This window comes from Nocardioides faecalis, from assembly GCF_018388425.1.
Taxonomy (GTDB): Bacteria; Actinomycetota; Actinomycetes; order Propionibacteriales; family Nocardioidaceae; genus Nocardioides; species Nocardioides faecalis.
The window spans coordinates 3,067,317-3,182,202 of sequence record NZ_CP074406.1 but is presented as its reverse complement, the minus strand read 5'-3'; the positions used below and the strand labels follow the sequence as shown (position 1 = coordinate 3,182,202).

General features: G+C 72.7%; 105 protein-coding genes and 1 riboswitch (2 of these 106 only partly in view). Of the genes, 67 read left to right on the top strand and 38 right to left on the bottom strand.

The features are described 5' to 3' along the window. Positions 1–144, bottom strand: partial view of a DUF4032 domain-containing protein gene (locus KG111_RS14970; protein WP_205291078.1) — the 5' portion only. 1,068 nt of this gene lie to the left of the window's left edge; only the first 144 of its 1,212 coding nucleotides appear in the window; its start codon is at positions 142–144; the stop codon falls past the left edge of the window. Positions 145–412: 268 nt separating this feature from the next. On the opposite strand from KG111_RS14970, the gene KG111_RS14965 reads away from it, so the two are divergent. Genes KG111_RS14965 through KG111_RS14950 form a run of 4 tightly spaced genes read left to right on the top strand, consistent with a single transcriptional unit; the run spans position 413 to position 4,669 of the window. Then, positions 413–1,684: an extracellular solute-binding protein gene (locus KG111_RS14965; RefSeq protein WP_205291077.1), complete on the top strand. Its 1,272-nt coding sequence runs from the start codon at positions 413–415 to the stop codon at positions 1,682–1,684. Then, entirely contained in the window at positions 1,681–2,625 is a 945-nt protein-coding gene (locus KG111_RS14960) for a carbohydrate ABC transporter permease (protein ID WP_205291076.1), read from the top strand. The genes KG111_RS14965 and KG111_RS14960 overlap by 4 nt, the downstream gene beginning before the upstream one ends. 4 nt (positions 2,626–2,629) lie before the next feature. After that, positions 2,630–3,463, top strand: coding sequence for a carbohydrate ABC transporter permease (locus KG111_RS14955; RefSeq protein ID WP_205291075.1), 834 nt, complete (start codon positions 2,630–2,632; stop codon positions 3,461–3,463). A gap of 6 nt (positions 3,464–3,469) precedes the next feature. Continuing rightward, on the top strand, positions 3,470–4,669 hold the full coding sequence (locus KG111_RS14950; protein WP_205291074.1) for an ABC transporter ATP-binding protein: 1,200 nt from the start codon (positions 3,470–3,472) through the stop codon (positions 4,667–4,669). On the opposite strand, the gene KG111_RS14945 is transcribed toward KG111_RS14950, so the two are convergent. After that, entirely contained in the window at positions 4,656–5,558 is a 903-nt protein-coding gene (locus KG111_RS14945) for an alpha/beta fold hydrolase (protein ID WP_205291118.1), read from the bottom strand. The genes KG111_RS14950 and KG111_RS14945 overlap by 14 nt on opposite strands. Before the next feature lie 105 nt (positions 5,559–5,663). On the opposite strand from KG111_RS14945, the gene KG111_RS14940 reads away from it, so the two are divergent. Continuing rightward, complete coding sequence (locus tag KG111_RS14940) at positions 5,664–6,506, top strand: esterase/lipase family protein (protein ID WP_205291073.1); 843 nt, start codon at positions 5,664–5,666, stop codon at positions 6,504–6,506. Between the two features lie 86 nt (positions 6,507–6,592). Here the strand turns inward: KG111_RS14940 and glpX are convergent, their stop codons facing one another. The 5 genes from glpX to KG111_RS14915 all read right to left on the bottom strand — a co-directional run bounded on the left by glpX (position 6,593) and on the right by KG111_RS14915 (position 10,840). After that, entirely contained in the window at positions 6,593–7,606 is a 1,014-nt protein-coding gene (gene glpX, locus KG111_RS14935) for a class II fructose-bisphosphatase (protein ID WP_205291072.1), read from the bottom strand. Positions 7,607–7,699: 93 nt separating this feature from the next. Next, entirely contained in the window at positions 7,700–8,788 is a 1,089-nt protein-coding gene (locus KG111_RS14930) for a sulfate/molybdate ABC transporter ATP-binding protein (RefSeq protein WP_249666153.1), read from the bottom strand. After that, on the bottom strand, positions 8,785–9,579 hold the full coding sequence (locus tag KG111_RS14925) for an ABC transporter permease (protein ID WP_205291071.1): 795 nt from the start codon (positions 9,577–9,579) through the stop codon (positions 8,785–8,787). The genes KG111_RS14930 and KG111_RS14925 overlap by 4 nt, the downstream gene beginning before the upstream one ends. Next, entirely contained in the window at positions 9,576–10,424 is an 849-nt protein-coding gene (modA, locus tag KG111_RS14920) for a molybdate ABC transporter substrate-binding protein (RefSeq protein ID WP_249666152.1), read from the bottom strand. Before modA ends, KG111_RS14925 begins: the two co-directional genes overlap by 4 nt. Continuing rightward, positions 10,421–10,840, bottom strand: coding sequence for a TOBE domain-containing protein (locus KG111_RS14915; protein WP_205291070.1), 420 nt, complete (start codon positions 10,838–10,840; stop codon positions 10,421–10,423). The genes modA and KG111_RS14915 overlap by 4 nt, the downstream gene beginning before the upstream one ends. Before the next feature lie 310 nt (positions 10,841–11,150). Between KG111_RS14915 and KG111_RS14910 the strand changes: the two genes are divergently transcribed. Further along, positions 11,151–11,732: a DUF4245 family protein gene (locus tag KG111_RS14910; protein WP_205291069.1), complete on the top strand. Its 582-nt coding sequence runs from the start codon at positions 11,151–11,153 to the stop codon at positions 11,730–11,732. A 35-nt stretch (positions 11,733–11,767) separates the two neighbouring features. Here KG111_RS14910 and KG111_RS14905 read toward each other — a convergent pair whose 3' ends face one another. Both KG111_RS14905 and xseA read right to left on the bottom strand, forming a co-directional pair. Continuing rightward, positions 11,768–12,004: an exodeoxyribonuclease VII small subunit gene (locus tag KG111_RS14905; RefSeq protein WP_205291068.1), complete on the bottom strand. Its 237-nt coding sequence runs from the start codon at positions 12,002–12,004 to the stop codon at positions 11,768–11,770. Beyond that, positions 11,997–13,232, bottom strand: a complete 1,236-nt coding sequence (gene xseA / locus KG111_RS14900; RefSeq protein WP_205291067.1) for an exodeoxyribonuclease VII large subunit — start codon at positions 13,230–13,232, stop codon at positions 11,997–11,999. The genes KG111_RS14905 and xseA overlap by 8 nt, the downstream gene beginning before the upstream one ends. A 48-nt stretch (positions 13,233–13,280) precedes the next feature. Here xseA and KG111_RS14895 point away from each other — a divergent pair, with 48 nt between their 5' ends. From KG111_RS14895 to KG111_RS14870, 6 genes are all read left to right on the top strand, one after another. Beyond that, a complete protein-coding gene (locus KG111_RS14895) occupies positions 13,281–14,252 on the top strand; it encodes a PfkB family carbohydrate kinase (RefSeq protein WP_205291066.1) in 972 nt (323 codons plus the stop codon). Between the two features lie 129 nt (positions 14,253–14,381). Beyond that, a complete protein-coding gene (gene truA / locus KG111_RS14890) occupies positions 14,382–15,308 on the top strand; it encodes a tRNA pseudouridine(38-40) synthase TruA (RefSeq protein ID WP_205291065.1) in 927 nt (308 codons plus the stop codon). Continuing rightward, on the top strand, positions 15,305–15,907 hold the full coding sequence (locus tag KG111_RS14885; protein WP_205291064.1) for a class I SAM-dependent methyltransferase: 603 nt from the start codon (positions 15,305–15,307) through the stop codon (positions 15,905–15,907). The genes truA and KG111_RS14885 overlap by 4 nt, the downstream gene beginning before the upstream one ends. Positions 15,908–15,930: 23 nt before the next feature. Further along, positions 15,931–16,605, top strand: coding sequence for an SIMPL domain-containing protein (locus KG111_RS14880; RefSeq protein ID WP_205291063.1), 675 nt, complete (start codon positions 15,931–15,933; stop codon positions 16,603–16,605). 100 nt (positions 16,606–16,705) lie between these two features. After that, positions 16,706–18,418, top strand: coding sequence for an ABC-F family ATP-binding cassette domain-containing protein (locus KG111_RS14875; protein ID WP_205291062.1), 1,713 nt, complete (start codon positions 16,706–16,708; stop codon positions 18,416–18,418). A gap of 67 nt (positions 18,419–18,485) precedes the next feature. Next, positions 18,486–18,668: a DUF5302 domain-containing protein gene (locus KG111_RS14870; RefSeq protein WP_205291061.1), complete on the top strand. Its 183-nt coding sequence runs from the start codon at positions 18,486–18,488 to the stop codon at positions 18,666–18,668. A 153-nt stretch (positions 18,669–18,821) separates the two neighbouring features. Here KG111_RS14870 and KG111_RS14865 read toward each other — a convergent pair whose 3' ends face one another. The 4 genes from KG111_RS14865 to KG111_RS14850 all read right to left on the bottom strand — a co-directional run bounded on the left by KG111_RS14865 (position 18,822) and on the right by KG111_RS14850 (position 23,939). Next, complete coding sequence (locus tag KG111_RS14865) at positions 18,822–20,072, bottom strand: S1C family serine protease (RefSeq protein ID WP_205291060.1); 1,251 nt, start codon at positions 20,070–20,072, stop codon at positions 18,822–18,824. 118 nt (positions 20,073–20,190) lie between these two features. Then, positions 20,191–21,870 carry a long-chain-fatty-acid--CoA ligase gene (locus tag KG111_RS14860; RefSeq protein ID WP_205291059.1) on the bottom strand — a complete coding sequence of 560 codons (1,680 nt, stop codon included), beginning with the start codon at positions 21,868–21,870 and terminating at the stop codon, positions 20,191–20,193. 108 nt (positions 21,871–21,978) lie between these two features. Then, positions 21,979–22,635, bottom strand: a complete 657-nt coding sequence (locus tag KG111_RS14855; RefSeq protein WP_249666151.1) for an HAD family hydrolase — start codon at positions 22,633–22,635, stop codon at positions 21,979–21,981. A gap of 14 nt (positions 22,636–22,649) precedes the next feature. After that, the gene (locus tag KG111_RS14850; RefSeq protein ID WP_205291058.1) at positions 22,650–23,939 is read right to left on the bottom strand and encodes a citrate synthase; all 1,290 of its coding nucleotides are present in this window, start codon (positions 23,937–23,939) and stop codon (positions 22,650–22,652) included. Positions 23,940–24,291: 352 nt separating this feature from the next. Here KG111_RS14850 and rplM point away from each other — a divergent pair, with 352 nt between their 5' ends. The 3 genes from rplM to glmM all read left to right on the top strand — a co-directional run bounded on the left by rplM (position 24,292) and on the right by glmM (position 26,816). Further along, complete coding sequence (rplM, locus tag KG111_RS14845; RefSeq protein ID WP_205291057.1) at positions 24,292–24,735, top strand: 50S ribosomal protein L13; 444 nt, start codon at positions 24,292–24,294, stop codon at positions 24,733–24,735. A gap of 42 nt (positions 24,736–24,777) precedes the next feature. Continuing rightward, positions 24,778–25,281 (top strand): 30S ribosomal protein S9, encoded by a 504-nt coding sequence (rpsI, locus tag KG111_RS14840; protein WP_205291056.1) that lies wholly within the window; start codon positions 24,778–24,780, stop codon positions 25,279–25,281. A gap of 167 nt (positions 25,282–25,448) precedes the next feature. Next, complete coding sequence (gene glmM, locus KG111_RS14835) at positions 25,449–26,816, top strand: phosphoglucosamine mutase (RefSeq protein WP_205291055.1); 1,368 nt, start codon at positions 25,449–25,451, stop codon at positions 26,814–26,816. Positions 26,817–26,952: 136 nt separating this feature from the next. On the opposite strand, the gene KG111_RS14830 is transcribed toward glmM, so the two are convergent. Both KG111_RS14830 and coaA read right to left on the bottom strand, forming a co-directional pair. Next, positions 26,953–27,642 carry a hypothetical protein gene (locus tag KG111_RS14830; RefSeq protein ID WP_205291054.1) on the bottom strand — a complete coding sequence of 230 codons (690 nt, stop codon included), beginning with the start codon at positions 27,640–27,642 and terminating at the stop codon, positions 26,953–26,955. 71 nt (positions 27,643–27,713) lie between these two features. Next, positions 27,714–28,700, bottom strand: a complete 987-nt coding sequence (gene coaA, locus KG111_RS14825) for a type I pantothenate kinase (RefSeq protein ID WP_205291053.1) — start codon at positions 28,698–28,700, stop codon at positions 27,714–27,716. A gap of 63 nt (positions 28,701–28,763) precedes the next feature. Here coaA and glmS point away from each other — a divergent pair, with 63 nt between their 5' ends. The 9 genes from glmS (at position 28,764) to tsaD (ending at position 37,982) form a co-directional block, all read left to right on the top strand. After that, positions 28,764–30,608, top strand: coding sequence for a glutamine--fructose-6-phosphate transaminase (isomerizing) (glmS, locus tag KG111_RS14820; RefSeq protein ID WP_205291052.1), 1,845 nt, complete (start codon positions 28,764–28,766; stop codon positions 30,606–30,608). Positions 30,609–30,629: 21 nt separating this feature from the next. After that, positions 30,630–30,983 carry a holo-ACP synthase gene (locus tag KG111_RS14815; protein ID WP_205291051.1) on the top strand — a complete coding sequence of 118 codons (354 nt, stop codon included), beginning with the start codon at positions 30,630–30,632 and terminating at the stop codon, positions 30,981–30,983. A 2-nt stretch (positions 30,984–30,985) separates the two neighbouring features. Beyond that, complete coding sequence (locus KG111_RS14810) at positions 30,986–32,413, top strand: NAD(P)H-hydrate epimerase (RefSeq protein ID WP_205291050.1); 1,428 nt, start codon at positions 30,986–30,988, stop codon at positions 32,411–32,413. Between the two features lie 16 nt (positions 32,414–32,429). Further along, entirely contained in the window at positions 32,430–33,599 is a 1,170-nt protein-coding gene (gene alr, locus KG111_RS14805; protein ID WP_205291049.1) for an alanine racemase, read from the top strand. Continuing rightward, positions 33,596–34,732 (top strand): alpha/beta fold hydrolase, encoded by a 1,137-nt coding sequence (locus KG111_RS14800; protein WP_205291048.1) that lies wholly within the window; start codon positions 33,596–33,598, stop codon positions 34,730–34,732. Before alr ends, KG111_RS14800 begins: the two co-directional genes overlap by 4 nt. Beyond that, a complete protein-coding gene (gene tsaE, locus KG111_RS14795; RefSeq protein WP_205291047.1) occupies positions 34,729–35,685 on the top strand; it encodes a tRNA (adenosine(37)-N6)-threonylcarbamoyltransferase complex ATPase subunit type 1 TsaE in 957 nt (318 codons plus the stop codon). Before KG111_RS14800 ends, tsaE begins: the two co-directional genes overlap by 4 nt. Before the next feature lie 67 nt (positions 35,686–35,752). Next, positions 35,753–36,412 carry a tRNA (adenosine(37)-N6)-threonylcarbamoyltransferase complex dimerization subunit type 1 TsaB gene (tsaB, locus tag KG111_RS14790; RefSeq protein ID WP_205291046.1) on the top strand — a complete coding sequence of 220 codons (660 nt, stop codon included), beginning with the start codon at positions 35,753–35,755 and terminating at the stop codon, positions 36,410–36,412. A gap of 26 nt (positions 36,413–36,438) precedes the next feature. Next, a complete protein-coding gene (rimI, locus tag KG111_RS14785; RefSeq protein ID WP_205291045.1) occupies positions 36,439–36,924 on the top strand; it encodes a ribosomal protein S18-alanine N-acetyltransferase in 486 nt (161 codons plus the stop codon). Continuing rightward, on the top strand, positions 36,924–37,982 hold the full coding sequence (gene tsaD, locus KG111_RS14780) for a tRNA (adenosine(37)-N6)-threonylcarbamoyltransferase complex transferase subunit TsaD (protein WP_205291044.1): 1,059 nt from the start codon (positions 36,924–36,926) through the stop codon (positions 37,980–37,982). Before rimI ends, tsaD begins: the two co-directional genes overlap by 1 nt. A 33-nt stretch (positions 37,983–38,015) precedes the next feature. On the opposite strand, the gene KG111_RS14775 is transcribed toward tsaD, so the two are convergent. Further along, a complete protein-coding gene (locus KG111_RS14775) occupies positions 38,016–39,362 on the bottom strand; it encodes a hypothetical protein (protein ID WP_213449999.1) in 1,347 nt (448 codons plus the stop codon). Continuing rightward, positions 39,362–39,925 (bottom strand): hypothetical protein, encoded by a 564-nt coding sequence (locus KG111_RS14770; protein ID WP_205291042.1) that lies wholly within the window; start codon positions 39,923–39,925, stop codon positions 39,362–39,364. Before KG111_RS14770 ends, KG111_RS14775 begins: the two co-directional genes overlap by 1 nt. 155 nt (positions 39,926–40,080) lie before the next feature. Between KG111_RS14770 and KG111_RS14765 the strand changes: the two genes are divergently transcribed. The 3 genes from KG111_RS14765 (at position 40,081) to KG111_RS14755 (ending at position 42,670) form a co-directional block, all read left to right on the top strand. Continuing rightward, positions 40,081–40,785: a hypothetical protein gene (locus KG111_RS14765; RefSeq protein WP_205291041.1), complete on the top strand. Its 705-nt coding sequence runs from the start codon at positions 40,081–40,083 to the stop codon at positions 40,783–40,785. A gap of 149 nt (positions 40,786–40,934) precedes the next feature. Beyond that, entirely contained in the window at positions 40,935–42,047 is a 1,113-nt protein-coding gene (locus KG111_RS14760) for an S-(hydroxymethyl)mycothiol dehydrogenase (RefSeq protein WP_205291040.1), read from the top strand. Beyond that, complete coding sequence (locus KG111_RS14755) at positions 42,044–42,670, top strand: MBL fold metallo-hydrolase (RefSeq protein ID WP_205291039.1); 627 nt, start codon at positions 42,044–42,046, stop codon at positions 42,668–42,670. Before KG111_RS14760 ends, KG111_RS14755 begins: the two co-directional genes overlap by 4 nt. A 94-nt stretch (positions 42,671–42,764) precedes the next feature. Here the strand turns inward: KG111_RS14755 and KG111_RS14750 are convergent, their stop codons facing one another. Beyond that, a complete protein-coding gene (locus tag KG111_RS14750; protein WP_205291038.1) occupies positions 42,765–43,940 on the bottom strand; it encodes a class I SAM-dependent methyltransferase in 1,176 nt (391 codons plus the stop codon). A 24-nt stretch (positions 43,941–43,964) separates the two neighbouring features. Beyond that, the gene (locus tag KG111_RS14745) at positions 43,965–46,181 is read right to left on the bottom strand and encodes an MMPL family transporter (RefSeq protein WP_205291114.1); all 2,217 of its coding nucleotides are present in this window, start codon (positions 46,179–46,181) and stop codon (positions 43,965–43,967) included. Between the two features lie 229 nt (positions 46,182–46,410). On the opposite strand from KG111_RS14745, the gene groES reads away from it, so the two are divergent. The 3 genes from groES to KG111_RS14730 all read left to right on the top strand — a co-directional run bounded on the left by groES (position 46,411) and on the right by KG111_RS14730 (position 49,483). Continuing rightward, a complete protein-coding gene (gene groES, locus KG111_RS14740; RefSeq protein WP_205291113.1) occupies positions 46,411–46,704 on the top strand; it encodes a co-chaperone GroES in 294 nt (97 codons plus the stop codon). Positions 46,705–46,782: 78 nt separating this feature from the next. Beyond that, positions 46,783–48,405 carry a chaperonin GroEL gene (gene groL / locus KG111_RS14735; RefSeq protein ID WP_205291037.1) on the top strand — a complete coding sequence of 541 codons (1,623 nt, stop codon included), beginning with the start codon at positions 46,783–46,785 and terminating at the stop codon, positions 48,403–48,405. A gap of 205 nt (positions 48,406–48,610) precedes the next feature. After that, entirely contained in the window at positions 48,611–49,483 is an 873-nt protein-coding gene (locus KG111_RS14730) for a GNAT family N-acetyltransferase (protein WP_205291036.1), read from the top strand. A 16-nt stretch (positions 49,484–49,499) separates the two neighbouring features. Here KG111_RS14730 and zwf read toward each other — a convergent pair whose 3' ends face one another. Continuing rightward, on the bottom strand, positions 49,500–50,969 hold the full coding sequence (gene zwf / locus KG111_RS14725; RefSeq protein WP_205291035.1) for a glucose-6-phosphate dehydrogenase: 1,470 nt from the start codon (positions 50,967–50,969) through the stop codon (positions 49,500–49,502). Positions 50,970–51,059: 90 nt separating this feature from the next. On the opposite strand from zwf, the gene guaB reads away from it, so the two are divergent. The 3 genes from guaB (at position 51,060) to KG111_RS14710 (ending at position 53,874) form a co-directional block, all read left to right on the top strand. Continuing rightward, the gene (guaB, locus tag KG111_RS14720) at positions 51,060–52,562 is read left to right on the top strand and encodes an IMP dehydrogenase (RefSeq protein ID WP_205291034.1); all 1,503 of its coding nucleotides are present in this window, start codon (positions 51,060–51,062) and stop codon (positions 52,560–52,562) included. A gap of 110 nt (positions 52,563–52,672) precedes the next feature. Next, positions 52,673–53,059 (top strand): hypothetical protein, encoded by a 387-nt coding sequence (locus KG111_RS14715; RefSeq protein ID WP_205291033.1) that lies wholly within the window; start codon positions 52,673–52,675, stop codon positions 53,057–53,059. 203 nt (positions 53,060–53,262) lie between these two features. Further along, positions 53,263–53,874 (top strand): hypothetical protein, encoded by a 612-nt coding sequence (locus KG111_RS14710; RefSeq protein ID WP_205291032.1) that lies wholly within the window; start codon positions 53,263–53,265, stop codon positions 53,872–53,874. 25 nt (positions 53,875–53,899) lie between these two features. On the opposite strand, the gene KG111_RS14705 is transcribed toward KG111_RS14710, so the two are convergent. Together KG111_RS14705 and KG111_RS14700 are read right to left on the bottom strand one after the other, a co-directional pair. After that, the gene (locus tag KG111_RS14705; RefSeq protein ID WP_205291031.1) at positions 53,900–55,468 is read right to left on the bottom strand and encodes a hypothetical protein; all 1,569 of its coding nucleotides are present in this window, start codon (positions 55,466–55,468) and stop codon (positions 53,900–53,902) included. Positions 55,469–55,499: 31 nt separating this feature from the next. Next, a complete protein-coding gene (locus tag KG111_RS14700) occupies positions 55,500–56,081 on the bottom strand; it encodes a hypothetical protein (protein WP_205291030.1) in 582 nt (193 codons plus the stop codon). A 164-nt stretch (positions 56,082–56,245) separates the two neighbouring features. Between KG111_RS14700 and KG111_RS14695 the strand changes: the two genes are divergently transcribed. From KG111_RS14695 to KG111_RS14645, 11 genes are all read left to right on the top strand, one after another. Further along, entirely contained in the window at positions 56,246–56,626 is a 381-nt protein-coding gene (locus tag KG111_RS14695; protein WP_205291029.1) for a hypothetical protein, read from the top strand. Beyond that, complete coding sequence (locus tag KG111_RS14690) at positions 56,623–57,282, top strand: ABC transporter ATP-binding protein (RefSeq protein ID WP_205291028.1); 660 nt, start codon at positions 56,623–56,625, stop codon at positions 57,280–57,282. The genes KG111_RS14695 and KG111_RS14690 overlap by 4 nt, the downstream gene beginning before the upstream one ends. Beyond that, the gene (locus tag KG111_RS14685; RefSeq protein ID WP_205291027.1) at positions 57,279–58,433 is read left to right on the top strand and encodes an ABC transporter permease; all 1,155 of its coding nucleotides are present in this window, start codon (positions 57,279–57,281) and stop codon (positions 58,431–58,433) included. Before KG111_RS14690 ends, KG111_RS14685 begins: the two co-directional genes overlap by 4 nt. A gap of 59 nt (positions 58,434–58,492) precedes the next feature. Then, complete coding sequence (locus KG111_RS14680) at positions 58,493–59,599, top strand: GuaB3 family IMP dehydrogenase-related protein (protein ID WP_205291026.1); 1,107 nt, start codon at positions 58,493–58,495, stop codon at positions 59,597–59,599. Positions 59,600–59,770: 171 nt separating this feature from the next. After that, positions 59,771–60,934, top strand: coding sequence for a phosphotransferase family protein (locus tag KG111_RS14675; protein ID WP_205291025.1), 1,164 nt, complete (start codon positions 59,771–59,773; stop codon positions 60,932–60,934). Then, positions 60,931–62,130: an Rv3169 family protein gene (locus KG111_RS14670; protein WP_205291024.1), complete on the top strand. Its 1,200-nt coding sequence runs from the start codon at positions 60,931–60,933 to the stop codon at positions 62,128–62,130. The genes KG111_RS14675 and KG111_RS14670 overlap by 4 nt, the downstream gene beginning before the upstream one ends. An 89-nt stretch (positions 62,131–62,219) precedes the next feature. Then, the gene (locus KG111_RS14665; RefSeq protein WP_205291023.1) at positions 62,220–63,677 is read left to right on the top strand and encodes an aldehyde dehydrogenase; all 1,458 of its coding nucleotides are present in this window, start codon (positions 62,220–62,222) and stop codon (positions 63,675–63,677) included. 137 nt (positions 63,678–63,814) lie between these two features. Further along, entirely contained in the window at positions 63,815–65,446 is a 1,632-nt protein-coding gene (locus KG111_RS14660; RefSeq protein ID WP_205291022.1) for a succinic semialdehyde dehydrogenase, read from the top strand. 5 nt (positions 65,447–65,451) lie between these two features. After that, positions 65,452–67,167: a GMC oxidoreductase gene (locus KG111_RS14655; protein ID WP_205291112.1), complete on the top strand. Its 1,716-nt coding sequence runs from the start codon at positions 65,452–65,454 to the stop codon at positions 67,165–67,167. A gap of 429 nt (positions 67,168–67,596) precedes the next feature. Beyond that, positions 67,597–69,189: a glutamine-hydrolyzing GMP synthase gene (gene guaA / locus KG111_RS14650; protein WP_205291021.1), complete on the top strand. Its 1,593-nt coding sequence runs from the start codon at positions 67,597–67,599 to the stop codon at positions 69,187–69,189. Between the two features lie 109 nt (positions 69,190–69,298). Further along, the gene (locus KG111_RS14645; RefSeq protein ID WP_205291020.1) at positions 69,299–69,544 is read left to right on the top strand and encodes a pyridoxamine 5'-phosphate oxidase family protein; all 246 of its coding nucleotides are present in this window, start codon (positions 69,299–69,301) and stop codon (positions 69,542–69,544) included. Between the two features lie 37 nt (positions 69,545–69,581). Here the strand turns inward: KG111_RS14645 and KG111_RS14640 are convergent, their stop codons facing one another. Together KG111_RS14640 and KG111_RS14635 are read right to left on the bottom strand one after the other, a co-directional pair. Further along, positions 69,582–70,604, bottom strand: a complete 1,023-nt coding sequence (locus KG111_RS14640) for an NAD(P)-dependent alcohol dehydrogenase (RefSeq protein WP_205291019.1) — start codon at positions 70,602–70,604, stop codon at positions 69,582–69,584. Positions 70,605–70,692: 88 nt separating this feature from the next. Continuing rightward, entirely contained in the window at positions 70,693–71,760 is a 1,068-nt protein-coding gene (locus KG111_RS14635; protein ID WP_205291018.1) for a heme-copper oxidase family protein, read from the bottom strand. Between the two features lie 98 nt (positions 71,761–71,858). On the opposite strand from KG111_RS14635, the gene KG111_RS14630 reads away from it, so the two are divergent. The 3 genes from KG111_RS14630 to KG111_RS14620 all read left to right on the top strand — a co-directional run bounded on the left by KG111_RS14630 (position 71,859) and on the right by KG111_RS14620 (position 76,292). Beyond that, positions 71,859–72,437 (top strand): TetR/AcrR family transcriptional regulator, encoded by a 579-nt coding sequence (locus tag KG111_RS14630; protein WP_205291017.1) that lies wholly within the window; start codon positions 71,859–71,861, stop codon positions 72,435–72,437. An 87-nt stretch (positions 72,438–72,524) separates the two neighbouring features. Beyond that, positions 72,525–74,684 carry a molybdopterin-dependent oxidoreductase gene (locus KG111_RS14625; RefSeq protein WP_205291016.1) on the top strand — a complete coding sequence of 720 codons (2,160 nt, stop codon included), beginning with the start codon at positions 72,525–72,527 and terminating at the stop codon, positions 74,682–74,684. A gap of 69 nt (positions 74,685–74,753) precedes the next feature. After that, complete coding sequence (locus KG111_RS14620; RefSeq protein WP_205291015.1) at positions 74,754–76,292, top strand: acyl-CoA synthetase; 1,539 nt, start codon at positions 74,754–74,756, stop codon at positions 76,290–76,292. 147 nt (positions 76,293–76,439) lie between these two features. Here KG111_RS14620 and KG111_RS14615 read toward each other — a convergent pair whose 3' ends face one another. Together KG111_RS14615 and KG111_RS14610 are read right to left on the bottom strand one after the other, a co-directional pair. Beyond that, entirely contained in the window at positions 76,440–76,583 is a 144-nt protein-coding gene (locus tag KG111_RS14615) for a GPGG-motif small membrane protein (RefSeq protein ID WP_205291014.1), read from the bottom strand. 106 nt (positions 76,584–76,689) lie between these two features. Beyond that, positions 76,690–77,172, bottom strand: coding sequence for a DUF5709 domain-containing protein (locus KG111_RS14610; RefSeq protein ID WP_205291013.1), 483 nt, complete (start codon positions 77,170–77,172; stop codon positions 76,690–76,692). 162 nt (positions 77,173–77,334) lie between these two features. Here KG111_RS14610 and KG111_RS14605 point away from each other — a divergent pair, with 162 nt between their 5' ends. Genes KG111_RS14605 through KG111_RS14595 form a run of 3 tightly spaced genes read left to right on the top strand, consistent with a single transcriptional unit; the run spans position 77,335 to position 81,267 of the window. Continuing rightward, entirely contained in the window at positions 77,335–78,756 is a 1,422-nt protein-coding gene (locus tag KG111_RS14605; protein WP_205291012.1) for an FGGY family carbohydrate kinase, read from the top strand. A 59-nt stretch (positions 78,757–78,815) separates the two neighbouring features. Beyond that, positions 78,816–80,003, top strand: coding sequence for a xylose isomerase (gene xylA, locus KG111_RS14600; RefSeq protein WP_205291011.1), 1,188 nt, complete (start codon positions 78,816–78,818; stop codon positions 80,001–80,003). After that, entirely contained in the window at positions 79,996–81,267 is a 1,272-nt protein-coding gene (locus KG111_RS14595) for an ROK family transcriptional regulator (protein ID WP_205291010.1), read from the top strand. The genes xylA and KG111_RS14595 overlap by 8 nt, the downstream gene beginning before the upstream one ends. Positions 81,268–81,273: 6 nt before the next feature. Here KG111_RS14595 and KG111_RS14590 read toward each other — a convergent pair whose 3' ends face one another. From KG111_RS14590 to KG111_RS14565, 6 genes are all read right to left on the bottom strand, one after another. Continuing rightward, a complete protein-coding gene (locus KG111_RS14590; RefSeq protein ID WP_205291009.1) occupies positions 81,274–82,494 on the bottom strand; it encodes an ROK family transcriptional regulator in 1,221 nt (406 codons plus the stop codon). Between the two features lies 1 nt (position 82,495). Beyond that, on the bottom strand, positions 82,496–83,830 hold the full coding sequence (locus tag KG111_RS14585; protein WP_205291008.1) for a sugar ABC transporter permease: 1,335 nt from the start codon (positions 83,828–83,830) through the stop codon (positions 82,496–82,498). Positions 83,831–83,841: 11 nt separating this feature from the next. Further along, positions 83,842–84,654: an ATP-binding cassette domain-containing protein gene (locus tag KG111_RS14580; protein ID WP_205291007.1), complete on the bottom strand. Its 813-nt coding sequence runs from the start codon at positions 84,652–84,654 to the stop codon at positions 83,842–83,844. Positions 84,655–84,765: 111 nt separating this feature from the next. Continuing rightward, positions 84,766–85,854 (bottom strand): sugar ABC transporter substrate-binding protein, encoded by a 1,089-nt coding sequence (locus tag KG111_RS14575; protein ID WP_213449997.1) that lies wholly within the window; start codon positions 85,852–85,854, stop codon positions 84,766–84,768. A gap of 228 nt (positions 85,855–86,082) precedes the next feature. Then, positions 86,083–87,231: an acyl-CoA dehydrogenase family protein gene (locus KG111_RS14570; protein ID WP_275890102.1), complete on the bottom strand. Its 1,149-nt coding sequence runs from the start codon at positions 87,229–87,231 to the stop codon at positions 86,083–86,085. After that, positions 87,231–88,268 carry an LLM class F420-dependent oxidoreductase gene (locus tag KG111_RS14565; protein WP_205291004.1) on the bottom strand — a complete coding sequence of 346 codons (1,038 nt, stop codon included), beginning with the start codon at positions 88,266–88,268 and terminating at the stop codon, positions 87,231–87,233. Before KG111_RS14565 ends, KG111_RS14570 begins: the two co-directional genes overlap by 1 nt. 216 nt (positions 88,269–88,484) lie before the next feature. Here KG111_RS14565 and npdG point away from each other — a divergent pair, with 216 nt between their 5' ends. After that, positions 88,485–89,186: an NADPH-dependent F420 reductase gene (gene npdG / locus KG111_RS14560; protein ID WP_205291003.1), complete on the top strand. Its 702-nt coding sequence runs from the start codon at positions 88,485–88,487 to the stop codon at positions 89,184–89,186. A gap of 87 nt (positions 89,187–89,273) precedes the next feature. On the opposite strand, the gene KG111_RS14555 is transcribed toward npdG, so the two are convergent. Both KG111_RS14555 and KG111_RS14550 read right to left on the bottom strand, forming a co-directional pair. Next, the gene (locus tag KG111_RS14555) at positions 89,274–89,567 is read right to left on the bottom strand and encodes a hypothetical protein (RefSeq protein WP_205291002.1); all 294 of its coding nucleotides are present in this window, start codon (positions 89,565–89,567) and stop codon (positions 89,274–89,276) included. Further along, positions 89,564–90,739 carry a PspC domain-containing protein gene (locus KG111_RS14550; RefSeq protein WP_205291001.1) on the bottom strand — a complete coding sequence of 392 codons (1,176 nt, stop codon included), beginning with the start codon at positions 90,737–90,739 and terminating at the stop codon, positions 89,564–89,566. Before KG111_RS14550 ends, KG111_RS14555 begins: the two co-directional genes overlap by 4 nt. Before the next feature lie 362 nt (positions 90,740–91,101). Between KG111_RS14550 and KG111_RS14545 the strand changes: the two genes are divergently transcribed. Genes KG111_RS14545 through pcrA form a run of 5 tightly spaced genes read left to right on the top strand, consistent with a single transcriptional unit; the run spans position 91,102 to position 97,117 of the window. After that, complete coding sequence (locus KG111_RS14545; protein ID WP_205291000.1) at positions 91,102–92,595, top strand: ATP-binding protein; 1,494 nt, start codon at positions 91,102–91,104, stop codon at positions 92,593–92,595. A gap of 4 nt (positions 92,596–92,599) precedes the next feature. Beyond that, positions 92,600–93,304 (top strand): LuxR C-terminal-related transcriptional regulator, encoded by a 705-nt coding sequence (locus tag KG111_RS14540; RefSeq protein WP_205290999.1) that lies wholly within the window; start codon positions 92,600–92,602, stop codon positions 93,302–93,304. Then, on the top strand, positions 93,277–94,212 hold the full coding sequence (locus KG111_RS14535) for a M15 family metallopeptidase (protein ID WP_205290998.1): 936 nt from the start codon (positions 93,277–93,279) through the stop codon (positions 94,210–94,212). Before KG111_RS14540 ends, KG111_RS14535 begins: the two co-directional genes overlap by 28 nt. 55 nt (positions 94,213–94,267) lie before the next feature. Next, on the top strand, positions 94,268–94,624 hold the full coding sequence (locus KG111_RS14530; RefSeq protein WP_205290997.1) for a hypothetical protein: 357 nt from the start codon (positions 94,268–94,270) through the stop codon (positions 94,622–94,624). A 60-nt stretch (positions 94,625–94,684) separates the two neighbouring features. After that, positions 94,685–97,117, top strand: coding sequence for a DNA helicase PcrA (gene pcrA / locus KG111_RS14525; protein ID WP_205290996.1), 2,433 nt, complete (start codon positions 94,685–94,687; stop codon positions 97,115–97,117). A 63-nt stretch (positions 97,118–97,180) separates the two neighbouring features. On the opposite strand, the gene KG111_RS14520 is transcribed toward pcrA, so the two are convergent. After that, positions 97,181–98,314 carry a M23 family metallopeptidase gene (locus KG111_RS14520; protein WP_205290995.1) on the bottom strand — a complete coding sequence of 378 codons (1,134 nt, stop codon included), beginning with the start codon at positions 98,312–98,314 and terminating at the stop codon, positions 97,181–97,183. Positions 98,315–98,648: 334 nt separating this feature from the next. Here KG111_RS14520 and sucC point away from each other — a divergent pair, with 334 nt between their 5' ends. Both sucC and sucD read left to right on the top strand, forming a co-directional pair. Beyond that, the gene (gene sucC / locus KG111_RS14515; protein ID WP_205290994.1) at positions 98,649–99,815 is read left to right on the top strand and encodes an ADP-forming succinate--CoA ligase subunit beta; all 1,167 of its coding nucleotides are present in this window, start codon (positions 98,649–98,651) and stop codon (positions 99,813–99,815) included. 31 nt (positions 99,816–99,846) lie between these two features. Beyond that, the gene (sucD, locus tag KG111_RS14510; protein WP_205290993.1) at positions 99,847–100,743 is read left to right on the top strand and encodes a succinate--CoA ligase subunit alpha; all 897 of its coding nucleotides are present in this window, start codon (positions 99,847–99,849) and stop codon (positions 100,741–100,743) included. A gap of 147 nt (positions 100,744–100,890) precedes the next feature. Here the strand turns inward: sucD and KG111_RS14505 are convergent, their stop codons facing one another. Next, positions 100,891–103,290, bottom strand: coding sequence for a SigE family RNA polymerase sigma factor (locus KG111_RS14505; protein WP_205290992.1), 2,400 nt, complete (start codon positions 103,288–103,290; stop codon positions 100,891–100,893). Between the two features lie 121 nt (positions 103,291–103,411). On the opposite strand from KG111_RS14505, the gene KG111_RS14500 reads away from it, so the two are divergent. The 7 genes from KG111_RS14500 (at position 103,412) to KG111_RS14470 (ending at position 111,064) form a co-directional block, all read left to right on the top strand. After that, a complete protein-coding gene (locus KG111_RS14500) occupies positions 103,412–104,734 on the top strand; it encodes a cell division protein PerM (RefSeq protein WP_205290991.1) in 1,323 nt (440 codons plus the stop codon). Positions 104,735–104,825: 91 nt separating this feature from the next. Further along, a complete protein-coding gene (purN, locus tag KG111_RS14495; RefSeq protein WP_205290990.1) occupies positions 104,826–105,440 on the top strand; it encodes a phosphoribosylglycinamide formyltransferase in 615 nt (204 codons plus the stop codon). A 128-nt stretch (positions 105,441–105,568) separates the two neighbouring features. Continuing rightward, a complete protein-coding gene (locus tag KG111_RS14490) occupies positions 105,569–106,525 on the top strand; it encodes a CAP domain-containing protein (RefSeq protein ID WP_205290989.1) in 957 nt (318 codons plus the stop codon). 60 nt (positions 106,526–106,585) lie between these two features. After that, a riboswitch (ZMP/ZTP riboswitch) is annotated at positions 106,586–106,686 on the top strand. Positions 106,687–106,730: 44 nt separating this feature from the next. Beyond that, on the top strand, positions 106,731–108,347 hold the full coding sequence (gene purH / locus KG111_RS14485; RefSeq protein WP_205290988.1) for a bifunctional phosphoribosylaminoimidazolecarboxamide formyltransferase/IMP cyclohydrolase: 1,617 nt from the start codon (positions 106,731–106,733) through the stop codon (positions 108,345–108,347). A 111-nt stretch (positions 108,348–108,458) separates the two neighbouring features. After that, entirely contained in the window at positions 108,459–109,325 is an 867-nt protein-coding gene (locus tag KG111_RS14480) for a bifunctional methylenetetrahydrofolate dehydrogenase/methenyltetrahydrofolate cyclohydrolase (RefSeq protein WP_205290987.1), read from the top strand. Then, positions 109,217–109,669: a DUF3017 domain-containing protein gene (locus KG111_RS18355; protein ID WP_249666385.1), complete on the top strand. Its 453-nt coding sequence runs from the start codon at positions 109,217–109,219 to the stop codon at positions 109,667–109,669. The genes KG111_RS14480 and KG111_RS18355 overlap by 109 nt, the downstream gene beginning before the upstream one ends. A gap of 156 nt (positions 109,670–109,825) precedes the next feature. Continuing rightward, entirely contained in the window at positions 109,826–111,064 is a 1,239-nt protein-coding gene (locus KG111_RS14470; protein WP_205290986.1) for an outer membrane protein assembly factor BamB family protein, read from the top strand. 109 nt (positions 111,065–111,173) lie between these two features. On the opposite strand, the gene KG111_RS14465 is transcribed toward KG111_RS14470, so the two are convergent. Next, on the bottom strand, positions 111,174–112,160 hold the full coding sequence (locus KG111_RS14465; protein ID WP_205290985.1) for a malate dehydrogenase: 987 nt from the start codon (positions 112,158–112,160) through the stop codon (positions 111,174–111,176). 96 nt (positions 112,161–112,256) lie between these two features. Here KG111_RS14465 and KG111_RS14460 point away from each other — a divergent pair, with 96 nt between their 5' ends. Continuing rightward, entirely contained in the window at positions 112,257–113,018 is a 762-nt protein-coding gene (locus KG111_RS14460) for a hypothetical protein (RefSeq protein ID WP_205290984.1), read from the top strand. 34 nt (positions 113,019–113,052) lie between these two features. Here the strand turns inward: KG111_RS14460 and KG111_RS14455 are convergent, their stop codons facing one another. Beyond that, positions 113,053–114,375: an MIP/aquaporin family protein gene (locus KG111_RS14455; protein ID WP_205290983.1), complete on the bottom strand. Its 1,323-nt coding sequence runs from the start codon at positions 114,373–114,375 to the stop codon at positions 113,053–113,055. 307 nt (positions 114,376–114,682) lie between these two features. Between KG111_RS14455 and KG111_RS14450 the strand changes: the two genes are divergently transcribed. Beyond that, a protein-coding gene (locus tag KG111_RS14450; protein ID WP_205290982.1) for an NADP-dependent isocitrate dehydrogenase crosses the window boundary here: on the top strand, positions 114,683–114,886 show its start. The gene runs 1,986 nt beyond the window's last position; the window shows 204 of its 2,190 coding nt (coding positions 1–204); it begins with the start codon at positions 114,683–114,685; its stop codon lies beyond the right edge, outside the window.

Genomic DNA, 114,886 nt, shown 5'->3' with positions numbered 1-114,886 from the left:
GACCCGGACGACGCGGACGACGTGGCGCGACAGTCCGCGCGGCAGCGGGACCAGGTGCCACTCGGGCCACTCGGCGAGCGGGGTGCGCCAGGGAAGCCGGAAGAGCGCCGGGTCGGTGCGCGAGGCGACGAGCTGGAGCGCCATGACCTCACTGTAGGCACGCCGGGACCGCAGCGCTCCCGGCACAGTGGCGGGGCTCGGCGGCGTCTACAAAACAGGGTACGGGGCAATGCCGCGGTGTCAGGGACGTGGACATCCTTGGTCCGGTGCTGTAGCACTGAGTGACACGTATCACACGGAGGTGATCTGGTCGATGACGCTGACACGGCTCGCGTCCCGATGGAAGTCCGGACCCGATCACGCCCCGCGCCGGCGCCGGACGCGCCGCCGACGCCCGATCGCCGCGTTCGCGGTGACGTCCCTTGCGCTGGGGACCCTGGTCGCCTGCGGCAGCGAGGGCAAGCCCACCCTGAACTGGTACGTGAACCCCGACGGCGTCCCCGTGTTCGAGCGGTACGCCAAGGAGTGCAGCACCGACGACTACGACCTCTCGGTCCAGCTGCTGCCCAGCTCCGCGACCGACCAGCGCACCCAGTTGGCCCGGCGGCTCGCGGCGGAGGACTCCAGCACGGACCTGATGAACCTCGACCCGGTCTTCGTCGCCGAGTTCGCCAACGCGGGCTGGTTGAAGGAGGTCACCGGGGAGCCGGCCGACAAGGTCAACGCCAGCATCGAGGGTGACGGCGAGTACCTGGCCGGCGCCGCGGACACGGTCACCTGGGAGGACAAGGTCTACGCGATCCCGCTGTGGGCCAACACCCAGGTGCTCTGGTACCGCAAGTCGCTCGCCGAGGCCGCCGGGCTCGACATGACCCAGCCGGTCACCTGGGACCAGGTGATCGACGCCGCTGCCGACAACGGGGGCACCGTCGGCGTCCAGGGCAACAAGTACGAGGCGTACGTGGTGTGGATCAACGCCCTCATCCAGGGCGCCGGCGGCGACATCGTCTCCAACACCGAGGCCGGGCGGGACGCCGACATCGGCCTCGACTCCGAGGCCGGGCGCGCGGCCGCCGCGGTGATCAAGAAGCTCGCCGACTCCCGCGCCGCCCAGCCCGATCTCTCCGTCTCCAACGAGGGCACCAGCCTGGGCCAGATGTACGACGGCCCGGGGGAGTTCATGGTCAACTGGACCTTCGTCTACCAGAACTACGCCGGCCTGGTCGGCGCTCCGGACGGGATCACCGAGGAGCAGTTCAAGGACCTGGGCTGGGCGCGCTACCCCCGCACCGTCAAGGACGACCCGTCGCGGCCCCCGGTCGGTGGCATCAACATCGGGGTGGGCGCCTACGGGGATCACCCGGACTGGGCGAAGGAGGCGGCGGAGTGCATCACCTCGGTGAAGGTGCAGGTCGACCTGGCGCTCGAGGCGGGGCTGATGCCGTCCACCAACGCGGCGTACGACCAGGTGAAGGAGAGCGGTGACTACCCCGCGGACCTGATCGAGCTGTTCCGCACCAGCGTCGACGAGGGCGGGACCCGGCCGAAGAGCGCGTTCTACGCGATGATCTCGAGCGCTCTGCAGGCGAAGTGGCACTCGCCGCGGTCGGTGGACCCGAAGAGCACGCCCAAGGATTCGGCCGAGTACCTCAAGGCCGTGCTGGAAGGGAAGTCGCTGCTATGACCGCCACCACCACCGCGCCTGCGCCGGGCAAGCGCAAGCGCGCCGCCAAAGCGACGGTCAGCGACCGGACGAAGGCGGAGACCAGGCTGGGCCAGAAGCTGGTCGCTCCGGCGATCATCCTGATGCTGCTGGTCACCGCGTTCCCGATGCTGCGGGCGCTCTACCTGTCCACCTTCGACTACGCGCTGACCGCACCCGACGACCGCAGCTTCGTCGGCCTGAGCAACTACGTCACCGCCCTGACCGACCCGCTGTTCTGGCAGACCACCGGGATCACGGTGGTCTACATGCTGGTGACCGTCGCCGTCGAGCTCGTCATCGGCTTCGTGTTCGCGATGGTGATGCACCGGGTGATCTTCGCCCGCGGCGTGATCCGGACCTCGATCCTGATCCCGTACGGGATCATCACCGTCGTCTCCGGCTTCGCCTGGCAGTTCGCCTTCTCCTACCAGAACGGCTTCGTCAACGGCTGGCTGCCGTTCATCGGCGAGGACTTCAACTGGTTCGGCGACACCACGCCCGCGGTGATCGCGATCATGGTCTCGGAGATCTGGAAGACCACCCCGTTCATGTCGCTGCTGCTCCTGGCCGGGCTGGCCCAGGTCAACGAGGACATGATCGAGGCCGCCAAGGTCGACGGGGCCACCTGGTGGCAGCGGCTCACCAAGGTGATCCTGCCGAACATGCGGGCCGCGATCATGGTCGCGGTCCTCTTCCGGGCGCTCGACGCCTACCGCATCTTCGACAACATCTTCGTGATGACTGCCGGTGCGGTGAAGACGGAGTCGATCAGCTTCCTGACCTACAGACAGACCATCGAGCAGTTCCAGCTCGGTCTCGGCTCGGCGCTTTCGGTGCTGCTGTTCCTCTCGGTGCTGATCGTCGCCTTCTTGATCGTGAAGCTCTTCCGCGTCGACCTGGCGCAGGCCCGGCAGGAGTGATGAGATGAAGAACCGAATCGGCATCATCGTCGGCTGCGCGCTGATCATGCTCTGGTGCCTGCTCCCGGTGGCCTGGATCATCTCCTTGTCCTTCAAGTCCGAGACCGCGATCACCAACGGCTCACCGGGCTTCTTCCCCGCCGACGGCGCCGGGGCCGGCTGGGACAACTACAAGGCCGTGTGGGACAACGAGCAGTTCCGCCGAGCGATCTTCAACTCCATCGGGATCAGCCTGATCGCGACGCTGCTCTCGATCATCGTGGCCACCCTGGCGGCGTACGCCATCGCCCGCCTGGAGTTCCGCGGCAAGAAGGCGGTGCTCACGATCGCCCTGGCGATCGCGATGTTCCCGGTCGTCTCGCTGGTCGGGCCGCTGTTCGACATGTGGCGCGCCTTCGGGCTCTACGACACCTGGCCCGGCCTGATCATCCCGTACATGTCCTTCACGCTGCCGCTGGCGATCTGGACGCTGTCGGCCTTCTTCCGGGAGATCCCGTGGGAGATGGAGCAGGCCGCGCAGGTGGACGGCGCCACGTCGTGGCAGGCGTTCCGCAAGGTGATCGTGCCCCTGGCTGCCCCCGGGGTGTTCACCGCCGCGATCCTGACGTTCTTCTTCGCCTGGAACGACTTCGTCTTCGGCATCTCGCTGACCTCGACAGAGGCCGCACGACCCATCCCTGCGTCGCTGTCCTTCTTCGTCGGCTCCGACCCGTTCAACCGGCCGGCGTCCCTGCTGGCCGCGGGAGCCGTCATCGCGACGATCCCGATCATCATCATCGTCCTGATTTTCCAACGCAAGATCGTCGCCGGCCTGACGTCCGGTGCGGTGAAGGGGTGAGGTCAGATGGCCGCCATCACGATGAAGAACATCGTCAAGAAGTACGGCGACGGGTTCCCTGCCGTGAACGACGTCTCGATCGACGTCGCGGACGGGGAGTTCATGATCCTCGTCGGCCCCTCCGGCTGCGGGAAGTCGACGCTGCTGCGGATGATCGTCGGCCTGGAGGACATCACCTCCGGCGACATGATGATCGGGGACCGGCGGGTCAACGACCTCGCCCCGCGCGAGCGGAACCTGGCGATGGTGTTCCAGAACTACGCGCTCTACCCGCACCTGACGGTCTTCGAGAACATCGCGTTCCCGCTGCGGCTGGCCAAGATGCCCGACGAGGAGGTCGACCGGCTGGTGCGTGACGCGGCGGAGACCCTGGAGCTCACCGAGCACCTCGACCGCAAGCCCGGCAACCTCTCCGGCGGCCAGCGGCAGCGCGTCGCGATGGGCCGCGCGATCGTCCGCAAGGCCGACGCCTTCCTCTTCGACGAGCCGCTGTCCAACCTCGACGCCAAGCTGCGCGGCCAGATGCGCACTGAGATCGCCCGGTTGCAGCGACAGCTCGGCATCACCACCGTCTACGTCACCCACGACCAGACCGAGGCGATGACCCTCGGCGACCGGGTCGCGGTGCTCAAGCGGGGCCTGCTGCAGCAGCTCGCGACGCCGCGCGAGCTCTACGAGAACCCTGGCAACCTCTTCGTCGCCGGCTTCATCGGCTCCCCGCCGATGAACTTCCTGCCCGCCACCGTCGAGGGCACCTCGGTGCAGCTGCCGTTCGGCAGCGTGGAGATCCCGGCCGACAAGGCCGAGCGGGCCGCCGGTCGAGGGCTGCTCATCGCCGGCATCCGGCCCGAGCACTTCGAGGACGCCTCACTGGCCGATGAGAAGAAGGCCGGGTCCACGTTCACCGCCGAGGTCGACACGGTGGAGTGGCTGGGCAACGAGACCTACGCCTACATCCCGTTCGAGGCGCCGCCGGAGGTCACCCGCGAGCTGGCGCAGCTGGAGAAGGACCTCGACAGCGAGGCGCTGCGCACCCAGCTGATCGTCTCCCTCGACGGTGCCAGCCGGATCCAGGAGGGCCAGGAAGCCGAGATCTGGGTCGACGGACGGCGCATCCACCTGTTCGACCCCGAGACCGGCGAGAACCTCACCGTCGACCGTGAGCGCGCCGGACGGATCGCGGCCTCGGAGGTCAGCGCGCACTGAGCGCGCGCTCCGCGGTCCGGGAGATCCAGCGCACGAAGGTGGGGTAGAGGGCTTCGGGCAGGTCGTGACCCCAGCCCGGGATGACCACCAGCTCCGCGCCGCGGATCGCCCGCGCGGTCGCCCGCCCTCCGGAGACGTGCACCATCCGGTCGTCCAGGCCGTGCATCACCAGCGTCGGCATCTGCAGCGAGCCGAGCCGAGGGGTGCGGTCAGGCTGGGTGAGCACGGCCAGCGCTTGGCGCCTCACCCCGGCGTCGTCGATGCCGCGCTCCCATGTGGCGCCGGCCCGGTCCCGCAGCTCCTCCTCGGGCTGGCGGAACCCCGGCGAGCCGATGAGGCCCCACACCACGACGCTGCGCTCGACGTAGGCCTGCTTGCCCGGGCCGCGGGAGGCGCGCAGCGTCGTCAGCAGGGCAGGGCTCTGCCAGCCGACGCGCCGGTGCCCGGTGGTGGACATGATGCTGGTCAGGGAGCGCACCCGCTGCGGGGCGGTGAGGGCCATCGTCTGCGCGACCATCCCGCCCATCGACACCCCGACCACGTGGGCCGAGTCCAGGCCGAGGTGGTCCATCAGGCCCAGGGCGTCCTGGGCCAGGTCGTCGATGGAGTACGGCGCGCTGGTCGCCCGTCCCAGGAGGGCCCGGGCCAGCGTCCCCACCCCCACCTGGCCGGACATCCGCGAGGAGCGACCGATGTCGCGATTGTCGTAGCGGACGACGTAGAACCCCGCCTCGGCCAGCATCCGGCACAGTGCGTCGGGCCACCAGGTCATCGGTCCGCCCAGCCCCATCACCAGCAGCAGCGGCTCTCCGGAGGCCTCCCCGAAGGTCTGGTAGCACAGCTCGACTCCCGAGGGCAGCGGGGCGAAGGCCTCGTCCGACGTAGTCAATTCGGGTGAGGGCTGGGGCGACGAGGGTTCTGACATGACCCCAGTGTGCCCAATTGGGGGGTTGCACCCCGTTTGAGAATGTTGCGGCGGCGTAACATCAATGATGTGACTCAGATCATGGCGCCCTGGTTGTTGCCCGAGGGCTACGGACGCCCGGCGCTCGCCGCCCTCCTCCGGGAGAGCAGCGTGCTGACCGAGGCTGGCAGGTTCGCGGCCCGACGCAGCACGACCCGCGTCGTGCGCCGTCGTACGCCGTTCAGCGAGCGGAGCGCGGCACGGGCTGCGGAGCCGGTCCTGCTGATCCCCGGCTTCCTCGCCGGGGACTGGACGCTGGCGGCGATGAGCGCCGAGCTGCGCGAGCGCGGCTTCCGCACGTACCGCTCCCGGATCACCGCCAACGTGAACTGCACGATGCAGTCCACGCTGACCCTGGAGCAGCGCCTCGAGGAGCTCGCCGAGCGCCGCGGCACCCGGGTGCAGATCGTGGGTCACAGCCTCGGCGGCATGATCGCCCGCGGGCTGGCCGCCCGGCGACCCGACCTGGTGGCCGGCATCGTGACCATGGGCAGCCCGATGCGGGCCCCGGCCGCGCACCACGGCGTGCTCACCCGCGGGGTGCGGATGCTCAACCGGCTCGCCGACGTCGGCCTGCCCGGTGTGATGGGCTCCGACTGCGTCAGCGGGGAGTGCGCCCACCTGAGCTTCGTGGAGTCCCAGGAGCCGCTGCGCCACGACGTCGCGATGACCAACGTGTACTCGCGCCGCGACGGCATCGTCGACTGGCGGGCCTGCATCGACCCCGACGGGCGTCCCGTCGAGGTGCGCGCCTCGCACGTCGGTCTCGTGTGCGACCCCCGCGTCATCGACATCGTCTCCACCTCGCTGCTGGAGCACAGCGACATCGTCGCCAGCGCCGGCGGCGTGCTGCGGGTGGTCGAGACGGCCTGAGGCCGGTCTCCGCGGCACGGCGACCCATCGCCGTGCCGCGGGCATTTTTCCGGTGTGGAGCCTCTCGGGTGCTGCTGGGCCTCGGCTCAGTCGAAGTCGATCGAGGAGAACCCGCGCAGCTTCGAGAGCTGGTGCTCGGAGGTGATGGTGCGGATGGTGCCGCTGCGCGAGCGCATCACCAGCGACTGGGTGGTGGCGCCGCCGGCGCGGTAGCGCACGCCGCGGAGCAGCTCGCCGTCGGTGATGCCCGTGGCGACGAAGAAGCAGTCGTCGCCGGTGACCAGGGTGTCGGTGGTCAGGATGTGGTCCGGGTCGAGGTCGTGGCCGGCGTCGATCGCGCGTTGGCGCTCCTCGTCGTCGGTGGGCCACAGCCGGCCCTGGATCGTGCCGCCCATGGCCTTCATCGCGCAGGCGGCGATGATGCCCTCGGGGGTGCCCCCGATGCCGAGCAGCAGGTCGATGCCGGTGTCCGCGCGGGCGGCCATGATCGCGCCGGCGACGTCACCGTCGCTGATGAACTTGATCCGGGCGCCGGTGCCGCGGATCTCCTCGGCCATCTGCTCGTGGCGCGGCCGGTCGAGCAGCATGACCGTCACGTCGGAGGGGTTGGAGCCCTTGGCCTTGGCGACCCGGCGGATGTTCTCCGCGACGGGGATGCGGATGTCGACGACGTCGGCGGCCTCCGGGCCGGTGACGAGCTTCTCCATGTAGAAGACCGCGGAGGGGTCGTACATGGTGCCGCGCGGGGCGGCGGCGAGCACGGCGACGGCGTTGGGCATGCCCTTCGCGGTCAGCGTGGTGCCGTCGATGGGGTCGACGGCGATGTCACACTCCGGCCCGGTGCCGTCGCCGACCTGCTCGCCGTTGTAGAGCATCGGGGCGTTGTCCTTCTCGCCCTCGCCGATGACCACGGTGCCGTTCATCGAGACGCTGGAGATCATCACCCGCATCGCCTGCACGGCCACGCCGTCGGCGCCGTTCTTGTCGCCCCGACCGACCCAGCGGCCTGCTGCCATCGCTGCTGCCTCGGTGACCCGGACCAGCTCCAGGGCCAGGTTGCGGTCGGGGGCGGCGGGCTCAACGGCTACGGCGTCATTCATGGCCGGATTCTAGCGGGGGACCGGTACGCCCGGACGGCTGCCCGCCGGGCGGGCACCCGCCGGTCGGCGGCCGATCGGCCCCGAGTCGGCTCCTCACCGGGCGTGCACGGCGACCTCGTTGGCCTTGACCACGAAGGTGACCTCCGCGCCCACGGCCAGCCCCAGCTCGGCCACCGCGGCCAGCGTGACGTCGGCGGCGAGCCCGCCGGCACGCACCCGCACGTGGTCGCCCTGCGGCTCCAGGGCCTCCACCCGCACCGTCAGCGCGTTGCGGGGGCTGCCACCCGGTGGCCGGGCGTGCACAGCGACGGCGGCCGGGCGGAACACCGCGACCGCGGGGGCCCCGGCCGCGGGCGGGTCCCCGGCGGCGGTGCCGTGCAGCGCGAGCCCGTCGGGACGTCGTACGCCGTCGGGGGTGGCGGTGCCGGCGACGAGGTTGAGCCCGGCCAGCTGGGCGGCGAACCGGCTCCGGGGACGGGCCAGCACGTCCGCGGTGGGGCCCTGCTCGACGACCCGGCCGGCCTCCAGCACCACGACCCGGTCCGCCAGCAGCAGGGCGTCCAGCACGTGGTGGGTGACCAGCACGGTCGTGCGCTCGGCGAGCACCCGGCCCAACAGCCGGCGCAGCGCGGGCGCCGCGTCCACGTCCAGGGCGGCCATCGGCTCGTCGAGCAGCAGCAGCCGCGGGTCGGCGGCGAGCGCCCGGGCCACCGCCACCCGCTGCGCCTGCCCGCCGGAGAGCTGGGCGGGGCGCCGGTCGGCGAGCGCCAATGCGTCCACCTCGCTCAGCCAGCGCTCGGCGACCGCGCGTGCCTCCGCCCGCGAGGCGCCGGTGCTGCGCGGCCCGAACGCCACGTTGTCCCGCGCCCGGAGGTGCGGGAAGAGCAGCGGCTCCTGCGCCAGCAGCGCCGTACGGCGTGCGTGCGGGGCCACCCAGGTCCGGTCGCCGGTGAGCAGCCGGCCCTCGAGCCGGACCTCGCCGGCATCGGGGCGCAGCAGCCCGGCCAGCACCGCCAGGGTGGTGGACTTGCCGGCGCCGTTGGGCCCGATCAGCGCCACGGTCTGTCCGGTGTCGACCTCGAAGGCGACCTCGACGTCGCGGTCGGCGACGCGGACGTCGACGTGCAGGCCCACGTCGCGGGGCACGTCACGGGGCACGTCCGGGGTCATGTCCGGGGTCACGTCGCCCCTCGCGGGCGGACCAGTGCGATCACCGCGACGGCGACCACGACGAGCAGCAGCGACATCGCCACGGCGGCGTCGGCGTCGGTGGCCCGCAGGTTGTAGATGAGCAGCGGCAGGGTGCGGGTGGTGCCCTCCAGGCTGCCGGCGAAGGTGATGGTGGCGCCGAACTCCCCGAGCGCGCGGGCGAACGCGAGCACCGAGCCGGAGGCCAGGCCGGGCAGCACCAGCGGCAGCGTGACCCGGGCGAGCACGGTGCTGGGCCGGGCGCCGAGCGAGGCCGCCACGACGTCGTACCGCTCGCCGGCGGTGCGCAGCGCCCCCTCCAGGCTGACCACCAGGAAGGGCAGCGACACGAACGTCTGGGCGAGCACGACGGCGAGGGTGGAGAAGGCGATCCGCACGCCCGCGGCCTCCAGGTGCTCACCGAGCAGGCCCTGGCGGCCGAACGCGGCGAGCAGGGCGATGCCGCCGACCACGGGCGGCAGCACCAGCGGCAGCAGCACCAGGGAGCGCAACGGACCCAGCCAACGGGCGTCGCTGCGGGCCAGGACGACGGCGAGCGGCACGCCCAGCAGCAGGCACAGGGCGGTCGCGGCGGCCGAGGTGCGCAGGCTCAGCAACAGCGCCGAGCGCGCCGCCGGCGTGGTCACCAGTGAGGGCAGCTCGGCCCAGTCCACCCGGGCGGCCAGGGCGAGGACCGGCACCACCACCAGGAGCGCGGCGAGCCCGGCCGGCAGCAGCAGCCAGCGGGGCACGCCGACGTGGCGGGTGCGGGCCGCGGTCCTCATTCGTCCGGTGCCCCGAAGCCGGCGTCGGTCAGGGTCCGGCGGCCCGCGCCGAGGACCAGGTCGGCCCAGTCGGCGGCCAGGTCGGCCTGCTCGCTGCCCGCGACGATGGCGATCTCGTAGTGGTTGACGGCGGCGTCGGACTCGTCGAAGGCGATGCCCCGGACCGAGTCCCCGGCCGCCGCCACGTCGGTGACGTAGACCAGCCCGGCGTCCGCCTCGCCGGTGCGCACCTTGGCGAGCACGTCGCTCACCGACTGCTCCTCGCTGAGCGGGGAGAGGTCGACGTCCGCGGCCGCCGCGACCCGGGCGGCGGCGCGCCCGCACGGCACCTCCGGCGCGCAGAGCACCAGGGCCAGGTCGTCGGCGTCGAGGTCGGTCAGGTCCTCGATGCCGGCGGGGTTGCCCGGCGGCACGGCGATCACGAGCGTGTTCGTGGCGATCTCGCGTGGGTCGCCGGCGGTGAGCCCGGCCGCCACCAGGTCGTCCATGCTCTCGGCGTCGGCGGAGGCGAACACGTCCGCGCGGGCGCCCTCGCGCAGCTGGGCCACGAGGTCGGCGGAGCCGCCGAAGGACAGCCGAACGTCGACGCCGGGATGCTCGGCCTCGAACTGCTCCTCCAGGTCCTCGAACACACCGGTGAGCGAGGACGCGGCGAACACCGTCAGGGTCTGCCCGTCGGCCTCCTCGGAGGTGCCGCAGCCGGTGAGCACGCCGGCCAGCAGTCCGAGGGTGAGCAGGGTGGCGAGCAGGGTGGCGAGCGGGGTGGTGCGCGGGGTGGTGCGCGGGGTGGTGCGCGGGGTGGTGCGCGGGGTGGTGCGCGGGGTGGTGCGTGGTCGGGGGGTCACGCTCGTCTCCCGAGGGGTCGCTCCACGACGACGTTGGTGGACTTCACCGAGGCGATGGCGCGCACCCCGGGCTCCAGGCCCAGCTCGGTGGCGGCCTCCGTGCTCATCAACGACACCACCCGGTAGGGGCCGCAGGCCATCTCCACCTGCGCCATCACCGTGTCGGCGATCACCCGCGTCACGATCCCGGTCATCCGGTTGCGGGCACTGACCTGCCCGGCGCGGGTCCGGTCGTGCTCGGCCTCGTCGAGCAGGGAGGTCGCCAGCGCGGCCAGGTCGGTACCCGCGATGATCGTGCGTCCCGCCGTCGTACGCCCCGGGAGGCGGCCCGCCTCGACCCAGCGCCGCACCGTGTCGCTGCTGACCCCGAGCAGCTCCGCCGCCTCGCTCACCCGGTACTCCACCGCACCACCCATCCCACCAGCCTGCCGCATCTGCGCCCGAATCACCAGCAATCCACCGCAGATGCGACTCCCCGGTCCCTTCCTTCGCCGAATCGTGAGTTTCCGTCCCCCGAGTGGGGACCTTCCGTCCCCCGAGTCGTGAGTTTCCGTCTGCCGAGTCGGGACCTTTCGTCGTACGACGGGAACGCGCGACTGGGCGGACGAGAACGCACGACTCGGCGGGCGGAAACTCACGACTGGGCGGGCGGAAACTCACGAGTCGGGGAGTGGGGAGCGGCCGATGTCGGGTCGGCGGAGGTCGGCTGGGAGACTGGGGCGCGTCATGAGCACCCAGAAACCGGAACCCAGCGGCCGGCCGGGCCGCTACCAGCGCTCTGCGTGGGGCCTCGTCGTCTCGCTGCTGGTCACCGTCGTCGCCCTCGCCGGGCTGTACGCGTTCACCGGCGCCTTCCGCAACGACTTCGAGATCAAGCCGGAGAAGGTGGACTACCTCGCGTCGGTCGCGGCCGCCCAGCAGGCCGGTCTGAGCCCCGCCTACCCGGCCTCGCTGCCCAAGGGCTGGATCGCCACGGGGGCCGAGGTGACGCCGGGGGACCGGCCGGTCTTCACGCTGCGCATGCTCACCGACGAGAACCGGTTCGTCGGCGTGCGGCAGGAGGACGCCTCGATCGGCTCGCTGGTCTCGCGGTGGGTCGACGAGGATGCCGAGGACGCCGAGGGCTACACCGTGCCGGCGTCGGTGACCGCGCCGGTGGCCCGGGAGTGGGAGGGCTTCGTCGACGCCAGCGGCGACACCGCCTATGCAGCCGAGGTCGGCGAGGAGACCGTGCTGGTGTTCGGCTCCGCCTCGGCCAAGGAGCTGCAGCAGGTCGTCGACTCGCTGACCACCGCCCCCGTGCGCTGAGCCCAGCCCAGCCCAGCCCAGCAGACCGGTCCGGGTCAGTCCTCGTCGTCGCGGGCGAGCACGGCGTCCAGGCGTGCCCGGGCGCCGTCGATCCACTCCTGGCAGATCGTCGCCAGTCGCTCGCCGCGCTCCCACAGGGCCAGCGACTCCTCCAAGGTGGTGCCGCCGGCCTCGAGCTGGCGCACGACCTCGACGAGTTCGGCCCGCGCGTCCTCGTACGAGGGCCGGTCCTCCTCGGGGGTGGGGCCGTCGGGGGTGGTCGGCTCAGCCATGGTGCTCCTCGATCGGTTCGGTGCGGGTGGCGGTCACGTGCACGCGGCCGTCGGCGACCCGCACCGACAGGCCGGCACCGGCGGCGACGTCGGCCACCGAGGTGACGACGTGGCCGTCGGCATCCTGCAGCACCGCGTACCCGCGTTGCAGGGTTGCCAGGGGGGAGAGCGCCTGGACCCGGGCGCGGCGGTGGTCGATGTCGTCGGCGGCCCGGTCGAGCCGGGTCTCCAGGCTGCGGCGGATCCGGTGGCGTAGGTCGTCGAGCTCGTCGTGGCGTGCGTCGAGCACCGTGGCCGGCTCGGCCAGCACCGGCCGGGAGCGGATCGCGTCCAGCGTGTGCTGCTCGCGCTCCAGCCGCGCCGACACCGCCTGCCGGATCCGGGTGCGGGCCTCGCGGACCCGGCTCGCCTCCTGCGCCATGTCCGGCACCACCCGCTTGGCGGCGTCGGTGGGCGTGGAGGCACGCAGGTCGGCGACGAGGTCGAGCAGCGGGGAGTCGGGCTCGTGGCCGATCGCGGAGACCACCGGGGTGCGGGCGGCCGCCACCACCCGGATCAGGCCCTCGTCGGAGAAGGGCAGCAGGTCCTCCACCGACCCGCCGCCGCGGGCGATGACGATGACGTCGACCTCGGGGTGCGCGTCGAGGCGGCGCACCGCCTCGATCACCTCGCTCGCGCAGCGGTGGCCCTGCATGGCGGCGTGCACCACCTCGAAGGCCACCGCCGGCCAGCGCCGGGTGGCGTTCTCGATGACGTCACGCTCGGCCGCCGAATTGGCCGCGGTGACCAGGCCGATGCGTTGCGGCACCGTCGGCAGCCGGCGCTTGCGCTCGGCGGCGAACAGTCCCTCCGCGGCGAGGAGCTGGCGCCGCTGCTCCAGCCGGGCGAGCAGCTCGCCGAGGCCGACCATCCGGATCTCGCGTGCCTGCAGGGAGAGCGTGCCCCGGTTGGCGTAGTACGACGGCCGCGCGTGGATGACCACGCTCGCGCCCTCGGTGACGGGGGTGGCCAGGCCGTCGAACATCACCCGCGAGCAGGTCACCGGCACCGAGATGTCGGCCACGGAGTCGCGCAGCGTCATGAACACCGTCGCCAGCCCCGGACGGCGGCTGACCTGGGTGACCTGACCCTCGACCCACACCGCGCCGAGACGGTCGATCCAGCCCGAGATCGCGTTCGCGATCGCCCGGACCGGTGCCGGCTTCTCGAGGGATGTCTCCAGGGCCACGGCGGCGAGCCTATTTGATCGGCCCGACACCAGCGGCACAGTGGGCGGATGACGAGGGCGCTGGTGGTGGGCGAGGCCGTGCTGGACGTGGTCCACGCGGCGGGGGGCGAGAAGGGGGTCGAGGCGGGATCCGGGCCGGGCAGCGAGCCCAGCGCCCGGCCCGGCGGCTCCGCGGTGAACACCGCCGTCGCGCTGGCTCGGCTCGGTCGCGGTGTCGACCTCGCCACCGCGTACGCCGCCGACGCGGCGGGGACGGTGCTCGACGAGCACCTCGCCGCCGCCCGGGTGCACCTCGCCGGCGAGCCGCACGTGCTGGCGAGCACCCCGCGCGCGGTGGCGCACATCGACGCGAGCGGCGCGGCGTCGTACGACTTCGAGGTGGCGTGGGCGCTGCCGGCCGGGGTGCTCGCCGAGCCGGCGCCGCACGTGCTGCACGTGACGTCGTTGGCGCCGTTGCTCGCCCCGGGCGCAGACGACGTCGCCGAGCTGGTGGCGCAGCTGCGTGGGCGCACCACCGTCAGCTACGACGTCAACCTGCGCCCGGCGATCACCGGCACCGGCGTCGCCGTCGTCGAGGCCGTACGACGCACGGCCGGCCTCGCCGACCTGGTGAAGGCCTCCGACGAGGACCTGGCCGCGCTGTGGCCGGGCGACGACGTCGGTGCCAGCGCGGCACGGCTGCTCGAGCTCGGGCCGGCCGCGGTGGTGGTGACCCACGGCGACGCCGGCGCGTCGTGGCACAGCCGCTGCGGCGAGGACTGGTGCACCGGCGGGGTACCCGGCGTGCCGGTGCGGGTCGTCGACACCATCGGCGCCGGCGACACCTTCTCCGCCGCCCTGCTCGACCACCTCTGGCCGCTGCTCGGGGCGGGCGGTGCGGATCGGGTGGCCCGCCTGGACGCCGACGGCTGGGCCGAGGCGCTGCGCTACGCCGTACGGGTGGCCGCGGTGACGGTGAGCCGGCTCGGCGCCGACCCGCCCACCCGCGCGGAGGTCGACGCCGCCTACCCACCCGACTGACCGCCGCTTCCCAAGCGAATTCGTCGAGAATCGGCCAGATCACGACAAATCCGCTTGGGAAGCGGTGCGTCGGGAGCCGGGGGCTGCACCGACTGCGCGTGTGGGGCGGTGCGGTCCTAGGCTGCTCGGGTGCGGCTGCGGATCGACCTCGCCTACGACGGCACCGACTTCCACGGCTGGGCCGCGCAACCCGGCCTGCGCACGGTGCAGGCCGAGGTGACCGAGGCGCTCACCACGATCCTGCGGCTGCCCGAGGGTGCGCTGTGGGTGACGGTCGCCGGCCGCACCGACTCCGGGGTGCACGCCCGTGGCCAGGTCACCCATGTCGACGTGCCCACCGGTGAGGACGGCTCGGAGACCGCCGAGCGGCTGCTGCAGCGCCTCGACATCCTCGCCCGCCGGATGAACGGCGTGCTGGCCCGCGACGTGCGGGTGCACCGGATCAGCGAGGCCCCGCCCGGCTTCGACGCCCGGTTCGCGGCGCTGTGGCGCCGCTACGCCTACCGGATCATCGACGACCCCGCCCGGGTCGACCCGTTGACCCGCAACCACGTGCTCTCCTGGAGCCGACCGCTCGACGTCGAGGCGATGGACGCCGCAGCCCGCTCGCTCGTCGGGCTCCACGACTTCGCCTCGTTCTGCAAGCGGCGCGAGGGCGCCACCACCATCCGCACGCTGCAGGAGTTCTCCTGGCGCCGCGAGGACTCCGGGCTCCTGGTCGGCCACGTCCGGGCCGACGCCTTCTGCCACTCGATGGTGCGCGCGCTGGTGGGCTGCATGATCGCCGTCGGCGAGGGCCGCAAGCCCGTGGCCTGGGCCGCCGAGGTGCTCTCCGCCCAGCGCCGCGACCCGAACGTGGTCGTCGTGCCCGCCAACGGGCTGACGCTGGAGGAGGTCGCCTACCCCGACGAGGCCGGGCTGGCCGCCCGGGTCGCGCAGACCGCGGCGCGTCGTACCGCCCGAGCCGCCGAGGCCGGCACCGAAGTCGGCACCGAAGTCGGCACCGAGGCCAGCACCGAGGCCAGCACCGAGGCCAGCATCGAGGAGCAGGCGTGAGCGACGAGGACCACTACTTCAGCGCCGATCCCACCGTCGCGTTCCAGCGCGCGCCGGTGCGCACGTCGGTGTGGGGCCACGACCTGGACCTGGTCAGTGGCTCCGGTGTCTTCGCCCGCGGCCGCCTCGACATCGGCACCGCGGTGCTGTTCCGCGAGACCGAGCCGCCCGCCGGCGGCCGGGTCCTCGACCTCGGCTGCGGGTACGGCGTCATCGGCCTGGCCTGCGCCGTCGCAGCCCCTGCCGCGGTGGTCCGCGGCGTCGACGTGAACCAGCGGGCGGTGCTGCTCGCCAACGAGAACGCCGCCGCCCTCGGCATCGCCGACCGGTACACCGCGAGCACGCCCGAGCAGGTCCCCGCCGACGAGCAGTACGACGAGATCTGGTCCAACCCGCCCATCCGGATCGGCAAGGCCGCGCTGCACCAGCTGCTGCTCGACTGGCTGCCGCGACTGGCGCCGCAGGGCCGAGCGGTGATGGTGGTCGGCAAGAACCTCGGCGCCGACTCGCTGCAGCGCTGGCTCGGCGAGCAGGGCTACCCGACCGAGCGGCTGGCCAGCGCCAAGGGGTTCCGGGTGCTCGAGACCCGACGGGCCTGAGCCGCGCCTCCTAGGGTGGGCCCATGCCCACCGAGGTCGTCGTCCGCGGTTCCTATGCCGCCTTCCAGCGCCCCGAGCGGGGCACCGTCCGTGCCACGCTGGCACTGGAGGGCCCGACCCTGCAGCCGGTCTACGACCAGGTGGTGGCCTCCCTGGAGGCCGTCCGCGGCTCCGTGAAGCAGCTGCACGACCCCGAGGCCGGACCGGTCACCTGGTGGTCGACCCAGCAGGTGCGCACCTGGGCCCGGCGGCCCTGGAACAACGAGGGCAAGCAGCTGCCGCTGGTGCACCACGCCAGCGTGGGGCTGGAGGTGAAGTTCCGCGACTTCACCGAGCTCACCCGGTGGGTCGGCCGGCACGTCGTTGCCACACCCGGGTTCGCCCTCGACGGCGTCGCCTGGGCGCTGACCGAGAAGCGCCGCGCCGAGCTCGAGCGCACCGTCCGCACCCGTGCCGTCCAGGACGCCGCCCGCCGCGCGCAGGAGTACGCCGACGCGCTCGGCCTCGGCCCCGTGCGCCCGGTCGCGATCGCCGACGCCGGCATGCTCGGCGAGGGCATCGCGCCGACCTCCCTGGCCGCCGTCGCCTTCTCCCGCGCCTCGGCCGGGAAGGAGTCCGGCGGTGTCGAGCTGCAGCTCACGCCCGAGGACATCAAGGTCGCCGCCGACGTCGACGCCCGGTTCGTCGCCGGCGGCTGACCCCCGGCACCCGACGGCGCGGGCCGGGTCGCGCCTCGAGCACGGGCGTCGAAGGCAGCCGGTTCGCCGTGGCGCCCGCGGTGCCGGACAATCCTCGTTCGTGGGACATGTTGAGGTCGCCGGCGTCCGCTACGAGCTGCCCGACGGGCGGGTGCTGCTCGAGGACGTGTCGTTCCGCGTCGGCGAGGGCGCGAAGGTGGCGCTGGTCGGCGCCAACGGTGCCGGCAAGACCACCCTGTTCAAGATCATCGCCGGCGACCTGGCCCCGCACGCCGGCGTGGTGACCCGCTCCGGCGGGCTCGCCGTGATGCGGCAGATGGTGGACCGGGTGCCGACGAGCGCGGCCGAGGGCGGCCCGACCGTCGCCGACCTGCTGCTCAGCCTCGCCCCGGAGCGGGTGCGCACCGCCGCGGCGGCGGTCGAGGCCTGCGAGCTGGCGCTGATGGACAGCGACGACGAGGCCACCCAGATGGCCTACGCCGACGCGCTGGGCGAGTACGCCGACGCCGGAGGGTACGACGTCGAGGTGGTCTGGGACGTGTGCACCACCCGGGCGCTGGCGGTGCCGTTCGACCGCTGCAAGTACCGCGAGCTGAGCACCCTCTCCGGCGGGGAGCAGAAGCGGCTGGTGCTCGAGCACCTGCTCGCCGGACCGGAGGAGGTGCTGCTGCTCGACGAGCCGGACAACTTCCTCGACGTGCCGGGCAAGATCTGGCTGGAGCAGCAGATCGCGGCCTCGTCGAAGACGATCGTGCTGATCAGCCACGACCGCGAGCTGCTCGCCAACACCGCCACCCAGGTGGTCACCGTCGAGCTCGGCGTCGGCGGCACGGGCAACAGCACCTGGACGCACCCGGGCGGCTTCGCGTCGTACCACGAGGCCCGCACGGACCGGTTCGCCCGCTTCGCCGAGCTGCGCCGGCGCTGGGACGAGGAGCACGCGAAGCTGAAGGCGCTGGTGCTGCGGCTGAAGGTGAAGTCGGAGTTCAACGACGGCATGTCCTCGCAGTACCGCGCGGCCCAGACCCGGCTGCGCAAGTTCGAGGAGGCCGGCCCGCCGACCGAGCAGCCCCGTGAGCAGCAGGTCACCATGCGGCTCTCCGGGGCGCGCACCGGCAAGCGGGCGGTGGTCTGCGAGGACCTGGAGCTGACCGGGTTGATGAAGCCGTTCGACCTCGAGCTCTGGTACGGCGACCGGCTGGCCGTGCTGGGCTCCAACGGCTCCGGCAAGTCGCACTTCCTGCGGCTGCTGGCTGCCGGCGGCACCGATCCCGACGTCGAGCACCAGCCGGTCGGGGAGGTGACGATCGCCCCGGTCGCGCACACCGGCCGCGCCCGGCTCGGCGCCCGGGTGCGCCCCGGCTGGTTCGTGCAGACCCACGAGCACCCCGAGCTCGTCGGCCGCACGCTGCTGGAGATCCTGCACCGCGGCGACGGCTCGCCGCACGGCCGGCGGGGGATGGGGCGCGAGCAGGCGGCCCGGGTGCTGGACCGCTACGAGCTGGCGGACGCCTCCGAGCAGCGCTTCGAGTCGCTCTCGGGCGGTCAGCAGGCCCGGTTCCAGATCCTGCTGCTGGAGCTGTCCGGGGCCACCCTGCTGCTGCTCGACGAGCCGACCGACAACCTCGACGTGCAGTCCGCCGAGGCGCTGGAGGAGGGTTTGGCCGCGTTCGAGGGCACCGTCGTCGCGGTCACCCACGACCGCTGGTTCGCCCGCGGCTTCGACCGGTACTGCGTCTTCGGCTCCGACGGCACGGTCTACGAGGCACCGGAGCCGGTGTGGGACGAGGGGCGCGTGCAGCGCACGCGCTGAGCGGAAACGGTTGGCCCGCGCGGGCCGGACGTGGGACGGTGGAAGCCCACTACCCGAGGAGGACCCCATGGCTGACCACGGTGCCAACGAGGACCTGAAGGCGAAGATGCGCGAGGCGCTGGATCGCAAGAACGGCCGCGCGAACAGCATCCACGAGGACGTGCCGGGCAAGGAGAAGGCGCACGGGTCCGAGGTCACCGGCGCCGGCCCGCGGATCCACCGCCGCAAGGCAGGCGGAGGCGGCTCCTGAGGCTGCTCGGCTTCAAGCCCCTCGACCCCGTACGACGCGACGCGGGGCGCCCGGTCCGGGCGCCCCGCGTCGTTCGTCTCCCGCGCTGCCAGCCGTCGAGCCCAGCCGTCGAGCCCAGCCGTCGAGCCCAGCCGTCGAGACCAGCCCTCAGCCTCAGCCGTCGGAGCCGAGCTTCAGCTCGGTGGTGCCCTCCTTGCCGCCGCGCAGGTAGGTCACCTTGACGGTGTCGCCGGGCCGGAAGGAGCGGACGGTGGCGATGAGCGACTCCGCGTCCTCGATCCGGATGCCGTCGACGGCGGTGATCACGTCACCGGCGCGCAGGCCGGCGTCGGTGGCCGCCGAGCCCTGCTCGGCGCTCTCGATCCGGGCGCCGTCGGCCGTCGGGTCGGAGGAGTTCTGACCGCTGCGCGGGTCGCTGGCGGCGTTGGAGACCTGGATGCCGAGCCGGGCGTGGGTCGGGGCCTCGCCGGCCCGCATCTGCTCGATGATCGGCAGCACGGAGTCGATCGGGATCGCGAAGCCGAGGCCGATCGATCCGGCCGAGCCCTGGCCGTTGGAGGCGGAGCGGATCGAGGCGTTGATGCCGACCAGCTGGCCCTCCATGTTGACCAGCGGGCCACCGCTGTTGCCGGGGTTGATCGCCGCGTCAGTCTGGATCGCCGGGTAGGCGGTGGTGTTCCCGTTCGCGTCGCGGGCCACCTGCACGGGCCGGTTCAGGGCGGAGACGATCCCGCTGGTGACGGTGGACTCCAGGCCGAACGGGGAGCCGATCGCGACCACCTCCTGACCGACGGTGAGGTTGCTGGACTTGCCGATGGTGATCGGCTTGAGGTCCTCTGCGCCGTCGACCTTCACCAGGGCGGTGTCGGTGAGCGGGTCGGTGCCCACCACCTCGGCGCGCTTCTTGGTGCCGTCGTTGAACGACACGACCACCTGGGCGTCCTTGGCATCGATCTCGCCACCCAGGGTGAGCACGTGGTCGTTGGTCAGGATGAGGCCGTCGGAGTCCAGCACCGCGCCGGAGCCGCTGCCGGAGCCGCCGTTGCCGGTGACGCTGAGCGCGACCACCGAGGGCAGCACGGTCTCGGCCACCGACTCCACGCTGCCGTCGGCCGCGGCCTGCTTGCCGGAGTCGACGACGGGCAGGGAGGTGCCGGCCGACGACGTGGTGTCGTCGTTGGCCGCGTCGTAGATCGCGGCACCGCCGATGCCGGCGCCACCGCCGACGAGCAGGGCACCGGTGAGCACCAGCGCCGCGAAGGTGCCGCGGCGAGGGCGCGTGGAGGGGGAGGGGGCGGGGGAGAAGCCGGTCGGGCCGGCGCCGCCGGGCGCGTACGGCGGCGGCGGGGGGAGCGTCGACCGACCGGGCTGGCTGGGAGGCACGGGAGGCATCGACTGGGTCATGTCCACACTGTGCGCCGCCAACCTGTGACTCCGCTGAGTGCCCGGTGAGGACTGGCTCTGAGTGCTCTCTGCGCGGCCTAGGAGGGCGGCCCAGGGGGTGGTCGAGGGCGGCCGCCGCTCAGGGCCAGTACGGCCGGCGCAGCTCGCGCTTGAGGACCTTCCCGGTGGGGTTGCGCGGCAGGGCGTCGACGATCTCCACGGTGCGCGGCGCCTTGAAGTGCGCCAGCCGCTCCCGGGCCCAGTCGATCAGCTCGGCCTCGATCGCCCCGGCCGCCCCGGCCGCCCCGGCTGCCCCGGCCGCCTCGGTCGTCTCGGTCGTCTCGGTCGTCTCGGCGTCCTCCCGCAGCGCCACGACCGCCTTGACCGACTCGCCCCACTGCTCGTCCGGCACGCCGATGACGGCGACCTCGAGCACGCTCGGGTGCTCGGAGAGCACCCGCTCCACCTCGGGGGAGTACACGTTCTCCCCGCCGGTGATGATCATGTCCTTGAGCCGGTCGGAGACGTAGACGTAGCCGTCGGCGTCGAGGTGGCCCATGTCCCCGGTGCGGAACCAGCCGTCGTCGACGACCACCTCGGCGGTGGCCTCGGGCTTGTTGAGGAACCCCTTCATCAGCTGCGGGGTGCGCAGCCAGATCTCGCCGTGCCCGCCGGTCGCCACGTCCGTGCCGGAGACCGGGTCGACGATGCGGACCTCGCACTGCGGGATCGGCTTGCCCGCCGACAGCAGCCGCTCCGGGTGGCCCTCGGCCTCCGCGGTGCGGTGGTCCTCGGGCATCAGGTGGGTGGCGACGCCGCACACCTCGGTCAGGCCGTAGACCTGGATGAAGTCGGTGTCGGGCCAGGCCTGCATCGCGGCGCGCAGCAGCGGCGGCGGCATCGGCGCCGCGCCGTACGTGTAGGTCTTCAGCGCACCGAACAGCTTCACCGCCTCCCCGCCGGCGGCCAGCACCTGGGCCAGCACGGCAGGCACCAGGAACGTCCGGTTGGCGCCCGCCAGGATCGCCCCGGCCAGCGAGGCCGCGTCGGGCTCGCGCGTCATGACGGTGGGGATGCCGTCGTGGATGCCGAACATGACGTACGACGACCCGCCGACGTGGAACAGCGGCATCGACACCATCGACTTGTCGCCGGGATCGAAGCCCCACCCGTCGTGGGCGTTGACGGTGTGCCGCACCAGGTTGCGGTGGGTGAGCATGACGCCCTTGGGGCGGCCGGTGGTGCCCGAGGAGTACATGACCAGGCAGACGTCGTCCTGCACCACGTCCGGGCCGTAGGGTGCGGGGATGGCGGTGGCGAGCCGCCGCTCGTAGTCGTCGTCCTCGCCGTCGGGGGTCACCTCGATGATGTGCTCCACCCGGGGCAGGCGGTCGCGGATCGCCTCGATGGTCGGCATCAGCTCGGCGCCCACGATGAGGACCCGGGCGCCGGAGTCGTTGACCGCGTAGTCGATCTCATCCCCGGCCGAACGCCAGTTGATGATCGCGTTCGCCGCACCGATGGAGCCGACGGCCAGGGTGACCTCGACGCAGGCGGGGTGGTTCTTGTCCAGGAACGCGACCACGTCACCCCGGGCGACGCCGAGGTCGCGCAGCACGCCGGCAGCGCGCTGGACGCGGTCGTACCACTGCGCCCAGGTCCAGGTGCGACCCAGGTAGGTCATCGCCTCCGCGTCGGGGGTGGCCTCGGCCCAGTGGCCGATGCGGTCACCGATGTACGTCGGGGCCGGCGGCCGTGCCGGCGGCCAGGGGCCGCGCGGTCCGGACGAGGTGGGGTCGGCACTCGGGACGGCGCTCATGCGCCGAGTGTGTCCCAGATCACAAGGGTGCACAACGTCTCGGGCCGGCTCCCGTCGCCCTGCCTTGCCGCCTCGCCCGAGGCTGCCCGGGCCGGCGGGGGAGGGCGGCTAGTGCAGCGGCAGGCCCAGCCGGGCGAGGTCGGCGCGCAGGGTGGCGGCGTCGTGGAAGACCAGGCCGTGCATGCCGCACGCCTGCGCGGCGGCCACGTTCTCCGCCTTGTCGTCGACGAAGACGAGCTCGGCGGACGGGATGCCGCAGCGCCGGGCGGCGAGCGCGTAGATCCGCGGGTCCGGCTTGGCGATGCCCTCGGTGCCCGAGACCACGACGACCTCGAGCAGGGCGAGGAAGGCGAAGCGCTGCGGCGCGTTCGCGTGGTAGAGCTCGTCGGACCAGTTGGTCAGCCCGCACTGCGGGACGCCGGCGGCGTGCAGCTCGCGGACGATGTCGACGGTGCCGGGGACCTCGCCGGTCAGGGACGCGGCGAAGTGCTCGTGGTAGGCCCGCCCGTGCGCGGAGAACTCCGGGTGGGTGGCGTCCAGCTCGGCCAGTGCCTCGGGCCAGGTACGGCCGGCGTCGCAGGAGTGGTTCCAGGCGGCGAAGTCGAACTCGGCGAGGAAGCGGCGTGCCTGCTCCTCGCCGACGCCGGCGGCGATCGCACGCACCGGCTCCCACTCGATCAGCACGTTGCCCAGGTCCCACACGACCCCGGTCACCGAGGTGGCCGGGGTCGTGCGGTGTGACGTCGGGTGGGCGTCGGAGCCCACTGCCTGACCCAGGGTCAGGCCCAGCGCTCTTCTGCCGGCACGAAGTCCAGGGTGCGCGGACCGGTGTAGATCTGCTTGGGGCGCGCGATCTTCTGCTCCTTGTCCTGCACCAGCTCCAGCCACTGGGCCAGCCAGCCCGGGGCGCGGCCGATGGCGAACAGGACCGTGAACATCTCCGGCGGGAACTCCAGGGCCTCGTAGATGAGGCCCGAGTAGAAGTCCACGTTGGGGTAGAGGCGCCGCTTGACGAAGTACTCGTCCTCGAGCGCGATCTTCTCCAGCTCCTGGGCGACCTCGAGCAGCGGGTTGACCCCGGTGACCTCGAAGACGTCGTCGCAGGCCTTCTTGATGATCTTGGCGCGCGGGTCGTAGTTCTTGTAGACCCGGTGGCCGAAGCCCATGAGCTTCTCGTTGCCGGCCTTCACGCCCTCGATGAAGGCGGGGATGTTCTCCTTGGAGCCGATGCGTCGCAGCATCTTGAGCACGGCCTCGTTGGCGCCGCCGTGCAGCGGGCCGTAGAGCGCGCCGATGCCCGCCGCGACCGCCGAGTACGGGTCGACCTGCGAGGAGCCCACCGAGCGGACCGCGTTGGTCGAGCAGTTCTGCTCGTGGTCGGCGTGCAGGATGAACAGCACGTCGAGCGCCTTGGCGATGCGCGGGTCGGCCTGGTACTTCGTCTCGCTCATCTTGAAGAGCATGGAGAGGAAGTTCTCCGCGTACGACAGGTCGTTGTCCGGGTAGACGTACGGCTTGCCCTGCGCGTGGCGGAACGACCAGGCGCCCAGCGTCGGCATCTTGGCGATCATCCGGACGATCTGGATGTGGCGGTTGTCCGGGTCGTCGATGTGGCGCGACTCGGGGTAGAACGTCGAAAGGGCCCCCACCGACGCCATCAGCATCCCCATCGGGTGCGCGTCGTACCGGAAGCCCTGCATGAAGCTCTTGACGTTCTCGTGCACGAAGGTGTGGAAGGTGATCTCGTGCACCCACTCCTCGTACTGCTCCTTGGTCGGCAGCTCCCCGTGGATGATGAGGTAGGCCACTTCGAGGAAGTTGGACTTCTCGGCGAGCTGCTCGATCGGGTACCCGCGGTACTCGAGGATGCCCTTGTCGCCGTCGATGAAGGTGATGGCGCTGCGGCACGAAGCGGTGTTGACGAAGCCGGGGTCGTAGGTCGCCAGACCCGGCGAGTCGTCGTTGAGCTTGATCTGCCCGAGGTCCGCGGCCTTGATGGTGCCGTCGACGATCGGGATCTCGTACTCCGCTCCCGTGCGGTTGTCGCGTACGGTCAGGGATTCAGTCACGCCGCCAACCTAGTCGCCCACCCCGCACCCTCGGAAGCCGGTGTCCCGATCCGTGGCTCATCGCCGGGCGCCCGCGCACGCAGGACTAGGGTGCGAGAGCCCCGCCGTTTTGACCGGCGAGGAGCGTGCTCCGTAGTCTGGTCAGTCGCGTGTGCTGCCGCTCCGCAACCCCACGTCGTACGACGTGTGCGGGGCAGTCCCGGATCGCTGCTCGATCGTCGTGAGGCGAGCGAGGGTGGGCCGGGCTGAGTTCGTCAGACCACGTCGCCGCCGCCGGCCCCGGCCGGTGTGGCAAGCCCGGTCGACGTCCGTCGGACGGGTCCACGAACTGACCACAGAGAGTTGACGCATCATGCGTACCTACGCTCCCAAGCCCGGTGACGTCGAGCGCGCCTGGCTCGTGATCGACGCCACCGACGTCGTCCTGGGTCGGCTGGCCGTCACGGCCGCCAACCTGCTGCGCGGCAAGCACAAGGCGATCTTCGCGCCGAACGCCGACACCGGCGACTTCGTCGTGATCATCAACGCCGACAAGGTCGCGCTGTCCGGCAAGAAGCGGACCGACAAGATGGTCTACCGCCACTCCGGCTTCCCGGGTGGTCTGACCGCCACGCCGATCGGTGAGGTCATCGACAAGGACGCCCGCAAGGCCGTCGAGCAGGCCGTGTGGGGCATGCTGCCGAAGAACCGCCTGGGTCGGCAGATCATCAAGAAGCTGAAGGTCTACAACGGCCCGACGCACCCGCACCAGGCCCAGAAGGCCGTTGCCTACGAGATCTCCCAGATCTCCCAGTGACCTCTTCGACCGAGCTGACCCAAGGACCCAAGGACTTTCACCGTGGCTGACACCGACAACACCGAGGTCGACGAGACCTTCGAGACCAACGAGCAGGGCCTCGCCTACACCAGCGAGAGCGCGGGGTCCGGCGAGACCTCCTCCGCCCCGGCGACCATCGCCCCCGGCGCGGCCACCGGCCGCCGCAAGGAGGCCGTCGCCCGCGTCCGCCTCGTGCCCGGCACCGGCAACTGGACGATCAACGGCCGGACGATCGAGGACTACTTCCCGAACAAGCTGCACCAGCAGGTCGTCAACGAGCCGTTCGCGGCTCTCGGCCTCGAGGGCCGCTTCGACGTGATCGCCCGCATCCACGGCGGCGGCATCACCGGCCAGGCCGGTGCGCTGCGCCTCGGCGTGGCGCGGTCGCTGAACGCGATCGACCTCGACGCCAACCGGCCGACCCTGAAGAAGGCCGGCCTGCTGACCCGCGACGCCCGTGCGATCGAGCGCAAGAAGGCCGGTCTCAAGAAGGCCCGCAAGGCTCCGCAGTACAGCAAGCGCTGATGCCTGCGCGGCTCCGGACGCCCTCGGCCCCGGAGCACGGCGCAGTCGTCTGAGGCGACGCGAAGAGGGCCACGCACCGCTGCCGCGGTCCGTGGCCCTCTCGTGGTTTTCTTGCTCGACACAACCAGGCCCGACGCAACCAGGCCCGACAGAACTAGGGGTGGTCCTTGACTCGCATCTTCGGCACCGACGGCGTGCGCGGCCTGGCCAACGGCCAGCTGACCGCCGAGCTGGCGCTCGACCTCGGCGTGGCCGCCGCCCGTGTGCTCGTGGAGCACGGCGGCATCGACCGGGAGCGGCCCCTGGCCGTCGTCGGTCGTGACACCCGGATCTCCGGACAGTTCCTCGAGCACGCGGTGGTGGCCGGGCTCGCCTCGGCCGGTGTCGACGTGCTCCGGCTGCGGGTGCTGCCCACCCCGGGCGTCGCCTACCTCACCGATGCCCTCGGCGCCGACCTCGGCGTGGTGATCAGCGCCTCGCACAACCCGATGCCCGACAACGGCATCAAGTTCCTCGCCCGCGGCGGCGTCAAGCTCGACGACGCCCTGGAGCGCGAGATCGAGGAGCACCTCGACCAGGACTGGGACCGACCCACCGGTGCCGCCGTCGGCCGGGTCCAGCCCTACGGCCCGTGCGTGGAGGAGTACGCCGCCCACCTCGTGGCCACCCTCGACGCCCCCGCGGGCGGGTCTCGTCCGCTGGCGGGCCTGACCGTGGTGCTCGACTGCGCCCACGGCGCCGCGAGCGTCGTCGGCCCCCGCGCGCTGGAGGAGGCCGGGGCACGGGTGATCGCCATCGGCGCCGAGCCCGACGGGCTCAACATCAACGACGGCTACGGCTCCACGCACCTCGGTCCGCTGCAGCGGGCGGTCGTCGAGCACGGCGCGGACGCCGGCTTCGCGGTGGACGGCGACGCCGACCGCTGCCTGGCCGTGGACCACACCGGCGAGCTCGTCGACGGTGACCAGATCATGGCCATCCTCGCCCTGGGCATGAAGGAGGGCGGCCGGCTCGTCGACGACACCCTGGTCGCCACCGTGATGAGCAACCTCGGCCTGGGCCTGGCGTTGAGCGCCGCCGGGATCGAGATGCGCCGCACCGCGGTGGGCGACCGCTACGTGCTCGAGGAGATGCGCCGCGGCGGCTACTCGCTCGGCGGTGAGCAGTCCGGGCACGTGATCATGCGCGAGCACGCCACCACCGGCGACGGCGTGCTCACCGCGCTGCACCTGATGCAGCGCATGGCCCGCACCGGGCGCAGCCTGCGTGACCTCGCCGCCGTGATGACCCGGCTCCCGCAGGTGCTCATCAACGTGGGTGGGGTGGACCGCACCCGCACCGACGACCCCGCGGTGCTCGCGGCCGTGGCCGAGGCGGAGGCCGAGCTGGGCGCCACGGGCCGGGTGCTGCTGCGCCCCTCGGGCACCGAGCCGCTGGTGCGGGTCATGGTCGAGGCGCCGACGGCCGAGCAGGCCGAGGCCGTCGCCGGCCGGCTCGCCGAGGTGGTCCGCACCCGGCTCGCCGTCTCCGGCTGAGGCGCGGCGCCGCGCGACCGGCAAGAACCGGCACAGACGAAGAACCGGCACAGACGAAGAACGGCACCGACCCGGGAGGGTCGGTGCCGTTCGCGTCGTACGACGTCGCGGGCGTCAGGCCGCGAGTGTCAGCGGGTCACTTCCACACGACCGGCTTGCCGTCGTAGGAGCTGTACTCGCCGTCGCGCTGGGCGTAGCGCGCCGAGCTGACCTCGGTCGACTCCTGGGCCAGGTACGGCACGCAGGTGGTGTAGGAGGTGCCGTCGGCGAACTCGCCCGGGAAGCTGACGTTGTCGCACGGCTCGAACGTGCCGATGATCGACAGGGTCTGCGCGCGGCTGCCGTCGGGCAGCGCGCCCTCGATCGACTCGTTGATCGAGGTGTGGGCCAGGGTCTCGGAGCCGGAGACGCCCTTCACGTTGACCTGGATGTAGTAGGGCACCAGCCCGGCGGCGCGGTCGCCGAGGTTCAGCGGCTTGAGGTCGTCGGCGCTGCCCTTCTTGATCTCGGTGATGGTGACCTCGACCGTGCCGGAGCTGTCGGTGCCGGAGGTGAACGGCACCACGGCCGGCTCACCGATCGCGAGCTCGGTGCCCGGCGCCGTGACGTCGCCGGCGGGCGCGGCGGGAGCGACAGGCGAGGTCTCGGTCTCGGCGCTCTCGGTGGGCGTCTCGGTCGCCTCGGTGGTCTCCTCGGTGCTCTGCGAGGTCTTGTCCTTGGCGTCGGTGTCCTCGTCCTCGCCTCCGCAGGCGGTGAGGGCGAGGCTCGAGGTGGCGAGCAGGACGGCGAAGACGGACAGGTTCTTGCGGGTGGTCATCGGGGTCATGACCCCGGAGTTCCCTTTTTGGTGGGGTCTCAAACATCGCCCGTCCCGCCCGGCGGAGTGCCTGGTGCGGCTCAGATCTTGCGCAGCCGCACGTAGCGCACCGAGTGGTCCTTGGACTTGCGCAGCACGAGGGTGGCCCGCGAGCGGGTCGGGAGCACGTTCTGCTCCAGGTTCGGGCCGTTGATGGTGTCCCAGATCCGGCGCGCCTCGTCGATCGCCACGTCGTGGCTCAGCGCCGCGTACCTGGCGAAGTACGACGAGGGGTCGCGGAACGCCGTCTCCCGCAGCCTGAGGAACCGGTCGACGTACCAGTCCCGGATGTGGTTGGTGTTGGCGTCGACGAAGATCGAGAAGTCGAAGAAGTCGCTCAGGCCCAGGGTGATCCGGCCGTCCTCGCGCACCCGGGCCGGCTGCAGCACGTTGAGCCCCTCGACGATGACGATGTCGGGACGCTTCACCACGACCTTCTCGTCGGGCTGCACGTCGTAGACCAGGTGGGAGTAGACCGGGGCCTCCACCTCGTCGCGGCCCGACTTGATGTCGATGACGAACTTCAGCAGCGCCCGGCGGTCGTAGGACTCCGGGAAGCCCTTGCGGGCCAGGAGCCCGCGGCGCTCCAGCTCGGCGTTGGGGTAGAGGAACCCGTCGGTGGTCACCAGCGCCACGTTCGGGTGCTCCGGCCAACGCGCCAGCATCTGCTGCAGCACCCGGGCCGCGGTCGACTTGCCGACCGCCACCGAGCCGGCCAGGCCGATCACGAACGGCGTGCGCGGCGGCGTACGACGGTGCAGGAAGGCCTCCTGCTCACGGTGCAGCGCGCTGGCGCTGCTCACCCGCAGGCTCAGCAGCCGCGACAGGGGCAGGTAGACGTCACGGATCTCGTCGACGTCCAGGGAGTCGCCGAGACCGCGCAGCCGCGCGACCTCGTCGGTGGTCAGCGGGCTCTCGGTCTCGGAGGCCAGCTTCGCCCAGGTGGCCCGGTCGAGCTCGACGTAGGGCGAGGACTCCCGCGACGACTCGTCGCCGGGGGAGCTGTCCACCGTGGGGCCGTGAGGCATGTCGGCGATTGTTGCAGTGCGCCGAGGCGGCCTGACGGCGGTGTCCATCTAGACTGGTCGACCATGTGCGGGATCGTCGGTTACATCGGACCCAGGGCGGCCCAGCAGGTCGTCCTCGACGGCCTGCGTCGACTCGAGTACCGCGGCTATGACTCCGCCGGTATCGCGGTGGTCGCCGACGGCGCGCTCACGGTGCGCAAACGGGCCGGCAAGCTGGCGAACCTGGAGAAGGTGCTCGACGAGTCTCCGCTGCCCGACGCCCACATCGGCATCGGACACACCCGCTGGGCCACCCACGGCCAGCCCAACGACGTCAACGCGCACCCGCACACCGGCGCCACCCGCCGCATCGCGCTCGTGCACAACGGCATCATCGAGAACTTCGCCGACCTTCGGCTGCGGATCGAGGCCGACAACCACGAGCTGACCTCGGAGACCGACACCGAGATCGTCGCGCACCTGCTCGAGCTGCAGGTGCGCTCCGGCATCGACCTGACGACCGCGATGCAGCGGGTCTGCCAGCAGCTCGAGGGCGCCTTCACGCTGGTCGCCATCGACAACGCGGACCCCGAGACCGTCGTCGCCGCTCGCCGCAACTCGCCCCTGGTGGTCGGCCTCGGCGACGGCGAGAACTTCCTCGGCTCCGACGTCGCGGCGTTCATCGAGTTCACCCGCGAGGCGCTCGAGCTGGGTCAGGACCAGATCGTGGTGATGACCCGGGAGGCGGTCCAGGTCACCGACTTCGCCGGCAGCCCCGTCGAGGCGCGCCGCTTCCACGTCGACTGGGACCTCTCCGCGGCGGAGAAGGACGGCTACGACTGGTTCATGCGCAAGGAGATCTTCGAGCAGCCGCACGCGGTCGCCGACTCCCTGCTCGGCCGGCGTGACGCCGAGGGCCGCCTGCAGCTGGACGAGATGCGGCTCGCGGACGAGGAGCTGCGCGACATCGACAAGATCATCATCATCGCCTGCGGCACCTCGTTCTACGCCGGGATGGTGGCCAAGTACGCCATCGAGCACTGGACCCGGACGCCGGTGGAGGTCGAGCTGGCCTCGGAGTTCCGCTACCGCGACCCGATCATCGACTCCACCACCCTGGTCGTCGCGATCAGTCAGTCGGGGGAGACCGCTGACACGCTGCAGGCGATCATGCACGCCCGCGCGCAGCGCGCGAAGGTGCTCGCGATCTGCAACACCAACGGCGCCTCGATCCCGCGTGAGTCCGACGCGGTGATCTACACCCACGCGGGCCCGGAGATCGGCGTCGCCTCCACCAAGGGGCTGCTCACCCAGCTGGTGGCCTGCTACCTGCTCGCGCTCTACATCGCGCAGGTCAAGGGCACCCGCTACGGCGACGAGATCGAGGACATCATGGCGCAGCTGGAGGCCATGCCGGACCACATCCGCACGGTCCTCGACGGCGCCGAGCAGGTCTACGAGCTGGCCCGCGCCCACGTCGGCACCCGGTCGGTGCTGTTCCTGGGCCGCCACGCCGGCTACCCGGTCGCGCTGGAAGGGGCGCTCAAGCTCAAGGAGCTCGCCTACATCCACGCCGAGGGTTTCGCCGCCGGCGAGCTCAAGCACGGCCCGATCGCCCTCATCGAGGACGGGCTGCCCGTGCTCTGTGTCGTGCCGCCGCGCGGCCGCGACCACCTGCACGAGAAGATGCTCTCGGGCATCCAGGAGGTCCGCGCCCGCGGCGCCCGGACGATCTGCCTGGCCGAGGCCGGCGACACCTCCATCGAGCCGTACGCCGACCACCTGATCCGGCTGCCGAAGGTGCCCGTGCTGCTGCAGCCGCTGGTCGCCTGCGTGCCGCTGCAGCTGTTCGCCTGCGAGCTGGCCACCGCGATGGGCCACGACGTGGACCAGCCGCGGAACCTGGCCAAGTCCGTCACGGTCGAGTAGCCGCGAGCGGACGGGGGCGTCGTGGCCGTGGTCGGCGTCGGGATCGACGTGTGCGAGATCGACCGGTTCGCGGAGTCGTGCCGTCGTACGCCGGCGCTGGTGACGAAGCTGTTCACGCCCGCCGAGCGCGCCCTGCCGCCGCGCTCGCTGGCCGCCCGGTTCGCCGCGAAGGAGGCGCTGGCCAAGGCGCTCGGTGCCCCGGCCGGCATGTCCTGGCACGACGCCGAGGTGGTCTGTGAGGACTCCGGCCGGCCGCGGTTCGAGCTGCGCGGCTCGGTGCTGGCGGTCGCCGAGCAGCTGGGGGTGGCCTCCGTGCACGTATCGCTGACCCATGACGGCGGCATCGCCTCCGCGGTCGTGGTGCTGGAGTCCTGAGCATGATCCGGGCCCACACCGTCGCGCAGGTCCGCGCCGCCGAGGCCGCGCTGATGGCGACGCTGCCCGAGGGCACGCTGATGCAGCGTGCCGCCCACGGCCTGGCCCACGTCGTGCTCGAGACCCTGGGCGGCGGCTACGGCCGTCGGGTGGTGGCGCTGGTGGGGTCCGGCGACAACGGTGGTGACGCGTTGCACGCCGGTGCCGTGCTGGCGCGGCGCGGCGTGCAGGTGGAGGCGTGGCTGCTGTCGACGCAGGCGCACGCCGGGGGTGTCGCCGCGCTGCGGGCCGCGGGCGGACGGGTGCTGCCGGCGGCGGAGGCTGTCGCAGCGGCCCGCGGCCGGCACGGTCATGGCGGCACCGGGGGAGGCCATTGGGACCTGGTCCTCGACGGCATCGTCGGCATCGGCGGCAAGCCGGGGCTGCGGCCCGAGGCGGTGGCCGCGCTCGAGGCGCTGGCCGGGGTGCCGGTGGTCGCCGTCGACGTGCCGTCCGGGGTGGACGTCGACACCGGCGAGGTCGACGGGCCGCACGTGCGGGCCGCGCTCACCGTCACCTTCGGCACCCACAAGCCGTGCCACCTCCTCGACCCCGCCGCCGAGGCGTGCGGCGCGCTGACGCTGGTCGACATCGGCCTGGACCTGCCCGAGCCGGACGTCGAGGCGCTGCAGCCCGAGGACGTCGCGGCGCTGCTGCCCCGCCCGGGTCCGCAGGCGCACAAGTACACCCGCGGCGTGGTGGGCGTGCGGGCCGGCTCCGCGACCTACCCCGGCGCCGGGGTGCTCAGCGTCGCCGGCGCCGCCTGCGGGCTGGCCGGCATGGTGCGCTACGACGGCGACGCCGCCGTGCTGGAGCTGGTGCACCGCGGCCACCCCGAGGTGATCGGCCCCGGCCGGGTGCAGGCCTGGGTGGTCGGCTCGGGCAGCGACACCGGCGCCGAGGTGGCACTGCGCGCCAGCCTGGCCGACGACGTGCCCCTCGTCGTCGACGCCGACGCGCTGGCCCACGCGGACCTGGTCCGCGGGCGCCCCGCGGTGCTCACCCCGCACGCCGGCGAGCTCGCTCGGATGCTGGGCGTGCCGCGGGCCGAGGTCGAGCAGCGCTGGCTGCACCACGCCCGCAGGGCTGCGGTCGAGCACGATGCCGTGGTGCTGCTCAAGGCGCGCCACACGGTCGTGGCCGCCCCCGACGGCCGGGTGCGGGTCACCACGACCGGCACCCCCTGGCTGGCCACGGCGGGCGCCGGCGACGTGCTCGGCGGACTCATCGGTGCGCTGCTCGCGGCCGGCCTGGCGCCGTACGACGCCGCGTCGGTCGGCTCCTGGCTGCACGGTGCGGCGGCGACGCTGGCCTCCGGGGGTGGCCCGCTCGTGGCCGGCGACGTCGCCGAGGCGCTGGGGGACCTCGTCGCGCTGCTCGTCGCGGCGTGATGGGAGGATCGAGGACATGTCCCGCACGACGGCGCCTCTCGGACCGGCCGAGATCGTGGTGGACCTGGACGCGATCCGGGCCAACGCCGAGGTGTTGCGGGAGATCTCCGGGGTGCCGCTGATCGCGGTGGTCAAGGCCGACGGCTACGGCCACGGCATGGTGGAGAGCGCCCGGGCGGCCCGCGCCGGCGGTGCGCAGTGGCTCGCCACCGCCACCGTCGAGGAGGCACTGGTGCTGCGCGAGGCCGGCCTGGACGGCCCGCTGCTGTGCTGGATCTCGTCCCCGGAGGTGACCCCGGGCGCGACGTACGCCGCCGCCGTCGCCGCCGGCATCGACCTCAGTGCCTACTCGGTGGCCGAGCTGGACGCGATCGCCGCCGCCGCGGACCGCGCCGGACGACCGGCTCGGGTGCAGCTCAAGGTCGACACCGGCCTGACCCGTGGCGGCATCCCGCGCGCCGCCTGGCCCGACGTCTTCGCCCGCGCCCGCGCCGGCGAGGAGGCGGGGCAGTGGCAGGTCACCGGCATCTGGTCCCACCTCGCCTGCGCCGACGAGCCGGAGCACCCGGCCAACGCCGAGCAGGAGGCGGTGTTCGACGAGGCCGTCGCGCTCGCGGAGGCGCACGGGCTGACGTCGCTGATGCGCCACCTCGCCAACTCCGCCGCAGCGATCCTGCGGCCCTCAGCCCGCTACGACGCGGTCCGCTGCGGCATCGCGCTCTACGGCCTCGACCCGGCCCCGGGCCACACGCCCGACATCGGGCTGGTGCCGGCGATGACCGTGCGGGCCCCGCTGATGATGGTCAAGGACGCGCACGAGGGCGACGCGGTCTCCTACGGCCAGCACTGGGTCGCCGAGCGGCCCACCACGCTGGGCCTGGTCCCCGTCGGGTACGGCGAGGGCATCCCGCGCAGCGCCTCGCGGCCCGGGGAGCCGGAGGCCGCCGCCCGGGTGGGCATCGGCGGGCGCCTGCGGCCCATCCGTGGCACCGTGTGCATGGACCAGGTCGTGGTCGACCTCGACGGCGACCGGCCCGAGATCGGGACCGAGGTGGTGGTCTTCGGGCCGCGGTCCGCGGGCGGACCGACCGCGCAGGACTGGGCCCAGGCCTGCGGCACCATCAACTACGAGATCGTGACCAGGATCGGTGGGCGGATGAGCCGGACGCACGTGGGGTTGCGATGAGCAGGCAGGGGAGCAGGCACGGGAGCGGGCACGGACGGGGAAGGCTGGCCGGTTCGCTGGCCGGTTCGCTGGCCGGCGTGCTCGGGGTCGCCGCGGCCGGGACCGCGATCGGCGTGCTGCGCCAGCAGCGGCAGATCAGCCGGCGCGCCGGGGACGACGTGTCGTTCGGCAGCCTCCGTTCGCCGGCGGTGACGGTCGTGGCCAGCGACGGGGTGAACCTGCACGTCGAGGTCGACGAGGTCGACCCCGGCACCCCGGGCACGGCCGACCGGCTGCTGCGCCGGGTCGGTCGCCGCGACCCGGACGTCACCGTCGTGTTCGTGCACGGCTTCTGCCTCAACCTGGACTGCTGGCACTTCCAGCGCGCCGCCTACCGTGGCCTGGTCCGCAGCGTCTACTACGACCAGCGCTCCCACGGGCGCTCCGACGACTCCACCCGCGAGCACTCCAACATCGACCAGCTCGGCCGCGACCTCAAGGAGGTCATCGACTCCGTCGCCCCCGACGGCCCGGTCGTGCTGGTGGGCCACTCGATGGGCGGGATGACGATCATCGCGTTCGCCGAGCAATTCCCCGAGCTGATCGGGGAGCGCGTGGTGGGCGCGGCGCTGATCTCCACCACCGCCGGCGGCCTGGACCCCGGCCGGATCCTGCTGCCGATGCTGCCGGCACGGCTGACCGGTCCGCTCACCAGTCGCGTGGTGCGCACGCTGCGGCTGCGCCACGGCGTCGTCGACGCCGCGCGCCGCTCCGCCCGGGCGGCCGCGACCGTGGCCACCGACCGGCTCGCGTTCGGCGAGGACGTGCCCGCCAGCTACGTCGAGTTCGTCGACAAGATGCTCGGCGCCACCCCGTTCGAGACGGTCGCCGACTTCTTCCCGCACTTCGCCAGCCTGGACAAGTTCGACTTCGTGGAGCGGCTCGCCGCCGTCCCGGTGTCGATCATCTGCGGCACCGCGGACCGGCTCACCTCGGTGGGGCACTCCCGCAAGCTGCACTCCCGCCTTCCCGGCTCCCAGCTGCTCGAGTGCGAGGGCGCCGGGCACATGGTGATCATGGAGCGCCACGACCTGGTCAACTCCGAGCTCGACCAGCTCATCACCGCGGCGACGGCGAGGGCAGCCGAGCGGTGACCGTGGAGATCTCGCTGGTCGGTCCCGAGGCGGCCGACGACGCGCTGGAGGTCGTCCGGACGGCGTTCGCCGCCCGGGCGCCGCTCGACCCACCCGCCGACGCGCTGTCGGAGACGGCCGAGTCGATCGCCGCCATGCTCGCACCGGGCGGCGGCCTGCTCGCCCGTCTCGACGGCTGTCCCGTCGGGGTCGTGGTGCTCGACCCCGACGAGAGCGCCGTGTTCCTGCGCCGCTTCGGCGTCGTCCCGCAGGCCCAGGGCCGGGGCATCGCCCGTGCGCTGGTGCGCGCGGCGCTGTCAGAGGTCGCCGCCCGGGCCGCCACCTCGCTCGACCCGGCCCGGGCCCCGGACCGGCTGGTGGTGCTGGCCCGCGAGGAGCTGCCCCGCACGGTCGGCTTCTGGCGCGACATGGGCTTTGCCGTGACCGGCAGGACGTCGCCGTACGTCGAGATGGCCCGGCCGGTGCCGCTCACCGTCGAGGTGCCCGAGGCCGAGGACATGCGCGCGCTGGGGCGTCGCCTGGCCGTCCGGCTCGGTGCCGGCGACCTGCTCGTGCTCAGCGGCGAGCTCGGCGCCGGCAAGACCACCTTCACCCAGGGCCTGGGGGAGGGGCTCGGCGTGCGTGGCGGGGTCACCTCGCCGACGTTCGTCATCTCCCGGGTGCACCCCTCGCTGGTCGGCGGGCCGGCGCTCGTGCACGTCGACGCCTACCGCCTCGGGGGCCGTGCCGAGCTCGACGACCTCGACCTCGACACCGACCTCGCCGACGCGGTCACGGTCGTGGAGTGGGGCAGCGGGCTGGCGGAGAGCCTGGCCGACTCCTGGCTGGAGGTGCGCATCGGCCGCGCCACCGCCGCCGCCCCCGGACCCGACCTCGACCCCCGCACCGTCGAGCTCGACCCCGTGGGGCTGCGCTGGCTCGGCGCCGACCTGCGCTCGGTGGTGCGCCCCTAGCCCTTGCCGTAGCCGGTGCTGCGGCGCCCGGCCCGGCGGGCCGGCGGCGGGCAGGTAGCCTCGGGGGGTGCTGCTCGCGTTCGACACCGCCTCCCCGACGGTCACCGTGGCCCTGCACGACGGCTCCGACGTGGTGGCCTCCGCCACCTCCGAGGTCGCCATGAAGCACGGCGAGCAGCTGGCCCCGCTGATCCAGCAGGTGCTGGAGACCGCCGGCGTGGCGCCCTCAGCCGTGCGCCGGATCGCGGTCGGCACCGGCCCCGGGCCGTTCACCGGCCTGCGCGTCGGCCTGGTCACCGCCCGCACCCTGGGCCACGTGCTCGACGCCGAGGTGCTCGGCGTGTGCTCGCTCGACGTGCTCGCCGCCGAGGCGGTCGCCACCGGCACCGTGGAGGGCGCGTTCGTCGTCGCCTCCGACGCCCGCCGCAAGGAGGTCTACCTCGCCTCCTACGACGCCGCGGGGCGTCGTACGACGTTCCCGGTGGTGGACCGGCCGGCGACGCTCACCACCGACCTGCCGGTCGTCGGTGAGGGCGCGGTGCTCTACCCCGAGGCGTTCGCCGACGCCCGCGGCCCGCGCCGACCCGACGCCGCCTGGCTCGCCCGCGCCGTCGTGGCCGGCACGGTCGAGCTGATGGCGCCCGAGCCGCTCTACCTGCGCCGCCCCGACGCCGAGATCCCGCGGGCGCCCAAGGCCGTCCTGCCCGAGGGCGAGCCGGCCCGGTGAGCCCGGTGGGGCGGCAGCGAGCCCTCGTGCGCCCCGCGACGCCGGCCGACGTGCCGGCGATCGTCGCGCTCGAGGCCGAGGCGTTCCCGCTCGACCCGTGGTCGCACAACCTCGTCTCCGAGGGCGTCCGGGACGCGCTGCCGACAGTGAGCTACCTGGTCGCCGAGGAGCCCGGCTCGGGCGAGGGGCTGGTGGGCTACGCCGTGCTCAGCCTCGTCGTGCCCGACGCCGAGCTGCAACGCATCGCGGTGGTGCCGCACTGCCGCCGCAGCGGGACCGGGGCGGCGCTGCTGGCCGCCGTCCGCGAGCACGCCGCGGACGCCGGAGCCACCCGGCTGCTGCTGGAGGTCCGAGAGGACAACGCCGCGGCGATCGCCCTCTACGCCGCGCACGGCTTCGCCGAGCTCGGCCGCCGCCCGCGCTACTACCGCGACGGCACCGACGCGATCGTGCTGAGCCTGACCCTGCCCGAGGCGTCCTCACCGGACGCACCCGTCACAATGGAGGCGTGATGCGCGACGAGCCCCTGGTGCTTGGGATCGAGACCTCGTGCGACGAGACCGGCGTCGGGATCGTGCGCGGGCACACCCTGCTCGCCGACGCCGTCGCCAGCAGCGTCGAGGAGCACGCCCGGTTCGGCGGCGTGGTGCCGGAGGTCGCCAGCCGCGCCCATCTCGAGGCGATGGTGCCCACCGTGCAGCGCGCGTGCGACACCGCCGGCATCCGGCTCTCCGACGTGGACGCGATCGCGGTGACCCACGGCCCCGGCCTGGCCGGCGCGCTGCTGGTCGGGGTGGCCTCGGCCAAGGCGCTCGCGCTGGGCCTGGGCAAGCCGCTGTACGGCGTGAACCACCTCGCCGCGCACGTCGCGGTCGACCAGCTCGAGCATGGTCCGCTGCCCGAGCCGTGCCTGGCGCTGCTGGTCTCCGGCGGTCACTCCAGCCTGCTCAAGGTCACCGACGTCACCGGCCACGACTCTGGCGTGGATCCGCTGGGTGCGACCATCGACGACGCCGCCGGCGAGGCGTTCGACAAGGTCGCCCGCCTGCTGGGGCTGCCGTTCCCCGGCGGCCCGCACGTCGACCGTGCCGCCCGCGAGGGGGACAAGGTGGCGATCGACTTCCCGCGCGGCCTGACCAGCCGGCGCGACCTGGAGCGGCACCGGTTCGACTTCTCGTTCTCCGGCCTCAAGACCGCCGTCGCCCGCTGGGTCGAGGCCCGCGAGCGCGCCGGTGAGCCGGTGCCGGTGGCTGACGTCGCCGCTTCCTTCCAGGAGGCGGTCTGCGACGTGCTGGTCCGCAAGGCCCTGGACGCGGCCCGCAGCGAGGGCATCGAGCACCTGATGATCGGCGGCGGCGTCGCCGCCAACTCACGCCTCCGCACCCTGGCCACCGAGCGGGCCGAGCGGCTCGGCATCCAGGTGCGGGTGCCCCGGCCCGGTCTGTGCACCGACAACGGCGCCATGGTCGCCGCCCTCGGCTCCACGATGGTGGCGCGGGGACGGACGCCGTCCTCCCTCGACCTGCCGGCGGACTCCAGCCTGCCCGTGACCGACGTGCTCGCCGGCTGACGCCGGCGAGCACGCAGGGGGACCCGGGAGGCTTCAGCCCAGCACGCCCGGCCCGGCGCCCTCGTCGTCGAGCCAGTCGTTGCCGTCGTCGAAGAGGTCGCGAGGCTCCGTGGACTCCTCGTCGCGGCCCCGGCGGCGCGCCGCTCCGCCGCCGGCTGCTGCTGCGCGACCACCCGGCACGCCACGCCCGCCACGACCGCCACGACCGGCGGTGCCGCCCGCGGCTGCACCGCCGCGACCGCCGCGACCGCCCGGAGCCCCTGCACCACCCGCGCCGCGGCCGCCGGCCCGCGGACTGCCTGCGGCGCCACCGGGAGCCCTGCTCACCGGGCTGCCGGGTGCTCCGGCGCGACCGCCGAGCGAGGCAGGCCCACCGGTCCGGGCGCTGGAGCCGATCGCACCGACGCCCGCGGAGGGACCTCCCCGGCCGAGCAGGTTGCGAATGCCGTTGATCGCTCCGGGTGCACCGAACGCGCCCGCCGCGGCTCCGCCGATCAGGCCGCCCACCGGCATGCCGCCGGGGCCGCCTCCGGGGCCCCCGCCGGGGACGCCGGTCGGAGGCACCGGGTTCACCGGGGGCGGCGGGTCGACGGGGGGTAGCGGGTCGACCGGCGGTTGCGGGTCGACGGGGTCGATCGGGTCGATCGGGTCGATCGGGTCGATCGGGTCGATCGGGTCGATCGGGTCGATCGGGTCGACGGGGTCGACCGGGTACGGCGGGTCGATCGGGTCGACCGGGTTCAGGGTCGGCGGGGGCACGGGCGGCGTACCCACCGGCACCGGCGGGACGCCGCGGGGACCTCCGGGGGGCCCGCCGGCCGGTGAGTCGTCGGGGTCGACCGGCAGGTACGGGTCACCGTGGATGCCGGCCAGGACCTCGATCGCCTCCTGGTAGGCGATGTCCAGCTTCTGCATCGCCTTCTCCGCCTCGTCGTCGCGGGCCCGCAACGCACCGAGCTCGGCCTGGTGAGTGGCGACGGCACTGGCATGCGCCAGCATCGCGAGGGGGTTGAGCTGGTAGCCCGGGTAGTCCTCGGGCTTCGGCGCCGGGCCGGGATCCGGGGTCTTCTGCTTGGCCAGCGCCTCCGCTTCGGCCATCCGGTTCTGGGCCGTCATCAGCCGCTTGCCCGCGGCCTCGAGGCGCTCCGTCTGCTCCACCAGCCGCTCGGCGGCGCTGGTGAAGGCCGCCTCTGCCTGGATGCCCACGTCCGAGCCCTGCCCGAACCCCTCGCGCACCTTGGGCGCTGCCGACAACAGCGCGGTCTGCACCTCGTTCAGGGCAGTCGCCGCGTGGCTCCACGTGATCGCGGAGACCAACACGTCGCCGGTCTCCATCCCCGCGACCCACTGCTTGAGGCGGGCGATCTTCTCTCCGGCCATCAGGGCTGCTCCGTCCGGTTGGCGGGGGTCTGCGACCCTGCGGCAGCCCCACGATCAGCCCCCGGATCAGCCACAGGATCAACCCCAGGACCAGCCCCGGGATCAGCCCCGGGATCAGCCACCGGCTCGTCGGTGGCCGGCGTGTGCACGTGGTCGCGCTGAGCCCGGTCGTAGGCGTAGCGGCCGAGGTCGAGGTCCTCGGTGCCGGCCAGGATGAGCTTGAGGTCCTGCTCGGCGGCGGCGTCGGTGCTGCCGATCAGCCCGCGCGCCTCGCGGACCGCGGTCTGGAACTTCTGCAGGTCGAGGAGGAGCGCGCTCAGGGTGTCGGTGACGACGCCGTGGGCGCGGGCGTGGTGCCGGGCGAGCGCGGGGGAGAGGTCGGCCTGGCCGAGGGAGCTCTTGGCGATGTGCGCGTCCACCTCGAACCGGTTCTCCTCCAGCGCCTTGATCTGCTCCTGCAGCTCTTTGATCACCTTGGTGATCTCGTCCTCGGCCAGTTCGAGTCCTTTAGGGGACTCCTTGGCCATGGTCTTAGGTGAGAGACCGGCGAGTTCTGGCAGCATGCTGATCCGTCCTTGTCCCGAGGTGTGGCTGGGCGTCGGGAGGGATACCCGGCGCGTGACGCGGTGAAACCAGCCCGGCCAGCGGCTACTCTCGGGTCCCGGTCGGGCAGCACCGCCGCTGCCGCTGCCGCTCGCCTTCGGACCAAGGAGCCGCCATGTCCCCTCGGCCGCCCGCCCTGCGCCCGCCCGTGGGGAACGCCCCGTCGACCTCGGTCTCGACCACGACTCCCTCGCTCTCCCGGCGCCCCAGACGCACCGGGACGTTCGGGCGGTTCCTGGCCGCGGCGGCGGTGGTGGCGCTGACGCTCGCCGGGTGCGGAGACGCCGACGTGGAGCCCGGGGAGCCGCAGACCAGCACGACGTCCGCAGGCGCCGCCGCGTCGCCGGAGGAGTCCCCGACCGCCGCCACCCCCGAGGTGGTCCCGGCGAGCGGGATGGAGCTGCAGACCAAGGACGCCGTACGGGTGCACGCACCCGAGACCGGTGGGAAGTGGTACGCGGTGGGTGACGGCACCCGCACGGTGACGGCGGCCACGAACATCGATGCCGGACCGGTGGAGCTCACCCTCGCCGAGTTCCCCACTAGCAGCACCGACTTCGAGGACATCGCCGTCGTCGACGTCGAGACGTACGGCGAGTTCAAGGATGGTGCCGGCATCGCGCGAGGCGACGACCGCGAGGTCCGTGGCCTGTCCGGCTGGGTGCTCACCGGCGCCGATGACGAGTACACCTACTACCGGTTCGGCACCATCCACGCCGGCGTCTTCGTCACCGTCAGCCTCGTCCTTCCCAAGGACCTGCCCGACGCCGAAGCCGATGCCCTGGTGGAGTCCGTGCTGGCCTCCGTGGAGTGGAAGTGAGGCGCGGGGCGACCGCGCGCGAGCGCTCCTGAGCCGCGGCACGTGAGCGCGCCCACGGGTCGACGGGTGCGCCCGGGCGAGCCCGGTGTGGCCGGCGACCCCGCACTAGGCTGGAGGCGCCCCTCATCGCCGAGCATCAGGAGTCACACATGCAGCAGGTCCGGGCCGTCGTCGCCCGCAGCAAGGGAGCCCCGGTCGAGATCGCCACGATCAACGTCCCCGACCCCGGTCCGGGCGAGGCGGTGGTGAAGATCCTGACCTGCGGCGTGTGCCACACCGACCTGCACTACCGCGAGGGAGGCATCAACGACGACTTCCCCTTCCTGCTCGGCCACGAGGCCTCCGGGATCGTGGAGGCCGTCGGTCCGGACGTCACCGGCGTCGCCCCCGGCGACTTCGTCGTGCTCAACTGGCGTGCGGTGTGCGGTGAGTGTCGTGCCTGCAAGCGCGGCGAGCCGCACTACTGCTTCAACACCCACAACGCGACCCAGAAGATGACGCTCGCCGACGGCCCCGACGCGGGCAAGGAGCTCTCCCCGGCGCTGGGCATCGGCGCCTTCGCGGAGAAGACCCTGGTCGCCGCGGGCCAGTGCACCAAGGTCGACGACCAGGCCCGGCCCGCCGCCGTCGGGCTGCTGGGCTGCGGCGTGATGGCCGGCATCGGCGCCGCGATCAACACCGGAGCGGTCACCCGTGGTCGCAGCGTCGCGGTGCTCGGCTGCGGCGGTGTCGGCGTCGCCGCGATCGCCGGCGCCGCGCTGGCCGGTGCCAGCCCGGTCATCGCCGTCGACATCGACGCCAAGAAGCTCGACAAGGCGCGCGAGCTCGGCGCCACCCACGTCGTCGACTCCTCCAAGACCGACCCGGTCGAGGAGATCAAGCGGATCTGCGCCGAGACCTACGAGGGCGCCGAGGGTGCCGACGTGGTCATCGAGGCCGTCGGTCGCCCGGAGACCTGGAAGCAGGCGTTCTACGCCCGCGACCTCGCCGGCACCGTCGTCCTGGTCGGCGTGCCCACCCCGGACATGAAGGTGCCCGACCTCCCGCTGATCGACGTGTTCGGCCGCGGCGGCGCCCTGAAGTCCAGCTGGTACGGCGACTGCCTGCCCAGCCGCGACTTCCCGATGCTCGTGGACCTCTACCGCCAGGGCCGCCTCGACCTCGACGCGTTCGTCACCGAGGAGATCGGCCTGGGCGACGTGGAGGCCGCCTTCGAGCGGATGCACCACGGCGACGTGCTGCGCTCGGTGGTCGTGCTGTGACCGCGCGCGTGGACCACGCCGTCTCCTCCGGCACCTTCTCCCTCGACGGGGAGACCTTCGAGGTCGACAACAACATCTGGGTGGTCGGCGACGACACCGAGTGCATCGTCATCGACGCACCGCACTCGGTCGACGACATCATGGCGGTCGTCGGCGATCGCAAGGTCAAGGCGATCGTGTGCACCCACGCCCACGACGACCACGTCCGGGTCGCGCCCGCGCTGCGCGAGCGCACCGTCGCGCCGATCATGCTGCACCCCGACGACCGTCCGGTCTGGGAGCTGACCCACGGCGGTGCGGACGACCCCGACGGCCAACTGTGGGACGTCGACCTCGCCGACGGCATGAGCATCGAGGTCGCCGGCACCACCCTGCAGGTGCTGCACACCCCAGGCCACGCCCCGGGCGCGGTCTGCCTCTACGCCCCCGAGCTGGGCTGCGTCTTCACCGGGGACACCCTGTTCTCCGGCGGGCCGGGCGCGACCGGCCGCTCGTTCAGCGACCGGCCCACGATCGAGGCCTCGATCCGCGCCAAGCTGTTCGCGCTGCCGCCGGAGACCGTCGTGCACACCGGTCACGGCGACGACACCACCATCGCCGCCGAGCAGGCCCTGCTCGGCTGAGCCCGCCCTCTCACCGCCCGCGCGCGGTAGTCCCTGACGAAAAGCACCGGAATCCTCACGGATCCGGTGCTTTTCGTCAGGGACTACCGCGCGCTCACAGCGGCTCGACGAGCAGCGCCGTGCCCTCGCCGGCGACCCGGGTGAGCACGATCGTCGCCTCCGCGTCGCCGGACAGGGCCAGCCGCTTGCGCAGGGTCTCCGGGACGACCTCCACGCCTCGCTTCTTGATCGTCAACCGGCCCACGCCTCGCTCGCGCAGTGCCGCCTTCAGCTGCTTCTCCCGGTAGGGCAGCTCCTCGAGCACCCGATAGCCGCGCGCGAACGGCGTGCGGAACGCGTTGTCGCCGGTGACGTAGGCGATCCGCTCGTCAAGCAGGCCCGCGCCCAAGGTGGCGGCGACGGCGGTGACCAGGCCGGCCCGGACCACCGCGCCGTCGGGCTCGTAGAGGTACGCCCCGACCGCGCGCACCCCGACCGCCGCGGGCCCGGGGTCCTCCTCGTCGGTGACGGTGGCCAGGCCGCCGTCACCGATCACCGTGGCGCGGCGCCGCGCGGTCGCGGTCCGTCCCGCCCACAGCGCGGCCTCCTTCACCTCGCCGTCGTCGCTGACCCACTCCGCCTCGACGCCGTCGGGCACCAGCGAGTGCGGGATGCCGGGGGCGACCTTGACGCAGGCGTCGCGTGCCAACAGGCCCTGCACCCACTCCCACGGCGGCGTCCAGTCCTCGACCCGGAAGCTGCGCCCGGCCCCCGAGCGCCGTGCCGGGTCGGCGAAGGCGAGGTCGAACGTCTCGTGCAGCACGGTGGTCGCGTCCGCCACCTGCACCGCTCCGGTGAGGCCGAGGGCGGCGAGGTTGGCCTCGGCGATCGCGACCCGGACCGGGTCGAGGTCCACGCCCGCGCAGATCATCCCGGTGCGCGCCGCTGCCATCAGGTCCCCGCCGATGCCGCAGCCGAGGTCGATCAGCGTGCGCGCGCCGAACGCCGCCGCCCGGCCCGCCCGGTGCTCGGCGACCCGGAACCGGGTGGCCTGCTCCAGGGCGTCGGGGGTGAAGTACAGCCGCGGCGCGAGGTCGCCGAACTTCGCCGCCGCCCGCTCGCGCAGCATCACCTGCGTGAGCGCCGCCGCGGCCCGCTCCGCGGTCGTCGTACGACGCAGGGCGGAGCCCGCGGCCAGGGCGTCGGCGCCACCGGCGACCAGGTCGCTCGCCTCGGCCAGCAGCGCCTGACCGTCGTCGCCCAGCAGCCACCGGAAGGTCTCGAGGTCCACCCGGTGATCCTGTCAGGTCGCCCGTCAGCGGCTGGACCCCGCCGTCACCGCCTCGGGTGCGGGACCGTCGTCGGGTCCGTGCCCGTCGTGCCCGTCGCGCCCGTCGCGCCCGTCGCGCCCGTCGGGGCGGGCCCGGTCGCCGTGCCCGGGCCACCAGGCCGCGTGCCCGAGCAGCGAGGTCAACGCGGGGGTGAAGAACATCGACATCACGAACGCCACGATCAAGATGCCGACGGCGAGCGCGAAGCCCATCGACACCAGCAGCGTGTTGCCGGCCAGCATCAGGGAGGCGAAGGTGCCGGCCAGGATCAGGCCGGCGGCACCGATCGTGGGCCCGGCGTGGGTGACCGCCTGCGCCGCGGCGGCGTGCGGGTCATGGCCCTCACGGCCTTCCTCGCGCAGCCGGGCGATCATCAAGATGTTGTAGTCGGTGCCCAGGGCGGTCACGAACAGGTAGATGTAGATCGGGAGGATGAAGATCAGGCCGGTCTCGTCCCCGATGAGCTGGAAGGCGATGACGGTCAGGCCCAGGGTGGCGGCGAAGCCGAGGCCGACCGCGGCCATCAGGAACCAGGGCGCGACCAGGCTGCGCAGCAGCAGCGCCAGGATCAGCAGGATCACGCCGGCCGCGACGGGGAAGACGACCCGGTAGTCGCGGGCCATCGCCGAGGACATGTCGGCGAAGATGCCGGGGGTGCCGCCGACGAAGGCCTCGGTGCCCTCGGGGGCGGCGTCGTGGGCGACGTCGCGGATCGGTCCGCCGACGTTGTCCTGCGCCGCGTCGGAGGTCGGGTCATCGGCGAGGGTGAGGTAGTACTGGAACGCGGTGCCGTCCTTGGCGGGCACCGGCTCGCTGACCGCGTCGACCCCCTGCGCCTCACCGAGCGCGGCGCCGAACGCGGCGAGCTCGTCGCCGCCGACCTCGGTGCCGTCGGTGTCGAGGAGCACCGGGACCGGCTCGGCGGCGCCCGCGGAGAAGTTCTCCTGGAAGGTCTCCAGCGCCTCGGTGGACTCCACCCCCTCGGGCAGGCTGGAGTTGAAGTCGAAGGACGGGTTGAAGCCGAGCGCGAAGATCGCCAGCACCGCCATCACGCCACCGGAGACCAGCGCGGTGCGCCCGGGGCGGCGGCCCACGGTCCGCCCGATCCGGATGAAGGCGCCGTGCTTCGGCTCCTTCTGCCAGGCCTTCGACGGCCAGAACAGCGCCTTGCCGAGCAGCGAGACCAGGGCGGGCACGAGGGTGAGCGCGGCGAGCAGCGTGACGAACACGGCGATCGCCAGCGCCGGGCCGATCGCGCGGAAGATGCTCAGCGAGCTGAGGACCAGCGCCATGAAGGCCACGATCACCGCGCCACCGGCCGAGGCGATCGCCTCGCCGGCCCGGTCGAGGCTGTGCACCACCGAGCTCTGCACCGACGCGCCCTGGCGCAGCCGCTCGCGGTGGCGGAAGAGGAAGAACAGGATGTAGTCGGTGCCGACGCCGTACAGCACCACGACCAGGATCTGCTCGACGGAGGAGTCGGCCTTGAGGTCGAAGGCCGCGTTGGCCCACCCGATCACACCGGTCGCGATCACCGAGACGATGCCGACGGTGACGAGCGGGAGCAGGCAGATCAGCACGCTGCGGAAGATCAGCGCCAGCAGCCCGACGATGAGCACGATGGTGGCGATGCCGACGACGAGCAGCGCCCGCTCACCGGACTCCTGCGAGTCCAGGCCTTGCGGCACGGTGCCGGTCGCCCGCACCTCGAGGCCGGTGTCCTCGGTGAGCTCGTCGATCGCGTCGCGCAGCGCCTGGCCGTCCTCGAACGCCTGGGCGTCGTACCCGCTGGCGTCCTCGGCCAGCGGGATGACCGCGAACATGACCTTCGCGTCCGGCGAGAGGTTGGGCTTGCCCTGCTCGTCCTGGGCGATCACCAGCGGCTGGAAGGTCTTCGTGCCCAGCTCGGGGGCGAGCTGGGTGGCAAGGGTGCCGACGGCGGCCTGGTCCGCGGCGGTGAGCTCGCCACCGTCCTCGCGCTCGACGACGAGGATCGCGCCGGGGGAGAAGGCGTCGGAGAACTTCTCCTCCTGCAACGCCAGCGCCTGGACCGACTCGTAGTGCTCGGGCAGGAACTCGGAGTTGTCCTGGGTGGACTCCAGTGCCGGGGCGCTGGCGCTCACGACGACGGCCAGCAGCAGCCAGGCGGCGATGACGAACCAGCGGAATCGGGTCACGAAGCGGCCCAGCGCAGCGAACATGGGGCTCACGCTTCCGCGTCCACGCGACCCGGGTCAACCACTTTGCGCCTTGGCAGCGGGCGCATGCCCCGGCCGCCTCTGGCACTCACTGACACAGAGTGCTAGTTTCACCTTTGGCACTCTCGTACCGAGTGTGCCAACGCCGGTCGAGGGCGCCCAGGTGCCCGCGACCGCACCACGAACCAAGCAGCAACCATCGCATCAGCCCTAGAAAGTGGAGGTCGACATCGTGTCGGTCAACATCAAGCCGCTCGAGGACCGCATCGTCGTCAAGCCCCTCGAGGCCGAGCAGACCACCGCCTCCGGTCTGGTCATCCCTGACACGGCCAAGGAGAAGCCGCAGGAGGGCGAGGTCCTCGCTGTCGGCCCCGGCCGCATCGACGACAACGGCAACCGTGTCCCGGTCGACGTGAGCGTCGGCGACAAGGTCATCTACAGCAAGTACGGCGGCACCGAGGTCAAGTACGGCGGCGAGGAGTTCCTGATCCTCTCGGCCCGCGACGTCCTCGCCGTCCTGGCCTGATCCAAGCACTCGATGCTGCTCGGAGGCGTCACGCAGCTGGACCGCGTGACGCCTTCGGCACTTCCCAAGGAGTAGTCAATGCCCAAGATCCTGGAGTTCAACGAGGACGCACGGCGCGCGCTCGAGCGCGGCGTCGATGCCCTCGCGAACACCGTCAAGGTGACGCTCGGCCCGAAGGGCCGCTACGTCGTGCTGGACAAGAAGTGGGGAGCGCCGACGATCACCAACGACGGCGTGACCGTCGCTCGTGAGGTCGAGCTCGACGACCCGTTCGAGAACCTCGGTGCGCAGCTCACCAAGGAGGTCGCCACCAAGACCAACGACGTCGCCGGTGACGGTACGACGACCGCCACGGTCCTGGCCCAGGCGCTCGTCCACGAGGGCCTGCGCGCGGTTGCCGCCGGCGTGAACCCGATGGGTCTCAAGCGCGGCATGGACGCGGCCGCGGCTGCTGTCGGCGACGCGCTCAAGGCCGCCGCCCGCGACGTCGACGACGAGAAGGACATCGCCTCCGTGGCGACGGTCTCCTCCCGCGACGCCCACATCGGCGAGCTGCTGGCCGAGGCCTTCGGCAAGGTCGGCAAGGACGGCGTGATCACGGTCGAGGAGTCCAACACCCCCTCCACCGAGCTCGAGTTCACCGAGGGCATGCAGTTCGACAAGGGCTTCATCTCGGCGTACTTCGTCACCGACGCGGAGCGCCAGGAGGCGGTCCTCGACGACCCGTACATCCTCATCCACCAGGGCAAGATCTCCGCGATCGCTGAGCTGCTGCCCCTGCTGGAGAAGGTCATCCAGGCCGGCAAGCCGCTGTTCATCCTCGCCGAGGACGTCGACGGCGAGGCGCTGTCGACCCTGGTGGTCAACAAGATCCGCGGCACCTTCAACGCCGTCGCGGTGAAGGCCCCGGCCTTCGGCGACCGCCGCAAGGCGATGCTGCAGGACATCGCGGTGCTCACCGGTGGGCAGGTCATCGCCCCCGAGGTCGGGCTCAAGCTCGACCAGGTGGGTCTCGACGTCCTTGGCCAGGCCCGTCGCGTCGTGGTCACCAAGGACAACACCACGATCATCGACGGCGCCGGCGAGGCGACCGAGGTCGCCGGCCGGGTCGAGCAGATCAAGAAGGAGATCGAGGTCTCCGACTCCGACTGGGACACCGAGAAGCTGCAGGAGCGGCTGGCCAAGCTGGCCGGCGGCGTCGTGGTGATCAAGGTCGGTGCCCACACCGAGGTCGAGCTCAAGGAGAAGAAGCACCGCATCGAGGACGCCGTCTCCGCGACGCGCGCCGCGATCGAGGAGGGCATCGTGCCCGGTGGCGGCTCCGCCCTCGTGCACGCGGTCTCCGTGCTGGACGACGACCTGGGCCTGACGGGCGACGAGGCTTTCGGCGTGCGCATCGTGCGCAAGGCCGCCGATGAGCCGCTGCGCTGGATCGCCGAGAACGGCGGCGAGAACGGCTACGTGGTGACCAACAAGGTCCGCGAGCTCGGTGTCGGCAACGGCTACAACGCCGCCACCGGCGAGTACGGCGACCTGGTCGCCCAGGGCGTCATCGACCCGGTCAAGGTGACCCGGTCGGCGCTGGCGAACGCGGTCTCGGTGGCGGCCATGCTGCTCACCACGGAGGTCCTGATCGTCGACAAGCCCGAGGAGGAGGAGCCGGCGGCCGCCGCCGGTCACGGTCACGGCCACGGCCACTGATCGCTCCTGATCCGCACGCGAGCCCGTCCCGGTACGTCCGGGGCGGGCTCGTCTGCTTCCCACCCTGACCTGCCCCGACCCATCCCGGCCTACCTGACCCGCCGACGGGCCGGTGCACGCTCGCCACGTCCCCGATCCTCGGTATGTCGTCGCCGTGAAACCTGCAGGTCGGCTGCGCGACACCGACGCGGGGCATAGTGGACGCATGCTGTGGCGCGTCCGGGTCGGCCTGATGGACCGACCGGGTGCGCTCGCCCAGCTCGCCGCTGCGTGCGGAGGCGCCGGCGTCGACATCCGCGCCGTGCAGGTCCTTCCCGACGGCGGCGAGATCACCGACGAGCTCGTCGTCGAGGCGCCGGCGGAGCTCTCGCGCGAGCAGGTCGTCGAGATGGCGAGGGCGGCGGGCGGCCAGGCGGTCTGCGCGACCCAGGTCGGCGGCGCCGCGCTGGAGGACCAGCCCACCCGCTACGTGCGGGCGGTGCGCGCGATCATCGCCGAGCCGTCCCGCTTCCCCGAGATCGTCGCCCACCTCTTCGACGCCGACATCGAGCCGGGGGAGGCCCACCAGGACGTGCTCGAGATGAGCGTGGGCGACCACACCACGATCCAGATCCGTCGCGACCCGCCCTTCACCGCCACCGAGCGGGCCCGCGCCGAGGCGCTGGCCGACCTGCTCGGCGACGCCCTCACCGCGCGGGTGCCGGTCGCGCCGGCGGTGCCCTCGGGCACCGGCGGCTTCGAGCCGGACTACGTCACCACCGGCCGCGTGGTCGCCGCGGTCGTCGCCGGCCACGTCGCCGGTCGCGCCGAGGTCACCCCGCCCGCGGCGGACGGCGAGGCCTGGCCGGTGGACCTGTGGGTCGACCCCGCCTGGCAGCGCCGCGGCCTCGGCACCCGTCTGCTCGCCGACGTCGCCCGTGCCGCCCGGGCCGCGGGCGCCGACGAGATCGTGCTCACCGCGCCCTCGGAGAGCCCCGCGGTGCTGCCCATGGTGCTGGCCGCGGGCATGCGGGGGCGGATCCGGGTCACCGGGGACACCCTGACCGTGCGGATCGCCCTGGGCGACCTGCGGCGCTGAGGCCCCCCGGGTTTCCTCAGTCCTTCTCGCTGCCCGAGAGCGCCGGGTCCGGGCCGTGGCTGCTCAGCCGCCAGCCGTCGATGGGCAGGTCGAGCGCGGCGGCAGGACCCCACGTCCCCTGCGCGTACGGGTGCACCGTCGGGCGGCAGTCGAGCACCGGCTGGCAGACCTGCCACAACCGGTCGACCTCGTCCGAGCTGATGAACAGCGTCCGGTCGCCACGCATCACGTCCAGCAGCAGCCGCTCGTAGGCCTCCAGCGGGTCCGTCGTGCCGGGCGACTCGCCCAGGTCCAGCCGGAACACGCCCTCCAGCAGCGCCATGTCCGGTCCCGGCCGCTTGGCCCGCACGTCGATCACGATCCGGGGCTGGTCGGCCAGCTCGAAGACCAGCTCGTTCGGCTCCAGCGCCGTGCCCTCGGCCGGCTGCAGCCAACGGTGCCGTGGGTCGCGGAAGCGCACCGTGATCGTGCGCCGCCCCTGCGGCATCGCCTTGCCGGTGCGCAGGTGGAACGGGACGCCACGCCAGCGGTCGTTGTCGATCCAGGCCTCGATCGCGACGAAGGTCTCCACGTCGGAGTCCTCAGCCACGTCCGGCTCGTCGCGATAGCCGTCGTACTGGCCGAGGACGACGCGTTCGGGGTCCAGGGGGCGCAGTGCGGCCAGCACGGCCGCCTTCGCCGCGCGGATCGCGGACTCCCGGAACGCGTGCGGGTCCTCCAGCGCCACGAACGCCAGCAGCTGGCACAGGTGGGTGGTGACCATGTCGCGCAGGCAGCCGGTGGCGTCGTAGAAGGCGCCGCGGCCGGCCACCGTCAGCTTCTCCGGCACGTCGATCTGCACGGACTCGATGGTGTGCCGGTCCCAGGCCGGCTCGAAGAGGCCGTTGGCGAAGCGCAGCGCCAGGATGTTCTGCACCGCCTCCTTGCCCAGGAAGTGGTCGATGCGGAAGATCTGCTCCTCCTCGAACACCTCCCCGAGGATCGCGTGCAGCTCCCGCGCGGAGGCCAGGTCGGTGCCGAACGGCTTCTCCGCGACGAGGCGGGAGCGGTCGGCCAGCTCCTCCCGGTCGAGCATGCCCACCATGGCCTTGACGGCGCCCGGGGGCACCGAGAGATACAGCAGGCGTCGTACGTCGCCCAGCAGGACGCCGGCGTCGCGCAGCAGCTCGTCCTCGGCGTCCCGCACGGCTTGGCCGAGCGCGGCGCCGTCGTCGGCGCTGGAGGCCACGAACCGGATGCGCTCCAGCAGAGCAGCGGCCACGGCCTCGTCGAGCTCGCCGACGCGCTCGGCCAGCCCCTCGCGGACCTGGTCGCGAAACTCCTCGTCGCTGCCCGGGGAGTGCCGTCCGCCGCCGATCACCCGGAGGTGCTCGGGCAGCCGGCCGGCCGCGGCGAGGTGGTACAGGCCGGGGAACAGCTTGCGGGCGGCCAGGTCGCCCGTGGCACCGAAGAGGACCAGCACGTGCGGCGGGAGGTCGGAGGTCACCTGACCAGCGTGCCGCACGGGCAAGGGGCGGGAGGTACTTCACGCCCGCACCGGTTCGGGGCGCCGGAGGCGTGGCCGTAGGATTCGGTCATGGAGGTTCCCGACAAGTTCGCAGCCCTCGGTCTCACCTACGACGACGTCCTGCTGCTGCCGGGCCACTCCGACCTCGCTCCCGACGAGATCGACACCACCTCGCGGCTGACCCGCGAGATCTCGCTCAAGTCGCCCCTGATCAGCGCGGCGATGGACACCGTCACCGAGTCGCGGATGGCGATCGCGATGGCCCGTGAGGGCGGCATCGGCATCCTGCACCGCAACCTCTCCGCCGAGGAGCAGGCCTACCAGGTCGACCTGGTGAAGCGGACCCAGACCGGGATCATCTCCAACCCCGTCACGATCGGCCCCGACGCGACGCTGGAGGAGCTCGACCGCATCTGCGGCGAGTACCGCGTCTCCGGCCTGCCCGTCGTCGACACCGACAACCGCCTGCTCGGCATCTGCACCAACCGCGACCTGCGGTTCACCCCCGTCGCGGAGTGGGCCAGCACCAAGGTCTCCGAGGTGATGACCCCGATGCCGCTGGTCACCGGCCCGGTCGGGATCCACCGTGACGAGGCGACGATGCTGCTGCGCAAGCACAAGCGCGAGCGGCTCCCGCTCATCGACGACCAAGGCCGCCTCGGCGGTCTCATCACCGTCAAGGACTTCGTGAAGTCCGAGCAGTTCCCGCTCGCCTCCAAGGACGCCAGCGGCCGGCTGATGGTCGGCGCCGCGATCGGGTACTTCGGCGACGCCTGGGAGCGCGCCACCGGCCTGATCGAGGCCGGCGTCGACGTGCTCGTCGCCGACACCGCCCACGGCCACGTCACCCTGCTGCTCGACATGGTCAAGCGGCTCAAGTCCGACCCCGCCACCAAGCACGTGCAGGTCATCGGCGGCAACGTCGCCACCCGCGAGGGTGCGCAGGCCTTCGTCGACGCCGGCGCCGACGCGGTCAAGGTGGGCTTCGGCCCCGGCTCGATCTGCACCACCCGGGTCGTCACCGGCTGCGGCGTGCCGCAGGTGACCGCCGTGTACGAGGCCTGGCTGGCCGCCAGCAAGGCCGGCGTTCCGGTCATCGCCGACGGCGGGCTCCAGCAGTCCGGTGACATCGCCAAGGCCATCGTCGCCGGCGCCGAGACCGTGATGATCGGCTCCATGCTCGCCGGCTGCGAGGAGTCGCCCGGCGAGGTCGTCTTCCACCAGGGCAAGCAGTTCAAGGCCTACCGCGGCATGGGGTCGCTGGGCGCCATGTCCTCGCGCGGCAAGAAGTCCTACTCCAAGGACCGCTACTTCCAGGCCGAGGTCGCCAGCGACGACAAGATCGTGCCCGAGGGCATCGAGGGCCGCGTGGCCTACAAGGGTCCGCTGTCCGGCGTCGCCCACCAGCTCCTCGGCGGGCTGCAGCAGTCGATGTTCTACGTCGGCGCCCGCACCGTCCCCGAGCTGCAGGCCAAGGGCCGGTTCATCCGGATCACCTCCGCCTCGCTCAAGGAGAGCCACCCGCACGACGTCGAGATGACCGTCGAGGCACCGAACTACAGCCACTCCTGACCTAGCGGTCAACCCAAGGTTTCGCGGGCATCAGGCGCGGGGAGACGCTCCCCAAGCGGCGCGGGGGCGTCGCATCGCCCCCGAGAGGGGTTCTCGTTGAGGAGTCATCCATGAAGCAATCTGTCGCCCGCGCCGCCGCCGGCGCCGCCGTCGTCGTCGCGTCGGGCCTCGCTGTCGTGGCGCCGCCGCCCGCCCACGCCGATACCGTTACCTGCGTTGCGGCGCCCAAGTTCAGCCACGTCAACCTGTCCGGGGCCCAGTTGTTCAGGGCGAGCGGCGAGTGCAACGGCGTCTATGCCTTCGGCGTCCAGACGAGGACCGACAAGATCCGGGGCCGCTTCTACAAGGGCGGTTCGTGGAAGATCAGCAGCTACGGCTGGGTCAAGATCTACAAGGACAACAACGGTGCGGACAAGGTCGTAGGCAACACGATCGACGGCCGGGAGATCAAGGGTCAGGCCCAGACGACGCCCCAGCAGGTGAGCTACCTCTATTGAGCACCGTGACGAGGTGGCGCAGTCGATCAGCGGCTGCTCTCACCCTGCTCGTCAGCGTCGGGGCGGCCGCTTGCGGCGGCCCCGACGCCGACCCAGGTCCCCAGCCCGCAGGGGGTTCCACGCCGACCCTGACGCCGTCGGCTCCGCCCGGCGCAGGCGCCGAGCCGCAGGTTCTCCAAGACGTCATCAGCGCCGCACTTGCGGTGCCTGGCCCGGAGATGCGGCGCGCCATCCGGCTGCAGCAATTCCTGCGGGACAAGGCGATCCAGGAGTGCGGTGGCCAGCCCGGCTCCATCGACGCGACCTACAACCGTGAGGACCAGAGCCGGTTCCCCGACCTCGACCTGATCCGGGAGCGCGGGCTGATGGAGCAGAGGGCCGTGGAGCAAGAGGACCAGCGACTCGAGGTCCTCGACGCCGACTGCCCGGACCTAGTCCCGGACATCGCTCTGTACGACCCCTGGGTGCAGGTCCAGGACTCGTGGTACGACGTCGTCGTGTCGGCCGAGCAGTCGGATCCAGTCCAGGCCGAGAAGCCGCAGCTGGCTGACTGCCTCGCGTCGAAGGCGAAGGTGCGGATCGCAGTGGCCGACCCGATCAACGAGTACCTCCAGGCTGTCAACGAGGAGGTCGCCCGTGGCGTGAGCCAGGCTCGGGAACGCAAGCTGTCGACGGCATACGCGGCGTGCGCACGGTCCTACTTCGCCGCCCTGCGGGCCGAGCTCTTGAAGAGCCGGCCCGACGCGATCGACCGCAACAGGGAAGCGCTGAGCGGTTTCGCTGCCGAGGTCGTCGCGGCCGGCTACGTGCCCTGACCAGCAGGGCCGGATCCGGCGGACCTCACCAGTACGCGCCTCTCTGGCAGACCTTGCTCTGGTCGGCAAGCATCGCCGTCGCCATGTGGGTCTCGGCGACCTCCAGTTGGCCTGCATCGTCGATGACACCGCCCCTGGGGTCGACCAGGCTGCGCAGGAGCTTCCAGTTGTCTCGTGAGCTGGGCAGGCCGCCATCCCCCAAGGCACAGGCCACACTCCGCTTCCGGAAGATCGAGCGGACGTCGACCTCCTCGGTGTCGCGCTCCATGGCCCTCAGCTTCCCGCCTAGGGCGGTGTCCTCGTGCCCGCACTCCACCAGGTAGCGGTAGGCCAGGGCGCGCTCGATCAGGGTGCTTTGCTCGTCGTCGAGCTGGCGCTGCGCAGTCTCTGCCCACGTCGAGCACAGTGGAGCTCGGTGGCGCAGCAGGAGCTGGAACACCGCGGTGAACCGGACCCGTTCATCGAGGTTCGGGGTCGCACCGCTGAGGAGGCTGCGCGCCGCTGCAGCCGACGCCCCACGGGACAGGAGGATGCGCGCGCGGGTCTCGAGTGGCTCGCCCCCCGCCTCCTCGACCAAATGAGGGGGAGAGCGGTGGCCGCTGAGCGCGAAGGTCCGCGCGAGCGCCGCAGCGGTGTTGGGGGTGAGGCGGAGCTGCTCCGGTGCGCCGCCCCACTCGAGGACGGTGTGCAGGAATGCCACAAGGGAGGGAGCTATTGTCGAGGTGCCGGTGACCTGGCTCAGGGCGAACGCCGCGATGAGGCCGTCGGTCGTCCTGCGGTCGTTGACAAGCGCAGTCTGCAGCGCCTTGAGGCGTTCCACCTCTGCGCGCTGCGAGGCGGTGGCGGTCAACGTGCTCGCCGCCCGCAGGCGCAGAGCGGTGTCGCTGTCGAGGACCGCGGCCGTTGCCAACGTCTTGGCCTGTAGTCGAAGTTCCTTCGCGACTAGGTCCTCACGCTGCGGTGCTGTGCAACCGGTCGAGTCGACGCCCGCCCTCGCAAGTGCGGCCTGCAGGAAGAGCGCCTCGACGCCCCTGCAGCCGATCGAGGAGACAGACTTCCGCACGTCCCGGCTCAGGGCGTCCTCGACGGCCGCGCCGTCGCGTGCAGCCGCCCACCGCCGCACAGTGGTCGCGGCAGCGGCGTCGTACGGATCGCCCTGGGGGTCGGTGTCGGCGACGCCGAGGATCAGGTCCGTCACCTCCGGGTCGAGGTTCCTGCCTGCGGCTTCCGCTGCTGTGACCACCTGGGCAGAGAGAGCCAGCGGGCCGGTGTAGCCCTCCTGGAACTCGCGGGGCAGGTTAGAGGCCAACTTCGTCTCGAACGCGGACCAGTCCGCATCGGTGAGCTCACCGAAGCCGGCCAGCGCTATGACGGCCTGGGCCGCCTGGTAGGAGTCCGCGTGCGCCGGCGGAACGATCAGGTGGGGGGGATCCGCGGCCACCAGGGCATCGGCGAGCAGCGTCGCGGTTCGGTCCGACCACGCGCGGGCATCTGGGTCGACCGGTCCGCGATGGCCGGCGAACCAGATGCCCGCGTAGGCGAGAGCGGCGATGCACGCGGCCACTGCGACGACCCGCAGCGCTCGTGCGCTCATGCTACGCCTGTCGTGGTGCTGTGAGTTGCAGTCAGCAACCGAGGTCCTCGCTGTCGGAGGCGTTCTTCGCATACCAGTTGTCCCCGATACGGATCGCGCCCGTGGCCGTGAGCTTGACACTGCACAGCCAGGCGTAGGTGCTCGCCTTGCAGAACGTTCCGTCGGTGTTGATGCTCACCTGGCGCTTGCCCGGCCGACTCTCGTACCACTCCGAGGTGCCGCAGGACTTGTCGTAGGCAGTGACGCCGACCGAGCCCGACGGGCCGCTGAGGGATCCGCCGGCCGAGACGCTAGCACCGGCCCCGGTGAAGGAGGTGCCCACCTTAATCCGGGCCTTGTTGCCCTTCGCCTCGCCGCCGGTCCGACCGACATACGCATAGACGTTGCTGACCTTGTCGCAGTCCTTTACGCCGCATGCGTAGTTGTACTGGTAACCACTGCCCGTGACGATCATCTTCACGCCGAGGACGGTCCAGTTCTTGCTGGGGGCCAGGTAGCTGCCCCAAGCCGCCTGCGCGGGGGCCTGCGCGCCGGGCAGGGCGACGAAGAGCGTGGCGAACAACAGGAAGAACAACAGCAGGGACGTCGTACGACGGCCGTGGGTCCGGTGCATAGGGAGCCTCCGAGGTGAATCGTCGGGTCCGCCCCGTTGGCGTGACCCAGGCATCCGCATGCTTGGCCTGCGGCACACCATCGAAACCTCCCTGACGCCAGCGGCTACCGCGCTGTATCGTTCGCCGCACAAATCGTCCGGCTCGACCTTCTCAGAGGTTCTCCATGCAGCGATCACGCCGGCGATGGCGGTTCCCGTCGCTGCTGCTGGGCGCCTTCGTCCTGAGCGTGGTGGTGGTGGTCGTCGCCTGCGCACTCGCCACCTCGCCGCGGGAGGCCGCTGACCAGCGGCGTGCGCCCGAGCTCCCGCCGCCGACTGCCACCCTCCGCGCAGGGACCGGCGACCCGCAACAGCTGCTGGCACCTGCCCTCGCTCTCTTCCTCAACGAGGGGCAGATGACCGTGCAGCCCGCTGCAGGCGGCCCGGCCGTCCCCGTGACCGCCGGGCCTTCGGCCGACGGCTGGGTTCCGGTCTCCGGCGAGGGCCTGACCGAGGGGCTTCGCGTCCGGCTTCGGTCGTACGACGACCGGGGCGCCGCGTGGTGAGCCTCATCGAGCTCGTGGAGGTCACCTTCCGCGCCACGACCGGCGACCGGGCGATGGTGCTGCAACCGACCACCCTCGAGGTGCAGGCGGGGGAACAGGTCGCGATCATGGGGCCCTCGGGCGCGGGGAAGACGACGCTCGCCTCCATCATCGGCGCCCTGCAGCCCGCCTCCGGCGGCGAGTACCGCTTCGACGGCGAGCCGATCACGGGACACGCTCCCCGCCGGTCGGCACGATTCCGGGCGACGAACGTGGGATTTGTGTTCCAGTCGGCACACATGATCGACGAGCGCTCGGTGATGGAGAACGTCGCACTCGGACTTCCGCCAGACCGGCCCCGCAGCCGAGTGCGTGAGCAGGTGGGTGAGCTCCTCGAGCGGGTGGGCCTCGCAGGCAAGGAGGACCAACCGGCCGCGACCCTGTCCGGAGGGGAGCGACAGCGCGCCGCCGTCGCGCGCGCGTTGATCAAGTCCCCCCGGCTGCTCATCGCCGACGAGCCGACCGGCTCGCTCGACCAGGCCAACGGTGCGGCCGTGCTCGACCTGCTCTTCGGGCTGCCCCGCGACGTGACCCTGCTCGTCGTCTCCCACGACCCGCGGATCGGTGAGCACGCGAGCCGCGTGGTCAGCGTGGTCGACGGAAGGGTGTCGGGATGAGCCTGCGGAGCGAGTCGCTCCTCCTGCTCGCCGACGCCCACGCATCGCTGACGGCCAAGCCGATGCGGTCGGTGGCGCTGATGGCCGGGATCCTGCTCGGGGTCGCGACCGTGGTCAGTGCCGTGCTGTTGGCCGACACCCAGCAGACGAAGGTCGACCGGGCCTTCGACCAGCAGCGGGCCGATGTCGTCGTCATCACCGGCGAGGCGGTGCCCGCCCGCGGCTTCTCAGCGGCAGCGATACGCCAGGTGACCGCACTCCCGGTCGCCGGGCCCGCCGGCGAGCTCTCGATCTGGCAGGACCACCAGCAGTTCCGCCGCGCCGGCGGCCCCCGCGAGGAGGTCGTCGCGCCGCTCGTCGTGGCTGACCCGGCCGGCCTGCGGCTCGCGGGGGCGGCCCTTAGTGAGGGAGACCCCTTCCGGGCCGACGCGACCGGCGAGGTCTGGCTCGGCAGCTCCGCAGCGCAGCGTGCCGGTGTGACGGTCGGCGACGTCGTCGTCGTACAACGTCACCGTTTCGAGGTGGCCGGGCTGTTGTCCGCCCACGGTCGCTACGCCTATGTCGACAGCAGCGTGCTGATGTCACGGCCGGACGCGACCGGTGTCCTCGGAGAGGGGGAGAACGTGCGTCTCCTCATCGACGTCCGCCCCGGATCGGCAGCGGCCGTGGCCGACTTCGCGCGGGCGGTGCTGGACCCGGGGCAGACGATGTTCCTCGCTAATGCGACGCCGCCGGACTCCGCTGAGCTCCCCAAGCAGGTCGGCGAACAGCTGCGGACACTCGGACTCGGCTTGGGGCTGGTCGTCGGGATCGTCGGGCTGATCGGCGTGGCCAACACGCTGGCGATGACGGTGGCCCATCGGGTCCGGGAGCTCGGGCTGCGCTCCGCGCTGGGGTGGTCGCGACGGAGGCTGGCCACCCTGATCCTCACTGAATCCGCGGTCGCCGGCGTCCAGGCCTCGGTCGTGGGTGCTGCCGTAGCCGTCGCGGGCGTGGGCGGGTGGTGCCTGGTGCAGGACCTCACGCTCATCATCGATCCGCGGTGGCTGTTGGCTGCGATCGGCGGCGGCGTCGCGGCGTCGGTGATCGGCGGCATCCTGCCTGCACTGCAGGCCGGCTCGATCTCGCCGATGGCCGCGATGCGGTCATGAGCGGCCCTGCGGCGGTGGTCCGGGCCGTTCGCACCCGCCCACCTCGGTAGGCTGCCCTGGTGAGCGACATCGAGATCGGCCGTGCCAAGCGGGCGCGCCGCGCCTACTCCTTCGACGACATCGCGATCGTGCCCTCCCGGCGCACCCGCGACCCCGAGGAGGTCAGCATCGACTGGCAGATCGACGCCTACCGGTTCGAGCTGCCGATCCTCGCTGCACCGATGGACTCGGTGATGTCGCCGCGCACCGCGATCGAGTTCGGTCGCCACGGCGGCCTGGGTGTGCTCAACCTCGAGGGCCTGTGGACCCGGTACGCCGACCCCGAGCCGCTGCTCGAGGAGGTCGCCGGGCTGCAGGGGCTCGAGGCGACCCGCCGGCTGCAGGAGATCTACACCGAGCCGATCAAGGCCGAGCTGATCACCGAGCGGCTGCACGAGGTGCGCGCGGCCGGGGTGACCGTGGCTGGCGCGCTGTCCCCGCAGCGCACCAAGGAGTTCGCCAAGACCGTCACCGACGCCGGCGTCGACCTGTTCGTCATCCGCGGCACCACGGTCTCCGCCGAGCACGTCTCCAGCCAGTCCGAGCCGCTGAACCTCAAGGAGTTCATCTACGAGCTCGACGTCCCCGTCATCGTCGGCGGTTGCGCCACCCACCAGGCGGCCCTGCACCTGATGCGCACCGGCGCCGCCGGCGTGCTGGTCGGCTTCGGCGGCGGCGCGGCGCACACCACCCGCACCGTGCTCGGCATCTCGGTGCCGATGGCCAGCGCCCTCGCGGACGTCGCGGGAGCGCGCCGCGACTACCTCGACGAGTCCGGCGGCCGCTACGTGCACGTCATCGCCGACGGCTCGATCGGCACCTCCGGCGACCTGTCCAAGGCGATCGCCTGCGGCGCCGACGCGGTCATGGTCGGCTCGCCCTTCGCCCGCGCCACGGACGCGCCGGGCCGCGGCTTCCACTGGGGCGGCGAGGCGCACCACGCCGAGCTGCCGCGCGGCAAGCGGGTGCAGTTCGAGCAGGTCGGCACCTTCGAGGAGATCCTCTTCGGCCCCTCGCGGGTCGCAGACGGCACGATGAACCTGATCGGCGCGCTCAAGCGCTCGATGGCCACCACCGGCTACACCGATCTCAAGGAGTTCCAGCGGGTCGAGGTCATCTCCAGCTGACCCGCGGTCCCCGCCGGCGCAGTCGCCAGCGCAGTCGCCGGCGTCCCCGCTTGTCGTGGCCGGGGCAGGGGCGGGTCGGGCGGACGATTCCGCTCGACCGGTTGACACCTAGAACCTGTTCTATCACTGTTCCGAGTGATGCAGCACACACCGTGCTGCCCAGGAGGAACCGTGACCCAGTCGCCCCCGCCCCCGGACATGACCCTCCAGCGCTCCAGCCGGGACGCCGCCGAGATGGGGGAGCGGCTCACCGCCTGGCTCGTCGACGCACTGCCGCCCGGGGCCGAGCCGCAGGTCGTCGTGCACGACGGCATCCAGACCAACGGGATGTCGAGCGAGACCGTGCTGCTCGGCGTCAGCATCCTCGAGGACGGCGAGCGGATCACCCGCGAGTACGTCGCCCGGGTGGCCCCGGCGGCCGGTGACCTTCCGGTGTTCCCGGAGTATCGCCTCACCGACCAGTACGACGCCATGCGCCTCGCCGGCGAGCTCGCCGGCGTCCCGGTGCCGCCGCTGTGGCTCAACGAGCCGACCGGGACGGTGCTCGGCACGCCCTTCTTCCTGATGCAGCGCGTCGACGGCGCCGTACCGCCGGACGTGCTGCCCTACACCTTCGGCGACAACTGGCTCTTCGACGCCGAGCCCACCCAGCAGCGGGCCCTGCAGCGAAGGAGCGTGGAGGTGCTCGCCCGGCTGCACGGCATCGGTGCCGCCGCCACCACCTTCGCCTTCCTCGACCCCGCCGTCACCGGCCACACGGGGGCGACGACGCTGGCGCGCAACCTGGCCAAGACTCGCGCCTGGTACGACTACGCCGTCAACGCCACCGACGCGCCCGGCACGCCCGCCGACCGGCGCTCCCCGCTCATCGAGCGCGGCCTGGCCTGGCTGGAGGCGCACCTGCCCGCCGAGGCCGGCGAGCCGGTCCTGGTCTGGGGCGACGCCCGGATCGGCAACATGATGTACCGCGAGTTCACACCCGTCGCCGTGCTCGACTGGGAGATGGCCACCCTCGGCCCCCGCGAGCTCGACGTGGCCTGGATGGTCTTCGCCCACCGCGTCTTCCAGGAGATCGCCGGCATGCTCGGCCTGCCCGGGATGCCGGACTTCCTGCGCGCCGAGGACGTCGCGGCGACGTACGCCGAGCTCACCGGCATCGAGCTCGGCGACCTCACCTGGTATCAGGTGCACGCGGGCGTGCTGTGGGGCTGCGTGTTCCTGCGCACCAGCGCCCGGCAGATCCACTTCGGGGAGATCGAGAAGCCGGAGGACCCCGAGGCCGTCTTCCATCACCGGCCGCTGTTCGAGCGGCTGCTGGACGAGGTCGGCGCATGAGCGGGCCGGGTCGACCGGCCGGCGTCGACGCGCTGCACGGCGAGTACGTCGGCCTCGGCCCGCTCGACGAGTTCCCGATCCACCAGCTGCCGCGGCCGGTGGCCTGGGCGGGCAGCAGCGACCGGAACTTCTATGACCGCTGCTACCTCAACGCCCACGACCGCACCGGCGACCTCTTCCTGATCACCGGGCTCGGCTTCTACCCCAACCTCGGCACCAAGGACGCCTTCGTCCTGCTGTCCCGCGACGTCGAGGGCCGCCGGGAGCAGACCGCGCTGCACCTCGGCGACGCCGCCGACCCCCGCGGGGCGGACCGGATGGCCCAGCAGGTCGGGGCCTACCGGATCGAGGTCGTCGAGCCGCTGCGCACGCTGCGGCTGGTGCTGGAGGAGACCGAGGGCATCGCGCTCGACCTCACCTGGCGCGGCTCCTTCGACGTCGTCCAGGAGCTGCCGCACGTGATGCGCCAGGGCGCCAACACCATCCTGGACGCCCAGCGCTTCGCCCAGGTCGGCACGTGGGAGGGCACGATCAGCGTGGACGGCACCGACCGCGCCGTCACCCCCGACACCTGGGTCGGCACCCGCGACCGCTCCTGGGGGATCCGGCCGGTCGGGGAGACGGTGGCGCCCGGCAAGCCGGCCGACCCCGTGTTCGAGGGCATGTGGTGGCTCTACGTGCCGATGCGGTTCGAGGACTTCTGCGTCGTGCTGATCATCCAGGAGACCCCGGACGGCTACCGCACCCTCAACGACTGCACCCGCACTTTCGCCGACGGCCGCGTCGAGCAGCTCGGCTGGCCGCGGGTGCGCATCCGCTACGCGCCGGGCACCCGGGTGCCCACCGGCGCCACCATCGTGTGCACCACCCCGGCGGGCGAGGAGCTCGTCCTCGAGGTGACCTCCAAGCGCGCCGTACCGATCCACGTCGGCGGCGGGTACGGCGGCGACCCGGACTGGACGCACGGGGTGTGGAGGGGAGCCGGGTTCGTCGAGCGCCGCACCTACGACCTGGCCGAGCCCGCGGTGGCGGGGCGGATCCCGTTCGGCGTCATCGACCACGTCGGCCACGCCGTCGCCCACGGCCCGGGCGCCGACGGCGTCGGTGACGTCGAGGGCTGGGGGCTCTTCGAGCACGGCGCCCTGGGCCGCCACGACCCCTCCGGCTTCGCCGACTGGTTCGACACCGCCCCCTGACCTGCCCCCTGACCCGCCCCCTGACCCGCTCCGCCCCCGAACCACGCCAACGGGCCCGACCAGCCCGAACCCTCCGAAAGGCAGCCTCCATGACCGACCTGGACCGCGACGCACTCTTCATCGGCGGCACCTGGACCAAGCCCGCCACCGGCGCCGTGCTGGAGGTGGTCTCGCCGCACTCCGAGGAGGTCGTGGCGCGGGTGCCCGAGGGCTCCACCGCCGACATCGACGCCGCGGTCGCCGCCGCCCGCAAGGCGTTCGACGAGGGCCCCTGGCCGCAGATGGCGCCGGCCGAGCGGATCGAGGTGGTGCAGAACCTCTCCGCCCTCTACGCGGCGCGGCTGGAGGAGATGGCGACCGTGATCAGCACCGAGATGGGCTCGCCCATCTCGTTCAGCAGCCTCGCGCAGGCGCCGGCGCCGTGGATGCAGATCGAGGCGTTCCTCGCCGTGGCCAGGGAGTTCCCGTGGGAGTCCACCCGGCCCGGTGCGCTCGGCGCGGACGTGATGGTGCGCCACGAGCCGGTGGGCGTCGTCGCGGCGATCCCGCCGTGGAACGTGCCGCAGTTCACCGTGCTGTCCAAGCTGGTGCCGGCGCTGCTCGCCGGGTGCACCGTGGTGGTCAAGCCTGCCCCGGAGACGCCGCTGGACTGCTACCTGCTCGCCGAGATGCTGGCCGAGGCCGGCGTGCCCGAGGGCGTGGTCAGCATCGTGGCCGGAGGCCGCGAGGTCGGCGAGCACCTGGTCCGCCACCCCGGCGTCGACAAGGTCGCCTTCACCGGCTCCACCGCCGCGGGCCGGCTGATCGGCTCGATCTGCGGCGAGCAGCTCAAGCGGGTCTCGCTGGAGCTGGGCGGCAAGTCGGCGGCGATCGTCCTCGACGACGCCGACGAGGCCGCCGCCATCGAGGGCATGAAGTTCCTCGGCGTGATGAACTCCGGGCAGGCCTGCGTCGCGCAGACCCGGGTGCTGGTGAGCCGGGAGCGCCACGACGCCTTCGCCGAGGCACTGGCAGAGGCGATCGGCGCGATGAAGGTCGGCGACCCGATGGACCCGGCCACCGAGATCGGCCCGATGGTCGCGGCCCGCCAGGCCGACCGCGTCGAGAAGTACATCGCGCTCGGGCAGGAGGAGGGCGCCCGCCTGCTGACCGGCGGCACCGGTCGCCCCGACGGCCTGGCCACCGGCTGGTACGTGCGCCCCACGGTCTTCGCCGGCGTGGACAACCAGATGCGGATCGCGCAGGAGGAGATCTTCGGCCCCGTCCTGTCGGTGATCGCCTACGACGACGTCGACGACGCCGTGCGCATCGCCAACGACTCCGACTACGGGCTGGCCGGCACCGTGTGGACCCGCGACGAGCAGGCGGGCATCGCCGTGGCCCGCCGGGTGCGCACCGGCACCTACGGCGTGAACACCTACACCATGGACTTCGCCGCGCCGTTCGGCGGCTTCAAGGCCTCCGGCGTGGGCCGGGAGTTCGGTCCGGAGGGGCTCGCGCAGTACACCGAGCTCAAGTCGGTCTACCTGTCCGCCCCCGCCGGCTGAGCTGGCCCTGGGGAGCGGCCGGGGGAGCCGCCGGGGGAGCGGCGAGGTGCCGCTTGACATCAAGGTCAGATGTGTAAAACCACACATTCGTTACCCAGCAGTAGAGGGAAGTGACGGCGCTCACTAGGCTCGGGGACATGAGCGAAGCCCTTGGCGCCGGCGCAGGCAGCCCCTCCGACCCGACCTACGGCGGTCCCCACGACCCCGAGCACGACCCGCGGGCCTCCTACGCGCTGGAGCCGCAGTACGTCGCCCGGCTCACCGACCGGGTGCTCGCCACCACCGGCACCACCAACCCCGTGTTCTCCCCGCTCGACGGTGCACCGCTGGCCAACATCCCGCAGTCGAGCGCCGCCGACGTCGAGGAGGCGTTCCGCCGCGCCCGCGCCGCGCAGCGCGCCTGGGCCCGGGTCTCGCTGGAGGAGCGCGCGCGGATCCTGCACCGCGTGCACGACCTCGTGCTGGACCGGCAGGCCGAGATCATGGACCTGATCCAGCTCGAGTCCGGCAAGGCCCGCAAGCACGCCTTCGACGAGCCGATGCACGTCGCGCTCACCGCGCGCTACTACGCCCGCACCGCGCACCAGCACCTCGCGCCCGCCCGGGTGCCGGGCGTCGTACCGGGGCTGACCCAGGTCGAGATCAACCGCGTCCCCAAGGGCGTGGTCGGCATCATCGCCCCCTGGAACTACCCGTTCACCATGGCGCTGTGCGACGGCCTGCCCGCGCTGCTCGCTGGCAACGCGGTGGTCTCCAAGCCCGACGCGCAGACCATGCTGTCCGCGCTGCTCGCCGCCCAGCTTCTCGAGGAGGCCGGCGTCCCGCGCGACCTGTGGCAGGTCGTCGCCGGCCCGGGCCGGGTGCTCGGCTCGGAGATCATCGGACGCGCCGACTACATCTGCTTCACCGGTTCCACCGCCACCGGCAAGGTCATCGCCCGCCAGGCGGCCGAGCGGCTGATCGGCTGCTCGCTCGAGCTCGGCGGCAAGAACCCGATCCTCGTGCTCCGCGACGCCGACATCGAGCGCGCCGCCGAGGGCGCGGTCCGGGCCAGCTTCTCCAACGCCGGCCAGCTGTGCGTGTCCACCGAGCGGATGTTCGTCGCCGACCAGGTCTACGACCGGTTCGTCGAGCGGTTCGTGGCCCGCACCAAGGCGATGAGCCTGGGCGCCACCCTGGGCTGGGACGCCGACATGGGCACCCTGATCTCCGCCGACCAGCTCGAGACCGTCTCCGCCCATGTGGAGGACGCCGTCGCCAAGGGTGCGCGGGTGCTGGCCGGCGGCAACGCTCGGCCCGACCTGGCGCCGTACTTCTTCGAGCCGACCATCCTCGAGGGCGTCACCCCGGAGATGACCTGCTTCGGTCACGAGACCTTCGGTCCGGTCGTCTCCCTCTACCGCTTCCACGACGAGGCCGATGCGATCGCTCGGGCCAACGACGGCGAGTACGGGCTGAACGCGGCGATCTACACCCGCGACACCCGCCGCGGCCGGGCGCTGGCGCGCCAGGTCAAGTGCGGCACCGTCAACATCAACGAGGCGTTCGGCGCGACCTTCGCCAGCCTGGCCGCCCCGATGGGCGGCATGCGCGAGTCCGGGATGGGCCGCCGGCAGGGCGCCGAGGGCATCCACCGCTACACCGAGCCCCAGTCGGTCGGCGTGCAGCGGCTGCTCCGGTTCGGACCGGTGCTGGGGATGTCGGACCAGGCGTACGCGAAGGTCATGAACGCCTCGCTGCGGCTCATGGACAAGCTGGGAAGGGCGTGAGCGCGGTGAGCGACTTCGACTACGACGTCATCGTCGTCGGCTCCGGGTTCGGCGGCTCGGTGAGCGCGCTGCGGCTCACCGAGAAGGGCTACAAGGTCGCCGTCCTCGAGGCCGGCGCACGGTTCCGCGACGAGGACTTCGCCGAGTCCAACTGGAACCTGCCCAAGTACCTGTTCGCCCCCGACCTCGGCATGTACGGCATCCAGCGCATCGACGCGGTCCGCGACTGCATGATCGTGGCCGGCGCCGGGGTCGGCGGAGGCTCGCTGGTCTACGCCAACACCCTCTACGAGCCGCTCGACGCCTTCTACCGCGACCCCAGCTGGTCGCACATCACGGACTGGAAGTCCGAGCTGGCGCCGTACTACGACCAGGCGAAGCGGATGCTGGGCGTCACCGAGTACGCCAAGGTCAGCCCGGCCGACACGATCATGAAGGAGGTCGCCGAGGAGATGGGCGTGGGGGACACCTTCCACCCCACCCCGGTCGGCGTCTTCTTCGGCGGCCCCGAGCAGGCACCGGGCACCGACGTCGAGGACCCGTACTTCGGCGGCGCCGGGCCCAAGCGCACCACCTGCATCGACTGCGGGGAGTGCATGACCGGGTGCCGGCACAACGCCAAGAACACCCTGGTGAAGAACTACCTCTACCTCGCCGAGCAGAACGGCGCGGTGGTGCACCCGCTCACCACCGTCACCGACGTCCGGCCGCTGCCCGGCGGCGGCTACGAGGTCAAGGCGCGCTGGACCAAGGCCAAGCTGTCGCGGCGTAGCGCGGTGAAGACCTTCACCGCCGAGCAGGTCGTCTTCTCCGCGGCCGCGCTCGGCACCCAGAAGCTGCTGCACCGGCTCAAGGCGACCGGCTCCCTGCCGAAGCTCTCGGACCGCCTCGGCTTCCTGACCCGCACCAACTCCGAGTCCATCCTCGGCGCCCTCTCGCCCAAGGACGACACCACCGACTACACCCAGGGCGTGGCGATCACGTCGTCGTTCCACCCCGACGAGGTCACCCACATCGAGCCGGTGCGCTACGGCAGGGGCCACAACTTCATGTCCCTGATGCAGACCGTGCTCACCGACGGCGACGGCCCCGAGGCGCGCTGGAAGACCTGGGCCAAGGAGCTGTGGCGCAAGCGGAAGGAGGCGCTCGACCTCTACGACTTCAAGCACTGGTCCGAGCGCACCGTGATCGTGCTGGTGATGCAGGCGGTGGACAACTCCATCACGGTCTTCCCGAAGAAGGTCGCCGGCACGTGGATCCTGTCCTCGCGCCAGGGCCACGGCCAGCCCAACCCCACCTGGATCCCCGCCGGCAACGAGGCGGTGCGCCGGATCGCGGCCAAGATGCGCGGCGGCACCCCGGGCGGCAACATCGGCGAGCCGTTCAACCGGCCGCTGACCGCCCACTTCATCGGCGGCTGCACCATCGGCGACAGCCCCGAGACCGGGGTGATCGACGGCTACCAGCGGGTCTACAACTACCCGGGCCTGCACGTCGTGGACGGCTCCGCGATCTCGGCGAACCTCGGGGTGAACCCGTCGCTGACCATCACCGCGCAGGCCGAGCGCGCCATGGCGTACTGGCCGAACAAGGGCGAGGACGACGCCCGTCCCGCCCTGGGCGAGACCTACCGGCGCATCGAGCCGGTGACCCCGAAGTCCCCGGTCGTGCCCGCCGACGCCCCGGCCGCGCTGCGGCTGCCCATCGTCGGGGTCAGCTGAGACCCGCCGCCCGCACGTGCTCGGGACCGTCCCACCCGGGGCGGTCCCGAGCTGCTTCTCTGGGGGTGTTCTCGGGCCGATCCCAGGACGTTTCCGCAGGTGGTGCGGGGGTGTCGCGGTGGGTTCCAGGCGTGGCCGGGCGAAACATACGAAGTTGTTCGGAGACGGCGTAACTCAGGCCACAGGGCCTCGTTGATCTCCTCGAGCCCGGGTGTTCACGCTCCCTCCCGAAATCCGGGCTCGGTCCAGGCACTGTCCAGCAGCTGCGTGGACGACCAGGGCCCGGCCACCCTCCCTCCCCGGCCGGGCTCTGGTGCTTTTTCGGGTGCTCCGCGACCAGGAACTCGTGGGACGACACGCGCCAGGGCAGTTCGACCGCAGCGCCGATGCGGTGCGATCACGCCCGAGCCCGCTCGATACGATCGACCCATGACGGCGGCCGCGGAGCACACGCACGAGTCCGAGCACGACCTGGTCCTGGTCGTGGACTTCGGTGCCCAGTACGCCCAGCTGATCGCGCGGCGGGTGCGCGAGGCGCGGGTCTACTCCGAGATCGTGCCGCACACGATGCCGATCGAGGAGATGATGGCCCGCAACCCGAAGGCGGTCATCCTCTCCGGCGGACCGTCGTCGGTGTACGAGCCGGGTGCCCCGCGCCTGGACAACACGCTGTTCGAGGCGGACACCGCCGTGTTCGGCATGTGCTACGGCTTCCAGCTGATGGCCCAGGGCCTGGGCGGCACCGTGTCGGCGACCGGTGCGCGCGAGTACGGCCGCACCCGGGTCAAGGTCGGCCATCCCGGACGGCTGCTCAACGGCATCCCGCTGGAGCACAACGTGTGGATGTCGCACGGCGACTCCGTCACCGCCGCACCCGCGGGCTTCGAGGTGCTCGCCGCCACCGAGTCCACCCCGGTCGCCGCTTTCGAGGACGTCGAGCGCGGCTACGCCGGCGTGCAGTGGCACCCCGAGGTGCTGCACACCGAGCACGGCCAGAAGGTCCTGGAGCACTTCCTGTGGGACATCGCCGGCTGCCGGCAGACCTGGACGATCGGCAACATCGCCGAGGAGCAGATCGAGCGCATCCGCGAGCAGATCGGCGAGGACGGCCGCGCCATCTGCGGCCTGTCCGGCGGGGTCGACTCCGCGGTGGCCGCCGCCATCGTGCAGAAGGCGATCGGCGACCGGCTCACCTGCGTGTACGTCGACCACGGCCTCATGCGCAAGGGCGAGACCGAGCAGATCGAGCGCGACTTCGTGGCCTCGACGGGCGCCAACCTGGTCGTGGTGGACGCCGAGAAGCAGTTCCTCGACGCGCTGGCCGGTGTCTCCGACCCCGAGACCAAGCGCAAGATCATCGGCCGTGAGTTCATCCGCACCTTCGAGGCCGCCGAGCTCGACATCATCAAGGACGCACCCGAGGGCACCAAGGTCGGCTTCCTGGTGCAGGGCACGCTCTACCCGGACGTGGTGGAGTCCGGCGGCGGCGCGGGCACGCACAACATCAAGTCGCACCACAACGTCGGCGGTCTGCCCGAGGACCTCGAGTTCGAGCTCGTCGAGCCGCTGCGGACCCTGTTCAAGGACGAGGTCCGCCTCGTCGGCGAGCAGCTCGGCCTGCCGCCGGAGATCGTGTGGCGCCACCCGTTCCCCGGCCCCGGCCTGGGCATCCGGATCATCGGCGAGGTCACCCGCGAGCGGCTCGACATCCTGCGCGACGCCGACGCGATCGCCCGCGAGGAGCTGACCGCGGCCGGCCTGGACCGCGACATCTGGCAGTTCCCGGTGGTGCTGCTCGCCGACGTCCGCTCGGTGGGCGTGCAGGGTGACGGCCGCACCTACGGCCACCCGGTCGTGCTGCGCCCGGTCACCTCCGAGGACGCGATGACCGCGGACTGGGCCCGGATTCCCTACGACGTGCTGGAGAAGATCTCCACCCGCATCACCAACGAGGTCCGCGAGGTCAACCGGGTCACGGTCGACATCACCTCGAAGCCCCCCGGCACGATCGAGTGGGAATGACGCGCCGCCGCGTGGGCTGGTTCCTCGCCCCGTCGTACGCCGCATCCGTCGAGGCGACGGGGGTACCTCTCTCTTCCGGTGGTTCCGCCGGACGAGACGAGGAGGACCCGTGTCCCACGACGACGCCCACAGAGCCGAGCAGCGCAAGCTCGTCGAGCTGATGGAGGGCATGCCGATCGGCATGCTGACCACCTACGCTCCCGAGGACCCGAACGCCGTGCTGCTGCGCCTGGACGTGGAGCAGGCCGAGTACGGGGACACCCCGGGCGGCAAGGTCGCCTCGCTGCTCAGCTTCGCCAAGGCCAAGCTCACCGGCGACACCCTCGACGCCGACCACGGCACCGTCGAGCCCTGAGGGCCAGCGCCTCAGGGGCCAGCGCTCGGGGGAAGGCTCAGGGCACCACCACGGCCCGGCCCACGATCCGCCCGGCGTGCACGTCCTCGTAGGCCTGCTCGCCCTCGGTGATCGGGTAGGTGGTGGTGTGGATCTGGACCTGGCCGCGCCGCGCCATCTCGACGAGCTCGATCAGCTCCTTGCGCCGTCCCCACAGCGAGGTGGACACGGTCATGTTGTACGGCGCGGAGGTCAGCCCGATCTTGGCGCCGCCGAGCCCGGCGCCCACGACGACCACCGCGGAGGCGACGCCACCACAGGCCACGGCGAGCTCGCCGGTGACGTCCATGCCGACGAAGTCGAGGACGACGTCCGCGCCCCGGCCGCCGGTGAGCTGCTTGACCTTGTCGGCGGCGGCGGGCTCGGAGGTGAACGCCTCGTGCGCGCCGTTCTCGCGGGCGAAGGCCAGCTTGTCCTCGCCGATGTCGAGGGCGACCACACGAGTGGGCGTGAGCGCGCGCAGCAGCTGGATCGCGACGTGGCCGAGCCCGCCGGCGCCGATGACCACGGTGGTCGTGCCACCGACGATGCGCGGCAGCACGCTCTTGATCGCCTGGTAGGGCGTCAGCGCGGCGTCGGTGAGCGAGGCCGCACGCACCGGGTCGAGGTCGCCGATCGGCACGAGGTGGCGTGGGGTGTCGACGACCATGAACTCGGCCATCGCACCGTTCACGCCCAGGCCGGGGGAGAGCATCCCGGTGAGGCAGAGGTTCTCGCTGCCGTCCGCGCACATCGCGCACACGCCGCAGCCCCAGCAGCCGTAGACGATCACCGCGTCGCCCACGGTGACGCCGCTGGCGCCCTCGCCGAGCTCCTCGACGACCCCGGCCGGCTCGTGCCCGAGCGTCATCGGCATCGGGTAGGGGTAGCCGTCCTGGGGCATCGCCATCACGAACTCGTCGGAGTGGCACAGCCCGGAGGCGGTGATCCTCAGCAGCACCTCGCCGGGGCCGGGCCGGGGGCGTTCGACGTCGACGAGCTGGGGTCGCGTTCCGAACGCGGTGTACTGGATGGCTCTCACGACACACTCCGAACGGCGATGGTCGGTTGGTCCTCCAGTGCAGCACTCGCCACCGAGTGGGGCAATGCCCACCCGGGGGGACGGCGGGTCAGACCGCGGCAGGCGCGGGTTCGGCAGGCGACCCGGTCCCGGGCTGCTCGGTGCGGGCCGTGCGCCGGCCGGCCAGCACGTGCAGCGCCAGGCCGGCGAGCACCCACGCGCTCAGCGTGAGGGCGGCACCGAGCCCGCCGGCGCCGTCGAAGTACGCCGCCGCGCGGACCAGGGTCCCGGCCGCTCCCGGCGGCAGCAGCTGACCGAAGGCTCCCAGGCCGGTCGGCAGCCAGGCGCCGGTCGTGGCGATGCCCGAGAGCGGGTTGCCGAGGAACATCATCGACGCCGCGGCGATGGAGAAGCCCTTGCTCCCGAAGAGCGCTTGGAGCCCCGAGAGCGGAACGGCGAGCGCGGCGATGCCGAGCGCCATCGCGCCGGCCACCGGCCAGAACGCCGACTCGATGCTGCCGAACCAGAACTGCAGCACGGCCGCGACCACACCGCCGCCGACCAGCGAGAACCCGATCAGGGCGCCGAGGCGCCACCCGGCGCGGTTCGCGAACACCGCACCGAACGCCACGACCGGGACGATGCCACCGAACACCAGCGGGAACGCCAGGCCGCCGATGCCGACCCCGGTCGGGTCGTCGGCGGGCAGCGGCACGAGGTCGGTGACGCTCACCGGGGTCCCGCTCGCCTGGCCGAGCGCCTGAGCGGTCGAGATCAGGGAGCCGGAGATGGCAGGCGAACCTGCGGTGGCCACGACGGTCTCGATGCCCTCCTCGGTGACGACCAGGCCGCCGACGAGCTCGCGGTCGCGGATCGCCTCCTTCAGCTCGGCGGCGGTCGCGACGTCGCGGACCTCGTAGGCCTCGTCGTCGAGCTCGGCCAGCCCCTGCTCCACGGGCCCAGTGGTCGCCGAGGTGCCGACGATGCCCACCGGGAGGTCGTGGGCACCGCTCTTGAGCGAGGGCAGGATGAACAGGGCGAGCAGGGCGACGAGGACGGCGGCGAGCGCGGCGCTCAGCCCCGCCGCCTTCAGCAGCGGGCCGGCCAGAGGACCGGAGCGAGGGCTTGCGCCGCGACGCGCGTCGGGGGTCTGCTCGGGGGGCGGCGGGGTGAGCATGGGGGGTCTTCCTCGGATCATAGTGGAGGAAGGTCCTCCGGTTATGCGGACGATGTTCCTCCGTTTAGGATCAGCGGTCAATTCGGTGAGGGGACGACATGCGGGCTGATGCAGCCAGGCGCAGGGCGGCGATCGTGCACGCCGCCCGCGCCCTGATCGCCGAGCGCGGCGCCGAGATCGCCCTCGATGCGGTCGCCGAGGCCGCCGGGGTCGGCATCGCCACGCTGTACCGCAACTTCGAGTCCCGAGCCGCGCTGCTGGACGAGGTCGCCGCGGCGATCCTGGCCGACGTCCGGTTCGCCGCCGAGCAGGCCCGTCCGGAGCTCGCCGGTGTCCGGGGCGCCGCGGCGGCCGCGGCGTGGGAGGCATTCCTGCGCGGGCTCGTCGACCTCCACCTCGGGGCGCTGTCGGCCGGTCTCGCCGAGCACGCGGCCGGCACCCTCAGCGACCCGGTGCGTGAGGCACAGGACGAGGCGCTGAGGGCGGTGGACGAGCTGCTCCGCACGGCCGTGGCGGCCGGGGCGGTGCGCGCCGACCTCTCGGCGCTCGAGCTGGTGGTCGCCGTCGGCACCCTCACCAGGCCGCAGCCGGCCGAGGTGCTCCGTGCCGCGCCGCGGCTGCCGGAGCAGCTGCTGACGATCCTGGTCACCGGCACCGCGCCGAGTGGGCGGGCCTGAGGGTCGAACCCGCCGGTCAGGCCGCGCCGCACGGGAGAGTCGGCGTGATCCGTTCCTCGTGGCCGCCGACTGCGGCATAGTGCGGGCATGAGTGGTGTGCCGGTGACCTGTCCGTTGTGCGAGGCCACCTGCGGGCTGCTCGTCTCCACCCGGGAGGACGGCACGATCGGGGTGCGCGGCGACCGCGACGACGTGTTCAGTCGCGGCTACCTGTGCCCCAAGGGCGCCTCGATCGGCGAGCTGCACGCCGACCCGGACCGGCTGCGCCGTCCGCTCCTCAAGCGCGGCGGACGCCACGTCGAGGTCGACTGGGAGGAGGCGTTCGCCGAGATCGAGCGCCGGCTCCCGCCCCTGCTGGACACCCACGGCCGGGACGCGGTCGCGGTGTACTTCGGCAACCCCACCGCGCACAACCTGTCCGGTGCGCTCTACCTGCGCCCGCTGCTCAAGGCGCTGGGCACCCGCAACGTCTTCAGCGCCGGCACGGTGGACCAGGCGCCCAAGACGTTCGTCTGCGGCTACCTGTACGGCGACGCCGCCACCATCGCGGTGCCCGACCTGGACCGCACGAACTACCTGTTGGTGCTGGGTGGCAACCCGCTGGTGTCCAACGGCAGCCTGATGACCGCCCCCGACATGCGCGGTCGGCTGCGGGCCATCACCGCCCGCGGCAAGGTGGTCGTGGTCGACCCCCGCCGGACCCGCACCGCCGAGGCGGCCAGCGAGCACGTGCCGATCCGGCCCGGCAGCGACGCGCTGTTGCTGCTCGCCATGGTGCACACCCTGTTCGCCGAGGACCTCGTGGACCTGGGCCTCGCGGCGCCGTACGTCGACGGGCTGGAGCAGGTGCGCGCCATCGCCGCCGAGGTGGGACCCGAGGACGCCGCGCCGCACACCGGTATCGACGCGGGCACCATCCGCCGGCTGGCGCGCGAGCTCGCCGCGGCGGACCGGGCGGTCGTCTACGGCCGGATGGGCACCACCGCCCAGCCCTTCGGCACCCTGGCCAGCTGGCTGATCGACGTGCTCAACATCCTCACCGGCAACCTGGACACCCCCGGCGGCGCCATGTTCCCGCTGGCCGCGGCGGGCCAGGCCAACACCCGCCCCGGCCCCCGGCGGCCGTTCCGGCACGGCCGGTGGCACGGCCGCGCCTCGGGCCGCCCAGAGGTGATGGGCGAGCTGCCCGCCGCGACGCTGGCCGAGGAGATCGCCGCGCCCGGCGAGGACCGCGTGCGCGCGCTGGTCACGCTCAGCGGCAACCCCGTCCTCAGCGTGCCGGGCGCGACGCGCCTGGAGGCCGCGCTGGAGGAGCTCGAGCTGATGGTGAGCATCGACGTCTACCTCAACGAGACCACCCGGCACGCTGACGTCGTCCTGCCCGGGCCCTCGCCGCTGGAGCGTAGCCACTACGACCTGCTGCTCTACCAGTACTCGGTGCGCAACATCGCCCGCTACTCCCCGGCGGTGCACGACACCGACGTGCCGCCGGAGTGGCACACCATGCTGCGGCTCGCGGCGATCGCCGGCGGGCTGGGCGCCGGCGCGGCGGTGACCGACCTCGACGACGCGCTGGCCCAGAGCATGGCCGAGCTCAACGCGGCCACGCCGGAGCCCGGGCTGTGCGGCCCCGAGCGCCTGCTGGACATCTTGTTGAAGGCGGGTCCCTACGACCTGACGTTCGCCGACGTCGCCGCCGCGCCGCACGGCCTCGACCTCGGGCCGCTGCAGCCGCGGCTGCCCGGGGTGCTCGCCACCGGCCGGATCGACCTCGTGCCGGAGCCGGTGCTCGCCGACCTGGACCGGCTCCGGACGTTCGCCGCCCGGCAACCGGGCGCCGAGCTGCTGCTGATCGGACGACGCCACCTGCGCTCGAACAACTCCTGGATGCACAACGTCGCGACGCTGAACCGCGCCGGCAACGACTGCACGCTGCACCTGCACCCCGACGACGCCGCCCGGCTCGGCCTGGCCGACGGGTCCGACGCGCTGGTGTGCAGCGCGGACGGCGAGGTGGTCGCCCCCGTCGAGGTCACCGACACCATCGCCGCCGGCGTGGTGTGCCTGCCGCACGGCTGGGGGCACCAGGTCGGCGCCCCGGGCCGCGTCGCCGCAGCCCGGCCGGGAGTCAACGCCAACATGCTGGGCGACCTCGCGCTGCTCGACGGGCCGACCGGCACCGCGGCGGTCAACGCCCTGCCGGTCACGGTCCGGCCCGCCACGGTCCAGCCCGCCACGGGGACCTAGGCGCCGGCCCGCTCGAGCGCGCCATGAAGGCATGTGGCCTGCGTCACAGGCGGCGTCTACTCTCGGTCCATGTATCCCGGAACCTGGGCCGCTCAGGACCCCGACAAGCCCGCACTGATCATGTCCGGCTCCGGTGAGGTGCTCACCTACGGCGAGCTCGACGAGCGCAGCCTGCGCCTGGCGAACCACCTCCGCGCCCGCGGCCTGGGCGCCGGTGACGTCGTCGCCCTCCTCAGCGACAACCGGCCCGAGAGCTACGAGGTCTATTGGGCCGCGTTGCGCTCCGGGCTCTACGTCACCGCGGTCAACTCCCACCTCTCGGCCCCCGAGGTCTCCTACATCGTCAGCGACTGCGGCGCCAAGGCGCTGGTCGTGTCCGCCGCGCTCGCCGGGACCGTCGCAGACCTCGAGGTCGACGTGGCCGAACGCCTCGCCTTCGGCGGCGCCGTGCCCGGGTACGACGCCTACGACGCCGCGCTCGCCCAGGCCGGCGCCGAGCCGCTGCCCGAGCAGCCGCACGGTGACGACCTGCTCTACTCCAGCGGCACCACCGGCCGGCCCAAGGGGATCAAGCCGCCGCTGCCGCAGATCGCCGTCGACGAGCCCGGCTACCTCTACCCGACGATGTTCGCGCCGTCGTACGGCTTCGACCAGAGCACGGTCTACCTCTCCCCGGCGCCGGTCTACCACGCCGCTCCGCTGCGCTTCGGTGGCGTGATCCACACCGTCGGCGGCACGCTGGTGATGATGGAGCACTTCGACGCCGAGGCCGCGCTGGCCGCGATCGAGGAGCACCGGGTCACCCACACCCAGATGGTGCCGACGATGTTCGTGCGGCTGCTGAAGCTGCCCGCCGAGGTCCGGGAGAAGTACGACGTGTCCAGCCTCGGGTGCGTGGTGCACGCCGCCGCGCCGTGCCCGGTCGACGTGAAGCGGAAGATGATCAACTGGCTCGGCCCGGTGCTGCACGAGTACTACGCCTCGACGGAGGCCAACGGGGCCACCGCGATCGACGCCGAGACCTGGCTGGCCCACCCGGGCTCCGTCGGCCGGCCGCTGCTCGGCGTGCTGCACATCGTCGACGAGGAGGGCGCCGAGCTCGGTCCCGGCGAGGTCGGCACCATCTACTTCGAGCGCGAGGCCCGCACCTTCAGCTATCACAACGACCCCGACAAGACGCGGGCCACCGAGCACCCGGAGCACCCGGGCTGGACGACGGTGGGCGACCTCGGCTACCTCGACGAGGAGGGCTTCCTCTACCTGACCGACCGCAAGGCGTTCATGATCATCTCCGGCGGGGTGAACATCTATCCCCAGGAGGTCGAGGACCTCTTCACGCTGCACCCCGCGGTCGCCGACATCGGCGTGGTCGGGGTGCCGGACGAGGACATGGGGGAGCGGGTCGTGGCGTTCGTCCAGCCCGCCGACGGCGTGACCGGCGACGACGCCCTGGCTGCCGAGCTCACCGAGTACGCCCGGGCTCGGATCGCGCACTACAAGGTGCCCCGTGAGATCCACTTCCGTGCCGACCTGCCGCGCACCCCCACAGGCAAGATGGTCAAGGGCAAGCTGCGGGAGGCCTACCGAGATGTGGCGGTCGGCCAGTAGTCGGACCTGAACAGCCGGCGGACATGAGCAGCGGCAGAAATGGCACGAGCGCGGCCCCGGCAGTGCCGGGAGCCGCGCTCGTGCCTCAGGGCGGGCCTCCGGGCTTCCTGCGCCCCATGCCTCGGCGCGGAGACCCACCCTGATCGACTATCCGAACATGCTGACTCCACCCGGACCGACGAGCAGTCCGACGACGATCAGCACGATGCCCCACAGCATCTGTCCGCGGATGAGGCTGAAGATGCCCGAGATCACGAGGATCACGGCAAGGAGCCACAGAATGAAGATCACTTTTTTCCTCCTGTCGTAGCGGGCCACATCGCCCGGTTGACGATCAGTTACCCAGGGGTCTTCAAGTTCAGACCCCGGGATGTCCGGAGCGGCCCGGCGAGTGAGGTCACTCCTCGGTGAGGCCTGCGTCGTCGCCCTCGTCGATGACGTGCATCGCTGCCTCCTCTGCGCTGGCAGCGGCACCGTCGATGCCCACGTCCCCGGCCACGAGGTCCTTCTCCGTGTCCGCGCCCAGTCCTTCGTCGGGGTCGACGAGCCGGCCGGCGCGCTGGTCGCCGACCTCGGTGCCGGGCAGGTCCGCCTCGTGGGTCAGGCCGTCGTCGTCGACCGCCTCCGCCTCCGCCAGGGGGTCCGGCTCCGGCTCCTCCTCCTTCAGGCGGTCCTCCAGCGGGCGGGGGTGGGCCTCCTCCCAGGGAGTGTTGCCATATCCCTGCGCCGCCGAGTAGCGCTCGGGCGGGGAGTAGCCACGGTCCAGCTCGTCCTCGACGTCGCTGTCGCCGAGCCCCTCGCCCGCTCCCGGCTGGTCCTCGTCGTCGATGCTGTAGCCGTTGTAGGTCTCGGCGTCGGTGGTCGGGTCGTTGCTGGTCATCGGACCTCCTGTGTCTGCGTTCTGCGGGTCGCCTCCCGGGAGCCGGATCGCTCCGCCCCGCGCTGCGGTCGTGCGGTACCCGAAGTCGGGCGTCCTACCTGATCCGTCGGGCTGCGTTCGTAGGAGCCTTGACTTCGTTCAACACTCGTACAAAATGGCAGAGTGCTGGTCCTCGGCGTCGACTCCTCGACGCAGTCCACGAAGGCCGTGCTCGTCGACGCCGACGACGGGACCGTCCTGGCCTCCCGCTGCGCCCCGCACCCGCCGGGCACCGAGGTCGACCCGCGCGCCTGGCTCAACGCCGTGGACACCGCCACCGACGGGCTGCTCGAGCGCGCCGCGGCCGTCGCCGTGGCCGGGCAGCAGCACGGGCTGGTGGCGCTCGACTCTGCCGCCGAGCCGGTCCGTCCCGCGCTGCTGTGGAACGACACCCGCTCCGCACCCCAGGCCCGCGCCCTGGTCGCCGAGCTCGGCGGACCCGCCGCCTGCGCCGCAGCCCTCGGCAGCGTCCTGGTCGCCTCGTTCACCGCCACCAAGCTGCGTTGGCTCGCCGAGAACGAGCCGGACAACGCCGCCCGGGTCGCGCGTGTGCTGCTGCCCCACGACTACGTCTCGGCCCACCTCGCCGCGCCTGGCACGCCCGTGTTCACCGACCGGGGCGACGCCTCGGGCACCGGCTACTTCGACGCCGTGGCCGGGGCCTGGCGCGAGGACCTGCTGGTCGCGGCGCTCGGCCACGGAGCCGAGCTGCCCGTCGTCGTACCGTCGCACACCGCGGCGGGGGCGACCGGCGCCGGCGCGGTGCTCGCCGCCGGCACCGGCGACAACATGGCGGCCGCGCTGGGGCTGGGCCTGAGCGGTGACGACGTGCTCGTCTCGATCGGCACCTCCGGCGTCGCCTCCACCGTGGCCGCCGACCCGGTCGCCGACCCCACCGGCGCCGTCACCGGCTTCGCCGACGCCGCGGGCGGCTACCTGCCCCTGGTCGCCACCATCAACGCCGTCGAGATCCTCGGGCTGCCCGAGCGCCTGCTCGGCGTCGACCACGAGCAGCTCGCCGACCTCGCGCTGTCGGCCGCTCCCGGCGCCGGCGGGCTGGGGGTCTCGCCGTACTACGGCGGCGAGCGCACGCCGGACCTGCCCCATGCCACCGGCACCTGGGCCGGGCTGTCCCCGGCGACCAGCCGTGCCGACGTCGCCCGCGCCGCGGTGGAGGCGTTGCTGTGCTCCCTGGCCGAGGCCACCGACGCGCTGACCGCGCAGACGGGCCAGGACCCGCAACGGGTGATCCTCGTCGGCGGCGGCTCGGCCAACCGAGCGGTCCAGGTGCTCGCGCCGGCGATCCTGGACCGGCAGGTCCTGGTGGCCGAGCCCGGCGAGCACGTCGCCCGCGGCGCCGCCCGCCAGGCCGCGTGGGCGCTCTCCGGACGCAGCAGCCCGCCTGACTGGCCCCTGCCCGTGCACCTGCCGCCCGGACGCCAGCCGACCCCGGACGCCGAGCAGCGCGCCGACGGCGCCGAGGTGCGCCGGCGCTACGCCGCCCTGCGCGAGCGCCTCGGCCCCGCCGGCCTCGCCGGCCCCTGACCCACCGCTCGACCCGCACCGCTGACCACCCCGAGCACGACCGACGACGGGAGCCCCCGATGACCGCCACCAGCGCCAGCAACATGCAGCGCCCCGAGCCCCGGCGTGAGGACCGGTTCTCCTTCGGGCTGTGGACCGTGGGCTGGCAGGCCCGCGACCCGTTCGGCGACCCCACCCGGGCGCCGATGGACCCCGTGCACGCCCTCGAGCGGCTCGCCGCGCTCGGCGCCTACGGCGTCAACTTCCACGACGACGACCTCGTCCCGTTCGGCACCGACGACGCCGAGCGCACCCGGATCCTCGACCGCTTCCGCAAAGGCCTGGCCGACACCGGCCTGGTGGTCACCACGGCCACCACCAACCTGTTCACCCACCCGGTGTTCAAGGACGGCGCGTTCACCTCCAACCACCGCGACGTACGACGCTTCGCGCTACGCAAGGTGATGCGCAACCTCGACCTCGCCGCCGAGCTCGGCGCCCAGGTCTACGTCTGCTGGGGCGGTCGCGAGGGCGCGGAGTTCGGCGCGGCCAAGGACGTGCCCGCCGCGTTGGACCGCTACCGCGAGGCCTTCGACCTGCTCGGCGAGTACGTGACCGACCGCGGCTACGACCTGCGGTTCGCGATCGAGCCCAAGCCCAACGAGCCCCGCGGCGACATCCTGCTGCCCACCGTCGGCCACGCGCTGGCGTTCATCTCCACCCTCGACCGCCCCGAGCTGGTCGGGGTGAACCCGGAGGTCGGGCACGAGGAGATGGCCGGCCTCAACGCCGCCGCGGGGTACGCGCAGGCGCTGTGGCAAGGCAAGCTCTTCCACATCGACCTCAACGGCCAGAACGGTCCCCGCTACGACCAGGACCTGCGCTTCGGGGCCGGCAACGTGCGTGGCGCCTTCTGGGTGGTCGACACCCTCCTCGCCGGCGGGTACGACGGTCCCGTGCACTTCGACTTCAAGCCGGTCCGCCCCGAGACCGAGGAGGGGGTGTGGGTCTCGGCCCGCGCCTGCATGGACAACTACCTCATCCTGCGCGAGAAGGTCACCGCCTTCCGGGCCGATCCCGAGGTGCAGGCCGCGCTCGAGGTGGCCGGCCTGCCGGAGCTGGCCCGCCCCACCCTCGCCGAGGGCGAGGGCTGGCGCGAGCTCGCCGAGTGGCCGCTGCCCGACGTCGAGGTGCTGGCCGCCCGGGAGGTCGCGATGGAGCACCTCGACCAGCTCGCCCTCGAGCACCTCTACGGCGTCCGTGGCTGAGCCGGACGCGCCGGGGCCCCGGGGCGCGGACTCGCTGCGCCGCAGCAACGCCGCCGCGGTGCTGCGCGCCCTGCGCGACGAGGGCCCGGGCAGCCGGGCCGAGCTCGCGGCCCGCACCGGCCTGGCCAAGGCCACCGTGGGCACGATCGTCGCCGCACTGACCGATGCCGGCGTGCTGCAGCCGGACGCCGAGGCCGCCCCCAGCACCGGTCGCGGCCGCCCCGGCCGGCGGCTCACGCTGGCCGGCGGCCGTCCCGTCGGGGTCGGGGTGGAGGTCAACGTCGAGTACGTCGCCGCGGTGGTCCTCGACCTCGCCGGGGTCCCGCAGCTGGAGCTCACCCGCGACGTGCCGCCCGGCGGCGACGTCACCGCCCACCTCGCGGCGCTGGCCCGCGCCGTGGCGACCCGCCTGCGGGAGCAGGATCGGCACGTGCTCGGCGCCACCGTCGCCGTGCCCGGGCTGGTGGGCGGCGACGACCGCACCGCGGTCTGGGCGCCGAACCTGCAGGTGGCCGGGACCGGGCTCGCCGCGACGCTCGACACGGCCTTCGGGTGGCGCGGGCGCACCCGGGTCAGCAACGACGCGGACTGCTCGGCGCTCGCCGAGCTGCACCACGGGGCCGGCCGCGGTGCCGGGGACCTGCTCTATCTGACCGGCACCGTCGGCATCGGTGCCGGGCTGGTCGAGGGCGGTCGGCTGCTGCGGGGCGCCCGCGGTTTCGCCGGCGAGGTCGGGCACCTGCCGCTCGGCGCGGCACACGCCCGGTGCGGCTGCGGTCGCAGCGGCTGCTGGGAGGCGTCCGTGGGCCTGCACGCACTGCTCGCGGCCGTGGACATGCCCGAGGCTGGGACGCCGGTGACCACGGCGCGGGCGGTCGCCGCCGCGGCGGCCGACGACCCGGAGCTCGCCGAGGCCGTGGCCGGCCTCGCCCGCTGGCTGGGCCGCGGCCTCGGCGTGCTGGCCGGTGTGCTCGACCCGGGCCGGATCGTGCTGGGCGGGTACTTCGCGCCGCTGGGCGACCTCGTCGTCGTACCGGCGCGGCGCGAGCTCGCCGCTACCCTGGCCACCAGCGACCTCGGGGTGCCCGACCTGGTGCTGGGCGAGCTCGGCACCGAGGCCGCCGCGACCGGGGCTGCGCAGCGGTCGCTGGCCGACGTCTTCGCCGGCCGCGCCGACCCGTTCGCCGGGACGAGCGCAGCCGAGCCCGGGGATGCCGAGGAGGCCGGCGAGTCCGGGGAGGCTGGGGAGTCGCGGACGGGCTGATCCGGCTCAGCCGGCGAGGTGGTCCGGGGCGCCGGTGACGGCGGTGGCCAGGCTGGCCACCGGGTCGTCGAAGACCGGCCCCATCGCCGCCTCTGCCGCCCCCAGCAGCACCGAGTCCGTGCCCAGGCCCGGCGCGGCCAGGCGCACCGCGTCGCGCGCCGGCCGCAGGGAGCGCTCGGCCAGCCCGGCGGTGACCTCCGGGCCGAGCAGCCGGAACAGCGGCCGGAAGTAGCCGCCCAGCACCACGATGCTGGGGTTGAACACGTTCACCACCGAGGCCAGGCCGCGACCGAGCTCGACCCCGATCGGCCGCAGCTCACGCGGTGCGGTGCTCAGCTCGTCGAGCATCACGCCGAGGCGGGGGACCTGCTCGGCGGGGCAGCACAACGCCTCGGCGATCGCCGGCGCACCGACCACGGTCTCCCAGCAGCCGCGGCTGCCGCAGTGGCACGTCGTGCCCGCGGGGTCGTGACACAGGTGGCCGACCTCGCCGGCGTAGCCGGCGACACCCTCGAGCCGGCGCCCGCCGAGGATCACGCCGGCGCCGACGCCGACGTTGCCGGACAGGTAGACCACGTCTGCGACGTCGACCGCCGCCCCGAGCCGGTGCTCGGCCCAGGCCCCCAGGTCCGCGTCGTTGCCGACCGCGATCGGCACGTCGAGGTCGAGCGCGGCGAGCACGATGGAGCCGAAGGAGACGTCGCGCCAGCCCAGGTTCGGCGCGTGCCGGACCAGGCCGTCGCTGCGGCGCACCAGGCCCGGCACGGCGACCCCGATGCCGAGCAGGGGAGCGGCTGCCGGGGAGGTGGCCACCACGCGCCGGACCAGGCCGGCGACGCTCGCGCCGACGTGCCAGGCCTCCGAGGGCTGGGTGAGCGCCGTGGCCGCGCGCACGCCGATCCGCCCGCCCAGGCCCACGGCGGCGACCACCACCTGGTCCACGCCGAGGTCGACCGCGACGACGTACGGCCCGTCGTCTCGGATCCGGACCCCGGCGGAGGGTCGCCCGGCGCCGCGTGGCGCGGCGGGGGAGGCATGCTCGAGCAACCCGAGGCTCTCCAGCTCGCTCACCAGGCCGGCGATCGTGGAGCGGTTCAGGCCCATCCGGTAGGTCAGGTCGGCGCGCGACATCTCGCCGGCGTCGTGCACGTGACGCAGCAGCGTGCCGAGGTTGTGCCGCCGGACGGCGCCCTGGTTGGTGCCCGTCCCGCCGCGCGGCCGCGCCACCTCAGACCCCGGCCGCCGACCGGCGCCTGCGGGAGATGGCGTCCACGCTCGCCGCCAGGAGCAGGACGGTGCCGGTGACGATGAAGTTGATGTAGCTGGCCTGGTCCAGCAGGCCCAGCCCGTTGGGGATGGTGGCGATCACCAGGCCGCCGATGACCGCGTCGACGGCCCGGCCCCGCCCGCCGAAGAGGCTGGTGCCCCCGATCACGGCGGCACCGACGGCGTAGAGCAGCTCGTTGCCGCCGCCCGAGCCCGGCGACACCTTCCCGGTGTACGACGCCGCGAGGATGCCGGAGACCGCGGCCATGCCCGAGCAGATCACGAAGGCGGCGACCTTGATCCGGGTGACGTTGATGCCGGCGCGGCGGGCGGCCTCGGCGTTGCCGCCGACGGCGTACAGGTGCCGGCCGAACCGGGTGCGTTGCAGCACGAAGGTCCAGAACAGCAGCAGGGCGATGACCACGGGGGCCACCCACGGGATGCCGCTGATGTTGAAGACGTCGGGGTTCACGGCGCGGTTCTGGCTGAGCAGCGTGGTCAGCCCCAGCACGATCGCGGTGAAGGCGACGATCTGCAGGCCGACCAGCGAGAGCGGGCGGTGGCCCAGCCCCTTGGCGACCCGGGACCGGTACCGCAGCAACAGCAGGGCCGCGTAGCCCACGACGAGCACGCCGGCGGCCACCCAGCCGGCGGTCACCGGGACGTTCTTCACCGACAGCCCGCGCAGCACCTCCTGGTTGAACCGCAGCGACCCGCCCGAACCGATCAGGCGCAGCGGCACCGCCTGCAATGCGAGGAAGAACGCCAGGGTGACCACGAACGAGGGGATGCCGAGGATGGCCACGAGCATGCCGATGGACAGCCCGATCACGGCGCCGACCGCGATGCCGGCCAGCACCGCGGCCCACCAGGCCCAGCCGTGGTCGATGATGACCAGGGCGGTGATGGTCGCGGAGGCACCTCCGGCGACACCGGCCGACAGGTCGATCTCACCGAGCAGCAGGACGAACACCAGGCCCATCGCCAGCACGCAGATCGACCCGGCCTGGATCACCAGGTTCGTCAGGTTGTACGTGGTCAGGAACCGGTCGTGGGCGAGCCCGAAGACGACGAACAGCACCGCGAGGCCCAGCAGCGCCGGCAGGGAGCCCATGTCACCGCCGCGCAGGCGGTTCACGTAGTCGACGAAGACCTCGCGGGCGGTGTTCTGGGAGCGGTTGTCTCCGGAGAAGTCGCCGCTCCCCGACCCGGTGGCGGTTTGTCGTGCCGGTGTCTGGGGGTCGGCGACGTGGGAACCGCCGCCTCCCGGCGTGGTGGGTGAGGAGTGCATGCTCATCTCGTCTTTCCTCAGATCGTCGCGGTCGAGACGTCGCCGATCCCGAGGTCCCCGGAGCGGCCGGCGGTGATCAGCTCCACCACCTGCTTGTGGCTGACGTCCTCGTTGGCGACGTCGGCGGCGACCCGGCCGAGGTAGAGCGCGGTGATCCGGTCGGCGACCTCGAAGACGTCGTTCATGTTGTGCGAGATCAGCACGACGCCCAGGCCGCGGTCCGCGAGCCGGCGCACCAGGTCGAGGACCTGGCGGGTCTGGGCCACCCCGAGCGCGGCGGTCGGCTCGTCGAGCATCACGATCCGGGAGTTCCAGAGCACGGCCTTGGCGATCGCCACGGTCTGCCGCTGCCCGCCGGAGAGGCTGGCGACGCTCTGGCGCACCGACTTCACGGTGCGCACCGACAACGACGCCAGTGTCTCGCGGGCGCGCTCCTCCATCGCCATGTCGTCGAGCCCGGTGGGGCGCAGGAGCTCGCGTCCCAGGAACATGTTCTCGACGATGTTGAGGTTGTCGCACAGCGCGAGGTCCTGGTAGACGACCTCGATGCCCAGCGCGGCCACGTCGCGGGGACCGTTGACGCTGACGGGCTCGCCGTCGAACAGGTAGGTCCCGCTGTCGGTGCCGTGGATGCCGGCGACGACCTTGACCAGGGTCGACTTGCCGGCGCCGTTGTCACCGACCAGTGCGGTGACCTGGCCGGGGCGGACCTGGAAGTCCACGTCGTGCAGGACGTGCACCACGCCGAAGCTCTTGTTGACCCCGCGGAGCTCCAGCAGCGGAACCTCGCCCTCCGCTCCGGTGCCCGGCCAGGTGGTCGGCTCGATCATCTCGCCCTCCAACGCTCGAGTGCTGTGCCGCCCGAACCGATCGGAGCGGTGCGGGTACGGCGGGACGCCGGCGGTGCCGCCCGGCCCTCCTCCGGGCGGCGCCGCGCGGCCTCAGGAGACCCCGGCCTTCTTGCAGGCGTCGGCGAACTCGGGGGTGCAGACGTCCTCGAGCTTCTGGCCGCCGTCAGCGATCACGTCGGCGATGTTCTCCTTGGTGATCGACTTCGGGGTGAGCAGGATCGAGGGCACGTCGCGGTCGCTCTCGGGATCCTCGGTGACACCGGTGGTGTCCGCCTTCTCGCCGTTGGCCAGCGCGATCGCCACCTCGGCCAAGGCGTTCGCCTCCTCCGTCGCCGACTTGTAGACCGTCATGCACTGGGTCCCGGCGAGCAGGTTCTGCAGGCCCTCGACGGTGGCGTCCTGGCCGGTGACCGGGACCTTGCCGGCGCGTCCGTTGGCCTCGAGGATCGAGATCACGGCACCGGCGAGGCCGTCGTTGGCGGCCAGCACGCCGTCCACCTTGCCGTCGGCCTGGGTGTAGAGCTGTTGGAAGATCACCGCCGCCTCCTCGCTGTCCCACTCCGGCACGGCCTGCTCGCCGACCGTCTTGTAGGTCTTGATCGGGTCGAGCACGCTGTGCGCCCCGGCGGAGAACAACGTGGCGTTGTTGTCGGTGGGGGAGCCGTTGAGGTAGACGATGTTGGCGTCCTTCTCGCCCAGGCAGTCGGCCAGGCCCTGGCCCTGGAGCTCGCCCACGACGTTGTTGTCGAAGGAGACGTAGTACTCCGCGGAGCCGCCCAGGGTGAGCCGGTCGTAGTCGATGGTGGCCACGCCCTGGGACTTGGCCTTCTCCTCGATGGCCGCCCCGGAGGCGGAGTCGAGGTTGACGATCGCCAGCACGGTGACGCCGTCGGCGATCATCGAGTCCGCGATCTGCGTCATCTTGTCCACGTCGCCCTCGGCGTTCTGGATGCTGTGCTCGACGCCGGCCTCCTCGAAGGCGGCCGCCAGGGCGGGGCGGTCCGCGCTCTCCCAGCGCACCGAGGACTCGGTGTCCGGCAGGATCACACCCACCTTGCCCTGGGCGGACTTGCTGCTGCTGTCGTCACCGGAGTCGTCGCCGTCGTCCGAGCCGCACGCCGAGATCGTGAGGGCGAGCGCGAAGCCCGCCGCGAGCCATGCACTGTGCCTGCGCTTCACCTGAACCGCCTCCTTGCGGAAGCCGGCCCCTCGGTTGTCGTCGGTGGCACCGACGGGCCGGCCATATGTTGATTCGAACAACATATGAGCGGTCCCCGGGTGGGTTCATCGACAAAAAGGGGGGTCGTTTTCGACGTACGTCGCTCGTCCGAAGCTCGTGCGACACCCCCTCGCCGGCGGCTGTGTTCCCCGTGACGCAGCTGCGCGTCGTGCGCGCGGCGCGGAGGATCAGATGCCGAGCGAGCGCCCGATGATCTCCTTCTGGATCTCCGTGGTGCCGCCGTAGATCGTCTGGATCCGGCTGTCGGCGTAGGCCTTCGCGATGGGGTACTCCATCATGTAGCCGTAGCCGCCGTGCATCTGCAGGCCCTGGTCCACGATCTTCTTCTGCAGCTCGGTGGTCCACCACTTCGCCATCGAGGCGAGCGAGGTGTCGACCTTGCCCTCGTTGAGCAGCTCCACGCAGTGGTTGACGAACGTGCGCGCGATGTAGGCCTCGGTGGCCATCTCGGCGAGCACGAACCGGGTGTTCTGGAACTTGCCGATCGGCTTGCCGAACGCCTCGCGGGTCTTCACGTAGTCGAGGGTGAGGTCGAGGACGTGCTCGATCGCGGCGATCGCCATGGTGGCGATGGAGACGCGCTCCTGCGGCAGGTTCTGCATCAGGTAGATGAAGCCCTGGCCCTCCTCGCCGAGCAGGTTCGCCTTGGGCACCACGACGTTGTCGAAGTTCAGCTCGGCGGTGTCCTGCGCCTTGAGGCCCAGCTTGTCGAGGTTGCGGCCGCGGGTGAAGCCCTCCATGCCCTCCTCGACGACGATCAGGCTGAAGCCGTGCGCACCCGCGTCGGGGTTGGTCTTGGCCACCACGATCACCAGGTCGGACAAGATGCCGTTGGTGATGAACGTCTTGGAGCCGTTCAGCACGTAGTGGTCGCCCTTGTCGACCGCGCTGGTGCGCAGCCCCTGCAGGTCCGAGCCGGCGCCCGGCTCGGTCATCGCGATCGCGGTGATGATGTCGCCGGAGACGCAGCCGGGCAGCCAGCGCGCCTTCTGCTCGTCGTTGGCCAGCTCGACCAGGTAGGGCACCGTGATGTCGTTGTGCAGGGCGAAGCCGAGGCCGCTCGCACCGACGCGGGTGATCTCCTCGGTGAGGATCATGTTGTAGCGGAAGTCCTTGATCCCCGGGCCGTCGTGCTCCTCGGGGACGTCGAAGCCGAGCAGCCCGGTCTCGCCGGCCTTGCGCCACACCTCGCGGTCGACGTGTCCGTCCTTCTCCCACTGCTCGTGGAAGGGGGTCACCTCCCGCTCGAGGAAGGCACGGACACTCTTGCGGAAGTCCTCGTGCTCGGTCTCGAAGATGCTGGGACGCTCGGGCATCAGCTCACCCATTCCTTGATCTGTGCGATGGTCGCGGCCGGGTTGTCGGACGCGGGGGATACGGACAGGTTGGTGACGCCGGACTCCTTGAACGCAGCGATGCGCTCCTGGACGTACGACGCCGGACCGACGAGGTTTCCGGCCTCGAGCCACTCGAGCGGGACGAGTGCCTCGGCCTCCTTCTTCTTGCCGGACAGATAGAGGTCCTGGATCTCGCGGGCTTCCTTCTCGAAGCCGTACTCGCAGGCCAGCTGGTTGTAGAAGTTCTTGTCGCGCGCGCCCATGCCGCCGACGTAGAGCGCGTACATCGGCCGCATGAAGTCGAGCAGCGCCTTGGTCTCGGGGCCCTCGCCGATCGCGACCAGGCCGCCGGCGCAGATCTCCAGCGGGGCCAGGTCGCCCGAGCGCTTCGCGGCGCCGCGGGCAAGGGCGGAGCCCCAGACCTCCTGCGCCTTCTCCGGGTAGTACAGGAACGGCAGCCAGCCGTCGGCGACCTCGGCGGTCATCGCCACGTTCTTCTCGCCCAGCGCGGCGACCCAGATCGGCAGGTCGGCGCGCTCGGGCTTGTTGAGGAGCTTCAGCGGCTTGCCCAGGCCCAGGCCCTGGCCCTCGGGGAGGGGGACCTGGATGGTCTTGCCCTGGAAGTCCAGCCGCTCGCCGCGCAGCCCGGCGCGGACCACCTCGATGACCTCGCGGGTGCGGGTCAGCGGCCGGTCGTAGGGCATGCCGTGGAAGCCCTCGATCACCTGCGGGCCGGAGGCGCCGAGGCCGAGCACGGCCCGCCCGCCGGAGACGTTGTCCAGGCCGGCAGCGGTCTGCAGCAGCGCGCCGGGGGTGCGGGAGTAGACGTTGAGGATGCCGGCGGCGATCTGGACGCGCTCGGTCTTCGCTGCCAGGTAGCCCATCAGCGTGGGAGCGTCGAAGCCGTAGGGCTCCGCCACCCAGATCATGTCCAGGCCCGCCTGCTCCAGCGCCACGACCTGGTCGGCGGACTCGCGCGGATTGCCCGCATAGACGAGGGGCATCGAGAGCTTCATCGCATCTCCTTCTGGGGCTGCGGCGCCGGTCGGCGCCACGGCGTCGGTGTCGGTGGCGGGCGCGCCCGGGGCAGGGTCGTCCCCGCCGCGGTGGCTGCGCCAGTACAACTGTGACAGTAATACTGTCACAATGGCAACGGGGGGCAACGGGTGGACACGCGCGGCCCGGCGACGGCGGCTGTGGGAACCTGCCCTCCTGCGTACCCAGGAGGAAATGTGACTGAGACCACCGCAAGCACCACCCGCTACACCGTCGCCGTGATCGGCGGCACCGGCCCGCAGGGCAAGGGCCTGGGCTACCGGTTCGCCCGGCACGGCCACGACATCGTGCTCGGCTCCCGCGCCGCGGAGAAGGCCGAGGCCGTCGCCGCCGAGGTGAGCGAGCGCCTGGTCGGCGTGGACGGCGCCGGCACCGCGCGCGGCGCGGCCAACGCGGACGCGATCGCCGCCGCGGACGTCGTGCTCCTGGCGGTGCCCTACGACGGGCACGACGAGCTCGTCGCCTCCCTGGCCGACGGCCTGGCCGGCAAGACGGTCATCTCCTGCGTCAACCCGCTCGCCTTCGACAAGCGCGGCGCGCACGGCCGGGTGATCGACGACGGGGAGGGCTCGGCCGCCGAGTCCGCCGCCCGGATCGCGCCGGAGGCCACCGTCGTCGGCGCCTTCCACAACGTCGCTGCCCCCGGGCTGTGGGGCGAGGAGGAGTTCCTCGACGAGGACGTCATCGTGGTCGGGGACTCCGCCGAGGGCAAGCAGGTCGCCATCGACCTCGCCGCCTCGGTCACCGGCCGCCCCGGCGTCGATGGCGGCAAGCTGCGCCTGGCCCGCGTCCTCGAGCCGTTCACCGCGGTGCTGATCTCGATCAACCGCAAGTACAAGACGCACTCCGGCATCCGGGTCACCGGGCTCGACCACTGATCTTTAACTGCTTCATCCGCACCGCGCCCCAAGAGAACTTGTCGCATCCACGAGGATCTGCGACGAATTCGCTTGGGGCGCGGTGCGTCAGGGCGTACGACGTCCCCGCACCACCGTGGCGATCAGGCCCACCGTGCCGGCCAGCAGCCAGGGCAGGGGCAGCAGCCAGCGCGACTCGCTGAGCTGCAGGGTGTCGGAGGCGAGCAGCGTCCACACCGTGGCGAGACCGAGGAAGGCCACGCCCATCACCAGGTGGCCGACGTCGACCGGGTGCCGGCCGCTGGGCCGGTGCGTACGGCGCAGCTCGGGCGGGAGCTCGGGCCCGAGGTGCTCCATCGGGTCGGCGCTCGGCCGGCCGGGGTCCGGGATGTGCTGGCTCATGCCGCCTCCTCCTCGGTGTGCACGATGATCTCGCCGACGAACACCTCGGTGTCGAGGTTCAGCACCGGGGCGTCCTCGCCGCCGTCGTGCACGGCCTCGTCGCGGTCCTGGTCCTTCTCGCCGAACAGCTTCACCTCGCCGAGCCCGACGTCTCCGCTGGCGCGCACGGTCAGGCCGCGGTCGGGGACGACCACCTCCACCTTGCCGACGCGGACGTCGAGGCGCAGCGTGCTGCCGTCGAGTGCCTCGAGGTCGCGGACCTCGGACAGGTCGACCCGCAGCTCGCCCACTCCGAGGTCGAGGTCGCGGACGTCCGCCGCACGCGAGGGGGTGCGGTCGATGTCGCCGCCGGTCAGCGTGGTGCCGCCGGAGACCGTGACCACAGCCGTGGCTGCGGCGGCCAGCAGGCCGACGAGGATCAGGCCGCCGGCACGGCCGTAGAAGGCGCCGACGACCAGCATGACGCCGCACGTGGCCATCACGGTCGCGGGGTAGGCGGCCGGATGCACCGCCATCCCCGCGAGCTGCAGCGTCAGCAGCACTCCGCAGAGCACCCCCGCCAGCGCGAGGGTGAACCAGAACAGGATCGGTCCGCGCCGCCGTGACGGGCGCGGTGGGACGGGTGGCGGCCCGGGACGGTAGACGGGGAACCCGGCGGCCGGGGGGACCGCGGCGCCGGGCACGGGCTGGCCGGACATGGGCTGGCCGGGCACGGGCTGGCCGGGCGCCGGTCCACGCGGCGGCGTCAGGGGCTGACCGCGCAGCCAGGGGTGGGTCGGCCCGCCGGGCTTGATCGCGTCCTTGCCGGCGAACACCGCCACCAGGATCACCGCGCCGACGATCAGCGCCCAGGGGAAGTCGAAGCCGCCGACGGTGTCGCCGACCAGCGACGCCGCGGCGAGCGCCCCTGCGGCGAGCAGCACGACCGTGCGGACGGCCTCGTCGACGTCGATGACGGCGTCCTCGGTGTCCTCCTCGGGCACGACCAGCCACGCTGCGCCGTACAGCACCGGGCCGCCGCCGCCGATGATCGTGAGCGCCACGAAGGCGATCCGCACCAGCAGCGGGTCGATGTCGAGGTGTCGCGCGAGGCCGGCGGCGACGCCCGCCACCTTGCGGTCGGTGCGCGAGCGACGCAGGCGGCCCAGGTTGCGGACCTCCTCGCCGCTCACCCGCGGCCCGGACCTTCCGTTGCCGGGACCAGGCCCGTGGCTGCCTGGGGCCGCGCCGTCAGCAGGGCCCGCCCCGGTGTCAGGACCGGGGCCAGGGGCTGGCTCGGGACCAGGGCCGTCGCCGGGGCTGCCGGGGCCGCCGGCACTGCCAGGGCTGTCGGTGGGGGTGCTCATGGTGCTCAGCCTGACGGGCAGCGGCGGGGAGCGCCATCGGGGACTGCCCTGATTCGTGCCCCCGGGACCGGCCGGGGAGCGCCACGCACCCCTGGCTCCCGTCGGGGTCGAACCGGGGTCGAACCGGGGTCGGACCGGGGTCTCACCCCCTGTAGGGCGACCGGGCGCTGTGTGACGATGGGGCCATCATGACGACCAGCAGCACCACCGGTGGCCGACCCGCCGCCACGCCGGGCCCGCCGGCTCCCGGCGCCGACGGGGCGGCGGCTGCACCGGACGATCAGCAGGTCCGCCGGGCCTGGCGCGACCTGCGCGACCCTGTCCTCGGCGGGGTCGCGGCCGGCCTCGCCGCGCACCTGGGTGTGCCCGTGCTCGCCGCACGGGTCGCGTTCGTCGTGCTCGCCTTCATCGGCGGCCTCGGCATCGGCCTGTACGTCGTCCTGTGGGCGATGCTGCCCGCCGGGCCGCCGGAGTCGGTCCTCGCGCCCGGGCTGGAGAGCGCACAGCGCACCGGCCGCCGCCCCGGGCACCGAGGCCGGTTCTCCGACGTCGGTCCCGTCGTCATCCTCGGGGTGCTGGCGGTCGGCGTGGTGCTCCTCGTCGAGTCCGTGCTCGGCACCGGGTGGTGGGTCTGGCCCGTGGGCATCGCCGTGTCCGGCATCGCCCTGCTGTGGCGGCAGGCGGACGAGGCACAGCGCGAGCGCTGGTTGGACGCCGGTGGCCGGGTCGACCCGGTCCGCATCGTCCTCGGTGGGGGTGGCTGGGCCGCCTGGACCCGGCTCGGGGCGGGGCTGTTCCTGGTCGTGGTGGCCCTGGTGCTCTTCGTGCTGCGCGACGGCACGGTCTCCACGGTGCGCGACGTCGTGCTCACCATCGTGCTCGGCGTGGCCGGCCTCGGGCTCGTCCTCGCCCCGTTCGTGCTGCGCCTGACCTCCGAGCTCAGCGAGGAGCGGGAGCGACGGGCCCGCACCGAGGAGCGGGCCGACGTCGCCGCGCACCTGCACGACTCGGTGCTGCAGACCCTCGCGCTGATCCAGAAGAACCCCGCCGACGCGGCCCGCCTGGCCCGGGCGCAGGAGCGCGACCTGCGGGCCTGGCTCTACGCCGGAGAGTCGCTGGACGACGCCACCGTCGGCGCTGCGCTGCGCGCGGCGGCCGCGGAGGTCGAGGACGCCTGGGGCGTCACCGTCGACGTGGTCACCGTGGGGGAGTGCGACCTCGTCGAGGAGCTGCGCCCGATCGTGGCGGCCGCCAAGGAGGCGACCACCAACGCCGCCAAGCACGCCGGGGTCGCCCGGATCGACGTCTACGCGGAGATCACGGCTGCCGGTGTCGACGTCTTCGTCCGGGACCGCGGGGGCGGCTTCGACACCGAGGCGACCCCCGAGGACCGTCTCGGCGTACGACGCAGCATCATCGACCGCCTCCAGCGCCACGGCGGCCGGGCCGAGATCCGGTCGGCGCCCGGCGCGGGCACGGAGGTCCGGCTGCACCTGCCGCCGCCCGTCCGGGAGCCGCGCGAGCGGGACGAGCCGGAGCGCGACCGAGCCCAGCCGCAGCGGCCCCAGCAAGACGCCCAGCAAGACGCCCAGCAAGACGCCCCGCAAGACGCACAGCACGACCCAGCCCAGCAAGACGCACGGCACGACCCAGCCCAGCAGACCGAGCAGAGCCCGAGGTGACCGCATGACCCAGACCGCCCCGCCCACCCGCCCGGGGCGGCCGTTGCGTGTGGTGGTGGTCGACGACCACTCGATGTTCCGGCGCGGCGTCAGCGCGGAGCTGATGGCCTGCAGCGGGAGCAGTGGCCCGGGTGCGCCCGCCGTCGAGGTGGTCGCCGAGGCGGCGGACGTGGACGAGGCCGTCGCGGCTGTGCGCGAGCACCGCCCGGACGTGGTGCTGCTCGACGTGCACCTGCCCGGCGGGGGCGGGGTCGAGGTGATCCGCCGGACCGCGGACCCGGAGATCCGGTTCCTGGCGCTGTCCGTCTCCGACGCCGCCGAGGACGTCATCGGCACGGTCCGCGGCGGCGCCCGCGGCTACGTCACCAAGACGATCACCGGCCCCGAGCTGCTGGATGCGATCGCGCGGGTCGCCGACGGTGACGCCGTCTTCTCCCCGCGGCTGGCCGGCTTCGTCCTCGACGCCTTCGCCGGTGCGGGCCTGAGCGCCGACCTGGCCAGCGTGGACTCCGACCTGGACCGCCTCACCGAGCGCGAGCGGGAGGTGATGCGGCTGATCGCCCGCGGCTACTCCTACAAGGAGGTCGCCAAGGAGCTGTTCATCTCGATCAAGACGGTCGAGACCCACATGTCCTCGGTGCTGCGCAAGCTGCAGCTCTCCTCGCGCCACGAGCTCACCCGATGGGCATCCGACCGGCGGCTGCTGTGAGGTGGCGCCGGATCGGCGCGCTGCTGCTCGTCGCGGCCCTCGCCGCCGCCGGTGCCGGTTGCGCCGAGGGCACCCCGCAGCAGGCCGAGCCGGGGCCGTGGCAGGCCACCCCGACCCCGTCGACCCCGTCGAGCTCAGCACCCTCCGCCTCGCCCTCGGGGCAGGCCACGACGACACCTGAGGAGTCCACGGCGCCGTCGTACTCCCGGTGGGAGCTGGGCGCCTCGCCTCTGCCCACCACCACGGCCGGGTACGGCGAGATCCGGCCGACGCCACGACAGCTGCGGGTGCGCCGGTTCCCGACCGTCGACCTGCTGCCGCCGCCGGCCGAGGGGCGCTTCGCCTCATCGGTGGGGTCGATCACCCCGCAGATCCGCAAGCGGATGGGCGAGACCTGGTCCCCGCGCTGCCCCGTGGCGCTGGCCGACCTGCGCTACGTCACGGTCTCCTTCCGCGGCTTCGACGGCGCCGCGCACACCGGCGAGCTCGTCGTGGCCGCCTCCGCCGCCGACGACCTGGTCTCGGTCTTCGCCGAGCTCTTCGAGGCCGGCTACCCGATCGAGGAGATGCGGCTGCCCACCACCGCCGACCTGCGTGCGGCACCCACCGGCGACGGCAACAACACCGCCGGCCTGGTGTGCCGGGCGAGCACCGGGGCCAGCAGCACCTGGTCGGCCCACGCCTACGGGCTGGCCATCGACCTGAACCCGTTCCTCAACCCCTACGTCAAGGGTGACCTGGTGCTGCCCGAGCTCGCCTCGGCGTACCTGGACCGCGCCCGGACCCAGCCGGGCATCATCCACGCCGACGACGTGGTGGTCCGTGCCTTCGCCCGGATCGGCTGGAGCTGGGGAGGTGCCTGGCGCAGCGCCAAGGACTACCAGCACTTCAGTGCCACGGGGAGATGATCCTCACGGCGAGGGCATTGCCCGGACGCGGGCTGGGCGGCTCTAGAGTTCGGCCATGGAGACCCTGCGCCACATCTTGCTGATCATCCACCTGCTCGGGTTCGCCGCCCTGTTCGGCGGCCTCGTCGTGCAGGCCGGACCTGGCCCCAAGAAGGTGCTGGGCATCATGCGGGACGGCGTCGGCACGGCGTTCGTGACAGGTCTGCTGCTGGTCGGGGTGCTCGAGGGTGGCGACGACCCGGTCAACCACGCCAAGGTCGCGGTGAAGCTGGTGATCGCGCTGGTCCTGCTCGTGCTGGTGATGGCCAACATGCGCAAGGATCGGATCCCGACCGGGCTGTGGGCCGGGATGCTGGTGCTCACCGTGGTCGAGGTCGGCGTCGCCGTGCTGTGGAGCCCCGCACACACCTGAGCCGTGCGCGGTGGGCGCGGCGCCGGACTCGTCGGTGCCGCGCCGTAGGCTGGTCGGAGCATGAACACGACGGCCCCCGCACTGACCGCAGAAACGCTCCTCGAGGGGCTCAACGACCCGCAGCGCGAGGCCGTCCAGCACGAGGGGACGCCGCTGCTGGTCGTCGCCGGTGCCGGGTCGGGCAAGACCCGGGTGCTGACCCGTCGCATCGCGTGGCTGATCGCGGTGCGCAAGGCGCACCCGGGCTCGATCCTGGCGATCACCTTCACCAACAAGGCCGCGGCCGAGATGAAGGAGCGGGTCGCCGAGCTGGTCGGCAACCGCGCCCGGATCATGTGGGTGAGCACCTTCCACTCCGCGTGCGTGCGGATCCTGCGCAAGGAGGTCGAGCACCTCGGCTACGAGCGGCTGAAGTCGAACTTCTCGATCTACGACGCCCAGGACCAGAAGCGGCTGGTCACGTTGGTGATCAACGACCTCGAGCTCGACCCCCGCAAGTTCCAGCCGGGCCCGGTGCTGCACTGGATCAGCAACCACAAGAACGAGCTGCGCGAGCCCGCCGAGGTCGCCGCCGACGCCGCGAACTCCAGCGACGAGGTCTACGCGCAGGTCTACAAGACCTACCAGCAGCGGCTGCGAGCAGCGAACGCGCTGGACTTCGACGACCTCATCATGGAGACCGTCCGGCTCTTTAGGACCAAGCCGGAGATCCGCGAGACCTACCGGCGCCGGTTCCGGCACATCCTGGTCGACGAGTACCAGGACACCAACCACGCGCAGTACTCCCTGATCCACCAGCTGTGCGGTGCGGACCTCGAGGAGCACGACCCGACCACGCTGGACGGTGTCGCCGCGGGCCGGGTGCCGCCCGCGGAGCTCATGGTGGTCGGTGACGCGGACCAGTCGATCTATGCGTTCCGTGGCGCCGACATCCGCAACATCATGGACTTCGAGCAGGACTTCCCCGACGCGAAGACCGTGATGCTGGAGCAGAACTACCGCTCCACCCAGACCATCCTCACCGCCGCCAACGCGGTCATCGACCGCAACGCCTCCCGCAAGCCGAAGCGGCTGTGGTCGGACGCCGGCGACGGGGAGAAGATCGTCGGCTACGTCGCCGACACCGAGCACGACGAGGCTCGGTTCGTCTCCTCCGAGATCGACAAGCTCACCGACGCCGGGTTGCGCCCCGCGGACGTCGCGATCTTCTACCGCACCAACGCGCAGTCGCGGGTGTTCGAGGAGATCTTCGTGCGCACCGGCATGCCGTACAAGGTCGTCGGCGGCACCCGGTTCTACGACCGGCGCGAGATCCGCGACGCGCTGGCCTACCTGCGCGCCCTGGTCAACCCCGACGACCAGGTGTCGCTGCGCCGGATCCTGAACACCCCCAAGCGCGGGATCGGGGACCGGGCGGTGCTGGCGATCAACCTGTTCGCCGACCGGGAGCGGATCACGTTCTACGAGGCCCTGCAGCGCGCCGGTGAGGCGCCCGGGCTGGCCACCCGCAGCCAGACCAACATCGAGGCGTTCGTGCGGATGTTCGGCGAGCTGCAGCAGATGGTGGAGGCCAAGGAGAGGCCCGACGTCGTCTTGGAGACGGTGCTGGACCGTTCGGGCTACCTGGCCAGCCTCGAGGGCTCCGACGACCCCCAGGACGCCACCCGCGTGGAGAACCTGGGCGAGCTCGTCGCGGTCGCCCGGGAGTTCGCCGAGGACCCGGTGGCCGCGCCGTCGGCCGACCCCGCCGACGTCGACGCCGGCGTGGTGGAGCCCGGGTTGGCGGACTTCTTGGAGCGGGTCGCGCTGGTCGCCGACTCCGACCAGATCCCTGATGCCCCCGAGGACGACCCGGACGCCCCGGAGGACACCGGCGTCGTCACGCTGATGACCCTGCACACCGCCAAGGGCCTGGAGTTCCCCGTGGTGTTCCTGACCGGCATGGAGGACGGCGTCTTCCCGCACTCGCGGGCCCTGGGGGACCGCACGGAGCTGGAGGAGGAGCGCCGCCTGGCCTACGTCGGCATCACCCGCGCCCGCGAGCGGCTCTACGTCTCCCGCGCCGTGGTGCGCTCGGCCTGGGGCGCCCCCGCGCACAACCCGGCGTCCCGGTTCCTCGCCGAGCTGCCGATCGACCTCGTCGACTGGCGCCGTACCGAGGCCGAGCAGACCCAGTGGTCGCGCCCGACCCTGGCCTCCGGCGGGTACGGCGGCACGGGCGAGCGCGGCGGCCAGCGCCTCGGTGCCCCCACCGCCGCCGGCCGGCGCAACTTCAGCTCCGCCGCGGCCCGCGCCGACGCCGCCGCCAAGTCCAAGCCGTCGCGGGCGATCCCGGTGCTGGCGCCCGGCGACAAGGTCACCCACGACACCTTCGGCCTCGGCACGGTCGTGTCGGTCGACGGCGTGGCGGAGAAGTCCGTGGCCTCCATCGACTTCGGCTCCGACGGCGTCAAGCGCCTGCTGCTGCGCTACGCACCGGTCGAGAAGCTGTAGCGGGCCGGGCACGGCACCACCTGGTCGGACCGGGTGGTGCCGGCTGTCAGCGCAGCGTCAGCCTCAGGGCGTGACGCCGTGGACCCGCAGCGCGGCGGCCGGGTCGACGGGGTCGCCGCCACCGGGACGCACCTCGAGGTGCAGGTGGGGGCCGGTGACGTGGCCGGTGCTGCCGACGGCGCCGATGACCTGGCCCGCGCGGACCTTGTCGCCCGGCGAGACCGAGGTGCTGGACTGGTGGCAGTACCAGATCTCCGTGCCGTCCTCGAGGGTCAGCACGGTCTTGTTGCCGTAGGCGCCGTCGAAGCCGACCGAGGTGACGGTGGCGTTGGTGACCGCGCGGAGCGGGGTGCCGGTGGGGGCGGCGAAGTCGAGGCCGGTGTGGTAGCTCGCCCACAGGCCGTACTGGCCGTAGGTCGCGGTCAGCCGGTAGCCGCTCAGCGGCAGCACCCAGCGGTTCAGCGCGATCTCGGCGGCCTCCTTCTCGGCGGCCTGGGCGAGCTCGCCCAGGGCGCTGTTGCGCTCCTCGGCGTGCCGCGAGACCTCCTCGACGAGCTCGGTGCCGGCGGCCTGGGCCAGCGCCTCGCGGTCGGAGTCGCGGCTGAGCTTCTCGGTGCGCTCGCCCACGGCGCCGGTGCCGAAGGAGCCGGTCATCGCGTTCGCGGAGGTGGCGTGCTTGTCGCTGGCGGAGACCAGCTCGGGCTCGGCGGAGACGACGGCCCCGCCCATGGCCACCGCGAGGGTGGCGACACCGGCGACGACGGGCATCGCGGGCAGGCCGCGCGGGAGCGGGCCGCGGCGTCCGGCGGGCCGGACCGCGCGGCGCTTGCCTGCCGGCTGCACCGGGCGGAGCTGGGTGGTGGAGGAGTCGGTCAGCGCGTCCAGGGCGATGTCGCCGAGCGCGGGCAGCTCCACGGTGGGGGCGCGGTCGAGGATGCCGGCGAGGTCGCGGTAGGTCGGCGCGGGAGCCTCGGCGGGCAGCGAGACCGGCGCCTGCGGCTCCATGAGCACGATCGGCTCGGCCTCGAGGCTCAGGTCGACGGCGTGCAGCTCCGGGGCGAGGGCGGGCGTCGCGGCCAGTTCGTCCTGGCGACCGGCGACCCGCTTGCCGACGTACTTGCTCTGCGCGGCGCGCGTCGAGGCAGGCGAGGTCGAGCGGCGACGCGGCGCGCGGTGATCCGCTCGGTGGCTACCCATTCGACTACTGACTCCTTGAGGGACGACGTGCAGGCTGTCTCAACCCCTGCCTTTTCGTCCGAGACGCCCGAGTGGCTCCGACCGAGGGGGCCATCTCGACGACAGCCGGCTGAGACGTGCAAATCGACCATAACTGATCTGCCGACCCCTCCGAAATCCTTGTCTCAGACGTTGTGTAGAACCCTCGAACCTGGGTACGTCGCGCCGTCGCGCGGTGACGCCTGTCACGTCCTGCTGCCCAGGGGTCGTCCTACTGGCGGGTCAGGACTAGGGTGCCTGAGGGTGTGCCCACGGTTGCGCACCCTCCCTCTGACCCAGATGTGAGGACGTATCAGTGGACCTGATGGAGTACCAAGCGAAGGAGCTCTTCGCGAAGCACGGCGTGGCCACGACCATCGGTGTGGTCGTCGAGACCCCCGAGGAGGCCAAGGCCGCTGCGGAGAAGATCGGCGGCGTGACCGTCATCAAGGCGCAGGTCAAGGCCGGCGGCCGGGGCAAGGCCGGTGGTGTGAAGCTCGCCAAGACGCCCGACGAGGCCTTCCAGTACGCCACGGACATCCTGAACCTGACGATCAAGGACCTCCCGGTCAACCGGGTCCTGGTGACCCCGGCCACCCCGCCGGAGGAGGAGTACTACTTCTCCTTCCTGCTGGACCGGTCGAACCGCCAGTACCTGTGCATCGCCTCGGTCGAGGGCGGCGTGGAGATCGAGGAGGTCGCCAAGACCAACCCCGACGCCGTGAAGAAGATCGCCATCGACCCGGGCAAGGGCGTCGACGCTGCGAAGGCCCGTGAGATCGCGACCGAGGCCGGCTTCCCCGAGCCCGTCTTCGAGCAGGCCGTGGAGCTCATCGAGAAGCTCTACACGGTCTTCACCGAGGAGGACGCGACCCTCGTCGAGGTCAACCCGCTGGCCCGCCTGGCCGGCGACAAGCTCGAGGCCCTCGACGGCAAGGTCTCCCTCGACGACAACGCCTCCGAGGTCCGCCACCCCGACCACGAGCGCTTCGAGATCCGCGAGGAGGCCGACCCGCTCGAGGCGAAGGCCAAGGACCTCGGTCTCAACTACGTCAAGCTCGACGGCCAGGTCGGCATCATCGGCAACGGCGCGGGCCTCGTGATGAGCACCCTGGACGTCGTTGCGTACGCCGGTGAGAAGCACGGCGGCGTGAAGCCGGCGAACTTCCTCGACATCGGCGGCGGCGCGAACGCCACCGTCATGGCCAACGGCCTCGACGTCATCCTGAACGACGAGCAGGTCAAGTCGGTGTTCGTGAACGTCTTCGGCGGCATCACCGCCTGCGACGAGGTCGCCAACGGCATCAAGGGCGCCCTCGAGCTCCTCGGCGACAAGGCCACCAAGCCCCTCGTCGTACGCCTCGACGGCAACAACGTGGACGCCGGTCGCGCGATCCTGAACGAGCTGAACCACCCGCTGGTGACCCTCGTCGACACCATGGACGGCGCGGCCGACAAGGCCGCCGAGCTGGCGAACGCCTGAGCCGAGAGATAGACAGGAAGCGATAACAGAGATGTCCATCTACCTCAACAAGGACAGCCGCATCATCGTCCAGGGCATCACGGGCGGCATGGGTGCCAAGCACACCGCGCTGATGCTCGACTCGGGTGCCACGATCGTGGGCGGCGTGAACGCCCGCAAGGCCGGCACGACCGTCAGCCACAAGGACGCCGACGGCAACGACGTCGAGCTCCCCGTGTTCGGCACCGTCGCGGAGGCGATGAAGGAGACCGGCGCCAACGTCTCGGTGCTGTTCGTGCCGCCGGCCTTCACCAAGGCCGCCGCCATCGAGGCCATCGACGCCGAGATGCCGCTGATCGTCGTCATCACCGAGGGCGTCCCGGTCCAGGACACCGCCGAGGTCTGGTCCTACCTGCAGGGCAAGAAGACCCGGATGATCGGCCCGAACTGCCCCGGCATCATCACGCCGGGCGAGTCGCTGGCCGGCATCACCCCGCACACCATCGCGGGCAAGGGCCCGGTCGGTCTCGTGTCGAAGTCGGGCACGCTGACCTACCAGATGATGTTCGAGCTGCGTGACTTCGGCTTCTCCACCGCCATCGGCATCGGCGGCGACCCGATCGTGGGCACCACCCACATCGACGCGCTGCAGGCGTTCGAGGACGACCCGGAGACCAAGGTCATCGTGATGATCGGCGAGATCGGCGGCGACGCCGAGGAGCGCGCCGCGGACTACATCAAGGAGCACATCACGAAGCCGGTCGTCGGCTACGTGGCCGGCTTCACGGCGCCCGAGGGCAAGACGATGGGCCACGCCGGCGCCATCGTCTCCGGTTCCGCCGGCACCGCGGCCGCCAAGCAGGAGGCCCTCGAGGCCGTCGGCGTGAAGGTCGGCAAGACGCCGTCCGCCACCGCCGAGCTCGCCCGGGAGATCCTGAAGTCGCTGTGACCTGAGGTCCTGCGGCCCGCAGGCCCGTACGACGAGAGCCCGCCACCTCCCCGGAGGTGGCGGGCTCTCGCGTTCTCACGTCGCTGCCCGGGTGACTGCCCGGGTGACTGCCCGGGCCGGCGGGCTCCTGAGCGCGGCCCGGGAGGCTCAGCCGGCGTCGTAGGGCGGCATCTCGGCGAGCCGCTCGCCGGCACGTCGAGCGAGCGCCACGAAGTCCGAGGGAGCCATCTGCGCGCGGGGCGCGGCCACGAACACCAGCAGCGCCAGGGCACCGCCGCGGCGCACCACCGCGACGTCGTACTCGACAGTGCGGTCCCCGGGCAGGGCGGTGCTCAGCCGCCACGCGCTCAGCGAGCGGGGGCCGGCGTCGCTCCGGGCGAGCTCGCGGACCTCCGTGCCGGCGCTCTCGTCCCGGTCGGGGCAGGCGGCGATCTGCTCACGCAGCCGCTTGACGAACGCACGCGCGCTCGTCGCCGGCAGCGAGCCGACGGTCTCGGTGATGCCGAACTCGGTCGGCAGCTTGGCTCCGTCGATGACGAAGGCGCGGTACTGGTTGTCGGCGATCCGCTGCTTGCGGAAGCTGCCGAAGAGGTGGATGGTGTCGCAGCCGATGGCGCCGGCGTCGGCGCGGTCCTCGGTCAGGTCCAGCACCGGCGTCCCGACCCAGCGGCCGCGCTCCTTGCTCAGCGGCGGCAGGTCGACCTCGGAGAGCAGCCACGGGACCTCGCCGGTGCGGAAGGCGTCCCGGGCACTCAGCACCTGCTTCTTCTCCGCGCACGGTCCGCCGCCGGCCAGCGCGCACATCCGGGACACGGCCGCGGCCAGCAGCTTCACCACGCCGTCGCGGTTGGCGCTCTGCGGGGGAGCCGGCGTCGCGAACGAGACCGTGGTGGTGAACAGCCCGGTGCGGGCCACCCCGATGACGTACGTCGTGGCGTCCTCGGCCCGCGACCGCAGCACCATCACCGCGGCCCGGTCGCCGATGCCGCTGACCGAGGCGGTGCTGACGAGCTGGATCCGGGGCACGGCCTTGGGGTCGTCGCCGGGCGAGGGGCACCCGGCGAACCAGCGCACCGTGCGCCGGAAGGTGCCGGAGGCACGACGCTCGTTCAGCGACGCCTCGGCGAACTGGGTGACCGTGCGGGTGGGGCCGGAGTTCGCGGCGCCGGCGCGGAAGGTGCGCGCCCAGGCCGCGGTGCCCCTCGGGTCGGCGTAGCGGACAGGCTGGCACGGCAGCAGGCGGCCGTTGCCCTCGGAGTTGTCCACGGTGGCGCCCTCGGCCCACTTGGCCCGGGGCAGGGCCCGCTGCACGGCGTCCACGCCGAGCAGCGCGGTGGCCGGCAGCGCGCTCACCGCCGGGCTGGCCGGTGGCGGCGCCGAGGTGCTGGGCAGAGCCTCGCGGTCCAGCGCGGGCCGGGCGCCCGTGCTGTCCACCGCGACCGCACCACCCGCGACGAGCGCGACCACCGCGGCGGTCGCGCCGACGGCGGTGTGCACCCGGCGCCGGGCGATCCCGGCGCGGCGGATGATGGTGACCCGCGGCCACGTGACGTCGCGGGTCGTCGCGGCCAGCGACGACAGCGCCAGCGGGATCGCGGAGGTGGGGATCTCCAGCTGGGTGGCCATCCGTGCCGCCCCGTGCTGCAGCTCTCGCTCGGCGGCGTCCAGCGGCAGGGCGACCTCCTGGGCCATCTCCGCCATCGTCACCGCGGCGAGCTGGGTGAGCAGCAGGGCCTTGCGCTGCGGCAGCGGCAGCGCGCCGAGGGCGTCGAGGGTGCGTCGGCTCTGCGGGTCGACGTCCTTGCGGCGGCGCATCGGCCGGGTGCTGCGCCGGCGCAGCGCGATGCGCCACGCGGTCGGGCGCACCGACATCTCGGGGTCCTCCAGGCGCGAGATCTTGCGCCAGTGGTGCCAGGCGACGACGTACGCCTCGCGGACCGCGCTGCGGGCCACGGTGAGGTCGCCGGTCAGCGCGAAGGTCTGGAGCAGCAGCCGGTCGCGGCTGGTGCGGTAGAACGCGTCGAAGGTCTCGGTGAGCTCGGCCTGGGTGACGTACGCCGGCCCGCCCCTGCGGCCCGCCGCGGGACCCGCGGTCGGACCGGGCGGGGGAGCAGTGGACGGCTCACTGGACGGCCCGCTGGAGCGCCCTCCGGACCGCTCACGTGCCTCACGGCCGGGCCGGTCCTCCGAGCGGTCCCGGGCTACGCGGCCCGGGCGGTCGCGCCGGCGGTCACCGGCCCGGTCGCCGGAGCCCTTGTCGGAGCCCTTGTCGGCGCGCTTGCCGGAGCCCTTGCCGGAGCCCTTGCCGGAGCCCTTGCCGGAGCCCTTGCCGGAGCCCTTGCCGGGATCCTCGCTCGAGCCGTCACCGGGGCGGTCGTCGTCGCCGGAGCCGCCGGACGTCCCCCGTGACCTGCCGCCGAAGCCGCCGCCGAAACCACCGAAGCCGCCGCCCGCCGGCGGCGCGGCGCGCCGGGCGCCGCCGCGTCGGGGCCGGCCCCCGGGCAGGGAACCGTCTCCGGAAGAGGCGCTGGGAGGTGGTGCGGTCATGATCGGACAACCGTACGACCCGGCCCGGGGCCCTGCCCAACCGCGTCTGCGGGTGCAACCTGGGCTGTTGCGGCGTGGCGCCCCGCCCACCCGTGGCTGCGGGCGTGAAGATGGGCGGACCATGACGTCGCTGCAGTCGCCCCCGGCCCGTCGCTCCTCCCGGTCCCGCGGTTCGGGACACCGGACCGACGCCGAGTTGCGCCGCGACCTGGCCACCCAGCGGCCGCTGGTGCCCACCGCCACCCTCGGCGGTGCGATCGCGGCCGGCGGCCCCCTGCTGGTCTGCCTGGCGCTCGCCGTCGTGGGCTGGTTCCTCACCGATGCCGGCAGCCAGGGCACCCCCAGCGGCGCGCTGCGCGTGGGCGCGCACGGCTGGCTGGCCGCACACGGCTCCACGGTGGCCGTCGAGGGCATCCGGATCACCGCGATCCCGCTGGGGCTCACCCTGCTCTGCGCCTGGACGGCGTGGCGGCTGGGGCACCGGGTGGGGGAGTCGGTCTCCGGGCACGGTCCCGATGCCGACCGGATCGCGGACGGTGAGCGCGACTGGACCGTCCCGCTCGCCGGTGCCCTGTTCGCCGTCGGCTACGTGGTGGTCGCGGTGCTCGCCGCCGCGACGGCCGCGACCGCCGTCTCGGCGCCCAGTCAGCCGCGGCTGGTGCTGTTCTCGCTCCTGCTCGCCGGCGGGGTCGGCACCACGGCCATCGCCTTCGGGTCCGGCCGCGCCGCGATCTGGCTGCCTGCCGTCCCGGCCGCCGTCCGCGACGTCGCACTGGTGGCCTGGCGCGTGCTGCGCGCCTGGCTCGCGCTGAGCGCGCTGCTGCTCGCCGGCGCCTTCGTCTGGGACTTCTCGACCGCCGCGAACGTGGTCTCCCAGCTGCACGCCGACGCGGGCGCGCTCACCCTGCTCGTGGTGATCACCGCGCTCGTGCTGCCCAACGCGGTGCTGTTCTCCAGCGCCTACGCGCTGGGGCCGGGCTTCACCGTCGGCACCGGCACCACGGTCTCCACCGGGCTGGTGGTGCTGGGGCCGCTGCCGATGTTCCCCCTGCTGGCCGCGCTGCCCGACCAGGGGCCGACGCCGTGGTGGACCGACTGGCTGATGCTCGTCCCGGTGCTCCTGGCCTTCGTGATCGCCGCCCGGGTGCAGCGCGATCGACCGGTACTGGCCTGGGACCGCGCCGCGATCCGTGGTTGTGCCGGCGGCATCGTCGCGGGCGTCGCGCTGGCCGTGGTGACCGTCCTCGCCGGCGGCGCCGTGGGGCCGGGCCGGATGAGCGAGGTCGGGCCGTACACCTTCGACGTGCTGCTGCACGCCGTGACCTCGTTCGGCATCGGCGGGCTGGTGGGTGCCGTGCTCGTGTGCTGGTGGCAGCGCGACGGCGCGGGCCGACTGGCCTCGGCGCGCGACGCCGTGACCTCCCGGCTCCCCGGGCGGCACTGAGCCCGGCGCTGGGCCCGGCGCTGGGCCCGGCGCTGGGCCCGGCCCTGAGCCCCGCACTGCCGCCGCAGCCGCACCGCCCTAGAATCCGGCCGTGCCCAGCCCCCAGCGTCTCGTCGTCCTGGTGTCCGGCTCCGGCACCAACCTCCAAGCGCTCCTCGATGCCTGCGCCCAGGAGTCGTACGGCGCCCGCGTGGTCGCGGTCGGCGCCGATCGCGACGGGATCGAAGGGCTCGCGCGCGCCGAGCGCGCCGGCATCCCCACCTTCGTCGTCCGGGTGGGCGAGCACGCCGACCGCGCGGCCTGGGACGCCGTGCTCGCCGCGGAGGTCGCCCGCCACGAGCCGGACCTGGTGGTGCTCGCCGGGTTCATGAAGCTCGTCGGTCCCGCCTTCCTGGACCGCTTCGGCGGCCGCACCCTCAACACGCACCCGGCGCTGTCGCCGGCCTTCCCCGGCATGCACGGCCCGCGCGACGCCCTGGCGTACGGCGTCAAGGTCACCGGCGCCACGCTGTTCCTCGTCGACGCGGGCGTCGACACCGGCGCGATCGTGGCGCAGGCGGCCGTGCCCGTCGAGGCCGACGACTCCGAGGAGACGCTGCACGAGCGGATCAAGGTCGCCGAGCGCGCGATGCTGGTCGAGGCGGTCGGCCGGATCGCCCGCGAGGGCGTCACCGTCGAGGGTCGGCGCGTCCGTTTCGGCCGTTGAGCCGTCCCCCCGTCCGGAGACCTCCCCGTCCGGAGACTCCCGGCCGCGCGCGTCGCGACTTGTCCTTCCCGATTCCATCCCCACTATTGGGTAAAGAACCCCCGCTCCCCATCCGAAGGCGGCGTCGCATGCTGGCCCCAGACCCTGCTTCCACCTCCGTCCCGGCGCCGCGCGCCCGCCCGCACCGTGACCCGTACCGCGACGCACCGGTTGGCGCTGGCCGCCGTGCCTACCGCACGCTCGTGGTGGTCCTGCTCGGTGCCGTGGTCGCGGCCGGCACGCTGCTCGCGCCGGGCAGCGCCCGTGCGGGCGGTGCGGCCGGCACCCGTGCCGCGACGGCCGCCGCGCCGGCACCGACGGTGGACGCTCGCGCGGTGCGCAAGGGCACCCGGCTCGCTGTGAAGCCCAACCGGATCAGCAACGGCCAGGTGGTGCGGGTGCGCGGCAAGGTGCCCGGCGGGCCCCGCAAGATCCGGGTCCAGGTGCACCACGGCAAGGGAGCCTGGCAGCGCGTGGCCACCACGCGCACCCGCAAGACCGGCACGTTCAACGTCCGCGTCGCGCTGTCGGTGCCCGCGTCGGTGAGCCGCCTCAAGGTCCGGGTCCTGGCCCCGCGGGCGAAGGTGCGTGGCAAGAAGCGCGCCGCCGCCGTCACCCCGAGCCGCGTGGTGATCTCACGCGGCGCTCCGATCGGCACCACGACCGAGCGGCAGGTGCTCACGCTGGCGAACCGCGAGCGTGCCGCGGCGGGCTGCGGACCGCTGGTCATGGAGGCCCGGCTGCGGGCCGCCGCCCGGGGCCACAGTGCCGACATGGCGGCGCGCAACTACTTCAGCCACGACTCCCTCGACGGGCGCACCTTCGCCGACAGGATCGAGGCCGCCGGCTACCGGTCCTGGCAGCTGTTGGGGGAGAACATCGCGGCCGGGCAGCGCAGCGCCACCGAGGTGATGCGGGACTGGATGAACAGTCCCGGGCACCGCCGCAACATCCTGAACTGCTCCTTCACCGAGATCGGCGTCGGGCACGTCGTCCGCGCCCGTGACGGGCGCGCCTACTGGACCCAGGACTTCGGCCGCCGCTGAGCCCGCACAGGGCTGGGCGTCCGCTCGCCAACGTGCCGCCGAGCGCGATCGCCACTACGATGTGCCCACCACGACTGGCGCAGGTGGGCAACCACCAGGGAGTGGCCGGGAGCGCACGGCGCACCCGGGCGAGACCGGCATCGACCGCCTGGGTGCCCTCATCGAGATCGAACGATCCCACCACCGATGAGGAGCTGAACCCGAAGTGAGCGACACGTCCGCCAAGCAGGTGCCGATCAAGCGCGCGCTGATCTCCGTCTTCGACAAGACCGGCCTCGAGGACCTCGTCCGCGGCCTGCACGAGGCGGGTGTCGAGCTGGTCTCCACCGGCGGATCGGCGGCGCTGATCGACGACCTCGGGCTGCCGGTCACCAAGGTGGAGGACCTCACCGGGTTCCCCGAGTGCCTCGACGGCCGGGTCAAGACGCTGCACCCCCGGGTGCACGCCGGCATCCTCGCCGACCGGCGCCTGCCCGAGCACGTCGCACAGCTCGCGGCGCTCGACGTCGCCCCGTTCGACCTGGTCGTGGTCAACCTGTACCCCTTCGCTGCCACCGTCGCCTCCGGCGCCGGCGTGGACGACTGCATCGAGAAGATCGACATCGGCGGCCCGTCCATGGTCCGCGCCGCCGCGAAGAACCACCCCTCCGTCGCGATCGTCACCGACCGCGCCGACTACCCGCGCGCCCTCGAGGCGGCCCGCAGCGGCGGCTTCACCTACGCCGAGCGCAAGGTGCTGGCCGCGAAGGCGTTCGTGCACACCGCGACGTACGACGTCCAGGTGGCCTCCTGGATGGGCAGCGTGCTCACCGACTCCTCCGCCGTCGACGGCGAGTCCACGGGCTTCCCTGCCTGGATCGGCGCGACCTGGGACAAGGCGGCCGTGCTGCGCTACGGCGAGAACCCGCACCAGCCGGCCGCGCTGTACACCTCGGGCCAGGGCGCGGGCGGGCTGGCCGCGGCCACCCAGCTGCACGGCAAGGAGATGTCGTACAACAACTACGTCGACACCGACGCGGCCCGCCGCGCGGCCTACGACCACGGCGACCTGCCGACGGTGGCGATCATCAAGCACGCCAACCCGTGCGGCATCGCGGTCGGCGCCGACGTCGCTGAGGCGCACCGCCGGGCCCACGAGTGCGACCCGGTCTCCGCCTTCGGCGGCGTCATCGCCACCAACGTCCCCGTCTCGGTGGAGATGGCCGAGCAGGTCGCCGAGGTCTTCACCGAGGTCATCGTCGCGCCCGGCTACGACTACGGCGCGGTCGAGGTCCTGGCGCGCAAGAAGAACATCCGCATCCTCCTCGCCGAGCCGCTCACCGCCGGTGGCGTCGAGACCCGCCCGATCAGCGGCGGGCTGCTGGTCCAGCACGCCGACCGGTTCCAGGCCGAGGGCGACGACCCCGCCAGCTGGACGCTGGCCAGTGGCGAGGCCGCCGACGAGCAGACGCTGGCGGACCTGGCGTTCGCCTGGCGCGCGGTGCGGGCGGCGAAGTCCAACGCGATCCTGCTCGCCAAGGACGGCGGCGCGGTGGGCATCGGCATGGGCCAGGTCAACCGCGTGGACTCCTGCAAGCTCGCCGTGGAGCGCGCCAACACCCTCGTCGAGGGTCCCGAGGGCGCCGTCGAGCGTGCCCGTGGGGCGGTCGCCGCCTCGGATGCGTTCTTCCCCTTCGAGGACGGGCCGCAGATCCTCATCGAGGCCGGCGTGAAGGCGATCGTGCAGCCGGGCGGCTCCGTGCGCGACGAGCTGACCGTCGAGCTGTGCAAGAAGCACGGCGTGACCATGTACTTCACCGGCACCCGGCACTTCTTCCACTGAGCCTGCTCGCGCAGCGCCGCGCCTCGGGTGGGTCGCCGGTCGTCACCGCCCGCCCGCCCGAGGGCGTCGCCCGCGCAGGCCGCCACGACCGTATCTGGGAGGATTCACCCCGTGACTGCACGCAAGCTCGACGGCAACGCCACCGCCGCCGCGATCAAGGACGAGCTCAAGGTCCGCGTCGCCGCGCTCCAGGAGCGGGGGATCACTCCCGGCCTGGGGACCGTGCTGGTCGGTGACGACCCGGGCTCGCGCTGGTACGTCGGCGGCAAGCACAAGGACTGCGCCGAGGTCGGCATCGCCTCCATCCGCGTCGACCTGCCCGAGACCGCCACCCAGGCCGAGATCGAGGAGGCCGTCGCCGGCCTCAACGCCGACCCGTCCTGCACCGGCTACATCGTGCAGCTGCCGCTCCCGCGCGGCCGCGACGAGAACCGGGTGCTCGGCCTCATCGACCCCGCCAAGGACGCCGACGGCCTGCACCCCACCAACCTCGGCTGGCTGGTGCTGGGCAACGAGGCGCCCCTGCCGTGCACGCCGTACGGCATCGTCGAGCTGCTCCGCCGTCACGACGTGCCGATCGCCGGCGCCGAGGTGGTCGTGGTCGGTCGCGGGGTGACGGTCGGCCGCCCGCTGGGGCTGCTGCTCACCCGTCGCTCGGAGAACGCCACCGTCACGCTGTGCCACACCGGCACCCGCGACCTCGCCGCGCACGTGCGCCAGGCCGACGTCGTGGTGGCGGCGGCCGGCGTCCCGGGCATCGTCACCGGCGACATGGTCAAGCCCGGCGCGGCCGTGCTCGACGTCGGTGTGAGCCGGGTCGAGGGCAAGATCGCCGGCGACGTCGCCGCCGACGTGTGGGACGTGGCGGGCTGGGTCTCGCCGAACCCGGGCGGGGTGGGCCCGATGACGCGCGCGATGCTCTTGGCCAACGTGGTCGCCATGGCCGAGAAGGTCGCCGACGGCGGGGCAGCACGCTGAACGAGCAGGCCCCCGGACCGGGTGCGGCGGGGGAGGAGCAGCCGGCTGCGCCCTCGCCCGCACCGCGGCGCCGGCTCCCCTCGACGATCGGCGGCGCCTGCTACCTCGCCGTCCTGCTGCTGACCCTGGTCGGGATCGTCGTCGCCGGGCTCTCGGACTGGCGGGCGGGGGTGCGCATCGTCTCGGCCGCGCTCGGCATCGCCGCCGTGCTGCGCCTCGCCCTGCCCGAGAAGGACGCCGGCATGCTCGCGGTGCGGCACCGGCTGTTCGACGTCTGCACCCTGCTGCTGTTCGGGGTGAGCCTGTTCGTGCTCGCGGGCGCGATCCCCGACCAGCCCGTCTGACGTTCGGCCGCCTCGGCACGCCTGTCGTTTCGGGCAGGGGCGGCGGGGAAGGCACCCCACGTGCCAGCGCTCTCCGGCTCCCGTGGGCGCCGACTCCCTCTCGCAGTCACCCTCACCCTCACCGCCGTCCTGTCCCTCGTCGTGACACTGGTCGTCGTGACGGTCGTCGCGGCCTTCGCGCCCGGCCCGTCCGGCACCGCGCCGCGGCCGCCGGCCCTGTCGCCGGTCACCGGCACTGCGGCCGTCACGGACCCGCGGGAGTGGGCGGAGTCCCGCTGGCAGGTGAGCGTGCCCGGCGCAGGCGAGACACCGCTGCCGACCCAGGCAGGATCACCGGTCCTGCGTAGCTGGGCGGGGATCGGAGTGCTCGTCGGTGTCCGCTACGTGCTCGGCCTGGACGCCCGGACCGGCGACCGGCTCTGGGAGCGCTTGCTGCCCCGGCGTTGCAGCGTGTCCGACACGACGCCGTACGCCGGGTCGTCGAGCGCCTACCTGGCCGTCGTCACCGGAACCAGCTGCTCCGAGCTCCTCCTCCTCGACGTCCGGACCGGGGCCGAGCGGTGGCGCGTGACGGCGGGCTTCGATGCGAGCCTCGCACAGGTGCCCCTCGTGGCCGCGGGGGAGCGTGCGGTGACGGTGATCGACCGTTGCGAGACGGTGTGGCGCTTCGACCTCGCCACCGGACGCGAGCTCGCGCCGTTGGCCGGCCTCGGCGCGCAGAGGTGTGGCGCGGTCACCGTCGACACCGACGGTGTGAGCATCGTGGCGTGGGTGCGGACGAGCGGGGATGGTGCGCCGGGCACGCTCGTCGTCTTCGACGCGGACTCCGGTGAGGTGCTCTGGCGCCGCCCGGGCACCCGCACCCTGGACCGGCTGAAGGTCCTGAACAGCTCACCGCTCGTGCTCGAGGAAGGCGGACGGAGAGGAACCGTGGTGCGCGAGTACGTCTCCGCGACCGGGCCGCCGACCACCCTGTGGTCCGGTTCCGCACTCGATTACGAGGACGATGCGTGGCTGATCGGCACGGGTGCCGCGACCCTGTTCGGGGTCTTCGGGACGCCGTGGAGCGCCACCCCGGTGCGCGGGTACGAGCTCGGCAGCGGGCGGGAGCCGTGGGAGTGCAGTGTCGACCAGGCCGTGGTCGGTGTCGACGATCGCGGCGTGCTGGCCGTGGTGACGGAGCTCGCAGATGTGGGGATGGCGCACACCTTCGCCCGGGTCACCCCGCAGGGACGCACCGAGCTGCTCGGCCGGATCCCCGCCGAGTGGTACGCCGGCGACCGCGGGTTCGAGGTCCTCGTGCACGGCGGGCTGGTGCTCCTGACCAGCGGCGACGGCCGGTACCGGTCGGTGGAGCCCGGCCACCCCGCGCCCGACGGCGGCGACGCGTGCTGAGCGCTGCTTGGTCCTACGCCCGTGGCGTCGTACGACGACGGGGGCTGCCGGACCCGGCAGCCCCCGCTCCTCAGCCCGCCCGCGCCCGCGGGCCCCGGCCGGCGATGTCTCAGATCAGGCCGAGCTCGGTGACCGCGGCCTTCTCATCGGCCAGCTCGGCCACCGACGCGTCGATCCGGCTGCGGGAGAAGTCGTCGATCTCCAAGCCGGCGACGATGCTCCACTCGCCGTTGTCGGTGGTGACCGGGAACGAGGAGACCAGGCCCTCGGGCACCCCGTAGGAGCCGTCGGAGACGACGGCCATGGACACCCAGTCGTCGGCCGGCGTGCCGTGCAGCCAGTCGCGGGCGGCGTCGCAGGTCGCGGACGCCGCAGAGGCGGCCGAGGAGGCGCCGCGGGCGTCGATGATCGCCGCGCCGCGCTTGGCCACCGTCGGGATGAAGGTGTCGGCGATCCAGGCCTGGTCGCCCACCACCTCGGCAGCGTTGCGTCCGGCGACCTCGGCGTGGAAGAGGTCGGGGTACTGCGTGGCGGAGTGGTTGCCCCAGATCGTCATCTTCTTGATGTCGGTGACGGCGGCGCCGGTCTTGGCGGCCAGCTGCGAGATCGCCCGGTTGTGGTCCAGCCGGGTCAGCGCGGAGAACCGCTGGGCGGGGATGTCGGGGGCGTTGCTCGCCGCGATCAGGGCATTGGTGTTCGCCGGGTTGCCGGTCACCCCGATGCGTACGTCGTCGGCCGCCACCTTGTTCAGCGCCTTGCCCTGGGCGGTGAAGATCGCCCCGTTGGCCGAGAGCAGGTCGCCGCGCTCCATGCCCGGCCCACGCGGGCGCGCACCGACGAGCAGGGCCAGGTTCACGCCGTCGAAGATCTTCTCCGGGTCGGAGCCGATCTCGACGCCGGCCAGGTTCGGGAACGCGCAGTCGTCGAGCTCCATGACGACGCCCTCCAGGGCCTTCAGGGCCGGCTCGATCTCGAGCAGACGCAGCTCGACGGGCCGGTCGCCGGCGATGGCTCCGCTGGCGATGCGGAAGAGCAGGCTGTAGCCGATCTGGCCGGCGGCACCGGTCACGGCCACCTTGAGCGGGGTGGTGCTCACAAGGACACTCCTAAGTGGGGTCTGGCGGACGCCTTGGACGCTAGCAGCGGATGGGCACCCCGGCGAGGGATACGCACGTGCGAGACGATGAGGCGCATGTGGATCCCGGCCCGCTCGCTCCTCGCCGCCGTCGCGGTGCTCGCCCTCGCCGGGTGCGGCTCCGCCTCGGCGCCCAGCCCGCCCACCGGCGTCGACGGACTGGTGATCCCGACCCCGACCGTGGCCGCGGACGACTTCGTCGCCGAGGTCGACAACCCGTGGCTGCCGCTGGCTCCCGGCTCCCGGTGGGAGTACGACGTCCCGTCGGCCCCGACGGAGTCGACCACTTCTGGGCCGACCGCCTCCGCACCGACCACCTCCGGGCCGACCACCTCCGAGCCGGCGCTCGTGCTGACTGCCTCGGTGGGACCGGAGATCGCCGGGGTGCGGACGGTGAGCCTGACCCGCAGCGCCGCCGACGGCACCGAGGTCACCGACCACTTCGCCCAGGACCGTGCGGGCAACGTGTGGTGGCTGGGCCGGGCGGGGGAGTGGACCGCGGGTGTCGACGGCGCGGAGGCCGGGCTGGCGATGCCGGCCGACCCGCGCGTGGGCGACGGCTTCCGGATGGCGCTGCTGCCCGGCGCCGCGGCTTCAGGAAGCGTGTCCGACGGCCCCTCCGACGGCCCCTCTGATGGTCCGCTCGCGACCGTGCGCGGCCGCGGCGAGGTGGCCCGGGTGCCGGCGGGCGAGTACTCCGACACCGTGGAGATCGAGGTCCGCACCGCCGCCGGGGTGCGCACGGACGTGCACGCTCGCGGGGTCGGTGTGGTCCGGACAGGCCGAGCGGGGCTCGTCAGGTTCGACGAGCCCCGCTGAGAGGGTCCTGCTGCGTCCTGCTGCGGTGGACGGACTACTGCGGCGGACGGACCTGGGTCTGCTCGTCCGGCGGCGGCGCCCAGCCACCGGGCTGACCCGGCTGACCGGGCTGACCCGCCTGACCGGGCTGACCCGGCTGACCGGGCTGACCCGCCTGGCCGGGCTGACCCGCCTGGCCGGGCTGACCGGCCACGCCGCCCTGCGGCGCGTCCTGGCCACCGGGGGCGCCGTACCCCTGCTGACCGCCCGTGTGCTGACCGCCCGTGTGCTGGCCGCCCGTGTGCTGGCCGCCCGTGTGCTGGCCACCGAGGTGGTGGCCGCCGTGGCCGGGGTCGGCCGGCGGCTGCGGCTGCTGCGCGGGGATCCACTGCCCGGCGACCGGGTCCCACTGCCAGCCGTCCTGGATGATCGGCTGCTCCTGGCTGCCCGCGTGCGCGTGCCCGGTGTGGCCGGGCAGGCCGCCGGCGCCCTGGTTCCACTGCTGGGTGAAGCCGGGGGAGGAGGAGCCGCCGATGCCCACGCTCAGCCCGGAGCCGGGGACCGGGTCGCGGTCACGACCGAACAGGAGCGGGTAGACCAGGCCGGCGATCGCGCCGCCCAGCAGCGGCGCCAGGATGAAGAGCCACAGCTGCAGGATGTGGTCGCCGTCGAAGCTGGCGATGGCCGGGCCGATCGAGCGGGCCGGGTTGACCGACGTCCCCGTGGCCGGGATGCCGACGATGTGGATGAAGGTCAGCGCGAAGCCGATCGTGAGCGGGGCCAGCGCCGCGATCGCACGGTTGCGCTCGTCGGTGACCGCCAGGATCACCAGCACGAAGACCAGGGTGAGCAGCGCCTCGAGCAGGAAGGCCGACCACCAGGCGAACTCGACCGGGTAGCCGGACTCGCGGCCGTAGAAGTTCTCACCCAGGCCCGTCCTGCCGGCGTCGAAGTCCTCATAGCCCAGCAGCAGCACGCGCAGTGCGAACGCGGCCACGAGCGCCGCGGCCACCTGGACCCCGGCGTAGATCCCGAAGTCGCGCCACGGCATCCGGCCGCCCAGGGCGGCGCCGAGGGAGACGGCGGGGTTGAAGTGGCCGCCCGAGATCCGGCCGAAGGCGTAGGCGGCGATCATCACGGCGAGCCCGAAGGCGAAGGCCGTGCTGAGCAGGTTGAACGTGCCGGTGTCGTTGAACTCCCGGTCGAACGTCGCCGCGGCCAGGAAGGCGGCTGAGCCGCATCCGAAGAAGACCAGGATGAAGGTTCCTATCGCCTCGGCGACGATCTTCTGCACCAGGGTCGGTGGTGCCTCCGCGGCGGAGTCGGTGCTCACGTCGGCGCCGGCGTCGGTTGCGCCGGTCGCTGCTGGTTCGGTCATCGGTCCAGTACTCCTCGGTTCGTCCCACGAGATCGGGCAAAGTGCTTTCACCCTAGCCAGTGCCCACTTCCCGGTCGGTCAAGCCGAGCAGCTCGCGGTCACGTCCTCGCACCGGTCCCAGGGGCCGGGTTGGGCCGGGGGCGTTGCCCGGTTGGGGAGCGGGTGCGAGGGTGGAAGCACCGAGGTTCGGCGGACTCGAGCCGTCGGATATCTTGATGTCAAGCAATCTGCAGAATCCGCACGCAACACGCACGGGTGCTCCGCCCAGGTGGGCCCCGAGAAGCGCTTCAGGAGGCGTCGCCCGAACATGTCGAGCATCATCTACACCCACACCGACGAGGCGCCGCTGCTGGCGACGTACTCCTTCCTGCCGATCGTCGAGGCCTTCGCGGCCAAGGCCGGCGTCGCGATCGAGACCCGCGACATCTCCGTCGCGGCGCGCATCCTCGCGCAGTTCGGCCTCGCCGACGACGCGCTGGCCGAGCTCGGCGCGCTGGCCAAGACGCCCGAG

Coding starts and splice junctions, on each gene's coding strand:
- KG111_RS14960 (WP_205291076.1), top strand. CDS start 1,681: ATGACCGCCACCACCACCGCGCCTGCGCCGGGCAAGCGCAAGCGCGCC.
- KG111_RS14955 (WP_205291075.1), top strand. CDS start 2,630: ATGAAGAACCGAATCGGCATCATCGTCGGCTGCGCGCTGATCATGCTC.
- KG111_RS14950 (WP_205291074.1), top strand. CDS start 3,470: ATGGCCGCCATCACGATGAAGAACATCGTCAAGAAGTACGGCGACGGG.
- glpX (WP_205291072.1), bottom strand. CDS start 7,606: ATGAATGACGCCGTAGCCGTTGAGCCCGCCGCCCCCGACCGCAACCTG.
- KG111_RS14925 (WP_205291071.1), bottom strand. CDS start 9,579: ATGAGGACCGCGGCCCGCACCCGCCACGTCGGCGTGCCCCGCTGGCTG.
- KG111_RS14915 (WP_205291070.1), bottom strand. CDS start 10,840: ATGGGTGGTGCGGTGGAGTACCGGGTGAGCGAGGCGGCGGAGCTGCTC.
- KG111_RS14910 (WP_205291069.1), top strand. CDS start 11,151: ATGAGCACCCAGAAACCGGAACCCAGCGGCCGGCCGGGCCGCTACCAG.
- KG111_RS14905 (WP_205291068.1), bottom strand. CDS start 12,004: ATGGCTGAGCCGACCACCCCCGACGGCCCCACCCCCGAGGAGGACCGG.
- KG111_RS14895 (WP_205291066.1), top strand. CDS start 13,281: ATGACGAGGGCGCTGGTGGTGGGCGAGGCCGTGCTGGACGTGGTCCAC.
- KG111_RS14880 (WP_205291063.1), top strand. CDS start 15,931: ATGCCCACCGAGGTCGTCGTCCGCGGTTCCTATGCCGCCTTCCAGCGC.
- KG111_RS14870 (WP_205291061.1), top strand. CDS start 18,486: ATGGCTGACCACGGTGCCAACGAGGACCTGAAGGCGAAGATGCGCGAG.
- KG111_RS14865 (WP_205291060.1), bottom strand. CDS start 20,072: ATGACCCAGTCGATGCCTCCCGTGCCTCCCAGCCAGCCCGGTCGGTCG.
- KG111_RS14860 (WP_205291059.1), bottom strand. CDS start 21,870: ATGAGCGCCGTCCCGAGTGCCGACCCCACCTCGTCCGGACCGCGCGGC.
- rplM (WP_205291057.1), top strand. CDS start 24,292: ATGCGTACCTACGCTCCCAAGCCCGGTGACGTCGAGCGCGCCTGGCTC.
- KG111_RS14830 (WP_205291054.1), bottom strand. CDS start 27,642: ATGACCCCGATGACCACCCGCAAGAACCTGTCCGTCTTCGCCGTCCTG.
- coaA (WP_205291053.1), bottom strand. CDS start 28,700: ATGCCTCACGGCCCCACGGTGGACAGCTCCCCCGGCGACGAGTCGTCG.
- glmS (WP_205291052.1), top strand. CDS start 28,764: ATGTGCGGGATCGTCGGTTACATCGGACCCAGGGCGGCCCAGCAGGTC.
- KG111_RS14810 (WP_205291050.1), top strand. CDS start 30,986: ATGATCCGGGCCCACACCGTCGCGCAGGTCCGCGCCGCCGAGGCCGCG.
- alr (WP_205291049.1), top strand. CDS start 32,430: ATGTCCCGCACGACGGCGCCTCTCGGACCGGCCGAGATCGTGGTGGAC.
- KG111_RS14800 (WP_205291048.1), top strand. CDS start 33,596: ATGAGCAGGCAGGGGAGCAGGCACGGGAGCGGGCACGGACGGGGAAGG.
- tsaD (WP_205291044.1), top strand. CDS start 36,924: ATGCGCGACGAGCCCCTGGTGCTTGGGATCGAGACCTCGTGCGACGAG.
- KG111_RS14775 (WP_213449999.1), bottom strand. CDS start 39,362: ATGGCCGGAGAGAAGATCGCCCGCCTCAAGCAGTGGGTCGCGGGGATG.
- KG111_RS14770 (WP_205291042.1), bottom strand. CDS start 39,925: ATGCTGCCAGAACTCGCCGGTCTCTCACCTAAGACCATGGCCAAGGAG.
- KG111_RS14765 (WP_205291041.1), top strand. CDS start 40,081: ATGTCCCCTCGGCCGCCCGCCCTGCGCCCGCCCGTGGGGAACGCCCCG.
- KG111_RS14760 (WP_205291040.1), top strand. CDS start 40,935: ATGCAGCAGGTCCGGGCCGTCGTCGCCCGCAGCAAGGGAGCCCCGGTC.
- KG111_RS14745 (WP_205291114.1), bottom strand. CDS start 46,181: ATGTTCGCTGCGCTGGGCCGCTTCGTGACCCGATTCCGCTGGTTCGTC.
- groL (WP_205291037.1), top strand. CDS start 46,783: ATGCCCAAGATCCTGGAGTTCAACGAGGACGCACGGCGCGCGCTCGAG.
- KG111_RS14730 (WP_205291036.1), top strand. CDS start 48,611: ATGCTGTGGCGCGTCCGGGTCGGCCTGATGGACCGACCGGGTGCGCTC.
- guaB (WP_205291034.1), top strand. CDS start 51,060: ATGGAGGTTCCCGACAAGTTCGCAGCCCTCGGTCTCACCTACGACGAC.
- KG111_RS14715 (WP_205291033.1), top strand. CDS start 52,673: ATGAAGCAATCTGTCGCCCGCGCCGCCGCCGGCGCCGCCGTCGTCGTC.
- KG111_RS14705 (WP_205291031.1), bottom strand. CDS start 55,468: ATGAGCGCACGAGCGCTGCGGGTCGTCGCAGTGGCCGCGTGCATCGCC.
- KG111_RS14700 (WP_205291030.1), bottom strand. CDS start 56,081: ATGCACCGGACCCACGGCCGTCGTACGACGTCCCTGCTGTTGTTCTTC.
- KG111_RS14695 (WP_205291029.1), top strand. CDS start 56,246: ATGCAGCGATCACGCCGGCGATGGCGGTTCCCGTCGCTGCTGCTGGGC.
- KG111_RS14685 (WP_205291027.1), top strand. CDS start 57,279: ATGAGCCTGCGGAGCGAGTCGCTCCTCCTGCTCGCCGACGCCCACGCA.
- KG111_RS14670 (WP_205291024.1), top strand. CDS start 60,931: ATGAGCGGGCCGGGTCGACCGGCCGGCGTCGACGCGCTGCACGGCGAG.
- KG111_RS14665 (WP_205291023.1), top strand. CDS start 62,220: ATGACCGACCTGGACCGCGACGCACTCTTCATCGGCGGCACCTGGACC.
- KG111_RS14660 (WP_205291022.1), top strand. CDS start 63,815: ATGAGCGAAGCCCTTGGCGCCGGCGCAGGCAGCCCCTCCGACCCGACC.
- guaA (WP_205291021.1), top strand. CDS start 67,597: ATGACGGCGGCCGCGGAGCACACGCACGAGTCCGAGCACGACCTGGTC.
- KG111_RS14635 (WP_205291018.1), bottom strand. CDS start 71,760: ATGCTCACCCCGCCGCCCCCCGAGCAGACCCCCGACGCGCGTCGCGGC.
- KG111_RS14630 (WP_205291017.1), top strand. CDS start 71,859: ATGCGGGCTGATGCAGCCAGGCGCAGGGCGGCGATCGTGCACGCCGCC.
- KG111_RS14625 (WP_205291016.1), top strand. CDS start 72,525: ATGAGTGGTGTGCCGGTGACCTGTCCGTTGTGCGAGGCCACCTGCGGG.
- KG111_RS14620 (WP_205291015.1), top strand. CDS start 74,754: ATGTATCCCGGAACCTGGGCCGCTCAGGACCCCGACAAGCCCGCACTG.
- KG111_RS14610 (WP_205291013.1), bottom strand. CDS start 77,172: ATGACCAGCAACGACCCGACCACCGACGCCGAGACCTACAACGGCTAC.
- xylA (WP_205291011.1), top strand. CDS start 78,816: ATGACCGCCACCAGCGCCAGCAACATGCAGCGCCCCGAGCCCCGGCGT.
- KG111_RS14585 (WP_205291008.1), bottom strand. CDS start 83,830: ATGAGCATGCACTCCTCACCCACCACGCCGGGAGGCGGCGGTTCCCAC.
- KG111_RS14580 (WP_205291007.1), bottom strand. CDS start 84,654: ATGATCGAGCCGACCACCTGGCCGGGCACCGGAGCGGAGGGCGAGGTT.
- KG111_RS14570 (WP_275890102.1), bottom strand. CDS start 87,231: ATGCCCGAGCGTCCCAGCATCTTCGAGACCGAGCACGAGGACTTCCGC.
- KG111_RS14565 (WP_205291004.1), bottom strand. CDS start 88,268: ATGAAGCTCTCGATGCCCCTCGTCTATGCGGGCAATCCGCGCGAGTCC.
- KG111_RS14555 (WP_205291002.1), bottom strand. CDS start 89,567: ATGAGCCAGCACATCCCGGACCCCGGCCGGCCGAGCGCCGACCCGATG.
- KG111_RS14545 (WP_205291000.1), top strand. CDS start 91,102: ATGACGACCAGCAGCACCACCGGTGGCCGACCCGCCGCCACGCCGGGC.
- KG111_RS14540 (WP_205290999.1), top strand. CDS start 92,600: ATGACCCAGACCGCCCCGCCCACCCGCCCGGGGCGGCCGTTGCGTGTG.
- KG111_RS14535 (WP_205290998.1), top strand. CDS start 93,277: ATGGGCATCCGACCGGCGGCTGCTGTGAGGTGGCGCCGGATCGGCGCG.
- KG111_RS14530 (WP_205290997.1), top strand. CDS start 94,268: ATGGAGACCCTGCGCCACATCTTGCTGATCATCCACCTGCTCGGGTTC.
- pcrA (WP_205290996.1), top strand. CDS start 94,685: ATGAACACGACGGCCCCCGCACTGACCGCAGAAACGCTCCTCGAGGGG.
- KG111_RS14520 (WP_205290995.1), bottom strand. CDS start 98,314: ATGGGTAGCCACCGAGCGGATCACCGCGCGCCGCGTCGCCGCTCGACC.
- sucD (WP_205290993.1), top strand. CDS start 99,847: ATGTCCATCTACCTCAACAAGGACAGCCGCATCATCGTCCAGGGCATC.
- KG111_RS14505 (WP_205290992.1), bottom strand. CDS start 103,290: ATGACCGCACCACCTCCCAGCGCCTCTTCCGGAGACGGTTCCCTGCCC.
- KG111_RS14500 (WP_205290991.1), top strand. CDS start 103,412: ATGACGTCGCTGCAGTCGCCCCCGGCCCGTCGCTCCTCCCGGTCCCGC.
- KG111_RS14490 (WP_205290989.1), top strand. CDS start 105,569: ATGCTGGCCCCAGACCCTGCTTCCACCTCCGTCCCGGCGCCGCGCGCC.
- KG111_RS14460 (WP_205290984.1), top strand. CDS start 112,257: ATGTGGATCCCGGCCCGCTCGCTCCTCGCCGCCGTCGCGGTGCTCGCC.
- KG111_RS14455 (WP_205290983.1), bottom strand. CDS start 114,375: ATGACCGAACCAGCAGCGACCGGCGCAACCGACGCCGGCGCCGACGTG.